The sequence below is a fragment of the Streptomyces sp. NPDC052012 genome (assembly GCF_040689265.1).
Classification (GTDB): Bacteria; Actinomycetota; Actinomycetes; order Streptomycetales; family Streptomycetaceae; genus Streptomyces.
On sequence record NZ_JBFAXA010000007.1, the window covers coordinates 169,072 to 282,542 of the forward strand.

General features: G+C 70.6%; 102 protein-coding genes and 4 tRNA genes (2 of these 106 only partly in view). 49 read left to right on the forward strand and 57 right to left on the reverse strand.

The window, feature by feature from the left end:
- The 5 genes from AB0412_RS15555 to AB0412_RS15575 all read left to right on the forward strand — a co-directional run.
- On the forward strand, nt 1-20 hold the 3' portion of the coding sequence (locus AB0412_RS15555) for a R3H domain-containing nucleic acid-binding protein (RefSeq protein ID WP_366403081.1). The gene continues 493 nt to the left of window position 1, outside the view; 20 of the gene's 513 nt are visible here — the last part of the coding sequence; its start codon lies beyond the left edge, outside the window; it ends in the stop codon at nt 18-20.
- 123 nt (nt 21-143) lie between these two features.
- Nucleotides 144-863: a 16S rRNA (guanine(527)-N(7))-methyltransferase RsmG gene (gene rsmG, locus AB0412_RS15560; protein ID WP_366403082.1), complete on the forward strand. Its 720-nt coding sequence runs from the start codon at nt 144-146 to the stop codon at nt 861-863.
- 342 nt (nt 864-1,205) lie between these two features.
- A complete protein-coding gene (locus AB0412_RS15565) occupies nt 1,206-2,285 on the forward strand; it encodes a ParA family protein (protein ID WP_366403192.1) in 1,080 nt (359 codons plus the stop codon).
- Nucleotides 2,282-3,376, forward strand: coding sequence for a ParB/RepB/Spo0J family partition protein (locus tag AB0412_RS15570; RefSeq protein ID WP_366403083.1), 1,095 nt, complete (start codon nt 2,282-2,284; stop codon nt 3,374-3,376). The genes AB0412_RS15565 and AB0412_RS15570 overlap by 4 nt, the downstream gene beginning before the upstream one ends.
- 311 nt (nt 3,377-3,687) lie before the next feature.
- Nucleotides 3,688-4,305, forward strand: coding sequence for a GNAT family N-acetyltransferase (locus AB0412_RS15575; protein WP_366403084.1), 618 nt, complete (start codon nt 3,688-3,690; stop codon nt 4,303-4,305).
- Between the two features lie 87 nt (nt 4,306-4,392).
- Here AB0412_RS15575 and trxA read toward each other — a convergent pair whose 3' ends face one another.
- The 7 genes from trxA to AB0412_RS15610 all read right to left on the reverse strand — a co-directional run bounded on the left by trxA (nt 4,393) and on the right by AB0412_RS15610 (nt 14,227).
- Nucleotides 4,393-4,725: a thioredoxin gene (gene trxA / locus AB0412_RS15580; RefSeq protein ID WP_010032728.1), complete on the reverse strand. Its 333-nt coding sequence runs from the start codon at nt 4,723-4,725 to the stop codon at nt 4,393-4,395.
- Nucleotides 4,726-4,766: 41 nt separating this feature from the next.
- Complete coding sequence (trxB, locus tag AB0412_RS15585) at nt 4,767-5,735, reverse strand: thioredoxin-disulfide reductase (protein WP_366403085.1); 969 nt, start codon at nt 5,733-5,735, stop codon at nt 4,767-4,769.
- Between the two features lie 194 nt (nt 5,736-5,929).
- Entirely contained in the window at nt 5,930-6,865 is a 936-nt protein-coding gene (locus AB0412_RS15590) for a hypothetical protein (RefSeq protein ID WP_366403086.1), read from the reverse strand.
- A complete protein-coding gene (gene sigM, locus AB0412_RS15595; protein ID WP_366403087.1) occupies nt 6,862-7,587 on the reverse strand; it encodes an RNA polymerase sigma factor SigM in 726 nt (241 codons plus the stop codon). Before sigM ends, AB0412_RS15590 begins: the two co-directional genes overlap by 4 nt.
- 26 nt (nt 7,588-7,613) lie before the next feature.
- Nucleotides 7,614-9,335 (reverse strand): protein kinase family protein, encoded by a 1,722-nt coding sequence (locus tag AB0412_RS15600; protein WP_366403088.1) that lies wholly within the window; start codon nt 9,333-9,335, stop codon nt 7,614-7,616.
- 141 nt (nt 9,336-9,476) lie between these two features.
- Entirely contained in the window at nt 9,477-11,798 is a 2,322-nt protein-coding gene (gene murJ / locus AB0412_RS15605) for a murein biosynthesis integral membrane protein MurJ (protein WP_366403089.1), read from the reverse strand.
- 44 nt (nt 11,799-11,842) lie between these two features.
- Nucleotides 11,843-14,227, reverse strand: a complete 2,385-nt coding sequence (locus tag AB0412_RS15610; protein WP_366403090.1) for a DUF6049 family protein — start codon at nt 14,225-14,227, stop codon at nt 11,843-11,845.
- Between the two features lie 281 nt (nt 14,228-14,508).
- Here AB0412_RS15610 and AB0412_RS15615 point away from each other — a divergent pair, with 281 nt between their 5' ends.
- Nucleotides 14,509-15,951, forward strand: a complete 1,443-nt coding sequence (locus AB0412_RS15615; protein WP_366403091.1) for a CCA tRNA nucleotidyltransferase — start codon at nt 14,509-14,511, stop codon at nt 15,949-15,951.
- A 105-nt stretch (nt 15,952-16,056) separates the two neighbouring features.
- Here AB0412_RS15615 and AB0412_RS15620 read toward each other — a convergent pair whose 3' ends face one another.
- The 4 genes from AB0412_RS15620 to AB0412_RS15635 all read right to left on the reverse strand — a co-directional run bounded on the left by AB0412_RS15620 (nt 16,057) and on the right by AB0412_RS15635 (nt 19,794).
- Entirely contained in the window at nt 16,057-16,527 is a 471-nt protein-coding gene (locus AB0412_RS15620; protein ID WP_366403092.1) for a hypothetical protein, read from the reverse strand.
- 122 nt (nt 16,528-16,649) lie between these two features.
- Complete coding sequence (locus AB0412_RS15625) at nt 16,650-17,912, reverse strand: MFS transporter (RefSeq protein ID WP_366403093.1); 1,263 nt, start codon at nt 17,910-17,912, stop codon at nt 16,650-16,652.
- Nucleotides 17,913-17,989: 77 nt separating this feature from the next.
- Complete coding sequence (locus tag AB0412_RS15630; RefSeq protein ID WP_366403094.1) at nt 17,990-19,072, reverse strand: inositol-3-phosphate synthase; 1,083 nt, start codon at nt 19,070-19,072, stop codon at nt 17,990-17,992.
- Nucleotides 19,073-19,116: 44 nt separating this feature from the next.
- Nucleotides 19,117-19,794, reverse strand: a complete 678-nt coding sequence (locus AB0412_RS15635; RefSeq protein ID WP_366403095.1) for a helix-turn-helix transcriptional regulator — start codon at nt 19,792-19,794, stop codon at nt 19,117-19,119.
- A gap of 353 nt (nt 19,795-20,147) precedes the next feature.
- Between AB0412_RS15635 and AB0412_RS15640 the strand changes: the two genes are divergently transcribed.
- A complete protein-coding gene (locus AB0412_RS15640) occupies nt 20,148-22,859 on the forward strand; it encodes a transglycosylase domain-containing protein (protein ID WP_366403096.1) in 2,712 nt (903 codons plus the stop codon).
- Between the two features lie 130 nt (nt 22,860-22,989).
- Nucleotides 22,990-24,489: a glycosyltransferase 87 family protein gene (locus tag AB0412_RS15645; RefSeq protein ID WP_366403097.1), complete on the forward strand. Its 1,500-nt coding sequence runs from the start codon at nt 22,990-22,992 to the stop codon at nt 24,487-24,489.
- 81 nt (nt 24,490-24,570) lie between these two features.
- Here AB0412_RS15645 and AB0412_RS15650 read toward each other — a convergent pair whose 3' ends face one another.
- From AB0412_RS15650 to AB0412_RS15660, 3 genes are all read right to left on the reverse strand, one after another.
- Nucleotides 24,571-25,602, reverse strand: coding sequence for an alanine racemase (locus AB0412_RS15650; protein WP_366403098.1), 1,032 nt, complete (start codon nt 25,600-25,602; stop codon nt 24,571-24,573).
- Nucleotides 25,603-25,685: 83 nt separating this feature from the next.
- Nucleotides 25,686-26,807 carry a peptidoglycan bridge formation glycyltransferase FemX gene (gene femX, locus AB0412_RS15655; RefSeq protein WP_366403099.1) on the reverse strand — a complete coding sequence of 374 codons (1,122 nt, stop codon included), beginning with the start codon at nt 26,805-26,807 and terminating at the stop codon, nt 25,686-25,688.
- 164 nt (nt 26,808-26,971) lie between these two features.
- Nucleotides 26,972-27,286 (reverse strand): hypothetical protein, encoded by a 315-nt coding sequence (locus AB0412_RS15660; protein ID WP_366403100.1) that lies wholly within the window; start codon nt 27,284-27,286, stop codon nt 26,972-26,974.
- A gap of 329 nt (nt 27,287-27,615) precedes the next feature.
- Between AB0412_RS15660 and rpsF the strand changes: the two genes are divergently transcribed.
- The 4 genes from rpsF (at nt 27,616) to rplI (ending at nt 29,301) form a co-directional block, all read left to right on the forward strand.
- On the forward strand, nt 27,616-27,906 hold the full coding sequence (gene rpsF / locus AB0412_RS15665; protein WP_004985983.1) for a 30S ribosomal protein S6: 291 nt from the start codon (nt 27,616-27,618) through the stop codon (nt 27,904-27,906).
- 75 nt (nt 27,907-27,981) lie between these two features.
- Nucleotides 27,982-28,557, forward strand: a complete 576-nt coding sequence (locus tag AB0412_RS15670; protein WP_309059419.1) for a single-stranded DNA-binding protein — start codon at nt 27,982-27,984, stop codon at nt 28,555-28,557.
- Between the two features lie 42 nt (nt 28,558-28,599).
- Nucleotides 28,600-28,836 (forward strand): 30S ribosomal protein S18, encoded by a 237-nt coding sequence (gene rpsR, locus AB0412_RS15675; RefSeq protein ID WP_003949403.1) that lies wholly within the window; start codon nt 28,600-28,602, stop codon nt 28,834-28,836.
- Nucleotides 28,837-28,854: 18 nt separating this feature from the next.
- Entirely contained in the window at nt 28,855-29,301 is a 447-nt protein-coding gene (gene rplI / locus AB0412_RS15680; RefSeq protein WP_366403101.1) for a 50S ribosomal protein L9, read from the forward strand.
- 141 nt (nt 29,302-29,442) lie between these two features.
- Here rplI and AB0412_RS15685 read toward each other — a convergent pair whose 3' ends face one another.
- Entirely contained in the window at nt 29,443-30,780 is a 1,338-nt protein-coding gene (locus AB0412_RS15685; RefSeq protein ID WP_366403102.1) for an MATE family efflux transporter, read from the reverse strand.
- A gap of 459 nt (nt 30,781-31,239) precedes the next feature.
- On the opposite strand from AB0412_RS15685, the gene dnaB reads away from it, so the two are divergent.
- Entirely contained in the window at nt 31,240-32,718 is a 1,479-nt protein-coding gene (gene dnaB / locus AB0412_RS15690) for a replicative DNA helicase (RefSeq protein WP_260824901.1), read from the forward strand.
- A 6-nt stretch (nt 32,719-32,724) separates the two neighbouring features.
- On the opposite strand, the gene AB0412_RS15695 is transcribed toward dnaB, so the two are convergent.
- Nucleotides 32,725-33,288 (reverse strand): dihydrofolate reductase family protein, encoded by a 564-nt coding sequence (locus AB0412_RS15695; RefSeq protein ID WP_366403103.1) that lies wholly within the window; start codon nt 33,286-33,288, stop codon nt 32,725-32,727.
- Between the two features lie 126 nt (nt 33,289-33,414).
- Between AB0412_RS15695 and AB0412_RS15700 the strand changes: the two genes are divergently transcribed.
- Nucleotides 33,415-34,800, forward strand: a complete 1,386-nt coding sequence (locus AB0412_RS15700; RefSeq protein ID WP_366403104.1) for a serine hydrolase domain-containing protein — start codon at nt 33,415-33,417, stop codon at nt 34,798-34,800.
- 88 nt (nt 34,801-34,888) lie between these two features.
- Here the strand turns inward: AB0412_RS15700 and AB0412_RS15705 are convergent, their stop codons facing one another.
- Nucleotides 34,889-35,341: a GNAT family N-acetyltransferase gene (locus tag AB0412_RS15705; protein ID WP_366403105.1), complete on the reverse strand. Its 453-nt coding sequence runs from the start codon at nt 35,339-35,341 to the stop codon at nt 34,889-34,891.
- Between the two features lie 34 nt (nt 35,342-35,375).
- The gene (locus AB0412_RS15710) at nt 35,376-35,840 is read right to left on the reverse strand and encodes a MarR family transcriptional regulator (RefSeq protein ID WP_366403106.1); all 465 of its coding nucleotides are present in this window, start codon (nt 35,838-35,840) and stop codon (nt 35,376-35,378) included.
- A 141-nt stretch (nt 35,841-35,981) separates the two neighbouring features.
- Between AB0412_RS15710 and AB0412_RS15715 the strand changes: the two genes are divergently transcribed.
- A complete protein-coding gene (locus AB0412_RS15715; protein WP_366403107.1) occupies nt 35,982-37,190 on the forward strand; it encodes an MFS transporter in 1,209 nt (402 codons plus the stop codon).
- 91 nt (nt 37,191-37,281) lie between these two features.
- Entirely contained in the window at nt 37,282-37,704 is a 423-nt protein-coding gene (locus tag AB0412_RS15720) for a heme-binding protein (protein WP_366403108.1), read from the forward strand.
- A 92-nt stretch (nt 37,705-37,796) separates the two neighbouring features.
- On the opposite strand, the gene AB0412_RS15725 is transcribed toward AB0412_RS15720, so the two are convergent.
- From AB0412_RS15725 to AB0412_RS15750, 6 genes are all read right to left on the reverse strand, one after another.
- Complete coding sequence (locus tag AB0412_RS15725; protein ID WP_366403109.1) at nt 37,797-38,663, reverse strand: GNAT family N-acetyltransferase; 867 nt, start codon at nt 38,661-38,663, stop codon at nt 37,797-37,799.
- A gap of 198 nt (nt 38,664-38,861) precedes the next feature.
- Nucleotides 38,862-39,344, reverse strand: a complete 483-nt coding sequence (locus AB0412_RS15730) for an NUDIX hydrolase (RefSeq protein ID WP_366403110.1) — start codon at nt 39,342-39,344, stop codon at nt 38,862-38,864.
- Nucleotides 39,345-39,432: 88 nt separating this feature from the next.
- Nucleotides 39,433-40,338 carry a LysR family transcriptional regulator gene (locus tag AB0412_RS15735; protein ID WP_366403111.1) on the reverse strand — a complete coding sequence of 302 codons (906 nt, stop codon included), beginning with the start codon at nt 40,336-40,338 and terminating at the stop codon, nt 39,433-39,435.
- Between the two features lie 233 nt (nt 40,339-40,571).
- Nucleotides 40,572-41,816 carry a cystathionine gamma-lyase gene (locus AB0412_RS15740; protein ID WP_366403112.1) on the reverse strand — a complete coding sequence of 415 codons (1,245 nt, stop codon included), beginning with the start codon at nt 41,814-41,816 and terminating at the stop codon, nt 40,572-40,574.
- A complete protein-coding gene (locus tag AB0412_RS15745) occupies nt 41,813-42,304 on the reverse strand; it encodes a low molecular weight protein-tyrosine-phosphatase (RefSeq protein ID WP_366403113.1) in 492 nt (163 codons plus the stop codon). The genes AB0412_RS15740 and AB0412_RS15745 overlap by 4 nt, the downstream gene beginning before the upstream one ends.
- Nucleotides 42,305-42,309: 5 nt before the next feature.
- The gene (locus AB0412_RS15750) at nt 42,310-42,687 is read right to left on the reverse strand and encodes a phage holin family protein (RefSeq protein WP_366403114.1); all 378 of its coding nucleotides are present in this window, start codon (nt 42,685-42,687) and stop codon (nt 42,310-42,312) included.
- Nucleotides 42,688-42,746: 59 nt separating this feature from the next.
- Between AB0412_RS15750 and AB0412_RS15755 the strand changes: the two genes are divergently transcribed.
- From AB0412_RS15755 to AB0412_RS15770, 4 genes are all read left to right on the forward strand, one after another.
- Nucleotides 42,747-43,064: a cupin domain-containing protein gene (locus AB0412_RS15755; RefSeq protein ID WP_260824887.1), complete on the forward strand. Its 318-nt coding sequence runs from the start codon at nt 42,747-42,749 to the stop codon at nt 43,062-43,064.
- A gap of 149 nt (nt 43,065-43,213) precedes the next feature.
- A complete protein-coding gene (locus tag AB0412_RS15760) occupies nt 43,214-43,426 on the forward strand; it encodes a DUF5326 family protein (RefSeq protein WP_261680467.1) in 213 nt (70 codons plus the stop codon).
- Nucleotides 43,427-43,756: 330 nt separating this feature from the next.
- Nucleotides 43,757-44,491: an IclR family transcriptional regulator C-terminal domain-containing protein gene (locus AB0412_RS15765; RefSeq protein WP_366403193.1), complete on the forward strand. Its 735-nt coding sequence runs from the start codon at nt 43,757-43,759 to the stop codon at nt 44,489-44,491.
- 99 nt (nt 44,492-44,590) lie between these two features.
- Nucleotides 44,591-45,025 (forward strand): SsgA family sporulation/cell division regulator, encoded by a 435-nt coding sequence (locus AB0412_RS15770; protein WP_366403115.1) that lies wholly within the window; start codon nt 44,591-44,593, stop codon nt 45,023-45,025.
- A gap of 260 nt (nt 45,026-45,285) precedes the next feature.
- Here the strand turns inward: AB0412_RS15770 and AB0412_RS15775 are convergent, their stop codons facing one another.
- Nucleotides 45,286-46,659, reverse strand: coding sequence for a YibE/F family protein (locus tag AB0412_RS15775; protein WP_366403116.1), 1,374 nt, complete (start codon nt 46,657-46,659; stop codon nt 45,286-45,288).
- A 255-nt stretch (nt 46,660-46,914) separates the two neighbouring features.
- On the opposite strand from AB0412_RS15775, the gene thiC reads away from it, so the two are divergent.
- On the forward strand, nt 46,915-48,711 hold the full coding sequence (thiC, locus tag AB0412_RS15780; RefSeq protein WP_366403117.1) for a phosphomethylpyrimidine synthase ThiC: 1,797 nt from the start codon (nt 46,915-46,917) through the stop codon (nt 48,709-48,711).
- Nucleotides 48,712-48,815: 104 nt separating this feature from the next.
- Here the strand turns inward: thiC and AB0412_RS15785 are convergent, their stop codons facing one another.
- The 3 genes from AB0412_RS15785 to AB0412_RS15795 all read right to left on the reverse strand — a co-directional run bounded on the left by AB0412_RS15785 (nt 48,816) and on the right by AB0412_RS15795 (nt 52,453).
- Nucleotides 48,816-49,691, reverse strand: a complete 876-nt coding sequence (locus AB0412_RS15785) for a hypothetical protein (protein WP_366403118.1) — start codon at nt 49,689-49,691, stop codon at nt 48,816-48,818.
- A 183-nt stretch (nt 49,692-49,874) separates the two neighbouring features.
- A complete protein-coding gene (locus tag AB0412_RS15790) occupies nt 49,875-50,966 on the reverse strand; it encodes a metallophosphoesterase (RefSeq protein ID WP_366403119.1) in 1,092 nt (363 codons plus the stop codon).
- A 374-nt stretch (nt 50,967-51,340) separates the two neighbouring features.
- Nucleotides 51,341-52,453 (reverse strand): LacI family DNA-binding transcriptional regulator, encoded by a 1,113-nt coding sequence (locus AB0412_RS15795; protein WP_366403120.1) that lies wholly within the window; start codon nt 52,451-52,453, stop codon nt 51,341-51,343.
- 441 nt (nt 52,454-52,894) lie between these two features.
- Here AB0412_RS15795 and hisC point away from each other — a divergent pair, with 441 nt between their 5' ends.
- On the forward strand, nt 52,895-53,974 hold the full coding sequence (gene hisC / locus AB0412_RS15800) for a histidinol-phosphate transaminase (RefSeq protein WP_366403121.1): 1,080 nt from the start codon (nt 52,895-52,897) through the stop codon (nt 53,972-53,974).
- 31 nt (nt 53,975-54,005) lie between these two features.
- Here hisC and AB0412_RS15805 read toward each other — a convergent pair whose 3' ends face one another.
- Entirely contained in the window at nt 54,006-54,386 is a 381-nt protein-coding gene (locus tag AB0412_RS15805; protein ID WP_366403122.1) for a cyclophilin-like fold protein, read from the reverse strand.
- Nucleotides 54,387-54,527: 141 nt separating this feature from the next.
- On the opposite strand from AB0412_RS15805, the gene AB0412_RS15810 reads away from it, so the two are divergent.
- The 4 genes from AB0412_RS15810 to AB0412_RS15825 all read left to right on the forward strand — a co-directional run bounded on the left by AB0412_RS15810 (nt 54,528) and on the right by AB0412_RS15825 (nt 61,753).
- A complete protein-coding gene (locus AB0412_RS15810) occupies nt 54,528-56,033 on the forward strand; it encodes a cytochrome ubiquinol oxidase subunit I (RefSeq protein WP_366403123.1) in 1,506 nt (501 codons plus the stop codon).
- A gap of 20 nt (nt 56,034-56,053) precedes the next feature.
- Complete coding sequence (gene cydB / locus AB0412_RS15815; protein ID WP_366403124.1) at nt 56,054-57,058, forward strand: cytochrome d ubiquinol oxidase subunit II; 1,005 nt, start codon at nt 56,054-56,056, stop codon at nt 57,056-57,058.
- 12 nt (nt 57,059-57,070) lie between these two features.
- Nucleotides 57,071-60,583 (forward strand): thiol reductant ABC exporter subunit CydD, encoded by a 3,513-nt coding sequence (gene cydD, locus AB0412_RS15820; RefSeq protein WP_366403125.1) that lies wholly within the window; start codon nt 57,071-57,073, stop codon nt 60,581-60,583.
- 117 nt (nt 60,584-60,700) lie between these two features.
- Entirely contained in the window at nt 60,701-61,753 is a 1,053-nt protein-coding gene (locus tag AB0412_RS15825; RefSeq protein ID WP_366403126.1) for a M23 family metallopeptidase, read from the forward strand.
- Between the two features lie 10 nt (nt 61,754-61,763).
- Here the strand turns inward: AB0412_RS15825 and AB0412_RS15830 are convergent, their stop codons facing one another.
- The 5 genes from AB0412_RS15830 to AB0412_RS15850 form a co-directional block, all read right to left on the reverse strand.
- Nucleotides 61,764-62,651, reverse strand: coding sequence for an HAD family hydrolase (locus AB0412_RS15830; protein WP_366403127.1), 888 nt, complete (start codon nt 62,649-62,651; stop codon nt 61,764-61,766).
- 101 nt (nt 62,652-62,752) lie between these two features.
- Nucleotides 62,753-63,655: an LLM class flavin-dependent oxidoreductase gene (locus AB0412_RS15835; protein ID WP_366403128.1), complete on the reverse strand. Its 903-nt coding sequence runs from the start codon at nt 63,653-63,655 to the stop codon at nt 62,753-62,755.
- Between the two features lie 85 nt (nt 63,656-63,740).
- A complete protein-coding gene (locus tag AB0412_RS15840) occupies nt 63,741-64,199 on the reverse strand; it encodes a hypothetical protein (protein ID WP_366403129.1) in 459 nt (152 codons plus the stop codon).
- A 64-nt stretch (nt 64,200-64,263) separates the two neighbouring features.
- Nucleotides 64,264-64,812, reverse strand: coding sequence for an RNA 2'-phosphotransferase (locus tag AB0412_RS15845; RefSeq protein WP_366403130.1), 549 nt, complete (start codon nt 64,810-64,812; stop codon nt 64,264-64,266).
- Between the two features lie 118 nt (nt 64,813-64,930).
- Nucleotides 64,931-66,694, reverse strand: a complete 1,764-nt coding sequence (locus AB0412_RS15850; protein ID WP_366403131.1) for an SDR family oxidoreductase — start codon at nt 66,692-66,694, stop codon at nt 64,931-64,933.
- A 208-nt stretch (nt 66,695-66,902) separates the two neighbouring features.
- Here AB0412_RS15850 and AB0412_RS15855 point away from each other — a divergent pair, with 208 nt between their 5' ends.
- The 5 genes from AB0412_RS15855 to AB0412_RS15875 all read left to right on the forward strand — a co-directional run bounded on the left by AB0412_RS15855 (nt 66,903) and on the right by AB0412_RS15875 (nt 70,796).
- The gene (locus AB0412_RS15855) at nt 66,903-67,877 is read left to right on the forward strand and encodes an ABC transporter ATP-binding protein (RefSeq protein ID WP_366403194.1); all 975 of its coding nucleotides are present in this window, start codon (nt 66,903-66,905) and stop codon (nt 67,875-67,877) included.
- Nucleotides 67,867-68,775, forward strand: a complete 909-nt coding sequence (locus AB0412_RS15860) for an ABC transporter permease (RefSeq protein ID WP_366403132.1) — start codon at nt 67,867-67,869, stop codon at nt 68,773-68,775. Before AB0412_RS15855 ends, AB0412_RS15860 begins: the two co-directional genes overlap by 11 nt.
- The gene (locus tag AB0412_RS15865) at nt 68,772-69,683 is read left to right on the forward strand and encodes an ABC transporter ATP-binding protein (protein WP_366403133.1); all 912 of its coding nucleotides are present in this window, start codon (nt 68,772-68,774) and stop codon (nt 69,681-69,683) included. The genes AB0412_RS15860 and AB0412_RS15865 overlap by 4 nt, the downstream gene beginning before the upstream one ends.
- Nucleotides 69,684-69,693: 10 nt before the next feature.
- Nucleotides 69,694-70,413: an ABC transporter permease gene (locus tag AB0412_RS15870; RefSeq protein ID WP_366403134.1), complete on the forward strand. Its 720-nt coding sequence runs from the start codon at nt 69,694-69,696 to the stop codon at nt 70,411-70,413.
- A 298-nt stretch (nt 70,414-70,711) separates the two neighbouring features.
- Nucleotides 70,712-70,796 (forward strand) — tRNA-Ser (locus tag AB0412_RS15875).
- Between the two features lie 34 nt (nt 70,797-70,830).
- Here AB0412_RS15875 and AB0412_RS15880 read toward each other — a convergent pair.
- The 9 genes from AB0412_RS15880 to AB0412_RS15920 all read right to left on the reverse strand — a co-directional run bounded on the left by AB0412_RS15880 (nt 70,831) and on the right by AB0412_RS15920 (nt 80,783).
- Complete coding sequence (locus tag AB0412_RS15880; protein WP_366403135.1) at nt 70,831-71,658, reverse strand: HAD family hydrolase; 828 nt, start codon at nt 71,656-71,658, stop codon at nt 70,831-70,833.
- Nucleotides 71,655-72,932 carry a serine--tRNA ligase gene (gene serS / locus AB0412_RS15885; protein ID WP_366403136.1) on the reverse strand — a complete coding sequence of 426 codons (1,278 nt, stop codon included), beginning with the start codon at nt 72,930-72,932 and terminating at the stop codon, nt 71,655-71,657. Before serS ends, AB0412_RS15880 begins: the two co-directional genes overlap by 4 nt.
- Nucleotides 72,933-73,484: 552 nt before the next feature.
- Nucleotides 73,485-74,417 carry a prephenate dehydratase gene (pheA, locus tag AB0412_RS15890; protein WP_366403137.1) on the reverse strand — a complete coding sequence of 311 codons (933 nt, stop codon included), beginning with the start codon at nt 74,415-74,417 and terminating at the stop codon, nt 73,485-73,487.
- Nucleotides 74,418-74,486: 69 nt separating this feature from the next.
- Nucleotides 74,487-75,776 carry an iron uptake transporter deferrochelatase/peroxidase subunit gene (efeB, locus tag AB0412_RS15895; protein WP_366403138.1) on the reverse strand — a complete coding sequence of 430 codons (1,290 nt, stop codon included), beginning with the start codon at nt 75,774-75,776 and terminating at the stop codon, nt 74,487-74,489.
- A 6-nt stretch (nt 75,777-75,782) separates the two neighbouring features.
- Nucleotides 75,783-77,789 (reverse strand): copper resistance protein CopC, encoded by a 2,007-nt coding sequence (locus AB0412_RS15900; RefSeq protein WP_366403139.1) that lies wholly within the window; start codon nt 77,787-77,789, stop codon nt 75,783-75,785.
- A 14-nt stretch (nt 77,790-77,803) separates the two neighbouring features.
- Nucleotides 77,804-78,292, reverse strand: coding sequence for a copper chaperone PCu(A)C (locus AB0412_RS15905; RefSeq protein WP_366403140.1), 489 nt, complete (start codon nt 78,290-78,292; stop codon nt 77,804-77,806).
- Nucleotides 78,289-78,945 carry an SCO family protein gene (locus AB0412_RS15910; RefSeq protein ID WP_366403141.1) on the reverse strand — a complete coding sequence of 219 codons (657 nt, stop codon included), beginning with the start codon at nt 78,943-78,945 and terminating at the stop codon, nt 78,289-78,291. The genes AB0412_RS15905 and AB0412_RS15910 overlap by 4 nt, the downstream gene beginning before the upstream one ends.
- A gap of 96 nt (nt 78,946-79,041) precedes the next feature.
- On the reverse strand, nt 79,042-79,797 hold the full coding sequence (locus AB0412_RS15915) for a YcnI family protein (RefSeq protein ID WP_366403142.1): 756 nt from the start codon (nt 79,795-79,797) through the stop codon (nt 79,042-79,044).
- A gap of 164 nt (nt 79,798-79,961) precedes the next feature.
- Nucleotides 79,962-80,783 carry a hypothetical protein gene (locus AB0412_RS15920; RefSeq protein ID WP_366403143.1) on the reverse strand — a complete coding sequence of 274 codons (822 nt, stop codon included), beginning with the start codon at nt 80,781-80,783 and terminating at the stop codon, nt 79,962-79,964.
- Between the two features lie 220 nt (nt 80,784-81,003).
- On the opposite strand from AB0412_RS15920, the gene AB0412_RS15925 reads away from it, so the two are divergent.
- A complete protein-coding gene (locus tag AB0412_RS15925; protein WP_366403144.1) occupies nt 81,004-81,465 on the forward strand; it encodes an ATP-binding protein in 462 nt (153 codons plus the stop codon).
- 17 nt (nt 81,466-81,482) lie between these two features.
- On the opposite strand, the gene AB0412_RS15930 is transcribed toward AB0412_RS15925, so the two are convergent.
- Together AB0412_RS15930 and AB0412_RS15935 are read right to left on the reverse strand one after the other, a co-directional pair.
- Nucleotides 81,483-82,949 (reverse strand): aminopeptidase P family protein, encoded by a 1,467-nt coding sequence (locus AB0412_RS15930; RefSeq protein ID WP_366403145.1) that lies wholly within the window; start codon nt 82,947-82,949, stop codon nt 81,483-81,485.
- Nucleotides 82,950-83,045: 96 nt separating this feature from the next.
- Nucleotides 83,046-84,500, reverse strand: a complete 1,455-nt coding sequence (locus AB0412_RS15935) for a PP2C family protein-serine/threonine phosphatase (RefSeq protein WP_366403146.1) — start codon at nt 84,498-84,500, stop codon at nt 83,046-83,048.
- Nucleotides 84,501-85,064: 564 nt separating this feature from the next.
- Here AB0412_RS15935 and AB0412_RS15940 point away from each other — a divergent pair.
- Nucleotides 85,065-85,730 (forward strand): bifunctional DNA primase/polymerase, encoded by a 666-nt coding sequence (locus AB0412_RS15940; RefSeq protein ID WP_366403147.1) that lies wholly within the window; start codon nt 85,065-85,067, stop codon nt 85,728-85,730.
- A 58-nt stretch (nt 85,731-85,788) separates the two neighbouring features.
- Nucleotides 85,789-86,478 carry a hypothetical protein gene (locus tag AB0412_RS15945; RefSeq protein ID WP_366403148.1) on the forward strand — a complete coding sequence of 230 codons (690 nt, stop codon included), beginning with the start codon at nt 85,789-85,791 and terminating at the stop codon, nt 86,476-86,478.
- A gap of 244 nt (nt 86,479-86,722) precedes the next feature.
- On the opposite strand, the gene AB0412_RS15950 is transcribed toward AB0412_RS15945, so the two are convergent.
- The 3 genes from AB0412_RS15950 to AB0412_RS15960 all read right to left on the reverse strand — a co-directional run bounded on the left by AB0412_RS15950 (nt 86,723) and on the right by AB0412_RS15960 (nt 89,555).
- Nucleotides 86,723-87,688, reverse strand: coding sequence for a DUF5926 family protein (locus tag AB0412_RS15950; RefSeq protein WP_366403149.1), 966 nt, complete (start codon nt 87,686-87,688; stop codon nt 86,723-86,725).
- 255 nt (nt 87,689-87,943) lie between these two features.
- Nucleotides 87,944-88,582, reverse strand: coding sequence for an ATP-binding protein (locus AB0412_RS15955; protein WP_366403150.1), 639 nt, complete (start codon nt 88,580-88,582; stop codon nt 87,944-87,946).
- A gap of 145 nt (nt 88,583-88,727) precedes the next feature.
- Entirely contained in the window at nt 88,728-89,555 is an 828-nt protein-coding gene (locus tag AB0412_RS15960; protein WP_366403151.1) for a glycerophosphodiester phosphodiesterase, read from the reverse strand.
- Nucleotides 89,556-89,862: 307 nt separating this feature from the next.
- Here AB0412_RS15960 and AB0412_RS15965 point away from each other — a divergent pair, with 307 nt between their 5' ends.
- The gene (locus tag AB0412_RS15965; protein WP_366403152.1) at nt 89,863-91,407 is read left to right on the forward strand and encodes a trypsin-like peptidase domain-containing protein; all 1,545 of its coding nucleotides are present in this window, start codon (nt 89,863-89,865) and stop codon (nt 91,405-91,407) included.
- Between the two features lie 63 nt (nt 91,408-91,470).
- Nucleotides 91,471-91,557, forward strand: a tRNA-Ser gene (locus AB0412_RS15970).
- A gap of 116 nt (nt 91,558-91,673) precedes the next feature.
- Here AB0412_RS15970 and AB0412_RS15975 read toward each other — a convergent pair.
- Together AB0412_RS15975 and AB0412_RS15980 are read right to left on the reverse strand one after the other, a co-directional pair.
- The gene (locus AB0412_RS15975; protein WP_366403153.1) at nt 91,674-92,105 is read right to left on the reverse strand and encodes a hypothetical protein; all 432 of its coding nucleotides are present in this window, start codon (nt 92,103-92,105) and stop codon (nt 91,674-91,676) included.
- Between the two features lie 179 nt (nt 92,106-92,284).
- Nucleotides 92,285-93,157 (reverse strand): bifunctional DNA primase/polymerase, encoded by an 873-nt coding sequence (locus AB0412_RS15980; protein ID WP_366403154.1) that lies wholly within the window; start codon nt 93,155-93,157, stop codon nt 92,285-92,287.
- 358 nt (nt 93,158-93,515) lie between these two features.
- On the opposite strand from AB0412_RS15980, the gene AB0412_RS15985 reads away from it, so the two are divergent.
- The 6 genes from AB0412_RS15985 to AB0412_RS16010 all read left to right on the forward strand — a co-directional run bounded on the left by AB0412_RS15985 (nt 93,516) and on the right by AB0412_RS16010 (nt 99,372).
- Entirely contained in the window at nt 93,516-93,839 is a 324-nt protein-coding gene (locus AB0412_RS15985; RefSeq protein ID WP_366403155.1) for a hypothetical protein, read from the forward strand.
- Between the two features lie 310 nt (nt 93,840-94,149).
- Entirely contained in the window at nt 94,150-95,160 is a 1,011-nt protein-coding gene (locus AB0412_RS15990; protein ID WP_366403156.1) for an OB-fold domain-containing protein, read from the forward strand.
- A complete protein-coding gene (locus AB0412_RS15995) occupies nt 95,157-95,591 on the forward strand; it encodes a MaoC family dehydratase (protein WP_366403157.1) in 435 nt (144 codons plus the stop codon). Before AB0412_RS15990 ends, AB0412_RS15995 begins: the two co-directional genes overlap by 4 nt.
- Complete coding sequence (locus AB0412_RS16000) at nt 95,588-96,754, forward strand: lipid-transfer protein (protein WP_366403158.1); 1,167 nt, start codon at nt 95,588-95,590, stop codon at nt 96,752-96,754. Before AB0412_RS15995 ends, AB0412_RS16000 begins: the two co-directional genes overlap by 4 nt.
- Before the next feature lie 277 nt (nt 96,755-97,031).
- The gene (locus AB0412_RS16005) at nt 97,032-97,592 is read left to right on the forward strand and encodes a SigE family RNA polymerase sigma factor (protein ID WP_366403159.1); all 561 of its coding nucleotides are present in this window, start codon (nt 97,032-97,034) and stop codon (nt 97,590-97,592) included.
- A 136-nt stretch (nt 97,593-97,728) separates the two neighbouring features.
- Complete coding sequence (locus AB0412_RS16010; protein WP_366403195.1) at nt 97,729-99,372, forward strand: long-chain fatty acid--CoA ligase; 1,644 nt, start codon at nt 97,729-97,731, stop codon at nt 99,370-99,372.
- A 168-nt stretch (nt 99,373-99,540) separates the two neighbouring features.
- On the opposite strand, the gene AB0412_RS16015 is transcribed toward AB0412_RS16010, so the two are convergent.
- Complete coding sequence (locus tag AB0412_RS16015) at nt 99,541-100,767, reverse strand: MFS transporter (protein ID WP_366403160.1); 1,227 nt, start codon at nt 100,765-100,767, stop codon at nt 99,541-99,543.
- A gap of 131 nt (nt 100,768-100,898) precedes the next feature.
- Here AB0412_RS16015 and AB0412_RS16020 point away from each other — a divergent pair, with 131 nt between their 5' ends.
- Nucleotides 100,899-101,477, forward strand: coding sequence for a TetR family transcriptional regulator (locus AB0412_RS16020; protein ID WP_366403161.1), 579 nt, complete (start codon nt 100,899-100,901; stop codon nt 101,475-101,477).
- 36 nt (nt 101,478-101,513) lie between these two features.
- Here AB0412_RS16020 and AB0412_RS16025 read toward each other — a convergent pair whose 3' ends face one another.
- Complete coding sequence (locus AB0412_RS16025) at nt 101,514-106,532, reverse strand: PAS domain-containing protein (RefSeq protein ID WP_366403162.1); 5,019 nt, start codon at nt 106,530-106,532, stop codon at nt 101,514-101,516.
- 272 nt (nt 106,533-106,804) lie between these two features.
- Nucleotides 106,805-107,272 carry an SSI family serine proteinase inhibitor gene (locus AB0412_RS16030; RefSeq protein ID WP_366403163.1) on the reverse strand — a complete coding sequence of 156 codons (468 nt, stop codon included), beginning with the start codon at nt 107,270-107,272 and terminating at the stop codon, nt 106,805-106,807.
- Between the two features lie 222 nt (nt 107,273-107,494).
- On the opposite strand from AB0412_RS16030, the gene AB0412_RS16035 reads away from it, so the two are divergent.
- Nucleotides 107,495-107,585 (forward strand) — tRNA-Ser (locus AB0412_RS16035).
- 187 nt (nt 107,586-107,772) lie between these two features.
- A tRNA-Arg gene (locus AB0412_RS16040) sits at nt 107,773-107,845 on the forward strand.
- Nucleotides 107,846-107,948: 103 nt separating this feature from the next.
- Here the strand turns inward: AB0412_RS16040 and AB0412_RS16045 are convergent.
- From AB0412_RS16045 to AB0412_RS16060, 4 genes are all read right to left on the reverse strand, one after another.
- Complete coding sequence (locus AB0412_RS16045; RefSeq protein WP_366403164.1) at nt 107,949-108,389, reverse strand: VOC family protein; 441 nt, start codon at nt 108,387-108,389, stop codon at nt 107,949-107,951.
- Between the two features lie 184 nt (nt 108,390-108,573).
- Nucleotides 108,574-109,044, reverse strand: a complete 471-nt coding sequence (locus AB0412_RS16050; RefSeq protein ID WP_366403196.1) for a potassium channel family protein — start codon at nt 109,042-109,044, stop codon at nt 108,574-108,576.
- 73 nt (nt 109,045-109,117) lie between these two features.
- On the reverse strand, nt 109,118-109,558 hold the full coding sequence (locus AB0412_RS16055; RefSeq protein WP_366403165.1) for a hypothetical protein: 441 nt from the start codon (nt 109,556-109,558) through the stop codon (nt 109,118-109,120).
- Between the two features lie 130 nt (nt 109,559-109,688).
- Entirely contained in the window at nt 109,689-110,159 is a 471-nt protein-coding gene (locus AB0412_RS16060) for a MarR family transcriptional regulator (protein ID WP_366403166.1), read from the reverse strand.
- A gap of 113 nt (nt 110,160-110,272) precedes the next feature.
- On the opposite strand from AB0412_RS16060, the gene AB0412_RS16065 reads away from it, so the two are divergent.
- The 4 genes from AB0412_RS16065 to AB0412_RS16080 form a co-directional block, all read left to right on the forward strand.
- Nucleotides 110,273-110,710, forward strand: a complete 438-nt coding sequence (locus AB0412_RS16065) for an HGxxPAAW family protein (RefSeq protein WP_366403167.1) — start codon at nt 110,273-110,275, stop codon at nt 110,708-110,710.
- 118 nt (nt 110,711-110,828) lie between these two features.
- Nucleotides 110,829-111,716 (forward strand): DUF2797 domain-containing protein, encoded by an 888-nt coding sequence (locus tag AB0412_RS16070; protein WP_366403168.1) that lies wholly within the window; start codon nt 110,829-110,831, stop codon nt 111,714-111,716.
- 88 nt (nt 111,717-111,804) lie between these two features.
- Nucleotides 111,805-112,704 (forward strand): amidohydrolase family protein, encoded by a 900-nt coding sequence (locus AB0412_RS16075; protein WP_366403197.1) that lies wholly within the window; start codon nt 111,805-111,807, stop codon nt 112,702-112,704.
- Between the two features lie 117 nt (nt 112,705-112,821).
- On the forward strand, nt 112,822-113,471 hold the 5' portion of the coding sequence (locus tag AB0412_RS16080; RefSeq protein ID WP_366403169.1) for a response regulator transcription factor. 88 nt of this gene lie beyond the right edge of the window; only the first 650 of its 738 coding nucleotides appear in the window; its start codon is at nt 112,822-112,824; its stop codon lies beyond the right edge, outside the window.

The window sequence follows — 113,471 nt, forward strand, 5'->3', positions numbered from 1 at the left end:
TCGTCGTGCTTCCCGCCTGATCGGCCCTACGTTCCACCGGCCCCGTCTGTTGCGCAGACGGGGCCGAACTTTGTCAGCCTGATAGTTCTGTGGTTCTGGTGTCGGCGCCCGGTGCCGGCACGAATGCGGAAGGACGGTCCCCCGTGACGGAGGCAGCGGAGCTTCCCCCCGCGCCGGAGCAGGCCCGCGAGGTCTTCGGTGATCGCTTCGCGGACGCGGTCCGGTACGCGGAGCTGCTCGCGGAGGCGGGCGTGCAGCGCGGTCTCATCGGCCCGCGAGAGGTGCCTCGCCTGTGGGAGCGGCATCTGCTGAACTGCGCGGTGCTCTCGGAAGTCGTGCCGGAGGGCGTGACGGTGTGCGACGTCGGCTCAGGCGCCGGGCTGCCGGGCATTCCCCTGGCCCTGGTCCGTGAGGACCTCAAGATCACTCTGCTGGAGCCGCTGCTGCGCCGGACCACCTTCCTGACCGAGGTCGTGGAGCTGCTGGGCCTGGACCATGTGACGGTCGTGCGGGGCCGGGCCGAGGAGGTCATGGGAAAGCTGCCCCCGGTCCATGTGGTGACCGCGCGCGCCGTGGCACCGCTCGACCGCCTCGCCACGTGGGGCATCCCTCTGCTGCGGCCCTACGGGGAGATGCTCGCGCTCAAGGGCGACACCGCCGAGGAGGAGCTGAAGAGCGCCGCCACGGCTCTGAGCAAGCTCGGTGCCGTGGCCACGTCGATCGTGCACGTCGGCGAGGGCGTCGTGGATCCGATGTCGACGGTGGTGCGCGTCGAGGTGGGCGAAAGCCCCGGGGGTGTGCGCTTCGCGGCGAAGCGTGCCAAGGCCGCTCGTACGGGACGGGCACGTCGGCGGCGCGGGTAGGAAGCGTGGGGTCCCTCCTGAGGACCTGACGTACTCCACACAAGCTGCCCAACCTGTCCGTGCCGGAGTGTCGCGGCAGTGCGGCCCTGGCTGCTGTGCATCGTGTTTCACGTGAAACGTCGCTCACTCCTGCACGGCATCATCAGTCGCGGCCGCGCTGCGGCCGAACCTCGCGACCGGAAGCCTCTCGGTTCACTGGGAGAGGGTCCTGTTCCCGACGAAGCTCCGACCCTGCCCCCCACGGAAGGCGTCTCCCCGTCCTCCGTGGAGGGTACGGAGTTGTCCACAGAGGTGGATTTCTCCACAGAACGTCAGGCCTCACTGGTTCACGACCCCGAAGGCATGGGAGGCTCTGTTCATTGCGAGCCTGAAGTCGAGGAGAGTGAATCCTTGCGGTCCGACGCCAACATCGCGGGACCGATGACCGATCCGGTCCCCGGTCCCCGTACCGAGTCGATGGGGGCGGATGTTTCACGTGAAACACCGCCTCCGATGGACGACACTCCCATCGGTCGTGCTGCCCAACTGGCGGTGGAGGCTCTGGGCCGCGCCGGTGAGGGCCTGCCTCGGCCCGAGCAGACGCGTGTCATCGTGGTCGCCAACCAGAAGGGCGGTGTGGGCAAGACGACGACCACGGTCAATCTTGCCGCTTCGCTCGCTCTGCATGGCGGTCGTGTCCTCGTGATCGACCTCGACCCGCAGGGCAATGCCTCCACCGCCCTGGGAATCGACCACCACGCCGAAGTCCCGTCCATCTACGACGTGTTGGTCGAGAGCAAGCCGCTGTCGGATGTCGTCCAGCCCGTCCCCGATGTCGAGGGTCTCTTCTGCGCCCCCGCCACGATCGATCTCGCCGGTGCGGAGATCGAGCTGGTGTCGCTGGTGGCCCGGGAGAGCCGGCTGCAGCGGGCCATCCAGGCCTACGAGCAGCCGCTGGACTACATCCTCATCGACTGCCCGCCGTCCCTCGGTCTGCTGACGGTCAACGCGTTGGTGGCCGGCCAGGAGGTGCTGATCCCGATCCAGTGCGAGTACTACGCACTGGAGGGGCTGGGACAGCTGCTGCGCAACGTCGACCTGGTGCGAGGGCACCTCAATCCCTCGCTGCATGTATCGACGATCCTGCTCACCATGTACGACGGCCGGACGCGACTCGCGTCCCAGGTCGCGGACGAGGTGCGCAACCACTTCGGCGACGAGGTCCTGCGGACGAGCATTCCTCGCTCGGTCCGTATCTCGGAGGCGCCGAGCTATGGGCAGACGGTACTGACTTACGATCCTGGATCGAGCGGTGCCCTCTCCTATCTTGAGGCGGCCCGAGAGATCGCGTTGAAGGGCGTCGGCGTCCGTTATGACGCCTCGCAGGCGCACATCGGCGCACAGCAGCAGAACGATCCGAGCATGGTGGAGGGCATCCAGTGAGCGAGCGACGGAGGGGGTTGGGCCGTGGCCTCGGCGCACTGATCCCTGCTGCCCCGACGGAGAAGACGGTTCCACCGGCCGCGATGGGAGGCTCCGCTTCCACGTCTCCCACCGCGGTTCCGGTCCTGCCGAACGAGCGTGGTGTGGCCGCGGCGAAGGTGGCCACGCTGCCCTCTGTTTCACGTGAAACAGAGGAGCCGCCCGCGCAGGGGGCCGTCCCCCCGCCGCCGATCGGTGCCCACTTCGCCGAGATCCCCCTTGACGCCATCACGCCGAACCCCCGGCAGCCCCGTGAGATCTTCGACGAGGACGCACTGTCCGAGCTGATCACTTCCATCAAGGAAGTGGGTCTACTCCAGCCGGTCGTCGTGCGCCAGACGGGGCCCGGGCGCTATGAGCTCATCATGGGTGAGCGTCGCTGGCGGGCCTGCCGTGAGGCGGGGCTGGAGGCCATCCCGGCGATCGTGCGGGCCACGGAGGACGAGAAGCTCCTTCTGGACGCCCTGCTGGAGAACCTGCACCGCGCGCAGCTGAACCCGCTGGAAGAGGCCGCGGCCTACGACCAGCTGCTGAAGGACTTCAACTGCACCCACGACCAGCTGGCGGACCGCATCGGCCGTTCCCGCCCGCAGGTCTCCAACACCCTGCGTCTGCTGAAGCTCTCGCCGGCGGTTCAGCGTCGGGTCGCCGCCGGGGTCCTGTCCGCCGGCCACGCCCGCGCTCTGCTGTCCGTCGAGGACTCGGAGGAGCAGGACCGGCTGGCCCACCGGATCGTGGCCGAGGGTCTCTCGGTGCGGGCCGTCGAGGAGATCGTGACCCTGATGGGTTCGCGGCCGCAGAAGGCCCAGCGTTCCAAGGGGCCGCGAGCGGGCGGCAGGGTCTCTCCGGCGCTGACCGATCTGGCCACGCGTCTTTCGGACCGCTTCGAGACCCGGGTCAAGGTCGACCTGGGGCAGAAGAAGGGCAAGATCACCGTCGAGTTCGCCTCCATGGAGGACCTGGAGCGCATCCTTGGCACCCTGGCCCCCGGCGAGGGCCCGGTCCTGCAGAAGAGCCTCGCGGACGATGACTCCGAGGGAGCCGATTCCTGAGCTCACAGCCGATCCGGCTGAGCCTTCGAGGGTGGACTGCATCCGGTGTGTTCCGGACACGGTCCACCCTTTGCTTTGTGGCGGTATCGAGGGAATCGCTTCATGGATACGATGCGTTCGGATATGGCGCATCGTCCGGGCAGTACTTCGGGAAGCAAGGCAGGGGCCATGCGAATGACGAGCCGCAGCGGACTGGTGAGCGCGGGGCTGGGGGTGGCCGCCGTCGGCGGGTTCATCGGCAGCCTGCTCAGGGAACGGAGCGCTTTGACAGCCGCCCGCGAGGCAGCGGGCGTAGGAGAGGAACAGCCTTCATGGGGCGTCGGCTCGTACCGCTCACGCTGGACAACCTTCAGGACCTCCCCCAGCGCTGTCGCTCGTGCGTCTTCTGGGAGCTCGACCCCGTCAGCGGTGAGGCAGCGGTAAAGGCGGGTACCTCCACGCTCGAGAAGGAGTCGTGGATCTCCGCCGTCCTGCTGGACTGGGGCTCCTGCGGGAGGGTCGTCTATGTCGATGAGGTTCCGGTGGGCTTCGTGCTCTATGCACCTCCCGCGTATGTCCCGCGGTCCACGGCGTTTCCGACGAGCCCGGTGTCACCCGACGCTGTGCAGCTGATGACGGCGTTCATCGTGCCGGGCTACCAGGGCCAGGGGCTGGGCCGTGTGATGGTGCAGACGGTGGCGAAGGATCTGCTGCGCCGCGGGTTCAAGGCGATCGAAGCCTTCGGTGACGCCCGCTGGAAGGAGCCCGCCTGTGTCCTGCCCGCCGATCATCTGCTGGCTGTGGGATTCAAGACCGTCCGCCAGCATCCGACGTATCCCCGGCTGCGGCTGGAACTGAGGACCACCCTCTCCTGGAAGGAAGACGTGGAGATGGCGCTGGACCGGCTGCTCGGCGCCGTCCAGAAGGAGCCGGCGCTGCGACCTCTCTGAGGGACATCATGCGAATGGGCCGACCCTGGTGGGTCGGCCCATTCGTGTTTCACGTGAAACAGGCGCCGCCGTGGAGGCGGTCGGCCGTCACTCCGCGATGAACTCCTCGAGGTCGCGAACGATCGCGGCCTTCGGCTTGGCGCCGACGATGGTCTTCGCGACCTCGCCACCCTGGTAGACGTTCAGGGTCGGGATGGACATGACGCCGTACTTGGCGGCCGTACCCGGGTTCTCGTCGATGTTCAGCTTGACGACCTCGATCTTGTCCCCGTACTCGGAGGCGATCGCCTCGAGGGACGGAGCGATCTGGCGGCACGGACCGCACCAGGCGGCCCAGAAGTCCACCAGGACGGGCTTGTCGCTCTTGAGGACGTCCTGCTCGAAGGAGTCGTCGGTCACGTTCTTCAGGGTGCCGGCCACGGCGGGCTCCTTAACTGTGTGGTGCGTGGGGCGGGTGGGGGTCAGACAGTGGTCTTCTCGGGCTCGGCCTTGTCCTCGTCCGCGAGTGCGGCGAGGAAACGCTCCGCGTCGAGAGCGGCGGCACAGCCGGTGCCGGCCGCGGTGATGGCCTGACGGTAGGTGTGGTCGACCACGTCACCGGCACCGAAGACACCAGTGACGTTCGTGCGGGTCGAGGGCGCGTCGACCTTCAGGTAGCCCTCCTCGTCCAGCTCCAGCTGGCCCTTGAAGAGCTCGGTACGCGGGTCGTGGCCGATCGCGATGAACAGGCCGGTCACCGCCAGGTCCGAGAGCTCGCCGGTCTTGACGTTGCGCAGCTTCAGCCCCGACAGCTTCTGGTCGCCCTGCACCTCGGCGACCTCGCTGTCCCAGACGAACGAGATCTTCGGGTCGGCGAAAGCACGCTCCTGCATCGCCTTCGAGGCGCGCAGGGTGTCCCGGCGGTGGACGATCGTCACCGACTTGGCGAAGCGTGAGAGGAAGGTGGCCTCCTCCATCGCGGTGTCGCCGCCGCCGATCACGGCGATGTCCTGGTCCTTGAAGAAGAAGCCGTCACAGGTGGCGCACCAGGAGACACCGCGACCGGACAGTGCGTCCTCGTTCGGCAGGCCGAGCTTGCGGTGCTGCGAGCCGGTGGCGACGATGACGGCCTTCGCCTGGTGGACCGTGCCCGCGGTGTCCGTGACGGTCTTGATCTCACCGGTCAGGTCGACGGCGACGACGTCGTCCGGGACGAGCTCAGCTCCGAAGCGCTCGGCCTGGGCGCGCATGCTGTCCATGAGCTCCGGGCCCATGATGCCGTCCTGGAAGCCGGGGAAGTTCTCGACCTCGGTGGTGTTCATCAGCGCACCGCCGGCGGTGACGGCGCCCTCGAACACCAGAGGCTTCAGCGACGCGCGGGCGGTGTAGAGCGCCGCCGTGTAGCCGGCAGGCCCCGAGCCGATGATGATCACGTTACGGACGTCGCTCACGGCTGGATTCCTCGTCTCTGGTCTGCGTCGTTTCGACCGGGGGAGCTTCTGTTCTCGACTCTCACCCCACCCAACGGATCCTAAGGGGCGCGCATTCCCGCTGTGTCCGGGCACACGGAGACGGCCCTGGGGCGGGCACGAAGGGGGCACACACCGTACGGATTACCGGGCAGACGGCATCCAAGCTCCGTGCGTCAGGAACGCGTGTAGGAGTGCTTCAGCAGAACCTTCGCCTTGGTGGCCGACGACGGGTTGTCCACGCAGGTCGCCTCGACGATGTAGGCGGTCACGCGCGTGTCGTCGGAGGCGTCGGGGAGCACCACGAGCAGCGCCTCCTTGCCCTCGTACGTGCCCTTCTCCGTGGCGAGCGCGGCATCGTTGCGGCCGATGCCCTCACGGACGCATGCGGGGACAGCCGGCTCCTTGAGCACCCTGGGGCTTGCTCCGGAGCCCTCCGACTCCAGCCCGAAGGGGGTACGGGAACCGCCGCCCTTGCCCTGGCTCTGCGCGAGGAGGTCGGAGACCTGCTTCTCCAGTTTTCCGTCGGAGAAGGTGTCCGCGGCCGTGGTCTCGCGTCCTTCCGTCGGGTCGTTGCTGCCGTTCGTGGAGGACAGCACCACGGAACCGAGGCCCAGCGCGGCGACGGTGAACACCGTCCCCAGAACGGCGATCCGGCGACGGCCCCGCAGGCGGCCCTTGCGGCCCGGACCGGTGGTGGCAGAGCGCGCCCGCCCGGTCGGCCGGTCTGTGGGAGGAGATGTTTCACGTGAAACACGCGCGGTTTCACGTGAAACATGCGCTCGATCGTCGTCGTCCGCCGCACGGGCGGTGACGTCGGGCGTCGGCGCGGCCTCGGCCGCTGTCTCCGGCGCCCTGGCGTCGAGCAGCGCTTCCGCGGCGAGAGCGGCGTCGATACGGCCGGCGATCTCGTCGGGCATACGTGGCGGGCCCGGCATCGTGCCGAGCAGGTCCCGGATTTCCTCCAGCGAGGCGTGGACATCCGCACAGAGCTCGCACGCGTCCAGATGACGGCGTACGTCAGCGGTCCGGCCCGGCGGCAGGAGTCCCTCGGCGAGGTCGGAGATCTCCGCGACGTCCGGGTGCTCCGCCCTGCCTGTCGTCGACGTCACGCTCGCCCACCTCCGCCCTTCATTGCAGCTGGGTCACTCGGTCCTGCGTCCGGCGGATCCGCTCCATGCGGTCCCGCTGCGGGTGGGACGGCTGTCCCCTGCGTCCGGTTCCGTGCCTCGCCCCGTTTCTTGCCTTCGCCGCTGCCGTCCGGCCGCAGATGGCTGAGGAGGGGCAGGAGTCTGGCTCTGCCGCGGGCGCAGCGGCTCTTCACCGTGCCGGTGGGCACGTCGAGGATGCGGGCGGCTTCGGCGACGGGGTAGCCCTGCATGTCCACCAGCACGAGCGCGGCGCGCTGATCGGCGGGGAGGGTGCCCATGGCCTCGATGAGCTGGCGGTGCAGATCATGGCGCTCGGCGGGTGCCGCCGCGGACTCGTGCGGCTCCAGCAGCTGCTCCAGGCGCTCCGTGTCGTCGACCGGGGCCGTCTTCCTGGAGGCGGCCTTGCGGGCACGGTCCAGGCAGGCGTTGACGGTGATCCGGTGCAGCCACGTCGTGACGGCCGACTGGCCGCGGAAGGTGTGGGCGGCCCGGTAGGCGGAGACCAGGGCGTCCTGGACCGCGTCAGCGGCTTCCTCGCGGTCCCCCAGCGTCCGCAGGGCCACCGCCCACAACCGGTCCCGGTGGCGGCGCACCAGCTCACCGAAGGCGTCGGGGTCGCCCTCGACGTGACGGGCCAGAAGGTCCTGATCGCTCGCGTCGTGGTACGCGCTGCCGTCTGCCATCGGACCCCCTCCCCCTCGGTGAGACCTCAGCCGGTGAACTTCAGATCGGTGATGGCCTGCTTGTACCCGGCGTCACTGTAGGCGTCCCCGGGCGCGGACGGCATGGCGGTGATCCAGACGAGCACGTACCGGGTCTTCACCGGCTTGCCGATCTCGACCGTGGCGCTGTCCCCGGTGGTGGTCACGCTACCGAGTTTCCGCATCGCGCTCACCGGGGTCGACGAGCTGGTGGAGTCCGCCGCGTACAGGGTGATCGTCGTGTGGTCGCCGGTGTAGCGAAGCGCTATCGACGACGACTTCACCGTCTGTTCGGAACCGAGGTCGTAGACGATGCCCACGCCGGGCTTGTAGACCGGGTTCATGTCCGGCCCGTCGAGGAAGCTCTTGGTGCGCCAGTAGGTCGAGGGGTCGCCGTCGTAGGTGTTGGGCACGTCCTCCGGCGCCTGCGCGCCGCCCTTGGCGACGTACTCCTGGGCACCGTGGATCGCGAGCGGCTTGGCCGGCTTGGCCTCGTCGCCGCCCTTCTCGTTCCCGTCCGTCGTCTGCGTCGGGTTCGTGTCGTCCGCCTTGCCGCCCTGTTCCATGAGGGCGTCCGCGAGCTGCCAGCTGCCCAGCCCTAGCGCGGCGATCAGCAGCGCGGAGACGGCCCACTTCAGTGCCTTGCCGGTGCGGCTCTGCAGCGGAGGGGGCGGGGCCGGCACCGGCTGGGTGGCCCGGATGTGGGCCGCGGGGCGGCCGTAGGTGCCCTGCTGGTAGGTCGTGCGCTGGTAGTCGGGCGGGGAGGTGAACGCGGGCTCCGGCGGGCGGATGCGGGGCATCTCGCCGATCGCCTTCACCAGCTCCTCCGGTGTGGTGCAGGGCGACTCGTGCCGGGACGCGGTGGCACCGTCGTTGGCGAGCGCGCGCATGGCGAGCTCGGACAGACCACGGTGGACACCGGCGCGCACCTGGTCGGGCGGGATCAGACCGATGTCCTTCGGCAGCCCCGACAGACCGTAGGCATCACTCTCGTACGGCCAGCGCTGGGTGAGCGCCGCGTAGAGCAGGGCACCGATGGACTCGGTGTCGGTGCGCTGCGGGGTGTCGGAGCTGATGCCGCGCAGCGCCGCGTTGACGGCGAGGCCCCGGATGCGCCACTGGCCGGTCGAGGTGCGCAGCACGGCGTTGGGGTTCAGACGCAGATGCGCCAGGCCCTCACGATGGGCCGCCGCCATGGCGGAGGACACCTGACTGACCATCTGGTAGGCGTCGTACACCTCCAGTGGGCCGGCGGCCAGGAGCGCGGTGAGTTCGGTGGCGTCGGGGAGCCACTCGTGCACGACATAGACGACGTCGTTCTCCTCGACGGCGTCCAGGACTTGCACGAAGCGGGGGTCGCCCAGCAGGGCGGAGGAACGGGCCGCGGCCAGGACGGAGCGGGCGCGGGAGTGGTCCGCGGGCAGGATGTGCACACCGACGGCGCGGCGGAGCTTCTCGTCCACGGCACGCCAACTGCTGAATCCGTCCAGACGGGTGACGCACTCCTCGAGGCGGTAACGTCTGGCGAGCTTGTGACCACTGTGCAGTTCGGGCGGCGAGGTCTTCCCGGAACCGTCGGCCCCGGTGCTCTCCTGTGCCTCGTCGCTGTCCGTGTCCCGCTCCCGGTTCTTGGCCACCCCGTCGGCCGTGGACTGGTCCGCCTCTGCGGTCAGCGACTCCTCGCCGCTGTTGTCTGCCACGTCGACGGCAGCTGTGCTCCGTTCCGCCACCGTCGTTCCCTGCCTCCCCATCCGTTGTGCGTCGGCCGGCGTCCGTTGCGCGCCGCCCGACGCAGACATCAATTGTGCCCACAGTCCGCCGCTATGCACGACACACGGTGGCTGACGATGGTTGTGCGTCTACCCCCTGCCTCAGCGTCCCAGGCGTCCGCGGACCATGCCGACCAGCGAGTTGAGCTCCTCGATGCGCATGCGGCGTGCCGCGACGAAGAAGACACCGAGGAGGACCGCGCCGCCGGCCAGGATCGCCGCGAACGATCCCGCGACGCCCTGTCCCAGCGCCTGGCTGATCCCGTAACAGGCCGCGCCGCTGAGCAGCATGGCCGGTACCGATGCGATGCAGAGCCGTGCGTAGGTCCGCAGCACGCGTGCGCCGTCCAGGTCTCCGCCCAGGCGCTTGCGCAGCCGCCGCCAGGCGACACCGACACCGATCGCGTAGGCCAGGCCGTAGGAGGCGGCCATGCCGACCACGGCCCAGCGGGCCGGCAGCACGAGGAAGCAGACCGCCGAGGCGATCGCGTTGCCCGCGGCCACGATGACCGTGTTGTAGAAGGGGGTTCGGGTGTCCTCATAGGCGTAGAAGGCGCGCAGGACGACGTACTGAACCGAGTAGGGGATCAGGCCGAGGCCGAAGGCCATCAGCATGTAGCCCATGTTGGTCGCTTCGCTCGTGCCCGAGGAGCCGAAGATCAGCGTGCACATGGGGACGCCGAGCGAGACGAATCCGAAGGCGATCGGCACGATCGCGACGGCGGTGGTGCGCAGGCCCTGCGAGATGTCGTCACGGACGGCACCGGCGTCGTCCTCGGCGGCCGAGCGCGAGATGCGGGGCAGCAGGGCGGCCATGAGGGAGACGGTGATGATGGCTTGCGGCAGGCCCCAGATCAGCTGGGCGTTGGCGTAGGCGGCGAATCCGGTGCCCTCCACGTCGGAATCCAGACCGGCGGCGGTGGACAGCTGGGTCACGACCAGCGCGCCCGCCTGGTTGGCGAGGACGAACAGGACGGTCCACTTGGCCAGCATGGCCGCCTTGCCGAGACCGTGGCCCTTCCAGTCGAAGCGCAGACGGATGCGGAAGCCGGTCTCGCGCAGGTAGGGGATCATCGCCAGGGCCTGGACCACCATGCCGAGCAGGACACCCACACCGAGCAGCCGCTCGCCCTCCGGCGGGATGTTCGCGACGCTCATGTGGGAGTCGGCGGCGGTTCCGTACACCCAGAGGAAGGTGCCGAGCGTGACGATGATGACGATGTTGTTCAGGACCGGGGTCCACATCATCGCGCCGAAACGGCCGCGGGCGTTGAGGATCTGACCCATCACCACGTGAATGCCCATGAAGAAGATCGAGGGCAGGAAGTAGCGCGTGAAGGTGACGGCGACATCGTTGGCCTCGGTGTTGCCGGCGACCGGGTTCGACAGGGCTCGTACGAGGAGCGGCGCGGCGAACCACGCGAGGGTCGTGAGTGCCGCCAGGGCCACCATGACGAGGGTCAGCAGACGGTTGGCGTACGCGTCGCCGCCGTCCTCGTCCTCCTTCATGGCACGCACGAGCTGCGGCACGAAGACCGAGTTCAGCCCGCCACCGATGGTGAGGATGTAGATCATCGTCGGCAGCTGGTACGCGACCTGGAACGAGTCGCCGAGGAGGCCCAGACCCAGCGCCGAGACGATCATCGCCGACCGGATGAACCCCGTGAGACGGGACACCATCGTGCCCGCTGCCATCACGGCGCTCGACTTCAGCAGGCCACCCGCCCGGCCGCCCTTCTTCGCGGCGGGCGCCGGAGCCGGTTCCGGGGTGGGCGCCTCAGCGGCGGGGGGCGGCGTGGCGCCCGCGTAGTGGCCGGGTGTCGCCGAGGAGGGACCCGGCACGGACGCCGGCTCGTGGGGACGGCCTCCGCTCTGCTGCCGGTCCGGGCGTCGATCATGGTGCTGCTCGGGATAACCGCTGCCCTGCTGCTGGTCCGGGAGGACGCCGCTGTGCTGCTGGTCGCGGAAGAGGTGGGCGAAGGCGTCCGGCTCGTGGCGCTGGTCACCGGCCTGGCCGACCAGCTCGTCCACCCCCACGAACTGCGTGGTGCGCGGATCGTCGCCGTACGGCAGGTACTGGGTCGGGCCGTCCGGCTCCGGCGCGGGCGTCTGGGCCCACACGCGCGGATCGGGGGCGTGGGGCGGCTGGGGCGGCTGCCCGTACAGCGGCTGCTGCGGCGGGTACGCGCCAGGCGGGGGCGGAGGGTGCGCGGCGCGGTCGTAGAGCGCCTCGGCGACCGGGTCCTGGGCGGAGATGTCCTGCGCCCGGTAGGGATCCTCGTCGTACGCGTCCTGGAGGTACATGTCGGAGGGTGGCTGCGGCACCTCGTCGTGCCCGGGCGGCGGACCCTCGGGGTGGTCCGGCTCGGGGTGCCCCGAGCTGCCCGCGGCATGGCCGCGGTCACCGTCGTACGGCGCGTTCATGGTTACCCCACCTCATCGTCCCGGGCCCACCGGCCACGACATCCTCAACGGTCCACTCTCTCACCCGTGCCCGACGGGTCGGCGCTTTCCGGTGCGGTGTCCGGTGCCGGGTCACTCGGCTGATGGGGGTCGTCTGCCCGTGAGCCGGACCCCGACTCCTCGGTGAGACGTTCCGCGGCGCCCTCGGGGTTCTGCGGGGCGCCGGTCTCCTCGCCCATGAGGTCGTCCTCCGCCGCCTCGCGGGCGGCCGCCCGCTTGCGCTGCGTGTACATCCGGAAGCCGGCCAGCACGAGCAGCAGCACCCCGCCGCCGATGACCAGCATCACGGTGGCGGTGATCTCGGTGACCTTGACGTCGAAGGTGACGGGCTCGCCGTACCTCTGGCCGTCCGGTGTGTACAGCTGGGCGACCACGGTCGCCCGGCCGTTGGCGTTGGCTGACGTGGTGAACTTCACCGACTGGCTGTGGCCGCCGGAGACGGTGACGGGCTGCTCCTGGTAGGCCTCACCGTCGATCTTGAGGCGGGTCGGGTTGGTCGAGGACAGCCTCAGCACCAGATGGTCGACGCCCTGCACCAGGTTGTTCTGGACCGTCACCGGGATCGTGGCGCTGCGGCCGGAGAGCTTCGTCTCCGACTTCTCGATCAGCTTCACCGAGTCGATGAGCCCGTCGAGGTAGGTCTCGACCCCGCTGCGGTAGGTGGCCGCGTCGGGGGCACGCCCCCGCCATGACGCGGACATGGCCCGGTTCAGGGCGCGGCCGAACGGAGTCACGACCCGGTCCGCACTGGACAGGATGACCTTGAACTTGTCGAGCTTGTGCTGCGTCCTCGCGATCTGCTCGAACGCCGAGCGCGGCAGCTCCTGCTTGCGCAGGGCGGACGGGTACGCGGAGGCTGAGGGGATCTTGGTCCCCGCTGCCGGGTCAGGCTTGGCCTCGGCGGCCGCCGTGAGGTCCTGGGACTCGGACCAGGTCCCGTCCTGGAGGGCCTTGACGGCATCGGCCATCGTCTGGGCCTGGCTCGCGGACGGTGTGCGCTGGGGGGTGACGACGACGCTGCGCTGCTCGTTCGTCTGGAGGCCGAGCATCAGACTCTGCGCCAGGAACCGCTGCGTCGCGAGCGTGGACGCGGAGGCCTTGGCCATGTCGCCCTGGAACGCCGTGGACAGCCGCGCGTCGGCGACCACGGCCGTGGTGCCGCCGCCGATCGGACGTGGCGCAGAGGGTGTGTAGGACAGGCCGCTGGTCTCGTTGAAGGTGTCGCTGCGAGCGATCACCTGGTCGGCGCCCGCGGAGGTGGCGACCTTGACGATGGACGGGTCGACCGCGCCGTTCACGGGCCAGGCGAAGTCCGTGGTCGGGGTCACGTGGAGGATCGTCTGCACGGTCTCGGTGGCGGCGTCGGTCGCTTCCTTCAGGTGGTTCAGCGAACCGGCGACGGCCGTGCCGTTGTGGGCGAGGGAGGCGAGATCCGGGTCGCCGAAGGGCAGAGCGACGATCTCCTTGTCCGCCACTGCCTTCTGCAGCTGGGCGAGCCATCGCTCGGCGACCTGCTCGTGGCGGCCGGGGACGTTCTCGTCGCCCTCGCCACGGACCTCGTAACCCTGGGTCATCGCATCGACGGAAGCCAGCAGGTCCGGATCGATGGCCCAGGTGACGTCGAGTTCCTGGCCCAGTGACACCATCCGGTCCAGCCGGCCGCCCGGCGCGATCTCCTCGGCGAGTTCCTCGTCACGGAACACCGGCGTCTGCTGCTCGTTCGAACCCGTCTCCGCCGTCACATGGACGTCGGAGATCAGCGGCCACAGGAACGTCGTCCTCGTCTTGGTGTCGGCCTCCTCGGGCTGCCAGGGCAGGAAGGTCCGCTGGACGCCGAGGGTCTGTTCCCACTGCTGCGCGGCGGTCCGACCGGCCAGTGCCACGGCCAGCTGGTAGACCCCGTCCTGTCCGAGATCCAGTTCGTCGACCGGCACGGAGATGCTGAAGGGCCGGGAGACGCCCGGGGTCAGCTTCGCGAACTCCTGCGTGTACTGGCCGCCGATCTCCGGGCCGACGGGAGTCCGGACGTCGTCGCTGTTCCTGGCGATCGTGTCGATCCCCGAGCGGGTGGTCAGCGGGGGGCTCACACTCAGGCCGACATGGGCGTCGGTGACGGTCTGCTTGCCCCTGTTGGTCACCGTGCCGGACACGGTCACCGTGTCCCCTTCGGTGGGCACACTGGGGGTCAGCGCATCCACGGAGACGGCCACCTGGCCCGCTCCGGCGGCGGCACGCGGGGCATCCTGACCGGCGGCGTCCGCGGCAGGGGCGGCGGGCAGCTGGAGGAGCCCGGCCAGAAGCGGCACTCCGGCGAGCAGGACTCCGGTACGCCGCAACCAGCGGCGGGCAGGTGAGGGACTCGTCCCCTGGAAGTCTGCCGCCTCGGCCACGCGCTCGCCCGTCCCTCGTCGTCGTCAGTGGTCGTCGGAATGTGCGTCCAGGCATGGTAACGATGCGCGCTGAGAGGAAGTGCCGCGGACCGTTGTGCAAGATCGGCAAACAAAGGCCCCGCGTCCCGTATGTGCCTCTATAAAAGGGAGAGGTTCCCCACGTCGCGAGTGCAGCGCTTGGCGGCGTATCGCCCGGGACGTCAGCGCCCGGCCGGTGGCGCCGAATGGGGGAACAGAATGGGGGAGCTGTCGCCCGCCCCGGCCACGTACCCTCTCTTGTTGTGCCGAACGCCAAGGAAGAAACCAGTGCCCTCAGCCAGGTGCAGGACCGCGCGGTGAGTGAACTGCTGCGGGTCGCTCCTGTCGCCGATGACCTTGCCCGCCGTTTTCAGGAGGCCGGGTTCTCACTCGCCCTGGTCGGTGGCTCGGTACGGGACGCGCTGCTCGGCCGGCTCGGGAACGACCTGGACTTCACGACCGATGCCCGACCGCAGGACGTGCTGCAGATCGTGCGGCCGTGGGCGGACGCCGTCTGGGACGTCGGGATCGCCTTCGGCACGGTCGGGGCGCAGAAGGACGGCTACCAGATCGAGGTGACCACCTACCGCTCGGAGGCGTACGACCGCAGCTCGCGCAAGCCGGAGGTGTCGTACGGCGACTCGATCGAGGAGGACCTCGTCCGCCGCGACTTCACCGTGAACGCGATGGCCGTCGCCCTCCCGGACAAGGTCTTCATCGATCCGCACGGCGGTCTGGCCGACCTCGCGACCCGTCTGCTGCGGACACCCGGCACGCCCGAGGCGTCCTTCTCGGACGACCCGCTGCGGATGATGCGCGCCGCCCGCTTCGCGGCCCAGCTCGACTTCGATGTGGCTCCCGAGGTCGTCGCCGCCATGACGGAGATGGCGGGGCGTATCGAGATCGTCTCCGCGGAGCGCGTGCGGGACGAGCTGAACAAGCTGATCCTGTCCTCGAACCCGCGCAAGGGCCTGACCCTCCTCGTGGACACGGGGCTCGCGGGATACGTGCTGCCCGAACTGCCGGCGCTGCGTCTGGAGAGTGACGAGCACCACCGGCACAAGGACGTCTACGAGCACACTCTGATCGTTCTGGAGCAGGCGATGGAGCTGGAGGACGGGGGTCCTGACCTCACCCTCCGTCTGGCGGCCCTGCTGCACGACATCGGCAAGCCGCGCACGCGCCGCTTCGAGAAGGACGGCCGGGTCTCGTTCCACCACCACGAGGTGGTCGGGGCGAAGATGACCAAGAAGCGGATGACGGCGCTGAAGTACTCCAACGAACTGGTGAAGGACGTCTCGCGCCTGGTGGAGCTCCACCTCCGCTTCCACGGCTACGGCACGGGGGAATGGACGGACTCCGCGGTCCGCCGCTACGTCCGTGACGCGGGTCCCCTCCTCGACCGCCTCCACAAACTGACCCGCTCGGACTGCACGACGCGCAACCGGCGCAAGGCGGCGGCGCTCTCCCGTGCGTACGACGGCCTGGAGGAGCGCATCGCCGCGCTCCAGGAGCAGGAGGAACTGGACGCCATCCGCCCGGACCTCGACGGCAACGAGATCATGCAGATCCTCGACATCAAGCCGGGCCCGGCGGTCGGCAAGGCGTACAAGCACATGCTGGAGCTCCGCCTGGAGAACGGGCCCATGGAGCACGACACGGCGGTGGCGGCACTCAAGGAGTGGTGGGCCGAGCAGCAGGACTGAGCCGGCGCTGCGGGGTCATGTTTCACGTGAAACATGACCCCGCAGCATGCAGAGAGGGCGGTGTTTCACGTGAAACACCGCCCTCTCTACGCTCCGACGCAGGTGTTACTTCACTTCCTTCAGGCAGAGAACGACCTTGTGGCTGTCGCTGCCGGTCTGGTAGTAGGAGATCGTCGCTTCCTTGACGGTCTCGCACTTGGAGTCGTCGCTCGTGTTGTCGAACTTCTCGACGACCTTGTACTGAGCATCGCTCGAGGAGCAGTCGACCGTCTTGAGGTCCGGGCTTATCTGCGTGCCCTCGTTGTGCATGCAGCTGCCCACGGACGTGGTCTCGGCGTCGGTCTGACCCCACCACCACTTGCCCACAGCGATGAGAATCGCAACGACGATGAAGCCGACGATGCGCAGCATCTTCTTGCTGAACCGCTTGGGCGCGGGCGGCGGAACGGGGGCCCCAGGCGGTGGGAAGCCGGGCTGTCCTGCCTGCTGGGGGAATCCGCCCTGGGGCGGCTGGCCGTAGGGCTGCGGCTGCTGGCCCTGGGCGAACGGATTGCCCTGGGGCGGCGGAGTAGTCACTGGGGGTCCCCCTCAAAACATGGGTGTTGACGCGAATCGCTCGCTGATAAGACCCACGTAAGCTACCGGCCGCCACTGACAACTCTGTAGCCCCAGAGGGCTCTGTGGCATTGATGTGACACTTACTGGCGTTCAAAACGGGCCATAGCCACAGCTACCGCTCCGTAGATAACGGCGATTGTTACGACCAGCGGGACCGATCGGCCGTCAGGCGGCAGCATCAGGGCCGCCACCCCGGCCGCGCCCACGAACGCCACGTTGAACAGGACGTCGTAGACGGAGAAGATCCGGCCACGAAAGTCGTCGTCGACGGAGGCCTGGACGATGGTGTCCGTCGAGATCTTGGCGCCTTGGGTGGTCAGCCCCAGGACGAACGCCCCCACGAGCAAGGGCGCGGTGGCGAAGGGAAGACCGAGCGCGGGCTCCAGGACCGCCGCCGCGCCGGCGCACACCACGATCCAGCGGCCCGGCCCCAGTCGTCCCGCCGCCCACGGCGTCAGGACGGCCGCCGCGAAGAAACCGGCACCGGAGAACCCCAACGCCAGCCCGAGCAGGGCGAGTCCCTCGTCCGTGGTCGTCGTCAGGGCGTACCGGCACAGCATCAGCACCATGACCAGCATGGCGCCGTAGCAGAAGCGCATGAGCGACATCGTCGTGAGGGCCCACGCGGCCTCCCTGCGCGGTGGCGCGGCGAGATGGCGTACGCCTGCCACCAGGTCGCGCGCGGTGCCGGTCAGTGCGGTGGCGAGCCGTGGGTTCACCACCGCCCGCTCCGGTCCGAGGAGTTCCTTGGCGATGCGCAGTGAGGCGAGGGCAGCGCACAGGTACAGGGCCGCGCCCACGACCACCACGGCCGCGTCGGAGTCCGCGACGAGAAGGCGTACGAGGAAGGCGAGACCGCCGCCGGCGGTGGCGGCGAGCGTCCCCGCGGTCGGCGACAGCGAGTTGGCGATGACCAGCCGCTCGGCGTCGACCACGCGCGGCAGCGCGGCGGACAGACCGGCGAGGACGAAGCGGTTGACGGCGGTGACGCACAGGGCGGCGACGTACAGCAGCCAGTCGGGAACGTCGCCGAGGATCAGGACGGCGGTCGCCGTGGCCATCAGGGCGCGCAGCAGATTGCCGTAGAGGAAGACCTGGCGGCGGCGCCAGCGGTCCAGGAACACCCCGGCGAACGGGCCGACCAGCGAGTAGGGGAGCAGGAGCACCGCCATGGCCGAGGCGATCGCCGCGGCCGACGTCTGTTTCTCCGGTGAGAAGACCACGTAGGCGGCGAGCGCGACCTGGTAGACCCCGTCGGCGCCCTGGGACAGCAGCCGCACGGCGAGCAGACGTCTGAAGCCCTGGAAGCGCAACAGAACACGCAGGTCACGGACGACGGCCATGGCGCACAGCCTCACATACGAAGAGGGTCTCCGGGACGTACGACCCGGAGACCCTCAACTGCCCACAGCGAGCGCGCTTAGCGCTCGACCTCGCCCTTGATGAACTTCTCGACGTTCTCGCGGGCCTCGTCGTCGAAGTACTGCACCGGCGGGGACTTCATGAAGTACGAGGACGCCGACAGGATCGGGCCGCCGATGCCCCGGTCCTTGGCGATCTTCGCGGCGCGCAGGGCGTCGATGATGACACCGGCGGAGTTCGGAGAGTCCCAGACCTCGAGCTTGTACTCGAGGTTCAGCGGGACGTCACCGAAGGCGCGGCCCTCGAGGCGGACGTAGGCCCACTTGCGGTCGTCCAGCCAGGCGACGTAGTCGGACGGGCCGATGTGGACGTTCTTCTCGCCGAGCTCCCGGTCGGGGATCTGCGAGGTGACGGCCTGCGTCTTGGAGATCTTCTTGGACTCCAGGCGCTCGCGCTCGAGCATGTTCTTGAAGTCCATGTTGCCGCCGACGTTCAGCTGCATGGTGCGGTCCAGGATGACACCGCGGTCCTCGAACAGCTTCGCCATGACGCGGTGCGTGATGGTGGCGCCGACCTGGGACTTGATGTCGTCACCGACGATCGGCACACCGGCCTCGGTGAACTTGTCCGCCCACTCCTTGGTGCCGGCGATGAAGACCGGGAGGGCGTTGACGAAGGCGACCTTGGCGTCGATGGCGCACTGGGCGTAGAACTTCGCCGCGTCCTCGGAGCCGACCGGCAGGTAGCAGACCAGGACGTCGACCTGCTTGTCCTTGAGGACCTGGACGACGTCGACGGGCTCCTCGGCGGACTCCTCGATGGTGGCCCGGTAGTACTTGCCCAGACCGTCGAGGGTGTGGCCGCGCTGGACCGTCACACCGGTGCGGGGGACGTCGCAGATCTTGATGGTGTTGTTCTCGGAGGCGCCGATGGCGTCCGCGAGGTCGAGACCGACCTTCTTGGCGTCCACGTCGAAGGCGGCGACGAACTCGACGTCGCGGACGTGGTAGTCGCCGAACTGGACGTGCATCAGGCCCGGCACCTTGGCCGCCGGGTCGGCGTCCTTGTAGTACTCGACTCCCTGCACCAGCGATGCCGCGCAGTTGCCCACGCCGACGATGGCTACGCGAACCGAACCCATTCCGGTTGCTCCCTGTGTGTACGAGTGAGGCCCTGAAGCGGGTCTCACGTGGCGGTGTCGTCGGGCGTATCCGGCCGGGGGTCGTCCCCGGACCGGGGCAGGCCGCCCGTCGCTCCAGATGTCCTGTCCTGCTGAGCGGCTCCCCCGGAGGCGGAACCGCGAAGGTCCCGACCTGCCCGCTCACTCTCGATGAGCTCGTTCAGCCAGCGCACTTCGCGCTCCACGGACTCCATTCCGTGGCGCTGGAGCTCAAGCGTGTAGTCGTCGAGGCGCTCCCGAGTGCGCGCCAGCGAGGCGCGCATCTTCTCCAGACGCTCCTCCAGGCGGCTGCGGCGGCCCTCCAGCACGCGCATGCGTACGTCGCGCGACGTCTGCCCGAAGAAGGCGAACCGCGCGGCGAAGGTCTCGTCCTCGTACGCGTCGGGACCCGTCTGCGAGAGGAGCTGCTCGAAGTGCTCCTTACCTTCGGCCGTCAACCGGTAGACGATCTTGGCGCGTCGCCCGGTGAGGGTCGCGGCGGCCTCGCCGACGTTCCCCGGTTCCTCGATCAACCAGCCGTTGGCGACCAGCGTCTTGAGGCAGGGGTACAGCGTCCCGTAGCTGAACGCACGGAAGACGCCCAGTGACGTGTTGAGCCGCTTGCGCAGCTCATAGCCGTGCATCGGAGATTCGCGGAGCAGGCCGAGTACGGCGAACTCGAGGATCCCGGAACGCCGGCTCATCGTCGCCTCCTCTCGTCCTTATGCCGCTCTGATGTATCGACTCGATACATCATGACGATAGAACGGCCTTCCGGATGCGACAAGGGGGAGAGTGGTGAACGGGATCACATCCCCGATTCATAGCGAGCAAGTTGCCTGATTTGAGGTGAACTTCTGGGCTCGGCAGGTTTTGACGGTGCGTAGTCTGTGCGCCATGCACACCACCGGGAACCGAGTGACGTCTGTGGGCGTCCCTGTCCCCGGTGCAGTACGGGTGAATGCGGCCAGCGCCGTATCCGTACTTCGGGGGGACCGGAAACCAGCCGCCGTTTCCAGGCGCGCAAGGGTGCGCCTGCCCGAGGAGTAGTCGTTCGATGAGCGAGCACCGTCGCAAACCGCCGCAGCCGCAGGGAGGCGGACGTGCCGCGGCCCGACGCGGCCAGTCCGGCTCGTCCTCCGGCCGCCGCGCGGCACCGCGAGGCGCCACCGGGTCGCCGTCCGATTCCTATGGGCCGGGATCCCACGGCTCGGCGGGTGAGGGGCGCACGTACGGCAGCCGCGCCGAAGCACGGCGCGCGGCACAGAGAGGCGGGGGTGGCCGGCGCCGGGCATCCGAAGCCGGACCCGGCAGCCGGCGCGCAGGTTCCACCGGCCCCGGTCGCGGCAGGGGGCGTGCGGCACCCCCCGGCAGGAAGCGGTTCATCGACTATCCGCGCCACGACAAGGACGGCTGGCGCCGCTGGGTGCCGTCCTGGAGGCTCGTCTCCGGCCTGTTCATCGCGTTCTTCGGCAGCCTGGTGGCCATCGCCGGAATCGGCTACGCGATGGTGGGCACGCCCGTCGTCGCGGAGACGGCCACGGCGCAGAACAACGTCTACTACTGGGCCGACGGCTCCCAGATGGTCGCCACGGGCGGTGAGCGCAACCGGCAGATCGTCAGCCTGGCGCAGATCCCGGAGGCGATGCAGAACGCCGTCATCTCCCAGGAGAACAAGACCTTCTACAGCGACAGCGGCATCGACCCCAAGGGCATCGCCCGCGCCGTGTTCAACATGGCCCGCGGTGGCGAGACCCAGGGTGGTTCGACGATCACCCAGCAGTACGTGAAGAACGCGATGCTGGAGGACCAGTCCCAGACGGTCACCCGTAAGTTCAAGGAGATCCTGGTCTCCATCAAGGTGGGTGCCACCGAGGACAAGCGAACGATCCTCGAGGGCTACCTGAACTCCGCGTACTACGGCCGCGGCGCCTACGGGATCGAGGCCGCCGCCCGCGCGTACTTCAACAAGCGGGCCGTCGATCTGGACGAAGGCCAGTGCGCCTTCCTCGCGGCGGTGCTCAAGGGAGCCACCTACTACGACCCGGCCGGTGCGACGTCCATCGACCCGGTCGGGGCCACTCCCGAGAAGAACAAGAAGCGCGCCCTGGCCCAGATGCAGGACACGCTGGACAAGATGGTCGAGTACGGCCATCTGGACGCTGCGAAACGGGCCGAGTTCACCAAGCTCCCCAAGGTGCAGAGTCCGCGGTCGAACACCGCCCTCAGTGGCCAGATCGGCTACCTCGTGGACCTCGCCAAGAGCTACATCGTCACCCACAGCAAGGACACCGGCATCACCGCCGAAGATCTGCAGCGGGGCGGCTACTCGATCTACACCACCTTCGACAAGAAGAAGGTGAAGGCGCTCGAGGACTCGGTCAAGAAGGTCTACAAGGAGAACATCGACCCCAAGAAGCGCCCGGACAAGGACACGCACGTCCAGTTCGGTGGTGCGTCGGTGAACCCCGCGAGCGGTGCGATCGAGGCCATCTACGGCGGTGAGGACGCGACGAAGCACTTCACCAACAACGCCGACGTGACCGGCGCCCAGGTCGGTTCGACCTTCAAGCCGTTCGTGCTGGCGGCGGCCATGAAGTGGGGGGTCCGGGACCCCGATCTCGACGAGGTGCAGGCCCAGGACGAGCGCACGATCGTCTCGCCCAAGAGCCTGTACCCGGCCAAGAACAAGCTCAAGATCAAGAACTACGACGGGTCGATCTGGCAGAACGAGAAGGGCGAGGAGTGGCTGCAGGTCAATGACGGCGACGTCTCGTACGGCACGCCACCCCGGTACGAGGTCGATCTGCGCGAGGCGATGCGGGAGTCGGTGAACTCGTCCTTCGTGCAACTCGGCATGGACGTGGGCCTCGACAAGGTGAAGGAGGCCGCCACGGACGCCGGCGTGCTGGAGAGCAGCCTGGCCGGAACCGACTACCCGTCCTTCTCCATCGGTACGTCCAGCCCCAGCGCCATCCGCATGGCGGGTGCCTACGCCACGTTCGCGGCCTCCGGGGAGCAGCGGGAGCCGTTCTCGGTGAAGAAGATCACGAGCAAGGACGGCACCGTCTTCACCCACAAGACCGTGACGAAGCAGGCCTTCGAGGAGAACGTCGCCGACAATGTCACGGACGTCCTGAAGACCGTCGTCGAGAAGGGCACCGGCACCAACGCCCAGCTGCCCGGTCGTGAGGTGGCCGGCAAGACCGGTACGACGGACGGCAACAAGTCCGCATGGTTCGTCGGATACACCCCGCAGCTGTCCACCGCGATCAGCATGTTCCGGTACCCCGACGACGAGAGCATCAAGAACCGAACGTTCCTGGAGATGTTCGGCACGGGTGGGCAGGAGAAGATCCACGGTGCCTCGTTCCCGTCCGAGATCTGGGCGGACTACATGGGCGACGCGCTGAAGAACGAGCCGGCGGAGCGCTTCCCGACCCCTGAGCCCATCGGTGAGATCGTCAACGACAATCCGACCCCGAGCCCCACTCCGACGCCCACGGAGACCGAGGAGGCGACGCCGTCGGCACCTCCGACGCCTACCGAGTCGGCGACCGTCCCGACTCCCACCCAGACCGCCACCTGTGAACCGTTCGACTTCAACTGCGACGACGGCGACACGAGTGGCAACGATCAGGGCGGCACGGACAGCGGCGGGACGGACGGTGGTGTGACCGGTTCACCGGCGCCCACGGTATCGGGCGACCCGGGGAACAGCAGAGGCAACGGCAACGGAGGTGGTCTCTTCGGAGGCCCCGCCGGTTAGCCGGACCAGCGCCCGGCTTGGGTGTTTCACGTGAAACGCGTCGCTGTTTCACGTGAAACACGGGCCGCCGTACCGCTCGGGTACGGCGGCCCTCGCCGTTTTCCCGGACACGTACGGCAGGATGTGCGGCATGCCCAGTGGAGTATCGAAGCAAGCGGACGCCCACGAGCCGGAACTGGTACGTCCCACGGCCGAGGACGAGGTCGCCGCTGCCGGCAGTGAGCTGATCGGCGGCCCGCTCGGGCGGCGCGCGCTGCTCGGGACCTCCTGGTGGTCGCCGGTCCGGGTGATCGCGCTCGTGGCGATCGGGATGTTCGCCCTCGGCCTGGTGCAGAAGGCGCCCTGCTACAACGGCGCCTGGTTCTTCGGTGCCAGTTCCCAGTACACCCACGCGTGCTATTCGGACATCCCGCACCTCTACCAGGGGCGTGGCTTCGCCGACGGACTCGTGCCGTACTTCGACCAGCTCCCCGGCGACATGCAGTACCTCGAGTACCCGGTGCTGACCGGCCTGTTCATGCAGGTCGCCGCCTGGCTCACACCCGGCGACGGCAGCATCCAGGACCAGGAGCAGTGGTACTGGATGGTCAACGCCGGGATGCTCATGGTGTGCGCGGCGGTCATCGCCGTCTGCGTGACCCGCACCCACGCCCGGCGGCCCTGGGACGGTCTGCTGCTCGCGCTGGCGCCCGCCTTCGCCCTGACGGCCACGATCAACTGGGACCTGCTGGCGGTGGCGCTGACGGCCGCCGCGATGCTGATGTGGTCGCGGGGGCGCTCCCTGGCCTTCGGTGTCCTGCTGGGGCTGGCCACGGCCGCCAAGCTCTATCCCGTGCTGATCCTCGGACCGCTCCTGGTGCTGTGCTGGCGTGCGGGACGGTGGCGGGAGTACGCGACGGCTCTCGGGGGCGCGATCGTCGCCTGGCTCCTCGTGAACGGGCCGGTCATGCTCTTCGCCTTCGACGGCTGGTCGAAGTTCTACACGTTCAGCCAGGAGCGGGGCGTCGACTTCGGATCCTTCTGGCTGATCCTGGCCCAGAACTCGTCCGACCCGCTGAGCACCGACACCGTCAACACGCTCGCCACGCTGCTGATGCTGCTGTGCTGTGCCGGTGTGGCGGCGCTCGCGCTCATGGCTCCCCGCCGGCCGCGTTTCGCCCAGCTCGCGTTCCTGATCGTCGCGGCGTTCATCCTCACCAACAAGGTCTACTCGCCCCAGTACGTCCTGTGGCTGGTGCCGCTGGCCGCTCTCGCGCGGCCGAGGTGGCGGGACTTCCTGATCTGGCAGGCCTGCGAGGTGGCGTACTTCCTGGGCATCTGGCTGTACCTCGCCTACACGACCAGCGGCGACGCCCACAAGGGACTGCCCACCGACGGTTATCACTGGGCCATCGGACTGCACCTGCTGGGCACGGTCTACCTCTGTGCCATGGTCGTGCGCGACATCCTCATGCCGGAGCGCGATCCGGTCCGCCGTGCCGGAGACGACGATCCCTCGGGCGGGGTGCTCGACAGGGCCGAGGACGTGTTCGTGCTCGGGCCGGCGGCACATCCCGCACGCCACGCCGCGCATTTCGAGGGTCCGCGCGTCGAGTGGGGCGGACCCGGAGCCACCAGCGGTTCGCTCTGAGCGAATCCCCCACGGCCGAAAGGGGGCCTCGCCGTCCGGCGAGGCCCCCTTTCAATCGATGTTCAGTCCACCCCGGGGAACTCAGCGGTCGACGAGCCGGTCGAACTGCGTGGTGGTGTGCCGGAGATGCGCCACGAGCTCGTCCCCCACCTTCGGCTCGGGCGCGTCCGCCGGCACGAAGAGGATCGACACCTGCATGTGCGGCGGCTCCGCGAACCAGCGCTGCTTTCCGCCCCAGACGAACGGGGAGAGGTTCCGGTTGACCGTGGCCAGACCGGCGCGGGCGACGCCCTTGGCGCGCGGCATGACGCCGTGCAGCGCCTTGGGGGCCTCCAGGCCCACCCCGTGCGACGTACCGCCCGCCACGACCACCAGGAAGCCGTCCGAGGCGGCCTTCTGCTGCCGGTAGCCGAACCGGTCCCCCTTGGCGACGCGCGTGACGTCCAGGACCGCGCCGCGGTACTCGGTGGCCTCGTGGTCCCCCAGCCACAGCCGCGTGCCGATCCGGGCGCGGAAACGCGTCTGCGGGAACTGCTGCTGCAGCCGGGCGAGTTCCTCGGCCTTGAGGTGGCTGACGAACATCGTGTGCAGGGGAAGCCGCGCCGCGCGCAGCCGGTCCATCCAGCCGATGACCTCCTCGACGGCGTCCGAGCCGTCGGTGCGGTCCAGCGGCAGGTGGATGGCGAAGCCCTCCAGCCGCACGTTCTCTATGGCGGCATGCAACTGGGGCAGGTCCTGCTCGCTGACGCCGTGCCGCTTCATCGAGGACATCACCTCGATGACCACCCGGGCACCGACCAGTCCGTAGACGCCGTCGACCGACGACACCGAGCGGATGACCCGGTCGGGCAGCGGCACGGGCTCCTCGCCGCGCCGGTACGGGGTCAGCACCAGCAGGTCACCGCCGAACCAGTCCTTGATCCGGGCGGCCTCGTACGTCGTGCCGACGGCGAGGACGTCCGCGCCCAGCCGTGTGGCCTCCTCGGCCAGTCGCTCGTGGCCGAAGCCGTAGCCGTTGCCCTTGCAGACGGGGACGAGCCCGGGGAACTGCTCCTGCACGTGCTTGTGGTGCGCCCGCCAGCGCGCGGTGTCGACGTAGAGCGTGAGCGCCATGGCCGGACCTGGAACCTTTCTCGTGGCTGCGGTGTATCAGAGGTGTGGAATCCGTTGAGGCAGTCGAAGCGACGAAGACGAGGTCAGCGGCGCGACATGTAGATGTCGAGCGCCTTGTGGAGCAGCTTGTTCAGCGGGAAGTCCCACTCACCGAGATACTCGGCGGCCTGACCGCCCGTGCCCACCTTGAACTGGATCAGGCCGAAGAGGTGGTCGGTCTCGTCCAGGGAGTCGGAGATGCCGCGCAGGTCGTAGACGGTGGCGCCGAGCGCGTAGGCGTCGCGCAGCATCCGCCACTGCATCGCGTTCGAGGGCCGGACCTCACGCCCGATGTTGTCGGAGGCGCCGTAGGAGTACCAGACGTGTCCGCCGACGATCAGCATGGTCGCCGCGGAGAGGTTCACGCCGTTGTGCCGTGCGAAGTACAGCCGCATGCGGTTGGGGTCCTCGGAGTTGAGGGCCATCCACATGCGCTGGAAGTACGACAGCGGGCGGGGCCGGAAGTGGTCGCGCACCGCGGTGATCTCGTACAGCCGCTGCCACTCGGCCAGGTCCTCGTAGCCGCCCTGGACGACCTCGACGCCGGCCTTCTCGGCCTTCTTGATGTTGCGGCGCCACAGCTGGTTGAAGTTCTTGTGGACCTCTTCCAGGGAACGGTTCGCCAGCGGCACCTGATAGACGTACCGGGGCTGGACGTCGCCGAAGCCGGCGCCGCCGTCCTCGCCCTGCTGCCAGCCCATGCGGCGCAGCTTGTCGGCGACCTCGAAGGCGCGCGGCTCGATGAAGTCGGCCTCCAGGTCACGCAGACGCTTGACGTCCGGGTCCTGGATGCCCTTCTTGATGGTCGACGCCTCCCAGCGCCGGATGATCACCGGAGGGCCCATCTTCACGGAGAACGCACCTTGCTGCTTCAGGTGCGCCAGCATCGGCTCGATCCACTCCTGGAGATTGGGAGTGAACCAGTTGATGACCGGGCCCTCGGGAAGATAGGCGAGGTAGCGCTTGATCTTGGGCAGCTGCCGGTAGAGGACGAGTCCGACACCCACCAGCTCACCCGTGCGGTCGTCGAACCAGCCGAGGTTCTCCGAGCGCCATTCCGCCTTGACGTCCGCCCAGGCCGGGACCTGCATGTGGCTCGCCGACGGCAGGCTCTGGATGTAGGCCAGATGCTGCTCGCGACTGATGGTCCTCAGGGTCAGGCTCATTCGGGGCGCTCCTCGGGCTGGTGTGTCCCCATGGGTTCAGGGGCTCCGGCTCTCGCGCGAAGCCTACTGCGCCCGGGGAGCGCCCCGGTGGGGCGCACGGACCTTCGCCCCAGCCTGTCGGCGGCCGGGGCGTCCACCGGTTTTCGGGATCGGGGTGCCTGGCGTCAGTCGACGACTCCACCGAAGAGGCCGCCGTGCGCCATGCCCAGGAAGAAGCCGACCGCTGCCGCGCCGAGGCCCAGGATGAGACCGAAGCGCTCGCGGGTCGTCTCCGAGATCCACTGTCCGTACGCACCGGTGAGGATGCCCACCAGGCCGGTCCAGGAGCTGAGCAGGTGCAGATGGTGGAACATCGCCGTGATGAAGGACGTGATGCCCAGCACCAGGGTCACCGCGAGCAGGGTGTCCTGGACCGGATGGGGCTTGCCGTCCGTGGCGAAGAGGCCGCCGGCGGTGTTGGGTCGCAATGCCTGTGCCATGGGGCACCTCCTGCGAAAAGCGGCGCATCGTAGCGCCATACACACCCGATGTGTACAGATTGACGGGCTCCCCGGACGGATTTCAACCGGAAGGCACTGTGCGGGTACTCTGTAGCGTCTGCACCGGTGTCTGTCCGGACAGAGCCAGGCAGGCGGCAGGGCAGGGTCCTCGTACCGTCGTGGTCCCCTCGGCCGACCTGGCAAGACCGCCGCCCGACCTCGATTGTCAGTGGCGGCTGTTTTACTGACAGGCATCGTTGCGCAACGCATCACGACCCTCCTGCCACGGAACGACCGTGGCCGCTGAGTCCAAAGGAGGTGGGTTCCACATGCGTCACTACGAGGTGATGGTCATCCTCGACCCCGATCTCGAGGAGCGTGCTGTCTCCCCGCTGATCGAGAACTTCCTTTCCGTCGTCCGTGACGGCGGCGGAAAGGTCGAGAAGGTCGACACCTGGGGCCGTCGTCGTCTCTCGTACGAGATCAAGAAGAAGCCCGAGGGCATCTACTCGGTCATCGACCTGCAGGCCGAGCCTGCGGTCGTCAAGGAGCTCGACCGCCAGATGAACCTGAACGAGTCGGTCCTCCGGACCAAGGTCCTCCGCCCCGAGACCCACTGAGCTCTCCCGCTCAGCTGAGCTCGGGACTCGAGTAGCAGCAAGCAGCCAGCAGCAAACCCGCCGAGAGGTTCCCCCATGGCAGGCGAGACCGTCATCACGGTCGTCGGCAATCTTGTCGATGACCCCGAGCTGCGCTTCACCCCGTCCGGTGCGGCCGTCGCGAAGTTCCGTGTCGCGTCGACTCCCCGCACCTTCGACCGCCAGACGAACGAGTGGAAGGACGGCGAGAGCCTGTTCCTGACCTGCTCGGTCTGGCGCCAGGCGGCGGAGAACGTCGCCGAGTCGCTCCAGCGAGGCATGCGCGTCATCGTGCAGGGCCGGCTGAAGCAGCGGTCCTACGAGGACCGTGAGGGCGTCAAGCGCACGGTCTACGAGCTGGACGTCGAGGAAGTCGGCGCCAGCCTGCGCAACGCCACGGCCAAGGTCACCAAGACCACGGGCCGCGGTGGCCAGGGCGGTTACGGCGGCGGTGGCGGCCAGCAGGGCGGCGGCTGGGGCGGTGGCCCCGGCGGCGGTCAGCAGGGCGGCGGCGCTCCTGCCGACGACCCGTGGGCGACCGGCGCTCCCGCCGGTGGCCAGCAGGGCGGTGGCGGCGGCTGGGGCGGTGGCTCCGGCGGCGGTGGCGGCTACTCGGACGAGCCCCCCTTCTAGGCGGGCCGTACCCACACTTCTTGATCACACAGGAGAAACACCATGGCGAAGCCGCCTGTGCGCAAGCCGAAGAAGAAGGTCTGCGCATTCTGCAAGGACAAGGTCACGTACGTGGACTACAAGGACACGAACATGCTGCGGAAGTTCATTTCCGACCGCGGCAAGATTCGTGCCCGCCGCGTGACCGGCAACTGCACGCAGCACCAGCGTGACGTCGCCACGGCCGTGAAGAACAGCCGTGAGATGGCGCTGCTGCCCTACACCTCCACCGCGCGATAAGGGAAGGGTGACCGACTCATGAAGATCATCCTCACCCACGAGGTCACCGGCCTCGGTGCCGCGGGCGACGTCGTCGACGTCAAGGACGGTTACGCTCGCAACTACCTGATCCCGCGGAAGCTCGCGATCCGCTGGACCAAGGGCGGCGAGAAGGACGTCGAGCAGATTCGCCGCGCTCGCAAGATCCACGAGATTCAGACCATCGAGCAGGCCAACCAGGTGAAGGCCCAGCTCGAGGGCGTCAAGGTCCGCCTCGCGGTCCGCTCCGGCGACGCCGGTCGTCTCTTCGGTTCCGTCACCCCGGCCGACATCGCTTCCGCGATCAAGGACGCCGGTGGCCCCGAGGTCGACAAGCGCCGCATCGAGCTCGGTGCCCCGATCAAGACCCTGGGCGCCCACGAGACGTCCGTGCGTCTGCACCCCGAGGTTGCCGCCAAGGTCAACATCGAGGTCATCGCGGCCTGATCGCCGCGCTCGCTGAAGCAGTGAGCAAGGGGGCCGCACCCTTCGGGGTGCGGCCCCCTTGTCGTGGGCGCGCGTCCTGCGTTTCACGTGAAACACGGTGTTTCACGTGAAACGGTCACCCGGCGCGGTCTGCGGACAGGGTCAGCGCGTGGCGCCCGTGACGACCCAGCGGCCCGAGCGGGTACGAAGCCACAAGGTGAGCATGCGGACGGTCATCATGAGCGTCATCGTGGCCCACAGCGCCGTGAGTCCCCCACCGAGCACGGGGACCAGCAGGGCGACCGGAGTGAAGACGACGAGTGTCAGCAGCATGGCCCAGGCGAGGTACGGACCGTCGCCCGCGCCCATCAGGACGCCGTCCAGGACGAAGACGATGCCGGAGATCGGCTGGGACAGCGCCACGATGACCAAGGCGGGCAACGCCGCGTCCTTCACAGCGGAGTCGCTGGTGAACAGGGGGAGGAACACGGGCCGCGCCAGGACCACCAGGACACCGAGGACGATGCCGACCGCGATTCCCCCCTCCACCATGCGGCGGCAGACGTCGCGGGCCCCTTGGGCGTCGCCGGCTCCCAGGTAACGGCCGATGATGGCCTGCCCGGCGATGGCGATGGCGTCCAGGGCGAAGGCCAGCAGGCTCCATAGGGAGAGGATGATCTGATGGGCCGCGATGTCGGAGTCGCCGAGCCGCGCGGCCACGGCGGTGGCGATCATCAGGATGGCCCTGAGGGAAAGCGTGCGCACCAGCAGGGGCACGCCGGCCTGGGCGGAGGCCTTGATCCCGGCGGCGTCGGGACGCAGCGAGGCGCCGTGCCTGTGCGCGCCTCGCACCACCACGAGAAGGTAGACCACGGCCATCCCGCATTGGGCGATGACTGTGCCCCAGGCGGAACCGGCGATGCCGAGGTCCGCGCCGTAGACGAGTACGGCGTTGAGCACGCCGTTGGCGACGAAGCCGGCGATGGCGACGTAGAGCGGAGTCCTGGTGTCCTGCAGTCCGCGCAGTACGCCGGTCGCGGCCAGGACGACGAGCATGGCCGGTATGCCGAGTGCGGAGATCCGCAGATACGTGGTCGCATAAGGAGCCGCCGTGTCGGAGGCGCCGAAGAGCTCCACCAGGGCGGGAGCCGTGGGCAGCACGACGGCGATGACGGCGGCGCCGAGCAGCAGCGCCAGCCAGATGCCGTCCATCCCCTGACGGATGGCAGCCGGCAGGTCGCCCGCGCCCACCCGCCGGGCGACGGCGGCGGTCGTGGCGTAGGCCAGGAACACGAAGACGCTGACGGCGGTCATGAGGAGGGCCGAGGCGACGCCCAGACCGGCGAGCTGTGCTGTGCCGAGGTGGCCGACGATCGCGCTGTCGGCCATGACGAAGAGCGGCTCGGCTACGAGGGCGCCGAAGGCGGGAACGGCCAGCATGACGATCTCACGGTCATGCCGGCGCCGGGCAGCTCGGGGGCGCGCGGGGGCCTGTGTCATGTGCACCAATCTAATCGTCCACAGGTAAGAGATGCAAAGCCTTTGTACCCCTTACTTGCTGCCCCGGGGTGTGTGCTTGCGTACACCGCCTGAAGCGATCTTGATCCGACTGGGGAAGTTTTTCTTCTGCACAGCCGGTGGATCACAAAGATGCAGGTCAGAGCTCTTTTCGCGAGGGTGGGCGGAGCTTGTTCACAGGGCTGTCCACCGGGTCGTGCACAGGTTTCGAGGAGTTGTCCACAGCATTGGGGCGGTCGTCCACATGGCCTGTGGATAACCAGATTGGCTGACGATGCCGTCGGGCCTACGGTGGTCCGGCGCCTGCTCCGCCCGCCGGTTTCCAAAACGCCACAAAACCGGCGCGCGCCAACCGGAGTTGGGCCTCTTATTTGTCAGTGCCGTGCCGTAGAACAGAGGGGCACGGCGAGGTCCGCTCGGCGGACGGGAGGAGGTGGCTCGGTGAGCATTTCCGAGCCCTTGGACGACCCGTGGGCCGACAGCGGTCCCAGCGATCGTCTGCCCGCCTCCCGCCGCCGTGACGACGGGGGCCGTGGCCGGGACGAGCAGCACGACCGCGGCCGGGACAGTGGTGTGTGGGACGGCGGGGGCTCCGCGTTCGAGCGGGTGCCGCCGCAGGACCTCGAGGCGGAGCAGTCCGTGCTCGGCGGCATGCTGCTGTCCAAGGACGCCATCGCCGACGTCGTCGAGATCCTCAAGGGCCACGACTTCTACAAGCCGGCCCACGAGACCATCTACACGGCCGTCCTCGACGTGTATGCGCGAGGCGAGCCGGCCGACCCCATCACCATCGCCGCGGAGCTGACCAAGCGCGGCGAGATCAACAAGGTCGGCGGGGCCTCGTATCTGCACACGCTGGTGCAGATGGTGCCCACGGCGGCCAACGCGGCGTACTACGCGGAGATCGTGCACGAGCGTGCCGTGCTGCGTCGTCTGGTCGAGGCCGGCACCCGCATCACCCAGATGGGATACGCGGCCGACGACGACGTCGACGAGATCGTCAACCGCGCACAGGCCGAGATCTACGCGGTCACCGAGCAGCGCACCAGCGAGGACTACCTGCCCCTGGGCGACATCATGGAGGGCGCGCTCGACGAGATCGAGGCGATCGGCTCCCGCAGCGGCGAGATGACGGGTGTCCCCACCGGCTTCACCGACTTCGACTCGCTCACCAACGGCCTCCATCCTGGGCAGATGATCGTGATCGCGGCGCGCCCCGCGATGGGTAAGTCGACGCTGGCGCTGGACTTCGCGAGGGCGGCGTCGATCAAGCACAACCTGCCGAGCGTCATCTTCTCGCTCGAGATGGGGCGCAACGAGATCGCGATGCGTCTGCTGTCGGCCGAGGCCCGGGTCGCCCTGCACCACATGCGGTCCGGCACGATGACCGACGAGGACTGGACGCGTCTGGCACGCCGGATGCCCGATGTGTCGGCCGCACCGCTCTACATCGACGACTCCCCGAACCTGTCGATGATGGAGATCCGCGCCAAGTGCCGCCGCTTGAAGCAGCGCAACGACCTGAAGCTCGTCGTCATCGACTACCTCCAGCTGATGCAGTCCGGCGGGTCCAAGCGGGCCGAGAGCCGTCAGCAGGAGGTCTCGGACATGTCCCGTAATCTCAAGCTGCTGGCCAAGGAGCTGGAGATCCCGGTCATCGCGCTCTCTCAGCTGAACCGTGGTCCCGAGCAGCGTACGGACAAGAAGCCGATGGTCTCCGACCTGCGTGAGTCGGGCTCCATCGAGCAGGACGCCGACATGGTCATCCTGCTGCACCGCGAGGACGCGTACGAGAAGGAGTCTCCCCGTGCGGGCGAGGCCGACCTGATCGTCGCCAAGCACCGAAACGGCCCGACGGCCACGATCACGGTCGCCTTCCAGGGCCACTACTCACGCTTCGTGGACATGGCACAGACCTGATCTTGCTCAGCGCCTCGTTTCGTACCTGGTCAGGACCACGCCGCCGGGAAACGTCCGGGTCTCGACCAGGTGCAGGTCCACCCAGTTGTCCAGCGCGGTGAAGAACGGCGTGCCGCCGCCCACCAGGACCGGCGCGGTGGCCAGCACGTACTCGTCGATCAGCCCGGCCCGCATGGCCGCCCCGGCGAGCGTCGCGCCGCCGATGTCCATCGGGCCGCCGTCCTCGGCCTTGAGCCGGGTGATCTCGGCGACCGCGTCACCGGTGACCAGTCGGGTGTTCCAGTCGACCTTGTCGATCGTCGAGGAGAACACCACCTTCGACATGTCCCGCCAGCGACGCGCGAACTCGATCTCCGCCGCGGTGGCGTCGGGCTGCTGGTCGCCGGTCGGCCAGTAGGAGCTCATCGTCTGCCACAGCTTGCGCCCGTACAGCGTCAGGTCGGTCGCCTGCAACTGGTCGGACCAGAACTGGAACAGCTCGTCGCTCGGCACGCTCCAGCCGATGTCGTCGCCGGGCGCGGCGATGTAGCCGTCCAGGCTCAGGTTCATGGCGTAGATCAGTTTCCGCATGGGCCGGCTCTCCGTCCGTGAGTGTCCGGGGCTCAGCGTGGTGTACTCGGCCGACACGGGCAAGCCGCCTGATCTCGACCTCGCCCTCACGAGGAAGGGCCACCCCGCACCTGCTGAACTGAGGGTATGACGACACCTCAGGAAGAACTGCTGCCCGGGACGCGTCGAGCGCTGCTGCACCGGATCGCCGTCGCCCAGGCGGAGGGGCGTGCACCGTCCCTGGTCGCGACCGTCGTGCGAGGCGGCGCGACCGTGTGGTCGGGAGCGCGGACGTCGGTGGAGGGACAGAGTCCGGACGAGAACGTGCAGTATCGGATCGGCTCGATCACCAAGACCTTCACCGCCGTGCTGGTGCTCCGGCTGCGGGACGAGGGGGTGCTCGACCTCGGGGACCCGCTGGAGAAGCACCTTCCGGGAACGGGCGCCGGAGCGGCGACCGTCGCGGAACTGCTCGCGCACTCCGGCGGATTGGCCGCCGAACCGCCTGGCCCTTGGTGGGAGCGCACGCCGGGGTCTCTGCGCCCCGAGCTGGCCGATGTGCTGGGCGAGCAGCCTCTGGTGCATCCGGTAGGTCGGCGGTTCCACTACTCGAATCCCGGATACGCGCTGCTCGGCGCGCTGGTCGAGAGGGTGAGAGGAGCGTCGTGGGAGGACGTGCTTCGGCGTGAAGTGCTCGAACCTCTGGGGCTGAGCCGTACGAGCGTGCGACCGTCGGCGCCTCATGCGGGGGGATGGGCGGTCCATCCATGGGCGGATGTGATGCTGCCGGAGCCTGCCGAGGATCTCGGACGGATGGCGCCCGCGGGACAACTGTGGTCCACGGCAAGTGACTTGGGGCGCTTCGCGTCCTTCCTGGCCCACGGCGACGAGCGCGTGCTGAGCGCTCAGTCGCTGCGGGAGATGAGGACGCCCGCGGCGGCCGTCGAGGCCGCGGACGTGGCCGGCGGTTATGCGTACTGCCTGGGCATGGAGATCCGTCACCAGGACGGACGCACCCTCGTCGGTCACTCCGGATCCCTGCCGGGATTCCTCGCCTGTCTTGCGATCAGTGTGGAGGACGACGTGGCCGCTGTCGTCCTGGCCAACTGCACCTCCGGTCCGCTGGTCACCGCGGTCGCCGCCGACCTCGTCCGGATTGTGGCCGAGGCGGAACCGCGTATCCCCGCTCCCTGGAAGCCGCTGCGGGAGGCCGATCCGGCGGTGCTCGATCTGGTGGGGCAGTGGTACTGGGGTACGCACACCTTCGCACTGCGGCTCTCCGGCGACGGTCTGGTCTCGCTGGGGCCGCTGAGCGGCAACGGCCGCCGCTCACGCTTCCGTTCCAACGGAGACGGCACCTGGACGGGTCTCGAGGGGTACTACGCCGGAGAGCTCCTGAAGCCCGTACGGCGTCCGGACGGATCCGTGAGCCATCTCGACCTCGGGTCGTTCGTGTTCACTCGTCGGCCGTACGACGAGACCGCTCCCGTGCCGGGTGGGGTGGACCCCGAGGGATGGCGGGGGATCGGTTAGGACTCGTAGACCGAGCCGGTGGGACGCCGGGGTCTGTTTCACGTGAAACAGACCCCGGCGCCTCTCGAACGACTACGACGCCCTTCCCCTACAGCGGCAGTTTGAAGCCCACATGAGAGGCCGTGAAGCCGAGCCGCTCGTAGAAACGGTGGGCATCGGTGCGGCTGTTGTCCGAGGTCAACTGGACCAGTCGGCAGTCCTGGCGGCGGGACTCGTCGACGGCCCACTCGATGAGCCGGGCCCCCAGACCACTGCCCCGTTCGTCGGCGTGGATACGGACGCCTTCGATGATCGACCTCGTGGCACCGCGGCGGGACAGACCGGGGACGATCGTGAGCTGCAGCGTGCCGATGACCCGGCCCTCGCGGACCGCGACGACGAGATGCTGGTTCGGATCGGTGCTGATCCGCTCGAGCGCGGCCAGGTAAGGGCCGAGGTCGTCCGGCGACTCGCGTTCGGCACCCAACGGATCGTCGGCGAGCATCCCGACGATGACGGGGATGTCGTCGGCGACGGCTGCGCGTATCTCAAGATCTTCCATGGTCGCAGCGTACGCAGCCATGAACGGCGCCGGGCTATGCGGGGACCGGCGCCTTGAGGGTTTCGACGGCACGGACCAGGGGAGCCAGCTCGGGGTTCTTCGCCGCTTCGTCCAGGGCCTGGCGCAGGGCGGCGTCATTGGTCGGCCGTGCCTCTTGCAGAAGCTTGAGCCCGGCCTCGGTGACGTTGGTGTAGATGCCGCGACGGTCCGTGGGGCACAGGTAGCGCTCCAGCAGGCCCCGGTCCTCGAGCCGGGTGACCAGGCGGGTGGTGGCGCTCTGACTGAGCACCACGGCGTCGGCGACCTGCTTCATCTGCAGGTGGCCGCCCTCGCCGTCGTGCTGCCGGCTCAGCACGTCGAGCAGGGAGTACTCGCGCACACTCAGGTCGTGCCGACTTTGCAGGGCGCGCTCGATGTGGGCCTCGATCCTCCCGTGCAGCAGGGAGAGGGCGCACCAGCCCTGGGCGAGGGCGGTGAGGGCGGGGTCCGTGGCGGTCATGGGGCGTTTCCTCCGTCCAGGAGCGGCTGCATCCAGGATAGAGCAACGGCGCAATAGACCGCGCTTGCAAATAAACCGCGTCTGCAACTATTGTCGGAGCACGTAAAGCGCTCCTGCAATTGATCTGGAAGGTCTGTCTTCATGCCTCTCGCGCTCCTGGCCCTCGCGATCGGGGCCTTCGGGATCGGAACGACGGAGTTCGTGATCATGGGCTTGCTGCCCGAGGTCGCGGGTGACTTCGGTGTCTCCATCCCCACCGCCGGCTACCTGGTGACCGGCTACGCCCTGGGTGTCGTGCTCGGTGCGCCGCTGATGACCGTCCTCGGCACCAAGGTCTCGCACAAGCGGATGCTGATGCTGCTGATGGGCCTGTTCATCGCCGGGAATCTGCTGTCGGCCCTGGCACCCGCCTTCGGCGTCATGCTGATCGGGCGTGTGGTCGCCTCGCTGGCCCACGGAGCCTTCTTCGGTATCGGCTCGGTGGTCGCCGCGGACCTGGTCGCCCCGGACAAGAAGGCCGGAGCCATCGCCATGATGTTCACCGGTCTCACCGTCGCGAACGTCGTCGGCGTGCCGCTCGGCACGCTCGTCGGCCAGTCCATCGGCTGGCGCGTCACCTTCGGAATCGTCGCCGCGCTCGGTGTCGCCGGACTGGCCGGGATCGCCCGGCTCGTGCCCGACATGCCCAAGCCCGAGGGCGTGCGGCTGCGTCACGAACTGGCCGCCTTCAAGAACGCCCAGGTCCTGCTCGCCATGGCGATGACCGTCCTCGGCTTCGGCGGAGTCTTCGCGGCGATCACCTACATCGCGCCGATGATGACCCACGTCGCCGGCTTCGCCGACGGCTCGGTCACCTGGTTGCTGGTCCTCTTCGGCCTGGGCATGGTGGGCGGCAATCTCATCGGCGGCAGGTACGCCGACCGCGCCCTGATGCCCATGCTGTACCTGTCCCTGGGTGCCCTCGCCGTGGCCCTCGCGCTGTTCACCCTGACCGCGCATAACAAGTTCCTCGCGGCCGTCACCATCGCCCTGATCGGAGCCCTGGGCTTCGCCACCGTTCCGCCGCTGCAGAAGCGCGTGCTGGACCAGGCACACGGTGCCCCCACCCTCGCCTCTGCCGTGAACATCGGCGCCTTCAACCTGGGCAACGCGCTGTCCGCCTGGCTCGGTGGCCTGGTGATCGCGGCCGGTCTCGGCTACACCGCGCCCAACTGGGTCGGCGCCGCCCTCGCCGCGGCCGCTCTCGTGCTGGCCTTCGTCTCGGCCGCGCTCGAGCGCCGCGAGGCACAGACCGGCACCGTGATCGCCGGCTCCGCTCCCGCCGAACAGCGCGGTGCCCTCACCCACTGATCCACGGAGCCGATGACGCGGGCCAGGGCCGCCCCGCAGCCACCGGCTCCCCACCTCGGCACGTCTTCCCCGCACACCAAGGAGAACCTTCATGAGCACCACCACAGTCGCCGCCCCGCTCACCACGGCGGACGCCGAAGCACTCGTCACCGCCGCACGCGAGGCCGCCGAGGCAGCGGGAGTCACCGTCAGCGTCACCGTCCTCGACGCCGGCGGACACCTGCTCGCCTTCCGGCGGGACGACCGTGCCGTGCTGATCTCCGGCGAGACCAGCACACGCAAGGCGTACACGGCCCTGCAGCTGAACGCGCCCACCGCTGATCTCGTCGAAGCCGTGCAGCCCGGGGGCCCGTTCCACACCCTGCCGACCGCGCTCGACCGGCCTCTGCTGTTCATCGCCGGTGGGCTGCCCATTCGGCGTGCCGGACGCCTGATCGGTGCGATCGGTGTGGGCGGCGGTGCGCCGGAGCAGGATCACGCCTTCGCAGGGGCAGCGGTGGCGACGCTCGGCTGAGAACGGCGCTGCCTCCCAGCGGCGCTGCGGCCTCACCGTCGACGCCGGTTCCCGACAGGATCGGGGACCGGCGTCCTCGCCTCGGTCGGGCCTCAGCCCGCCGCGACCGTGACCGGCGCGAAACGGCGGCTCCAGTCACCCGGCAGTTCGGAGATCCCGTACGTCATGACCGCGTTGAAGGCGACGGAGGCGAGGCCGTGCTCCTTCGCCCAGCCCAGTAGCTCTTCGTGCCGGACGTCGATGTCGGTGCGCAGGGGGCGGTCGGTGCTGGCGGCGAGCGAGGCGATGAGGGCCTTGGCCGTCGCGGTGTCACGAGCGATCAGCGGACCCACGACCTGGGTGTCCATGTTGGGCCAGGCGGCGGCGTATCCGATGAGGCGACCGCCCTCCTCGGCCACCCGCAGCTGATCGGCGAAGGCCGGCAGACGGGTGAGGATGTGTGTGCGGTCCGCACCGAACACCTCGTGATCGAGCCGGAGGATCCCAGGAAGGTCCTCGGCGGTCGCGGCACGGGTGGTGACCTCGGACAGGGCTCCGTCGGAGACGAAGTGTCCGCGGAGCATCTCCGCGCGTCCGGTGACCTTGAAGCCGAGCTCCTCGTAGAGAGGCCGGCCGTACGGCGTGGCGTGCAGGGTGAGGGGCGTGGTGCCCATCACCTCGAGCACATGGCGCATGAGTCGGCGTCCGACCCCCCGACGGGCGTGCCGTTCGGCGACGAGCACCATGCCGATCGCGCCCAGGGCGGGATGCTCCTGTGCCCCGTACTCGGTGACGACGCAGGCGGTGACCAGGCCGCCGTCGGGGTCGTCGATGCCGTAGCCCTTCCCGGCCGAGAGGAGGAATCCCCACTTGTGCTCCTCCCGAGGCCACCCCCGATCCTCGGAGAGGTCGGCGCAGGCGTTGAGATCCCGAAGCGTCAGGCGGCGGATGGGCAGAGAAGCAAGAGAAGGTGTCGGCACGCAGGTCAGGCTGTACGACAGGGGCCGTCGCCGTCCACCTGTTTCCACAGATGCGTGGGGGCTTTTGGCCACACCGTCCGCCCACGGACGGGACCCGCACTCAGGCGCTCCCCGTTTCACGTGAAACATGCACGAACACTGAGTGGCCCATCCTCTCGGCGGTCGGCTCGCGCGGGCCTCATCGCCTGCGGCGACCGGTCAGCCCAGGTCGGGGGCGTGCATGGCGCGAACGCCCTCGATATTGCCGTCCAGGTAGTGCCGCAGCGACAGGGGGACGAGGTGGACGGAGGCGATGCCGACGCGGGTGAACGGCACCCGGACGATCTCGTACTCACCGGTCGGCTCTTCGACCTCCGGGCCGTGTCGCAGAGAGGGGTCCATGGATTCGAGGCGGCACACGAAGAAGTGCTGCACCTTCACACCGGTGGCGCCGCCGTCCTCGCCGATGTGCTCCACCGTGTCGACGAAGCACGGCACGACATCGGTGATCTTCGCGCCGAGCTCCTCGTACACCTCGCGGTGCAGGGCGTCGACGACGGTCGGGTCCGATGGCTCGACCCCGCCGCCGGGGGTGAGCCAGTAGGGATCCATGCCGGGCTTGGTGCGCTTGATCAGGATCAGGTCGTCACCGTCCAGCAGAACGGCACGGGCGGTGCGCTTGACCACGGGTCGGACGGTCATGGGAGAAATGTGGCCCGGCTTGTTCCACGTGAAACATCGCATGTCGTCACCGGCCACGTGTGGGCCGTGAGGCAGCGCGGCGACAGGGTCAGCACCAGTCGCTCGCCGCCTGCTGCAACCACTCGTGGGCCCGCGCGATGTGCGGCATGGCCAGCGTTCCCGTGCGGACCACCAGGAAGTACGTCCGCAGTGGTGGTACCGCCGGCTCGTGCAGCGGGATCAATTCGCCCCGCTCGATCGCCGCCGTACACAGATAGCGGGGCAGCACCGCCAGCCCGGCACCGGCGACCGTGCAGGCCAGCACCGCGCGTAGATCCGGGACGATGACCGTGCCTGTGGCGACGGGACGGGAATCGAAGACGGAAGCCCAGTAGCGGGAGACGAAGGGCAGCGATTCGTGCACCTCGACCACCGGCACCTGCTCCAGAACGGACCCGCCGGTCCGGGGGAGCTTCTCCACGTCGATCCTTTCGGCCCAGCGAGGGGCGGCGACCAGCGTGTGCTCCTCGTCGCAGAGCGCGGTCGCCGAGAGAAGGGCGCCACGCGGCAGGATGGTGCTGATGGCCAGATCGTGATGACCGGCTGCCAGCCCCTCCAGCACCTCCTCGGCAGTCCCGAAGGAGGCGCGCAGGGCGAAACCCTGACCGTCCTCGCCGGTCAGCTCCGTGAGTGCCGGCAGCGCCCGCTCCGCCGTGAACTCGGGGGGTCCGGCCAGATGCAGCGTCCGTAAGGAGGAGTCCTCCTCGAGTCCGGTCTCGGCGATCTCCACCAGGGCGTCGAGATGCGGCGCCGCCTTGTGGGCGAGTTCGTCACCGATCGTCGTGGGCGTCACACCGCGGGCCTGCCGTAAGAACAAAGGCCGTCCGAGCTGCCGTTCCAGGGTCCGTATCTGGGAGGTCACGGCCGGCTGGGACAGGCCGAGCAGGGCGGCGGCTCGGGTGAAGGAGCCGGCCCGGTGCACGGTCACGAAGGTCCGCAGCAAGGCCAGATCCACGGCACACCCTCCCCTTGTCCGAACTCCCGCCCCGGCCCCCGACGGACGCCCAACTATAAATAAGTCGATAGGTCGCTGTCGCTACTGTGATTGGACACTGACTCCGAGTCAACTAGCCTTGGTCGCGCGGTTCTTCGCGCGCGGAACCGAGGGCGGTCCGAGCCACGAGGGGGGAGGTTCGGACCGCCCGTCATGCGGCGACGATCCTGACCGACCCCTCGTGGCACGCGTCGTCAGGCGGCTGATTCGTCCAGGGCACGCAGCACATCGGCCACTAGGTCCTCGGGGTCCTCGCACCCGACGGAGAAGCGGACGAAGCCCTCCGGCACGGCGTCCCCGCCCCAGCGGCCGCGCCGCTCCGCGGTGGAGCGCACCCCGCCGAAGCTCGTCGCGTCGTCGACGAGGCGCAGCGCCTCGAGAAAACGGTCGGCACGCGCGCGCGTGGGCAGCGTGAAGGACACCACGCACCCGTGACGCCGCATCTGCTGAGAGGCGACCTTGTGCGACGGGTCGTCCGGCAGCCCGGGATACCGCAGCCCCGTCACCTCGGGCCGCTCCCGGAGCGCCTGGGCGAGCGTGAGCGCGGTGGCGTTCTGCCGGTCGACCCGCAGCTGGAGCGTGGCGATCGAACGGTGCGCGAGCCACGCCTCCATGGGCCCGGGAATCGCGCCGACGATCTTGCGCCACCGGCGCACGGCCGCCATCGCCTCGGCATCGCGGCCGGTGACGTACCCGAGGAGGATGTCGCCGTGCCCGGTGAGCTGCTTGGTCCCGCTCGCCACCGCGAAGTCGGCGCCGAGTTCCAGCGGGCGCTGGCCGAGCGGCGTCGCCAGGGTGTTGTCGACGGCCACGAGGGCTCCACACGCGTGTGCCGCGTCGGCCAGCCGTCGCACGTCGCACACATCGAGCCCCGGGTTCGACGGCGTCTCGATCCACAGCAGCCTCGCACCGTCGAGGACGTCGAGCTGGGCGTCGCCGCCCGTCGGCGCGGTGCGCACCTCGATGCCGTACTCCTCCAGCTGTGTCCGCACCAGAGGCAGCGCCTGGTAGCCGTCGTCCGGCAGCACCACCGCGTCGCCCGAGCGCAACTGGGAGAAGAGCACCGACGAGATCGCGGCCATGCCCGAGGCGAACACCAGCGTCTCGACACCGCTCTGTCCGGGCGCCTCCAGTTCGCCGATGGCCCGCTCGAGCAGCGTCCAGGTGGGGTTCTCGTCCCGGCCGTAGGTGTAGGGGCCCGTCGGGTCACCGGGCAGGTGGAAGTGGGCGGCGAACACGGGCCCCGGGAGGGTCGGCTCGTGCTTGACCGGCTCGGGCAGCCCGGCGCGCACGGCACGGGTCCCGTCACCGGCACCGGCCGGGGTCCCCGCACTCATGGCGGACGAAGGCGCGGAGCTGTCGCCATAGGCGGCGCCGTGGCCGAAGTCGGCCGCCTCCTCGCCCGTTCCGTGTCCGTCGCTTGTCGTCGCATCACTCATGCCGCGCGTCCTTCCAGCTGCTCGCGTACCGAGGCGAGCAGCCCGGTGCTCGCCGCCTCCACCATCTCAAGGCACTCGTCGAAGCCGTCGGCGTCCCCGTAGTAGGGGTCCGGCACGTCGAGATCGCCGCCGGCGGCGGGGTCGTAGGAACGCAGCAGTCGCACCTTGTCCGCGTCCCGCTCCGTGGGGGCCAGTCGGCGCAGCGCCCTGAGGTGGCCCGAGTCGAGGGCGATGACGAGATCGAGGCGGGCGAACCAGGAGGGGTCGAACTGGCGGGCCGTATGGCCGGAGTCATAACCGTTCTCCTCCAGGACGGCCACCGCGCGGGGGTCGGCGCCGTCGCCCTCGTGCCAGCCGCCCGTGCCGGCGCTGTCGACCTCGACCAGGCCCTCCAGGCCGGCCTCCGCCACACGCGTGCGGAAGACGGACTCGGCCATGGGCGAGCGGCAGATGTTGCCGGTGCAGACGAAACAGACGCGGTAGGTCATCGAGATCAGTCCCCGTCGGGCAGGACGACGTTGAGCGCCCAGGAGACCACCGAGATGATCAGGCCGCCCAGCACGGCGGTCCAGAATCCCTCGACGTGGAAGCTGAGGTCGAGCTGGTCGGCCAGCCAGGAGGTGAGCAGCAGCATCAGCGCGTTCACCACCAGGGTGAACAGGCCGAGCGTCAGGATGAGCAGGGGCAGGCTCAGGAGGTTCACGATCGGCTTGACCAGGAAGTTCACCAGGCCGAAGATCAGCGCAACGAGTATCAGGGTGCCGGCCTGCTTGCCCGTGCTGTCACCGGTCAGGGTGATCTTGTCGAGCAGCCACACCGCGACCGCCAGGGCGCCCGCGTTGGCGATCGTCTTGACTAGGAAATTCGTCATGTGTCTGATCGTGGCAGACACCGTCGGACATGAGCAGTGAGGCAGGGGCGGACAGGGCTATGAAGGCATTCCGGCTGGACGAACTGGAGGCGGAGCGAGCCGCCAACGAGGGTGCGTACCTTCAGTTCCTGCGGGAGCGGAACATGTCGGTCGGCCTCTACGCCCTGGACGCGGGCGAGCAGGATCCGCAGAAGCCGCACAACCAGGACGAGGTCTACTTCGTCGTCAGCGGCCGGGCCGCGATCACCGTGGGGATGGAGACCACGCAGGTGGCGCGCGGCAGCGTGGTCTACGTACCGGCCGGCGTCGCCCACAAGTTCCACCACATCAGCGAGGACCTGCGGGTGCTGGTGGTGTTCTCTCCGCCCGAGAGCTGAGGCTTCGTCTCCGGGTTCCCTAGGGGATCGGTCAGGGGAGGACAAGGGATCCGGGACGCCCGCCGGGCCCTGCGCCGCCCTAGCATCGAAGGCGGAACATCATCGACACAACCCGGGACGTGACGGGCGGAGAGGTAAGGACGAGGGCGATGCGAGAGATCTTCACGGGACTGCCGTGGTGGGTGAAGTGGATCGCGGTGCCGGTCATCGCCCTGGTCGTGTTCGGCGGGCTGATAGCGAGCGTGGTCGGCTTCGTGATCGGGCTGCTGTTCAAGGTGCTGGTGTTCGTCGCCCTGGTCGGCGGACTCATCTACGTCGTACGGAAGTTCACGTCGAGTTCGTCGTCACGCGGCGACTGGTGAGCACGCCGAGGGACCGGTGAGCGGTAACAGGGATCACCGGTTCCCTCGGGCGGGGGAAGTTTCCCGACAGGCCGTCCGGTGGCGGTGACAGGCGGTTAGAGTCCGGAACTCGACGCGGGGCGATCCCCGCGAGCGGCATCCGTCCCCCACCCGTGTTCCTCCGCACGGGCTGCCCCCTCGCATCGGGAGTAACCCTTGGCCACGGCTGAAACCGCCCCCTCACCGACCTCCCCCACACAGCTGTCCACCGTCCCCGCGCAGCCTCACTCCCCGGACCGCCCCGCACCGGCCTCTCCGGGCTGCCCGGCACCGGCGCCCACCGCGACGCTCATCGGCTCCGTCCAGCGTGCGATGCGTCTGCTGGAATCGGTCGCCGGGCACGCGTACGGCGCCCCGGCCAAGCAGCTGGCCCGCGAGACGGGGCTGGCGCTTCCCACGACCTACCACCTGCTGCGCACCCTGGTGCACGAAGGCTATCTGCGGCGGGACAAAGGGCTGTTCTTCCTCGGCGAGGCGGCCGAGCGGCTGAGCGCGGCCGGAGCGCAGCAGAAACGTCGCAGCACGCTGGTCGACGCCTTCGCCCGCTGGCGGGACGCGATCGGCGTGCCCCTGTACTACGCGGTGTACCGCGACGGCGAGATCACCGTCATGTGCGTCTCGGACGCCCCAGGCACCCCGGCGGTCGAGGAGTGGGCGGACTTCCGGGAGACCGGCCACGCGCACGCGATCGGGCAGTGTCTGCTGTCCCAGCTCGACGAGCGGGCCCGTCGCGACCACCTCGACCGTTACCCGGTGCAGCCCCTCACGCCGTACACGGTCCGGGACAGCCACAGTCTCCTCCGTCGGCTGGAGCGGACCCGGCGCATGGATCTGGTGATCGAACGGCAGGAGTACGCCGTGGGCACGGTCTGCGCGGCGATCCCCATCACGGTCGGCAGCACGGCCGCGACGATGGCCATCTCCCTGCCCGCACATCAGGCCGATCGTCTGCTCCCCACGGCACAGCGATTGCAGGCGGAGGCGGGGGCCCTGCTCGGGTCGCTCGCGCTCTCTATCAGTATCTGAAAACTCACTCCTTGTGATCTGCTGTGTACGTTCAGCAAGATTCCACCAGTGTCCAGGGGTCCAGTCCCGGCCAGTCAGCGTCGAATGACGGGGTAGGCGATGCGCGAGTCCGTGCAGGCAGAGGTCATGATGAGCTTTCTCGTGTCCGAGGAGCTCTCCTTCCGCATTCCGGTGGAGTTGCGCTACGACACCTGTGATCCCTATGCCGTGCGGTTGACCTTCCATCTTCCGGGTGATGCCCCGGTGACCTGGGCGTTCGGGCGGGAGCTCCTCATCGACGGCGTCGGCCGGCCGTGCGGCGAGGGCGATGTGCGCGTCTCGCCGGTCGACCCGGAGGTGCTGGGCGAGGTGCTGATCCGGCTTCAGGTGGGCTGTGACCAAGCCCTGTTCCGGGCGTCCACGGCACCGCTCGTGGCCTTCCTCGACCGCACCGACAAGCTGGTGCCGCTGGGGCAGGAGGGGGCGCTCGCCGACTTCGACGCCCATCTCGACGATGCGCTGGACCGGATCCTGGCGGAGCAGAGCGCCGGGTGAAGCGTTACGCCAGTGGAGTGCTTCTCGGCGGAATCCGTCAGGGTGTTCCGCCGGCAGCATGCGGCGCGTCACGGTGCAGGAACGCTTCTGCAGGGGAGGTGGCCACGCGGCAGCGGCCGGCTCGGCGGCGTCCGGCCGGCAGCGGCCCGCCGGGTGGCGAGGCCGCCGAGCGGCTCCGGGGTGCTACGGCGGTCCGTGGAGCGGCCGGTGCCGCGGTGCGCCGGCGGCGTCACAGCCGACCGGTGTCACCGGGACCACCCTCAGTGCTTGCGGCGCCTGCCCCGTCCGCCCCGTGCCGCCACCGGCCGTTCGCCCTGCGCCGGCTCCCGTCCGCCCGTCGGACGGTCGGCGGAGACCACCAGGGCGGCCAGTGCCGTGGTGACCGGCACCGACGCGACCAGCCCGATCGAGCCGATCAGCGTGCGGACGATCTCCTCGGCGACCAGTTCGCTGTTGGCGACCGTCCCCACCCCGCTCTGCGCGATGGAGAACAGCAGCAGCAGCGGCAGCGCCGCGCCCGCGTAGGCGAGGACCAGCGTGTTGACCACGGAGGCGATGTGGTCCCGGCCGATGCGGATACCGGCGCGATACAGCCCGCGCCAGCCCATCGACGGGTTGGCCTCGTGCAACTCCCAGACCGCCGAGGTCTGGGTGACCGTCACATCGTCGAGGACACCGAGCGAACCGATGATGACACCGGCCAGCAGCAGACCGCTCATGTCGATCTCCGGGTAGAGCCCGTGGATCAGACCGGTGTTGTCGTCGGTGTTGCCGGTGAGCGCGGCCCAGCCGATGAAGACCGAGCCGAGAACGCCGATCAGCAGCAGCGAGATCAGGGTGCCGAGCACCGCCACGGAGGTACGCGCGGACAGCCCGTGACACAGATACAGCGCGAGCAGCATGATGGCGCTCGCCCCCACCACCGCCACGATCAGCGGGTTGGAACCCTGCAGGATCGCGGGGAGGATGAAGAAGGTCAGCACCAGGAAGCTGACCGCCAGCGCCACCAGCGCCATGAGCCCGCGCAGCCGTCCCACGACCACCACCGCCAGCGCGAAGATGCCGGCGAGCAGCGCCAGGGGCAGCCGCCGGTTCACGTCGGTGACGGAGTACTGCAGGTCCTCGGGCGCGGAGGGCTCGTACGCGACCACGACCTCCTGACCCTCGCTCAGCTGCCGGGACTGGTCCGGCTGCACGATCTCGGTGAAGGTACGGCCGGTGTCCTTGCCGGTGTCGACCCGGATCGTCGCCTTCTTGCAGGTGCCGTCCGCCTGCTGCTGGGCCGACGATCCCTCCGCGGTGGAGGTGTCACCGGTCGGGACGCCGCCGGAGGCGTTGACGTCCTTGCAGCTCACCTCCACCACCTCGGTGACCGTGGCCTCCTGGGTCTGCCGGTCGAAACCGACGCCGGTCCGCTCGTGATCCGGCGCACCGCCGGGCCAGAGCACGGCGAGACCGATCAGCACCGCGGCGGCGAACGGGATGAGGATCGCCGCGATCACCTTGCGCAGGTGTTTCGAGACGGGGGCGGCCGGGCCGTGGCTGTGCCCGTGCGCATGAACGTGGCCGGTTCCGGCGCCGGATCCGGGGGCCGGTTCGGGCGGTGGGGACGAGGGATGCTGCGTAGGGCTCACCGACCGATCATCGCAAGAACGCAGGGGGCCCTCTGTTCACCGCGCCAGGATTGACGCTAGCGTGGGGGCACCTTTTGTACACGCGGGAGCTCGGAGCACCGGGCTGAGAGGGCGCTGACCTCCGTCCCAGCGACGTTTCACATGAAACATCACCGATCGCGAGTGATGTTTCACACGGGACGTCGGCGGACGGATACCGCTGCGTCGACCGCCGAACCTGTTACCGGGTAATGCCGGCGTAGGGAGATAGGTCTCATGACCAACAAGGACGCACGCACGCCTGCCTCCACGCAGAACACGACGCAGACGTCGGTCGGAGCGGAGGCCGGGAAGTCCATCGGCTGGCACAAGGCGTACGTCGAGGGCACCCGCCCCGACCTGCGGGTGCCGGTCCGTCAGGTGCACCTCACCAACGGGCAGTCGGTCACGCTCTACGACACATCGGGCCCGTACACCGATCCGCTCGTCGACACCGACGTGCGCCGGGGGCTCGCGCCCCTGCGGGAGAACTGGATCGTCGCGCGCGGCGACACCGAGGAGTACGCGGGCCGTCCCGTCCGCCCGGAGGACGACGGCATCAAGCACACCTCGCCGCGTGGTGGCCTGCGCAACCTGGACGCGGTCTTCCCCGGGCGCCCGCGCCAGCCCCGCCGGGGCCGTGACGGCCGGGCGGTCACGCAGCTGGCCTACGCGCGCCGGGGCGAGATCACGCCCGAGATGGAGTTCGTGGCGATCCGGGAGAACGTCTCTCCCGAGGTGGTCCGCGAGGAGATCGCCGCGGGCCGGGCCGTGCTGCCCGCCAACGTCAACCACCCGGAGATCGAGCCGATGATCATCGGCAAGCGGTTCCTGGTGAAGGTGAACGCCAACATCGGCAACTCGGCGGTGACGTCCTCCATCGAGGAGGAGGTGGAGAAGATGACCTGGGCGACCCGCTGGGGCGCCGACACGGTCATGGACCTCTCCACCGGACGCAACATCCACACCACCCGCGAGTGGGTCCTGCGCAACTCCCCCGTCCCCATCGGCACCGTGCCGCTCTACCAGGCCCTGGAGAAGGTCGACGGCAAGGCCGAGGAACTGACCTGGGAGATCTACAAGGACACGGTCATCGAGCAGGCCGAGCAGGGTGTCGACTACATGACGGTCCACGCGGGCGTGCGGCTGGCGTACGTGCCGCTCACGGCGAACCGCAAGACCGGCATCGTCTCGCGCGGCGGATCGATCATGGCCGCGTGGTGCCTCGCACACCACAAGGAATCGTTCCTGTACGAGCACTTCGAGGAGCTCTGCGAGATCCTCGCCGCGTACGACGTCACCTACTCGCTCGGTGACGGCCTGCGCCCCGGCTCCATCGCGGACGCCAACGACGAGGCGCAGTTCGCTGAGTTGAGGACGCTCGGGGAACTCAACCGGATCGCGAAGCGTTTCCATGTGCAGACCATGATCGAGGGCCCGGGCCATGTCCCGATGCACAAGATCAAGGAGAACATCGATCTGCAGCAGGAGATCTGCGATGAGGCTCCGTTCTATACGCTCGGCCCGCTGACCACGGACGTTGCCCCGGCCTACGACCACATCACGTCCGGCATCGGCGCCGCGATGATCGCCTGGTGGGGCACGGCGATGCTCTGCTACGTCACGCCCAAGGAGCACCTGGGCCTGCCCAACCGCGACGACGTCAAGACCGGCGTCATCACCTACAAGATCGCCGCGCACGCCGCGGACCTCGCCAAGGGCCACCCGGGTGCGCAGGAATGGGACGACGCGCTGTCCGACGCCCGCTTCGAGTTCCGGTGGGAGGACCAGTTCAACCTGGCCCTCGATCCGGACACGGCCCGTGAGTTCCACGACGAGACCCTGCCGGCGGAGCCGGCCAAGACGGCCCACTTCTGCTCGATGTGCGGGCCGAAGTTCTGCTCGATGAAGATCTCCCAGGACATCCGCCGTGAGCACGGCGGAACCCGGGCCGAGATCGAGGAGGGCATGGCTCAGAAGTCCAAGGAGTTCGCAGCGGCCGGGAACCGCGTGTACCTCCCGCTGGCCGACTGACCCCGGCGACGCGCGCCACCGGCGACGTCCCGCGGGAGGTCGCCGGTGGCCCGATCGCTCGCCCGAGCCTGCCGCCCTGTCCTTCGTTCCTGCCGCTGTGCCGGCTAGTCCGGCTGGTGTTCCGGGCCCCCGAAGTCCGGGCTGGTGTAGTCCGGGCTGGAATAGCTGGGCCTGGGGCCGCGTGCCGGGCCTTCGTCGGGGCTGGTGAAGCCCGGGCGGTCGTAGCCGAGATGCGGAATGCGGCTGGTCGGGGCGGACGGTGCCGCCGTGCGGTGCAGGGCGGCCGTGCCCGGGTCGGCGAGGGCGTCCCGCAGGAACGGCAGGATGCCCCGTTCCAGCAGGGCCTCGTGCCAGGCTTCCCTGGCACGAGTCAGTTCCCCGTCGGCCTCCGTGTACGGCCCGCCCTGCGCGGACGGCTTGTTGCGCAGCGCGGTGAGCAGCAGACCGATCGCGGCGACGAGGATGGCGACCGCCGTCACGGCGCCGAACACCCAGCCCGTGGTGAGCATGGTCTGGGCGAACGCGGCGTCCGGGTCGAGCATCCGCAGGACGTAGCCGACGAGCAGGAAGATCGCTGCCGCCGTTCCGGCCAGGACCGGGGCGAGCACGGCGACCACGGCGACGATGCCCGCCCCGGCGGCCTCGGCGACCTCGCCCATGGCACCGGCGAGCCCCACCGCGTTCGTGCCGTGCTCGGCGGAGGCCGAGCCGGAGTCGCGGACGGCCGGGTCGGCCGACACCGGTGGGCGGCGCAGTTCCTCGCGGACCTTCACATAGTGCTGGTACTCGGTCGCCGCGGCCGCCGTGATGATCGCGGTGGCGCCCAGTGCCATGGTGCGCAGTTGTTCGGCGTTGAGCCGCTGTCCCACAGCGGCGAGTTCCGGACGGTGTGGTGCGGAGCGCAGCGCCTCATCGAGAATCCGCTCGTATTCCTGGCGGTCCTCGCTCAACAGGTGCTGCGGAACGCTGTTCATGTGCATCCCCCGATGCTCCGTAGGGCTTGGGGCTCGGCATGCTGACGAGCCGTCGGGCAGAAACGGAGGGGAGCCTGCTACGGATAAGCCGATGGTAGAGCGGTGACGGCGCGCGGTGACAGGGGGTTTACCGAAATTGGCGCCCCTCAGCCACGGAACCGGTCCGTGGAAGCACCGCCCGGTGAACGTTCACATGCCGAGCGGCAGTTGCTGGACCAGCAGCTTTCCGGCCATCGTCACGCCGCCGTCCATCGCGATGGCCAATCCGTCGGCGTAGACGTGCGGTCCCTCGACCACGGGCCCCGCGTCGTCCTCCCCGTCCTCGGAGCCGACCTCGCCAAGGAGGTACGGAATGGGGCTGTGACCGTGAACGACCCGGGTGCCGCCGTACGTATCCAGAAGGGAGCGCACCGCGTCGGCGCCGCCTTCGTCGCGGAAGGAGAACCGCTTGGTGAACTTGCGGAACAGGTCCCAGACTTCGTCGGCGTCGTTGCGCGTGAGCGTCTCGCGGACCGTGTCGTTGACCTCTTCGATGGAGCGGCCGTAGTCGAGGTAGGCGGTGGTGTCGGAGTGCAGCAGCAGGTGGCCGTCGACCTCCTCGACGGCGTCCAGGCGGGCCATCCACTGCAGGTGGTGGTCCTGGAGGCGGTCCATGTCGGTCTTCTGGCCGCCGTTGAGCAGCCAGGCCGCCTGGAAGGTGGCGGTGCCCGCGCCGGAGTTCACGGGGGTGTCGCCGAACCGCTTGGCGCCGAGCAGCAGCAGCTCGTGGTTGCCCATGAGCGCCTTGCAGTAGCCGCCGGCGGCGGCGGCCTCGGCGGACAGGCGCATCACGAGATCGATGACGCCGATGCCGTCCGGGCCGCGGTCGGTGAAGTCACCGAGGAACCACAGCCGCGCGGTGCCCGCGCACCACTGGCCGGCCGAGTCGATGAGGCCCTTCTCCTGAAGGGCGGCCACCAGCTGGTCGAGGTAGCCGTGGACGTCGCCGACCACGTACAGCGGGCCGGGGCCGGTGGCCGGCTGCGGGGCGGGGACGGACGTGGGATCGACGGTCACCTGAACAGTGTCACCCCGATTGATGACGGGGAGGTCCCGCTGGGTGGGCGTGTATCCCTCCGGGTACGTCTCCTCGGGCGCCGGGGCCACGTCGCCGGGGTGGGTGCTGTGGACGTACGGACCGGTCTCGTGGACGTACGCGGGTACCCGGAAGTCGCGCAACGTCGCCGTCCGCTCCACCTCGGGTCCCTGACCGGCCCCCTGAGTCATCGACCCCTCCACCATCGCGCCGCATCTGCACCGCATCGGACTGCCTGGTCGCAGCGGCCCGCGGTGTCGTGGGCCCATCATAGGAATGCGGATCGCGCCATGTGATGTCCCAGGGGTGGTGAATCGGAGCAAGACTCCAGTTCACCGCGGCTTTCGCCCCGATTGGGCCGGGCTTCGACCGCCATACGGGCATCCTCGCCTCGCTCGTTCCGTGCGCGAGCGGCCCGTCTTCTTCGGGCGACCGTCCCGTTTTCGCCCGGAGGGGTGGCGCAGAAGCGCTGCCGCTTCACTCTCCGGAGGCGACGGCTCCGCTGCGTGAGGCGGGCCGAGGGCGCGAGGGGCTCCACCCCTCCGGGAGCCCGTCGCCGTTCTTCCGCCGCAGCCCGGGGTCAGGCGCCTTCCGGCGACCTCGGCGGGCTGACCGTCGTCCGTGGGGGACGCCGCTGGGACGAGGTGCGCACGATCAGCTCGGTCGGTATCACCTGTTCCACCGGGTGGTCGGACTCGACTCCCTCGATGGCGTCGATCAGCAGCTGGACGACCGCCGTGCCGATGCGGCGCGGCTTGAGGGAGAGCGTGGTGATGGGCGGCTCGGTGTTGGCGTAGACCGTGGACTCGCTGCAGCAGACGAGCAGCAGGTCCTCCGGGACGCGCAGTCCGTAGCGGCGGGCGGCGGCGAGCAGGTCGGTGCCGTTCGGGTCGAACAGGCCGTAGACGGCGTCGGGGCGGTCGGGGCGGGCGAGCAGCCGGTCGGCGGCGACGGCGCCGGCGCACGGGTCGTGGGCCGGATAGGCCTCGTACACCGGGTCCTGGCCGACGCGCTCGCACCAGCGCAGATACGCGGTGGTCGACAGATGGGTGTAGGTGTCGGTGGTGGTCCCGGTCAGCAGGCCGATGCGGCGGGCGCCGGCGTCGGCGAGGTGGTCGAGGATGCCGAGGACCGCGGCTTCGTGGTCGTTGTCGACCCAGGCCGTGACCGGCAGCGCACCGGCCGGGCGTCCGTCGGAGACGACCGGTAAGCCCTGCCGGACCAGTTCGCTGACGACCGGGTCCTGGTCGGAGGGGTCGATGACGACCGTGCCGTCCAGGGCGACGTTGGACCACACGTCGTGGCGCGAGGTCGCGGGCAGGATGACGAGGGCGTAGCCGCGGGCGAGCGCGGCGGAGGTGGCGGCGCGCGCCATCTCGGCGAAGTACGCGAACTCGGTGAAGGTGAAAGGTTCATCCCCGTACGTCGTCACCGTCAGGCCGATGAGTCCCGATTTGCCGGTACGGAGCGTACGGGCGGCGGCCGAGGGACGGTAGCCCAGTCTGTCGGCGACCTCGCGGACATGCCGGCGGGTGGCGTCCGGGAGCCGGCCCTTGCCGTTGAGGGCGTCGGAGACGGTTGTGATGGAGACTCCGGCGGCGGCGGCCACGTCCCTGATGCCCGCTCGACCCGGCCGGCTGCCTCGGCGTGAGGTTTCCGCGCGGCTCACCTGGTGCTTCCCTGCTGCTGTCATGGCGAGCCGATAGTAGGGCTCATGCGGTGGGGTAGGGCGGACGCATATGCACGCGTTGACAGGCACGTTTCTGCATGATCAAAAGCACTGAATTCCCTTGGATAGCAAGGGTGTTGAGCGCTCCCATGCCAGTACCTGGCGTGTCGGCGCATGCGGGCCTGCCGAGGGGGTGATGTTGCGAAGAGGTCTCAACTCACCTGCACGGGTGATGCGCGCTACGGCGCGAGCCACCGGCGCGTAGATATATGTGCGACGCGCCCCCGCAGCGCACGCCTTTCGTGCGCCTACGGGTGATGTTGCCCTTGTTGCCCCTGGGGCGGACGAGACCACGGCTCCATGTCCTCGCCGCCGCTCTACGCAGCCGCACGGAATCCTCATAAGGTGAGCAGTATTGATGTCGGCGGCGGTCATGGGCCGCCGGTCTTCTCGAGGAGGACTGCGGTGAGCGAGACGAGCCCCAAGCTGCGCGCCGAGCTGGAGGGGATCCCCACGTACAAGCCGGGCAAGCCGGCGGCGGCCGGTGGGCCGGTGGCCTACAAGCTGTCCTCCAACGAGAACCCCTATCCGCCGCTCCCGGGCGTGATGGAGACCGTCACGGCCGCCGCCTCGTCCTTCAACCGCTACCCGGACATGGCCTGTACGGCCCTGATGGCCGAGCTGTCCGAGCGCTTCGCCGTTCCCGCGTCGCACCTGGCCACCGGCACCGGCTCGGTCGGTGTCGCCCAGCAGCTGCTGCAGGCCACCTCCGGCCCGGGTGACGAGGTGATCTACGCCTGGCGGTCCTTCGAGGCGTACCCGATCATCACGCAGATCAGCGGCGCCACGTCCGTGCAGGTGCCGCTGACCCCGGGTGATGTGCACGACCTGGACGCCATGGCGGCGGCGATCACCGACCGGACGCGGCTGATCTTCGTCTGCAACCCCAACAACCCGACCGGCACGGTGGTGCGGCGGGCCGAGCTGGAGCGCTTCCTCGACCGGGTGCCCGGTGATGTCCTCGTGGTGCTCGACGAGGCTTACCGGGAGTTCATCCGGGACCCCGAGGTGCCGGACGGTGTCGAGATCTACCGTGAGCGGCCCAACGTCTGTGTGCTGCGGACCTTCTCCAAGGCCTACGGCCTGGCGGGGCTGCGGGTCGGATTCGCGATCGCTCATGAGCCGGTGGCGGCAGCGCTGCGCAAGACGGCGGTGCCGTTCGGCGTGAGCCAGATCGCGCAGGACGCGGCGATCGCCTCACTGCGGGCCGAGGACGAACTCATCGGCCGGGTCGGCTCGCTGGTGTGTGAGCGCAACCGCGTGATGGACGGGCTGCGGGCCCAGGGATGGACCGTGCCCGAGACTCAGGCCAACTTCGTGTGGCTGCGGCTGGGGGAGCGGACGGTCGCGTTCGCTCAGGCATGTGAGCAGGCGGGCGTGGTGATCCGGCCGTTCCCCGGCGAGGGTGTGCGGGTCACGGTCGGAGAGGCCGAGGCGAACGACATCTTCCTGAAGGTGGCGGAAGACTTCCGCAAGGAGTTCTAGTCCGGCGGAGATCACGCAGCCGGCCGGCGACTCAGTCGTCGGCCGGCTCCACGCGTATCGGGTCGCCGTCGCGGACGGTCGCGAGCAGACGAGGGTCCTCGTCGATCCGGCCCAGGATGTTGCACGGGCTCGCCAGGCGGCACTCGTCGCCGCGGGAGATCGGCGTGGGCCCGTAGGGGAGGGCAAGGGCGTCACCGTCGGTCCAGAAGGCGACCGTGCCGGGCTCGACGATCTGTTCGGCATCCGTTTCACGTGAAACAGCCACACCTGTGTCGAAGTACACCTCCTCGCCCCAGGTCCGGGCGGTGGAGGCGAGGGGCAGCGCCTTGACCAAGGCCTGTGTCGTGGGGGTGTCGGAGAGGGTCGCGGTGAGGTGCCCCGCGGGCCATGAGATGCGTATGCGTGTACTCATGGCCGTGAATTCAACAGTCTGTTGAAGTTCTTGCCAAGGGGTTGACGTCACAAGGGACCCCCCTTCCCGGTGCGAAAAACGGTAGGTCATAATTGCTTGTGAATGTGAACGCGTTCACAAGCGCGGGTAAGGAGTGACGACGTGGACCTGGCTCTGGCGCCTGAGACCCTGGCGCGATGGCAGTTCGGCATCACGACCGTCTACCACTTCCTCTTCGTTCCCCTGACGATCTCGCTGGCCGCCCTCACCGCCGGGCTGCAGACCGCGTGGGTGCGCACGGAGAAGGAGAAGTACCTCAGGGCGACCAAGTTCTGGGGCAAGCTCTTTCTGATCAACATCGCCATGGGTGTGGTCACCGGCATCGTGCAGGAGTTCCAGTTCGGCATGAACTGGTCCGACTACTCGCGGTTCGTCGGTGACGTCTTCGGCGCCCCGCTCGCCTTCGAGGCGCTGATCGCCTTCTTCTTCGAGTCCACGTTCATCGGCCTGTGGATCTTCGGCTGGGACAAGCTGCCCAAGAAGATCCACCTGGCCTGCATCTGGATGGTCTCGATCGGCACCCTGCTGTCGGCGTACTTCATCCTCGCGGCCAACTCCTGGATGCAGCACCCGGTCGGCTACCGCATCAACGAGGAGAAGGGCCGCGCCGAGCTCACCGACTTCTGGCTGGTGCTCACCCAGAACACCACCCTCAACCAGGTCTTCCACAGCTTCTCGGCGGCCTTCCTGACCGGTGGCGCGTTCATGGTCGGCATCGCGGCCTTCCACCTGATGCGCAAGAAGCACATCCCGGTGATGCGGACCTCGCTGCGCCTCGGCCTGGTCACCCTGGCGGTCGGCGGCCTGTTCACCGCGATCAGCGGGGACACCCTCGGCAAGGTCATGTACGAGCAGCAGCCGATGAAGATGGCCGCCGCCGAGGCCCTGTGGGACGGCGAGGAGCCGGCGCCCTTCTCCGTGTTCGCGTACGGGGACGTCGACAAGGGGCACAACAAGGTCGCGCTGGAGATTCCGGGCCTGCTGTCCTTCCTCGCCCACAGCGACTTCGAGTCGTACGTGCCCGGCATCAACGACACCAATGAGGCACTCCAGGAGAAGTTCGGGCCCGGTGACTACAAGCCCATCGTCCCCGTCGCCTACTGGGGCTTCCGCTGGATGATCGGCTTCGGCATGGCGTCCTTCTCCCTCGGCCTGCTGGGGCTGTGGCTGACACGGAAGAAGTTCCTGCTGCCGGCCGCCCTGCGCACCGGAGAGGACGAGGTGCCGCATCTGGTGCTGCTGAAGAAGCCGCTCGGCGCGAGGCTCAGCCGCCTGTACTGGCTGCTGGCGCTGTGGACGATGGCGTTCCCGCTGATCGCCAACTCCTGGGGCTGGATCTTCACCGAGATGGGCCGTCAGCCCTGGGTCGTCTACGGCGTGATGCAGACCCGGGACGCCGTCTCCCCCGGCGTCTCCACGGCCGAGGTCATCACCTCCATGTCCGTCTTCACCGCCCTGTACGCCGCCCTCGCCGTCATCGAGGTCAAGCTGCTCGCCAAGTACGTCAAGGCGGGCCCGCCCGAGCTCACCGAGAACGACCTCAACCCGCCCACGAAGCTCGGCGGCGATCTCCGTGACGCCGACAAGCCGATGGCCTTCTCGTACTAGGCCGAGGGAGCTGCACCGTCATGGAACTGCACGACGTCTGGTTCGTCCTGATCGCGGTCCTGTGGACCGGCTACTTCTTCCTGGAGGGCTTCGACTTCGGGGTCGGGATCCTCACCCGGCTGCTCGCCCGCGACCGGGCCGAGAAGCGGGTGCTCATCAACACCATCGGGCCCGTCTGGGACGGCAACGAGGTGTGGCTGCTCACCGCCGGCGGAGCGACCTTCGCCGCCTTCCCCGAGTGGTACGCCACCCTGTTCTCCGGCTTCTACCTGCCCTTGCTCGCCATCCTGGTGTGCCTGATCATCCGGGGTGTCGCCTTCGAGTACCGGGCGAAGCGGCCCGAGGAGAACTGGCAGCGCAGGTGGGAGACCGCGATCTTCTGGACCTCGCTGATCCCGGCGTTCCTGTGGGGCGTGGCCTTCGGGAACATCGTGCGCGGGGTGAAGATCGACGCGGACTTCGAGTACGTCGGGAACGTCTGGGAGCTGCTCAACCCGTACGCGCTGCTCGGCGGCCTGGTCACCCTGACCCTGTTCACCTTCCACGGGGCGGTGTTCACGGCGCTCAAGACGGTCGGCGAGATCCGGGAGCGGGCGCGGACGACGGCCACCCGCGTGGGTCTGGTCACCGCCGTCCTGGCGCTCGCCTTCCTGCTCTGGACGCAGGCCGACCAGGGGGACGGCGCGAGCCTGGTCGCGATGGTGGCCGCGGTGGCCGCCCTCGTCGCCGCCCTGATGGCGAACCGGGCGGGGCGCGAGGGGTGGTCGTTCACGTTCTCCGGCGTCAGCATCGTGGCCGCCGTGGCGATGCTCTTCCTGACGCTGTTCCCGAACGTCATGCCGTCCACCCTGGACGCGGACTGGAGCCTGACCGTCACCAACGCCTCCTCCAGCCCCTACACCCTGAAGATCATGACCTGGCTCGCCGTGATCGCCACCCCGGTCGTCCTGCTCTACCAGGGCTGGACGTACTGGGTCTTCCGCAAGCGGATCGGCACCCAGCACATCGCCGACCCCGTGCACTGAGGGGTGTTTCACGTGAAACCGATCGACCCGCGCCTGCTTCGCCACGCCCGTGCCACCCGCTTCTTCCTTGTCGCGGTGGTCGGCCTGGGGGCCGTGGGCGCCGGTCTGGTCATCGCCCAGGCCATGCTCATCGCCGAGGTGGTGGTGGGCGCCTTCGAGCACGGCCGGACCGCCGGCGATCTCGGCACTCCCCTGGTGCTGCTGGCTGTCGTGGCGGTCGGCCGGGCGCTCGTCGGCTGGCTGACCGAGCTGGCCGCGCACCGGGCGAGTGCCGCCGTGAAGTCCGAACTGCGCGGGCGGCTGCTCGAGCGGGCGACGGCACTGGGACCCGGGTGGCTGGCCGGACAGCGGACCGGTTCGCTGGTCGCCCTGGCGACCCGGGGTATCGACGCCCTCGACGGCTACTTCTCGCGCTATCTCCCCCAGCTGGGTCTTGCCGTGGTCGTTCCGGTGGCCGTGCTGGCCCGGATCGTCACCGAGGACTGGGTGTCGGCCGCCATCATCGTCGGCACCCTGCCGCTCATCCCGGTCTTCATGGTGCTGATCGGCTGGGCCACCCAGTCCCGGATGGACCGTCAGTGGCAGCTGCTCTCCCGGCTGTCGGGGCACTTCCTGGACGTGGTCGCCGGGCTGCCGACGCTGAAGGTGTTCGGGCGGGCCAAGGCACAGGCGGAGTCGATCCGACGGATCACCGCCGAGTACCGGCGGGCGACCATGCGGACACTGCGGATCGCCTTCATCTCCGCCTTCGCGCTGGAGCTCCTCGCCACCCTGTCGGTGGCGCTGGTGGCGGTGACGATCGGCATGCGGCTCGTGCACGGCGACATGGACCTGTACATCGGTCTGGTCATCCTGATTCTCGCGCCCGAGGCGTATCTGCCGCTGCGACAGGTCGGTGCCCAGTACCACGCGGCGGCGGAGGGTCTCGCCGCCGCCGAGGACATCTTCGCCGTCCTGGAGACTCCCGCACCGGCGCGGACGGGCGGAGCGGTGCCGTCGGGCGTCGTGGCCTTCGAAGGTGTCACGGTCCGCTACCCCGGCCGCTCGTCGGACGCCGTGAAGGACGTGTCCTTCGCGTTGGAGCCCGGGGAGACGGTCGCGCTGGTCGGGCCGAGCGGGGCGGGCAAGTCGACGCTGCTGAACGTGCTGCTGGGCTTCGTGCGGCCCGATGAGGGTCGCGTACGGGTCGGGGGAGCCGATCTCGCCGGTCTCGACCTGGCCGAGTGGCACCGCCGTATCGCCTGGGTGCCGCAGCGGCCGCACCTGTTCGCCGGGACGGTCGCCGACAACGTGCGGCTGGCGCGGCCGGACGCGGACGACGACGCCGTGCGGCGTGCGCTGCGGGACGCCGGGGCGCTGGACTTCGTGTCCGCGCTGCCCGAGGGCCTCGACACCCGGCTCGGCGAGGAGGGGGCGGGACTGTCCGCGGGGCAGCGGCAACGCCTCGCGCTGGCCCGGGCGTTCCTCGCCGACCGGCCCGTGCTGCTGCTCGACGAGCCGACAGCCGCGCTGGACGGCGCCACCGAGGCCGAGATCGTGTCAGCGGTCGGACGGCTGGCGGCCGGGCGGACCGTGCTGATGGTGGTGCACCGGCCGGCGCTGCTCGCGGTCGCCGACCGGGTGGTGCGGCTCGCGGAGCCGGGCTCCGACGGCCGCACCGCCCTCGTGCAGAAGGAGGCCGGGGCTCTCGCGCACGTTCAGGAGGCCGGGCCCGCGCTGGACGGGACGCCCGCGGAGCCGGTCGCACCGCACGGTCCGGGCGGTGTTCTCGCCCGCGTCCGGGCCATGTCCGGAGCCCGCCGCGGACGCCTTGCGCTCGCGCTGGTGCTGGGCAGTCTCGCGCTGGGCAGTGCCGTGGGGCTGATGGCGACGTCCGGGTGGCTCATCTCGCGCGCCTCGCAGCAGCCGCCCGTACTCCATCTGATGGTGGCCGTGACCGCGACCAGGGCCTTCGGCATCGGCCGGGCGGTGTTCCGGTACGCCGAGCGGCTCGTGTCGCACGACGCGGTGCTGCGGATGCTGGCCGACACCAGGGTCGCCGTGTACCGGCGGCTGGAACGGCTGGCACCCGCCGGGCTGCGCAAAACACGCCGCGGCGACCTGCTCTCCCGGCTGGTCGCGGATGTGGACGCGCTGCAGGACTACTGGCTGCGGTGGCTGCTGCCCACCGGCGCGGCCGTCGTCGTCTCCGCCCTGTCCGTCGGATTCACGGCCTGGCTGCTGCCGGAGGCCGGGGCCGTGCTCGCGGCCGGACTGATCGCCGCGGGCGCCGGCGTCCCGCTGCTCACCGGGGCCGTGGCCCGACGCGCCGAACGCCGGCTGGCGCCGGCGCGCGGCGCCCTCGCGACCCGGGTCACCGATCTGCTCACCGGCACCGCGGAGCTGACCGTCGCCGGTGCTCTGCCCGCGCGGGCCGCCGAGGCACGGCGGGCCGACGGCACCCTCACCCGCATCGCGTCGCGCGCCGCGACCGCGACCGCCCTCGGTGACGGGCTCACCGCACTGATCTCCGGTCTCACCGTGACGCTGGCGGCACTCGTCGGGGTCCAGGCGGTGGCCGCCGGCCGGCTGGACGGTGTGACGCTGGCCGTCGTCGTGCTCACTCCCCTGGCCGCCTTCGAGGCCGTGCTCGGCATGCCGCTCGCCGTGCAGTACCGGCAGCGGGTGCGCAAGAGCGCCGAGCGCGTGCACGAGGTGCTCGACGCCCCCGTGCCGGTGCGGGAGCCGGAGCGGCCCCGGCCGGCGCCTGCCTCCCCGTTCCCGCTGGTGGTGAAGGGGCTGTCCGCGCGCCACGCCGGACAGGACCGGGACGCACTGGCCGGGCTGGACCTGACGCTGGAACAGGGGCGCAGGATCGCGGTGGTCGGACCTTCCGGCTCCGGCAAGACGACCCTCGCGCAGGTGCTGCTGCGGTTCCTGGACCCGAGCGCGGGTTCGTACACGCTGGCCGGTGCCGACGCGTACGCCATGGACGGCGACGACGTACGACGGCTGGTCGGCCTGTGTGCGCAGGACGCGCACCTCTTCGACAGCTCCGTGCGCGAGAATCTGCTGCTCGCCGGACGGGACGCCACCGAGGAGGAACTGCGCCACGCGCTCGCCCGGGCCCGGCTGCTGGACTGGGCCGACTCCCTGCCCGACGGGCTCGACACGCTCGTCGGCGAGCACGGGGCGCGGCTGTCCGGCGGCCAGCGGCAACGGCTGGCGCTGGCCAGGGCGCTGCTCGCGGACTTCCCCGTGCTCGTGCTCGACGAACCGGCGGAGCATCTCGACCTGCCGACCGCGGACGCGCTCACCGCCGACCTGCTGGCCGCGACCGAGGGCCGGACGACGCTGCTCATCACCCATCGTCTGGCCGGGCTCGAGGCGGTGGACGAGGTGATCGTGCTGAACGAGGGTCGTGTCGTGCAGCGCGGGCCGTACACGGAACTCGCCCTGGTGGACGGCCCGTTGCGGGCGATGGCGCGTCGCGAGGCCGGGGCCGATGCGTTGGTGACCGTCCGTCAGTCGGGCAGGCCGAGCTGACGGGGGCTCAGTCGCTCGATCGTACGGCCGAATCGCTGGTCCATCCGGGGGCCAGCGTCCCCCGGGCGCACGACCAGAACAGGACCGCGCGGCGGGGCGGGGTCCAGGATCGCTGTCATGCGTCTCACCCGTCGCCATCCGCTGCTCGTCACCGTGCTGCTGTGCGCGCTCGCCGTGCTCGCCGCCCGGCCCAGCGACGGCGCACACGCCCCCGGCCACGGCTCCGGCACCGGCGTCAGCGCCGAGGTGGCCCGGTTGTACGAGGAGGCGGCGGCCGCGACCCGCCAGTATCAGGCGGGACAGCGGGCGGCCGGGAAGCAGCGGGCCGAGGCGCAGCGGCTGGAGAAACTGCTCGACCGTGAGCGGCGGGAGATCGCCGTCCTGCGCAAGGACCTCGGGCGGCTCGCACGGTCCCAGTACCGCAGTGGCGGCGGGCTGCCGCTCACCGCGCACATGATCCTCGCCGACGACCCCGAGGAACTGATGCGGGGACAGCGCGTCTTCTCCCAGGCGAACCTGGCCCTCGACAACGCGCTGGAGAAGAGCGCGCGGGCCGAGTCACGGCTCGCCCGGGACGAGGCGAGGGCCGCGGCGGCGTGGAAGAAGCTCGAGGAGCGCAACCAGCAGCTCGCGGATCTGAAACGCGACATCGAGCAGAGGCTCGAGACGGCGCGCTGGAAACTCCAGGGCCAGGCGGACGCCTCGGTCACGGCCGGGTCCTGCCGCGGCGCGGTCCGGCTCGACCAGCCGCGGACGCACTTCGCCAACCCCTGGGTGGCCCCGGTGGAGACGTACGAGCTGTCCGCGTCCTACGGCAGCGGCGGGGCGCGGTGGGCGAACCGGCACACCGGGCAGGACTTCGCGGTGCCGATCGGCACACCGGTGCGGGCGGTGGGCACCGGGAAGGTGGTGAAGGTGTCCTGCGGTGGGGCCTTCGGCATCGAGATCGTGATCGAGCACGCGGGCGGCTACTACACCCAGTACGCCCACCTCGCCTCCGTCGCCGTCGACCAGGGCGAGCACGTCACGCCGGGGCAGTGGATCGGGCAGTCCGGGACCAGCGGCAACTCCACCGGGCCGCACCTGCACTTCGAGGTGCGGGTCACCCCGGAGATGGGCTCGGCGGTGAATCCGGTGTCGTGGCTGGCGCAGCGCGGCGTGCCGCTCTGAGCGGCCGGGGCTACGGGCGTTCCGCCAGCAGCTGCTCGATCACCACGGCCACACCGTCGTCGTTGTTGGCGACCGTGCGCCCCGAGGCGGCGGCGATGACGTCCGGGTGGGCGTTGCCCATCGCGTAGGACCGGCCCGCCCAGGTCAGCATCTCGACGTCGTTGGGCATGTCCCCGAACGCGACGACCTCCTCGTGCGAGATTCCGCGCTCGGCGCAGCACAGGGCGAGGGTGCTGGCCTTGGACACGTCCGGGCCGCTGATCTCCAGCAGCGCGCTGGGGCTGGAGCGGGTGACGTTGGCCCGGTCGCCGATGGCTATCCGGGCCAGGGTGAGGAAGGCGTCGGGGTCCAGCTCGGGGTGGTAGGCGAGGATCTTGAGCACCGGCTCGTCGGCGGTGGGCGCGTCCGGGGCCAGCAGGTCCTCGGCCGGGGCGAGGGTGTCCGGGATCTCCATGTGCAGCTTCGGATACGCCGGCTCCTGGTTGAAGCCGTAGGTCTGCTCCACGGCGTACACCGTGCCGGGTGCGGCCTCGCGCAGCAGCCGCACGGCGTCCAGGGCGTTCTCCCGGGCGAGCTCCCGCACCTTCACGAAGCGGTGCTCGCCGGGGCCGCCGTGCAGGTCGACGACCGCGGCGCCGTTGCCGCAGATGGCCAGCCCGTGGCCGTGGACGTGGTCGCTGACGACGTCCATCCAGCGGGCGGGGCGGCCGGTGACGAAGAAGACCTCGATGCCCGCCTCCTCGGCGGCGGCCAGCGCGGCGACGGTGCGCGGGGACACCGACTTGTCGTCGCGCAGCAGCGTGCCGTCGAGGTCGGTGGCGATGAGCCGCGGAGGAGTGGCGGCGGCCGGGGTCACGGGCTGTCGGGTCGCTGAGGTCACCCGGCCATTGTCCCGCATATGCCCGCACGGCCGTGCGGCACTCCGCACATCTGAGTGGTCACCCCCGTCACCCGAGGGATCCCCTGCGCCGCCCATGCTCGACCCGCCAGGAGCCCGGCTCACCGGAGCTGCGCCGGCGCCTCCATCGCGATCCGCTCGAAGACCTTCTGGTCCGCGGCGAAATCCGAGTCCGGGATGGGCCAGTGGACCACGATCTCGGTGATGCCCAGCTCGGCGTGCCGCCCCGCGAAGTCGACGAACGCGTCCAGGGACTCCAGCGGGCGGCTCCGGTCCGGGGTGAACCCGGTGAGCAGGATCTTGTCCAGCTCGCCACTGTCCCGCCCGATCTCGGCGCAGGCGTCGGCCAGCCTCTCCGCCTGCCCGCGGATGGCCTGGACCGACTGCTCGGGAGTCCCGTTCTCGTACAGCTTCGGGTCGCCCGTGGTCACCCAGGCCTGTCCGTACCGTGCGGCGAGGCGCAGCCCGCGCGGTCCGGTGGCGGCCACGGCGAACGGCAGCCTGGGCCGCTGCACACAGCCCGGGATGTTGCGCGCCTCGTGCGCCGCGTAGTGGTCGCCCTCGAACGACACGGCGTCCTGGGTGAGCAGCCGGTCGAGCAGCGCGACGAACTCGGCGAAGCGGTCGGCCCGCTCGCGAGGGGTCCACGGCTCCTGGCCGAGCGCGGTGGCGTCGAAGCCGGTGCCGCCCGCCCCTATGCCGAGCGTGATGCGTCCGCCGGAGATGTCGTCGAGGGAGATGAGCTCCTTGGCGAGGGTCACCGGATGACGGAAGTTCGGCGAGGTCACGAGGGTGCCGAGCCGCATCCGGTCCGTCACGCCCGCCGCGGCGGTCAGGGTGGGGACGGCGCCGAACCACGGACCGTCCCGGAAACTGCGCCAGGACAGGTGGTCGTAGGTGTAGCCGGCGTGGAAGCCGAGCTCCTCGGCTCGCACCCAGGCCGAGCGGCTTCCCTCGTGCCAGCGACGGTAGGGGAGGATCACGGTGCTCAGGCGCAGACTCATGGCACCGAGCCTATGCGCCGCCCCCCGTTTCACGTGAAACGATCAGCGCGCCCGCGGGAACGATCAGCGCGCCCACGGGAACGGGTCACCGCACGCGGGCGCTCAGCCAGGGAGTCAGGACGATCATCGGGATGAATTCCTTGTGCGTCCGGTCACCGGGCAGTGGCACGACGAGGAAGTAGCCGGGCGGGAAGCGCCGCGCCCTGACGTGGGCCAGGTCGTCGAAGAGGGAGCGAAGGAAGGCCGGCACGTCGTCGCGGGGGATGTCGGGGCACTCGACGCCCTCGACGTCGATCAGTGCGTCGTCCTCGGGGTAGAGCCGCACGCTCACCCGGGGCAGGCCGCCGAACTCGACGTAGGCCTCGTGGGGGAGGGAACCGTCCGGGTCGGTGGCGACGCCGACGCCTGCTGCCGTGCGGCGCGAGGTCTGGTCGGCGCCGATGTCATGGGTGACCTCGATCTCGCGCTCGTAGGTCTCGGCGAGCGCCCTCAGGGCGGTGACGGCGGCCTCTGTGGTCGGCAGGTGGTCCATACCACTGATCATGCCGCGACAGGGCGGAGCGGGAAACCGCAGCCGCATCAGCGCCTTCGAAAACCCCCACCCCGCGTCAGTCGCCCTCGGGAAACCGCAGATAGCCAGGCGGCACCGCCTTGGTGAGCCACACGCCGTTGGCGCTGACGTGGAAGACATGGCCGTCGCGGTGCATGGCGCCCGCGTCCACGGACAGCACCACCGGGCGGCCTCGGCGGGCGCCGACCCGGGTGGCCGTCTCGCGGTCGGCGGACAGATGCACGTCGTGCCGGTCCAGGGGCCGCAGGCCCTCCGCGCGGATCGCCTCCAGGGCGCGGGCGACCGTGCCGTGGTAGAGGTACGGCGGCGGGGTGGCCGGCGGCAGCCCGAGGTCGACCTCGATGCTGTGCCCCTGACTGGCGCGGATCCGGGTGCCCTCGATCGCGAAGCGCCGCTTGTCGTTGGCGGCGACGACATGGTCCAGCTCCTCGCGGGTGAACCTGAACCCGTGCTCAGCCGCTGCGGCGATCAGCGCGTCGATCTCCACCCAGCCGCCGTCGTCCGGCGTGAGCCCGATCCGCTCGGGCTGGTGGCGCAGGTGTCTGGCGATGTACTTGGACACCTTCACGGTGCGTCTCTCGTCCATCTCCTCAGCCTGCCGGGAGAGACGCGTCTCACGCGATCGATTTAGTCTCCGAGGTTTGATCCACAGCCAAGTGGGCTTATCCACAGGGGATTTGGCGCCCCTTGTGGACAGTGGGCCCTCACACCGGCGGCTTCACCCGCGCGATCCTGCGCAGCGCCCCCGGCATCCACCGCGACAGCGCATGCGCCACCCGAGCCTCGGGGGTCACCGGCACCACCGCCTCGTTGCGCACCACCGCCCGCAGGATCGCGGCGGCGACCTTCTCCGGGGGGTAGTTGCGCAGCCCGTACAGGCGGGCTGCCCGCTTCTGCAGCCGCCGTTCCTCCTCGGCGTCCACGCCCGCGAACCGTGCGGTGGAGGTGATGGCGGTGTTCACGAAGCCGGGACAGACAGCCGTCACGCCGATGCCCTGACCGGCGAGCTCCGCGCGCAGGCACTCGCTGAGCATCAGCACCGCCGCCTTGGACGTGCTGTACGCGGGCAGCGCCCTGCTCGGCTGGAACGCCGCCGCCGAGGCCACGTTGACGATGTGGCCGCCCTGCCCGCGTTCGGCCATCCGCCGGCCGAAGAGCCGGCAGCCGTGGATCACACCCCACAGATTGACGTCGAGGACCCGCTTCCAGTCCTCCGGTGTGGTCTCGAAGAAGGAGCCGCCGAGCCCGATGCCCGCGTTGTTCACCAGGACGTCCACCACGCCGTACTCCGTGGTGACCCGCTCGGCGAGCTTCTCCATGGCCTGTTCGTCGGACACGTCCGCCGGCTCCGCCCAGGCCGCGGGCGCACCGGCCCGGCGGGCGTCCTCGGCGGTGCGGGAGGCGGACGCCGGGTCCCGGTCCACGGCCACCACGCGCGCGCCCGCCTCGGCGAAGGCGAGCGCCGTCGCCCGCCCGATGCCGCTGCCGGCCCCGGTGACCAGCACCAGCTGCCCGCCGAACCGGTCAGCGTGCCGGCCCGCGGCGGCCACCTGCGTCCGGCCGCCCTCCACGGACGTCACGAACTCGCCGATCCACGCCGCCAGCTGGTCGGGGCGGCTGCGCGGCACCCAGTGCTTGGCCGGCAGCGTGCGTCGGGTCAGCTGCGGAGCCCACAGCTCCAGTTCGTCGTAGAGCCGCTCCGACAGGAACGCGTCGTCCAGTGGCGTGATGAGCTGCACGGGCGCGTGCGCGTAGGCGTCGGGGCGCGGCCTGCGCAGCCGGGCGCGCACGTTGTCCCGGTACAGCCAGGCGCCGTGGGCCGCGTCGGACGGCAGGGACGAGGTCGGATAGCCGCCGCCGGGGACCTTCTCGACGCGCTCCAGGATGCGCGGCCAGCGCTTCCCGAGCGGGCCGCGCCAGAGCAGCTCCGGCAGCACCGGCGTGTGCAGCGCGTAGACGTACCACGACTTGGCGCCCTGGCCGAGCAGCTGTCCGACCCGGCGCGGGGTCGGCCGCTTCAGCCGGCGGTCGATCCAGTGGCCGAAGTGGTCGAGGGACGGCCCGGACATGGAGGTGAAGGAGGCGATCCGTCCCTCGGTGCGCCGGACCGTGACGAACTCCCAGGCCTGCACCGAACCCCAGTCATGCCCCACCAGATGCACGGGCCGGTCCGGGCTGATCGTGTCGGCGACGGCCAGGAAGTCGTCGGTGAGCTTCTCCAGGGTGAATCCGCCCCGCAGCGGACGTGGTGCCGTGGACCGGCCATGGCCCCGGACGTCGTACGCCACCACGTGGAAGCGTTCCGCCAGGCGCGGTGCCACCTCGGACCACACCTCCTTGCTGTCGGGATAGCCGTGCACGAGGACGACCGTCGGCCGTCCGGGATCGCCCAGCTCGGCGACGCACAACTCGACGCCGCCCGTCCGCACCCGGCGCTCGCGTGCGCCCTCCAGCCCGGTCCCCGCCATGCCCGGCTCCTTCCGCTACGTGTCCGTAACGTGACTCCCGCGAATCTCGCAGTTGTTGGAGATCACGTCAATAGTGGGTCCGGAGGCTGTGGACAACTCCGGAAGCGAGGGATCCCCTACGGGCACGTACGACTCCAGACGGACCCCAAGACGGCTCTCCGGTCTGACGACCGGGGAGGTACGGGTCACTACCGTCAGGGACGTGACTGTGATCGCGACCGAAAGCCTGAGCAAGCGGTTCCCCAGGGTGACCGCGCTTGACCGGCTCTCCGTGGACGTCGGGCCCGGTGTGACCGGACTCGTCGGAGCCAATGGAGCCGGCAAGTCCACACTGATCAAGATCCTTCTGGGTCTCTCCCCCGCCACCGAGGGCCGTGCCGAGGTGCTCGGACTCGATGTCGCCACCAAGGGCGCCGCCATCCGCGAGCGGGTCGGCTACATGCCGGAGCACGACTGCCTGCCGCCGGACGTCTCGGCCACCGAGTTCGTCGTCCACATGGCGCGCATGTCGGGGCTGCCGCCCACCGCAGCGCGGGAACGCACCGCGGACACGCTGCGCCACGTCGGCCTGTACGAGGAGCGCTACCGCCCCATCGGCGGCTACTCCACCGGCATGAAGCAGCGCGTGAAGCTGGCGCAGGCTCTCGTGCACGACCCGCAGCTGGTCTTCCTCGACGAGCCGACCAACGGCCTCGACCCGGTCGGCCGCGACGAGATGCTGGGCCTGATCCGCCGGATCCACACCGACTTCGGCATCTCGGTCCTGGTCACCTCCCATCTGCTCGGCGAACTCGAGCGCACCTGTGACCACGTCGTCGTCATCGACGGCGGCAAGCTGCTGCGCTCCAGCTCCACCACCGACTTCACGCAGACCACCACGACCCTTGCGATCGAGGTCACCGACACCGACGAGCACCCGGACGGCACCCGCGCGGTGCGCGACGCGCTCCACGCGCGCGGGGTGAGCGTCGAGGACGGCAGCGGGCTGCCGGGAGCCGGGCACATCCTGCTGCTCACCGCGCAGGGCGATCAGACGTACGACCTGGTCCGCGACGTGATCGCCGACCTCGGCCTCGGCCTGGTGCGCATGGAGCAGCGCCGGCACCACATCGCCGAGGTCTTCAAGGACAGCGACGAGCAGCACGACCAGCAGCGGAAGGAGGCGGTCGGCCATGGCGGTTGAGAACCCCACCCCCGCCCCGACGGGTGACCAGACCCGTATCCACAACATCGGCTACCGCTCGTACGACGGGCCCCGCCTCGGCCGCGCCTACGCCCGCCGCTCGCTGTACTCGCAGTCCCTGCGCGGCGCCTACGGCCTCGGCCGCTCGGTGAAGTCGAAGGTGCTGCCGATGCTGCTGTTCGTGGTGATGTGCGTGCCGGCCGCCATCATGGTGGCCGTGGCCGTCGCCACCAAGGCCAAGGACCTGCCGGTCGACTACACGCGCTACGCGATCATCATGCAGGCCGTCATCAGCCTGTACGTCGCCTCCCAGGCGCCGACGTCCGTCTCGCGCGACCTGCGTTTCAAGACCGTGCCGCTGTACTTCTCGCGGCCCATCGAGACCGCCGACTACGTGCGCGCCAAGTTCGCCGCGCTGGCCTCGGCCCTGTTCATCCTCACGGCCGCTCCCCTGCTCGTGCTCTATGTGGGCGCGTTGCTCGCCAAACTCGATTTCACCGACCAGACCAAGGGATTCGCGCAGGGACTCGCCTCCGTGGCACTGCTCTCGCTGCTCTTCGCCGGCATCGGCCTGGTCATCGCGGCCGTCACCCCGCGTCGCGGCTTCGGCATCGCGGCCGTGATCGCGGTCCTGACCATCTCCTACGGCGCGGTCTCCACGCTCCAGGCGATCGCGGACGTGCAGGGCAGCGGCGACTCCATCGCCTGGCTCGGCCTGTTCTCGCCGGTCACCCTCATCGACGGGGTCCAGTCCGCATTCCTGGGCGCCACGTCCACCTTCCCGGGCGGGGTCGGTCCGAGCAACGCCGAGGGCGTCGTCTACGTCCTGTTCAGCCTCGGTCTGATCGCCGCGAGCTACGGCCTGCTGGTGCGCCGCTACAAGAAGGTGGGACTGTGACCACGCTCTCCATCGACCATGTCTCCCGCTGGTTCGGCAACGTGGTCGCCGTCAACGACATCACCATGACCATCGGCCCCGGCGTCACCGGCCTGCTCGGCCCGAACGGCGCCGGAAAGTCCACCCTCATCAACATGATGGCCGGCTTCCTCGCCCCCTCCACCGGCACCGTCACCCTCGACGGACAGCAGGTCTGGCGCAACGAGGCCATCTACCAGCACATCGGCATCGTCCCCGAGCGCGAGGCGATGTACGACTTCCTCACCGGACGCGAGTTCGTCCTCGCCAACGCCGAACTCCACGGTCTGGGAGCCAAGGCGGCGCAGAAGGCGCTTGCCACGGTCGAGATGGAGTACGCGCAGGACCGCAAGATCGCCACGTACTCCAAGGGCATGCGCCAGCGCGTGAAGATGGCGTCCGCGCTGGTCCACGAGCCGTCGCTGCTGCTGCTCGACGAGCCGTTCAACGGCATGGACCCGCGCCAGCGCATGCAGCTGATGGACCTGCTGCGCCGCATGGGCGACGAGGGCCGCACGGTGCTGTTCTCCTCCCACATCCTCGAGGAGGTCGAGCAGCTCGCCTGGCACATCGAGGTCGTCGTGGCCGGCCGGCACGCGGCCAGCGGTGACTTCCGCAAGATCCGCCGCCTGATGACGGACCGCCCGCACCGCTACCTGGTGCGCTCCAGCGACGACCGCGCCCTGGCCGCGGCGCTGATCGCGGACCCGTCGACGTCCGGCATCGAGGTCGACCAGGCGGAGGGCGCGCTGCTCATCCAGGCCGTCGACTTCGGCCGCTTCACGGCGCTGCTGCCGAGGGTCGCCCGCGACCACGGCATCCGGCTGTTCACCGTCTCGCCGTCGGACGAGTCGCTCGAGTCCGTCTTCTCGTATCTCGTCGCGGCGTAGGAGGCCGAAGATGTACGACCCCACAGTCGCCCGGCTCACCTACCGGGCCCTGCTCGGCCGTCGCCGGGCCCTCATCCTGGGCGCGCTGCCCCTGCTGCTGATCGTGATCTCCCTGGCGGTGCGCGGCCTCGCCGGCGCCGACGACCAGACCGCGGCCGACGTGCTCGGCGGGCTGGCGCTCGCCACCATGGTGCCGATCATCGGCGTCATCGCGGGCACCGGCGCGATCGGTCCCGAGATCGACGACGGCTCGGTGGTGTACCTGCTGTCCAAGCCGATCAAGCGGCCCACGATCATCTACACCAAGCTGATCGTCGCGATCGCGGTGACGATGGTGTTCTCGGCGGTTCCCACGCTGATCGCGGGCTTCATCCTCAACGGCAACGGTCAGCAGATCGCCGTCGCCTACACCGTGGCCGCGCTGGTCGCCTCCATCGCGTACGCGGCACTGTTCCTGCTGCTCGGCACGGTCTCCCGGCACGCCGTGGTGTTCGGGCTGGTCTACGCCCTGGTCTGGGAGGCCCTGTTCGGCTCCCTGGTGCCCGGCGCTCGCACGCTGAGCGTCCAGCAGTGGGCGCTGGCCGTCGCCCAGAAGGTCTCCGGCGGCGATCTGATCACGTCGGACGTGGGCCTGACGACCGCGACGGTGCTGCTGGCCGCGGTCACGGTGCTGGCCACCTGGTACGCGGGCCAGAAGCTGCGGACGCTGACGCTCGCCGGGGAGGAGTGAGCAGACGTCCTCGGGGCGCCGCCGGCCACGGTGGCGCCCCGTCTGTTTATTCAGTGGCGCCCAAGTGGCCGGACGGGCACAGTTGTTCTGTCCGCATCGCCGGGAAGGTCCGGCGTCGTGTTCTGGGAGAGGAGCGGGACGATGTCCATGCACGGCAGTACGTCCAGCTCCCTTCAGGGCAGCCCGCGGCGGACTCCGGAGTAATCCCTACTGCTCCGTCGAGTCCGCCCCGCACGGGGAGCTGCCCGGGGCGGCCGCTTCGAGCACGCGAGTCGCACATCGCGTGGGCCGCCCACCCGGAGGATTGGCCGAGTGGTAAGGCACCGGCTTGCTAAGCCGTGGTCGGGCGAGAGCCCGCGCACGTTCGATCCGTGCATCCTCCGCAATACGCGGGCGCCTTCAGGACGCCGGCGCCGCTCAGCCCAGCAACCGCTCCAGCACCACCGCGATGCCGTCCTCGTCGTTGGAGGACGTCACCTCGTCGGCCACCGCCCGCAACTCCGCGTGGGCGTTGGCCATGGCCACGCCGTGGGACGCCCAGGCGAACATGGGCAGGTCGTTGGGCATGTCGCCGAAGGCGATCGTCTCGGCGGCCTTCATGCCGAGCCGGCGGGCCGCCAGCGACAGCCCCGTCGCCTTGGACAGCCCCAGCGGCAGCAGCTCGACGATGCCCTCGCCCGCCATCGTGACGGTGACGAAGCCGCCCGCGACCCGCGTGGCCGTCTCCGCCAGCTCGTCGTCGGTCAGGGTCGGGTGCTGGATGTAGAGCTTGTTCAGCGGCGCCGTCCACAGGTCCGACGCGTCCGTGAACGGCGTCGCGGGCAGCCGGCCCACCACCTCGTAGCCGGGCCCGACCAGCACCTCGCCGTCCAGGCCGTCACGGCTCGCCGCCAGATACAGCGGGCCGACCTCCGCCTCGATCTTGGCCAGGGCCACCCCGGCGAGCTGCCGGTCCAGCGTCACCGAGGTCAGCAGGCGGTGCGCCCCGGCGTCGTACACCTGGGCGCCCTGGCCGCAGACGGCGAGGCCCTCATAGCCGAGGTCGTCGAGTATGGGGCGAGTCCAGGGGACCGCGCGGCCGGTGACGACGATGTGCGCGGCGCCCGCCGCGGTGGCCGCGGCGAGCGCGTCACGGGTGCGCCGCGACACCGACCCGTCGGAGCGCAGCAGCGTGCCGTCGAGGTCGGTGGCGACGAGCCGGTAAGGGAAGGGCGACGGGGCGGTGTCGGGGCTCACCTGGCTCACTTGGCGACCGGTTCCAGGATCTCCCGGCCGCCCAGGTAGGGACGCAGCACCTCAGGCACGCGCACGGAGCCGTCGGCCTGCTGGTGGTTCTCCAGGATCGCCACGATCGTGCGCGGTACGGCGCACAGGGTGCCGTTCAGCGTCGCCAGCGGTCGTACGGTCTTGCCGTCACGGACGCGGATCTGCAGGCGGCGCGACTGGAACTCGGTGCAGTCGGAGGTCGAGGTCAGCTCGCGGTACTTGCCCTGGGTGGGGATCCACGCCTCGCAGTCGTACTTGCGGGCGGCCGAGGACCCCAGGTCGCCCGAGGCGACGTCGATCACGCGGAACGGCAGCTCCAGCGAGGTCAGCCACTGCTTCTCCCACTCCAGCAGCCGCCGGTGCTCCTCCTGCGACTCCTCGGGAGTGACGTAGGAGAACATCTCGACCTTGTCGAACTGGTGCACGCGGAAGATGCCGCGGGTGTCCTTGCCATGGGAGCCCGCCTCGCGGCGGAAGCAGGGCGAGAAGCCCGCGTAGCGCAGCGGCAGCCGGTCGGCGTCGATGATCTCGTCCATGTGGTACGCGGCGAGCGGCACCTCGGACGTGCCGACCAGGTAGAGGTCGTCCTTGTCGAGGTGGTAGACGTCCTGCGCGGCCTGGCCGAGGAAGCCGGTGCCCGCCATGGACTGGGGGCGGACCAGCGCCGGGGTCAGCATCGGCGTGAAGCCGGCCGCGGTGGCCTGGGCGATGGCCGCGTTCACGAGCGCGAGCTCCAGCAGTGCGCCCACGCCGGTGAGGAAGTAGAAACGCGAGCCGGAGACCTTGGCGCCGCGTTCGACGTCGATGGCGCCGAGGATCTGGCCGAGCTCCAGGTGGTCCTTGGGCTCGAAGCCCTCGGCACCGAAGTCGCGGATGGTGCCGTGCGTCTCCAGCGTGGTGAAGTCCTCCTCGCCGCCGACGGGCACGTCGGGGTGGACGAGGTTGCTCAGCTTGAGCAGCAGCTCCTGCGTCTCGGTGGCGGCGGCGTCACGGTCGGCGTCGGCGGCCTTGACGTCGGCCTTGAGCTGCTCGGCCTTCTTCAGGAGCTCGGCCTTCTCGTCGCCGGCCGCTTTGGGGATGAGCTTGCCGAGCGCCTTCTGCTCGGCGCGCAGCTCGTCGAAGCGGACGCCGGACGACCTGCGCCGTTCGTCGGCAGACAGGAGGGCGTCGACGAGCGCGACGTCCTCTCCACGGGCGCGCTGCGAAGCGCGCACACGGTCGGGGTCCTCACGAAGCAGGCGAAGGTCAATCACGCGCTCAAGGCTACCGGTGCGGACTGACGACCCACGACTCACTATCGCGGCCACGCCGCTTACGTTCCGTTATGGGGGAAATGCGCATTGTGTTCCGCAAGGTCAAGGAAAAGGGCGCGCATCCCGGAACGGGTCAGTCCGAGTATGGCCGGTTGACCGGAATCCCTTGCGCGGGCGGGGACTTGGGAGCCCGTTGTCCACAGGCATCCACACCCTCCGAAAAGTTATCCACAGGGTGTGGGGAAGATCTGTGGACTTCGGAATTGATCACTCCGAATCCGGTGATCGAACTCGAGGATTCCCTGCACAAACTCCCTTTACCTCCACTTTCGAGTGGAAAGAGTTCGCTCCAAAGGGTTGACCAAAGGAAAAGAGTGGACGAAGGGTGATGTGCGGGGCGATGAACATGATCATGGCCCGTAGAGAGATTTGTCGACTGAATGAGCCTTCGCTGTCGACTTGTCCCCAGGTCGAGAAGCTGACCTGTGGATAACTCCTGTGGACAACGAAAATCAGCAGGTAGCACCGGCCGCGGACGCACCACGCCTCCGGTCAGAACCGGCCGTCCTGGCAACGCGCCACCCAGTCCGCCGCCGAGACGAACTCGTCGTCGGACGTCCCCGGCAGCACCGGCCGCACCTCGTCCGGGCCCACGTCCGCACGCGGGTACGAACCGAGGAAGCGCACCTGCAGACAGATCCGCTTGAGCCCCATCAGCGCCTCGGCCACCCTGCGGTCCGAGATATGTCCCTCGGCGTCGATGCAGAAGCAGTAGTTGCCGATACCGGCGCCGGTCGGCCGGGACTGGAGCAGCATCAGGTTGATGCCCCGGGTGGCGAACTCGCCCAGCAGATCGCGCAGGCCGCCGGGATGGTCGTCGCGCTGCCACAGCACGACGGAGGTCTTGTCGGCGCCGGTCGGCGCCGCGGGCCGGGCGGGCCTGCCGACCAGCACGAACCGGGTCTGCGCGTTCTCCGCGTCGTGGATCCCGGTCTCCAGGGCCTCCAGGCCGTAGCGGGCCGCCGCGAACTCACCGGCGAAGGCGGCGTCGTAGCGGCCCTCCTGCACCAGCCGGGCACCGTCCGCGTTCGAGGCCGCCGACTCCCAGACGACGTCCGGGAGATTGGCCTTCAGCCAGTTCCGGACCTGCGGCTGGGCCGCCGGATGCGCCGTGACCGTCTTGATGTCCGACAGCTTGGTGCCGGGCCGCACGAGCAGCGCGAAGGTGATCGACAGCAGCACCTCGCGGTAGATCATCAGCGGGGTGCCGGCGACCAGTTCGTCGAGGGTGGTGGTGATGCCGCCCTCGACGGAGTTCTCGATCGGAACGAACGCGGCCTCGGCCTCGCCGGCGCGGACCGCGTCCAGCGCGGACTGGACGGACACGTACGGGATCAGCTCCCGGGTGGCCGCCTCGGGAAGCGTGCGCAGGGCGACCTCGGTGAAGGTGCCTTCGGGGCCGAGATAGGCATAGCTCGCTGGCATGACCTCACCCTAATGGGCCCACGCCGACGACGACCCCGGATGCGCTCCGTGGGGTGATGAGAGGTGCCTTCAGCCCTCCAGCAGGCGCTGCCCCACGTACTCTCCCTCCGCCGCACCGCCCGGCACCGCGAACAGTCCGCTCGCCTCGTGCCGGATGAACGGCGTCAGGGCGTCGCCCCGGTCCAGCTTGCGCTGCACCGGAACGAAACCGCGCAGGGGATCGGCCTGCCAGCAGATGAACAGCAGACCCGCGTCGGGCACCCCGTCGGCGTCGATGCCGTCGTGGTACGAGAACGGGCGCCGCAGCATCGCCGCGCCGCCGTTCTGGTCCGGCCGTGTGATCCGGGCGTGCGCGTTGATCGGGACGACCAGATTGCCCTGGGCGTCCGTCTTCTCCAGGTCCATCTCGGACGTCTCGGTGCCGCCGGACAGCGGCGCCCCGTCGGACTTGCGGCGCCCGATGACGCTCTCCTGCTCCTTGAGCGAGAGCTTCTCCCAGTCGTCGAGGAGCATGCGGATACGGCGTACGACCGCGTAGGAGCCGTTCGCCATCCACGCGGGCTCACCGTTCTCCGGCACGAAGATCCGCTGCTCGAAGTCGGAGTCGGCCGGCTTCGGATTGCGGGTGCCGTCGACCTGGCCCATCAGGTTGCGGGCGGTCATCGGGTGGGCGGTGGCGCCCGGCGAGCGGTTGAAGCCGTTCATCTGCCAGCGCACCCGGGCGGCCGAGCCCGCGTCCTTCTGGACGGCGCGCAGCGCGTGGAACGCCACCAGGGCGTCGTCGGCGCCGATCTGCACCCACAGGTCGCCGTTGCTGCGTGCCTTGTCGAGGTGGTCGGAGGAGAAGTCCGGCAGCGGGTCCAGGGCCGCCGGGCGCTGCTTCTCCAGCCCGGTGCGGCCGAAGAAGCTGTGACCGAAGCCGAAGGTCAGGGTCAGCGAGGAGGGGCCGGCGTCACGGGCCACATCGGTGTCGGCGTGCGCGGTCGGCTCCCCGGCCATCAGCCGCCGGGCCGTGTCCGACCAGCGGCGCAGCAGGGCGGCGGCCTCCTTGCGTCCGGCGCCCGGCGCCAGATCGAAGGCGATGAGATGGCCGCGGGCCTGGAGCCCCTCGGTGATCCCGGGCTGATGTTTCACGTGGAACGGCACCCGGCGCTCGCCCACCGAGGCCAGCGGGGTCGACGCCCCGGCCGGAGCGGAGGCGTATCCCACGGCACCGCCCGCCCCACCGAACACAAGCCCCGTCGCACCGGCGGTGCCGAGCAGCCGACGCCGCGAGATGCCGGGTCCCGAGGACGCTGCGGAGGCGGTCTCCTGAGGTGCGTCCGGGGTGAGGGCCTGGGGGGTGGACTGGTCAGCCATGGTGGTTCAGCCGATCTTCGCGTTCTTGGAGACGGTCACCTGGTCGATGTCGGAGGTCCGCACGGTCACCTCGATCTTCCAGTCGCCCGCCATGGGGATCTGCACTCCGCTCGCCGACCAGTGCCCGGTGGTGATGTGGTCCGGGACGACCGGCAGCGGTCCGATGTCCTTGGCCTCGAGGGTGAAGGCGATCTTCACCTCGGGGATGTCGTAGGGCTTGCCGTCGGGGCGCTCCACGTAGACGTGCACGGTGTTGCTGCCCACGCGGGCCGGGTCCAGGTCGATGGTGACGATCCCCTTGCCGTCCTGGCCGCCGGTGTCGAACGGCATGTTCAGGGTGACCGCACCGGATCCCTGCCCGGACGCGGCGGACGAGGAGGCGGAGGACGACGTGGCCGCCGCGGCCTCCTGCTCGGTGCGCCCCGGCTCGGTCTGCGTCAGCACGGTGGTGACGGCGAGCAGGACGACGGCGACGCCCGCCTCGGCGAGCACGGAGCGGCGCAGGCCGAAGCGGTTCGGGTCGGCGTCCCGCAGCCGCTTCTGCCGGGCGGTCTCCATCGCGGCGCGCTGCCGGGCGAGCTGGGCGGCCCGCGCGGAGTCCCCACCGGAAGTCTTCACGGCGGAGTCCCCACCGGCCGCCTCACCGGCGGACTCGTTGCCCTTGCCGGCGCTACCCTTGCCGGCGTTGCCCGTGCCCGCGCTGCCCGTGCCCGCGCTGCTCTTCCCCGCAGACACGGCGCCCGCGGGCTCCCTGGACTCCCGGCCGGCCGCGGTGACCGGTGTCTCCGCCAGCCGTGCCGTCCACGTCCGTGAGACGTAGGCGATCCCGACGAGGACCGCCACGAGCCCGATCTTCGCCAGCAGCAGCTGTCCGTACCGGGTGTCGGTGAACGCCGACCACGAGCCGAGCTGGCGCCAGCTCTGGTACACGCCGGTGACGACCAGAGCGATCACGCTGCCGAAGGCGAGCCGCGAGAACCGCCGGACGGCCGTCGAGTCGACCGGGGTCTCGACGGGAGCCCGGTAGAGCGCGACGAGCAGGGCGGTGAGCCCGCCGAGCCAGGCGGCGACGGCCAGCAGATGGACGACGTCGACCGGCATGGCGATGCCCGGCTGGAGCCCGGTGGAGGCGTGCTCGGACATGGCCCAGCTCGCCGCCAGCCCCGCCGCCACGACCGTGCCCCCGATCGAGAGGCCGAAGGTCAGGTCCCGCTTCTCCTCGTCCTCCCGCTTGTCGTAGGCCCCGAACAGCACCGCGATGAACAGCGCCGCCGCCGCGAGCAGCAGCAGCCGGGACACCAGCGCCGCGCCCGTCTTGGTCTGCAGCACCTGGCCGAGCAGCGACAGGTCGAAGACGTCACCGACCTTCCCGGACCCGGTGTAGGAGCCGCGCAGGAGCAGCAGCGCCAGCGTGGCCGACGTCAGCGCCAGCCACCCGGAGACGACCAGCCGCTGGACCGCCGGTACACCGGAGCCGCGCCGCCAGCAGGCGAGCACGAAGGCGGCTCCGCCGACGAGCACCACGAACCCGGCGTAGGACACGTACCGTCCGGCCCCGTACAGCCGGCCGACGAGGCCCTCGTCCGACGCCTGCCCGGAGGCCGCGACGGAGGTCTCGGAGGGCGCGCCGATGGAGAAGGTGAAGGCACCGGCGACCGGGTGGCTGTCCGCCGACACCACCTGGTAGGTCACGGTGTACGTGCCGTCGGGCAGCCCGCTGTGCAGCCGCACGGAGTACGTCGTCCCGCTCGGGGTGGCCGGGTCCCCCTGGTCGACCCGCTTCCCCTTGGGGTCGAGCACCCGCAGTGCGTCGTCGCCGACGGCGACCGGTTCGGAGAAGGTGAGCGAGACCTGGGCGGGGGCCTTGTCGACCACCGCCCCCTGCCGGGGGTCGCTGCCGGTCAGCGCGGCGTGCGCGGAGGCGGGCGCGGCCCCGGTGAGGAGCGCGCCGGTGACGGCCAGGAACAGCAGCACCAGGGTCCGGACGCGGGGGGCGATGGTCTGGGTGGTCACGGGGGTCGTCTCCCTCAGTGTCCGTGCTTCGGGTTGTAGGTCGCCGGCTTCACCGGGATCTCGACCGTGACGGGGTCGGAGTGGGCGAAGCGCAGTTCGACGGAGACCTTCTGGCCCTGCTTCGGCCTGCGCTTGAGCTGCTCGAACATCAGGTGGTTGCCGCCGCTGGCCAGGACGAGCCTGCCGTGGGCGGGGATGTCGAGGCTCTCGACCTCCCGCATGGCGCCGTCGACGGTCTCGTGCACGGTGACCTGACCGGCGACGTCGCTGCTGACGGAGGTCAGCCGGTCGTCGGTGCCGCCCTTGTTGGTGATGGTGAGGAACCCGGCCGCCATGTCCGACACCGGCTGCGGCATGTAGGCGCCGCCGACGGACAGCTCCGCCTTGCCGGAAGCCGCCTTGGCAGAAGCGGCATCCGAGCCGGAACCGGAGTCCGAACCGCCGCAGCCCGCCAGAGCCAGCGCGCCCGCGACGGCTCCGGCCACCAACGCGATGCGCCTCACGGAGTCTCACCCTTGATGATCTTGGGCAGGTCCTTGGTGTAGTCCTCGACGGTGGCGTCCTCGCCGTAGAGGACGTAACCGCCGTCGGTCTTCGGCGAGAACGCGACCACCTGCGTGCCGTGGTCGGAGACCGTCTTGCCGTTGTCGTCCTTGCGCGGCGGGTCGATCGAGATGCCGAGGGTGCGGGCACCGGCCTGGATGGTGGCGAAGTCACCGGTCAGGCCGACGACCTGCGAGTCGATGCCCTTGAGCCACTTCCCGAGCGCGGCGGAGGTGTCCCGCTTCGGGTCGGTGGTGACGAAGACGATCCGCAGCTTGTCCTGCTGGTCCTCGGGCAGTTGCTTCTTGGCGACCGCGATGTTGTTCATCGTCAGCGGGCACACGTCGGGGCAGTGCGTGTAGCCGAAGTAGATCAGCGTGGGCTTGCCCGCCGTCTCCTTGCGGAAGTCGTACTCCTTGCCGTTCGTGTCGGTCAGGACGAGGTCCGGCTTCTCGAACGGCTTGTCGAGAACGGTGGCCGCCTTCTGCGAGCCGGCCTCCTCGGAGACCACGGCGACGGGGTCGCCGCCTTCGCCGTCGTCGCTGCCGCAGGCGGTCAGGGTCAGGGTGGCGGCGGCGAGCAGGGCCGCCGCCGCGAGTGTCTTGTTGCGCATGAAGAGATGTCCCGGAGGTGAGTGCTCCGGCGCGCACCGGGAGGAGGACACGGGGCCGTGGCCGGTCCCGGTGCGCGCCGCGGAAGGGAGGTCGGGTCAGGCGGTGGTGCGCCGACGGCCGGCGAGGACGCCGTAGGCGACGCCGGCGGCGCCGACCACGATGCCGACGACGCCCAGGACCCGGGCGGTGGTGTCGGTGCTGTCGCCGGACTCCTCGGAGCCGGCGGCGGAGGTCTTGGCGGAGGCGTTCTCGGCCTCGGCGCCGTCCTCGGTCTTCTCGGCCTCGTCGTCCGAGGCGCCGTGGTGGCCGTCGTCGTTGGCCTCGGACAGGGCGAGGACGGGCGCCGGGTACTCCGGCTCCTCCTGGCCCTCCTGCGGCACCTCGATCCAGCGGACGACCTCCTTGTTGGAGTACGTCTGCAGAGCCTTGAAGACCAGCTCGTCGGCGTCCTCGGGCAGCGTGCCGATGGACACCGGGAACTTCTGGAAGAAGCCCGGCTCGATGCCCTTGTCCTCGGCGGTCCAGGTGACCTTGCTGACGACCTCGTCGATCTTCTTGCCGTGCAGCTCGAGCGGCTTGTCCAGCTTGGACTTGGTGACCTTGGCCTCCCAGCCCTCGACCGGCTGCGGCATCACGGAGGCCAGCGGATGGTCGGCGGGGAAGGTGACCTCGAGCTTGGTGGTCGAGGCGTTGTCCCGCTCGTTGGGGACCTTGAAGTCGACGACCGCGTACGAACCCTTCGCGGCCTCGCCCTCCGGCTGCACGCTGACGTGCGCGAAGGCGGGGACGGACACGGCGAGGACGGTGACACCGGCGACGGCACCGGCGGCGGCGATACGGGAAGCCTTCATGACAGAAGCACTCCGCTTCGTGTGTGGTTTCACGGACGGTGAGGGACACGCGTACGCGGACGGCGCCCCGTACGAGGGCGGCCAAGGCGCACGCGGAGAACCGGACGCACACGCACGTGCCGCACAACGGCGCGTCCCTCCCGGAAACCGGAAACGGCGTCGCCTCAGGCGGCGAGAGCGAGTGCGGTGCCGCCGACGGGCGGGCCGCGGCGGATCACCGTGTGCTGGAGTGCGGTGGTACGGGGTGCGGTCGGCGCGAGCAGAGCGGTGCGCGGCGTGCGCGGGGCGGCTTCCCGTGCGCCGGGGAGCCCCGCCCGCAGAGCGCGCACCAGCGCGAGCGCCGCGCGCAGGGACCGCATGAGCGCGCCCTCCGCGACACCGTGCGCCGACAGTTCGGTGAGCCGCAGCAGGGCGAGATCGCCGCGGCGCAGCAGCCAGCCCGTGGCGAGGGCCGCGAGCACGTGCACGAGCAGCATCGGCAGGGACGGCAACAGCGACACCGACGAATCCGCCGAGGACAGGGCGTCCCCCGACGCGTGCCCCGCGTGGGCGTCCGCGGCCGGAAGGACCCGCGCCTCGGTGAGGATCCGCCGCGCCTGCGCGGGGGTGATCGCCCCCGTGGAGCCCCCGCACGCAAGCCGCGCGGCCTGCTCGATCAGCGCTGCGCCGGACAGCCCGGACGAACGCGCGGAGGTGACCCCGCCGACGCCGTGCTGCCCCAGCCCGAACAGCGCGTGCAGCACCGTCTGGCCGACCGCGAGCAGGGCCGCGATGCCCGGCAGCGAGCGCGTACGCCCGGCCAGCGGCGCCGCGACGACGAGCGTCGCGAGGAATCCGGCACCCAGCGTCCACAGCGGAACGGTGGTGCAGGAGGCGACCGTGTGACCTGCCCCGGCCAGCACGACACAGACCACGGCGAACACCGCGGCCCGCAGGATCCGGAGCCCTTGTCCGGTGCGCGTCGTGCGCGGATGGGGGGCAGTCATGGCGGGCCAATCATCGCACTGGCCCCGCGGCCGCCGTACGGCAGGTCCGCAAGATGAGGTACGACCGGAAGGTCACCTCTGCCACCGACCGCCCCACATACACCGATCGGCTCCACGACACACCCGCCATATGGGCGGCGTCACGTCAACTTCACGCTTACAAGTGAGCACGCAGGGCAATACGTAACGGTATGTCGAGCCGCGGCCGGGAGGCTGGAGCATGAGCATCTGGTGGTCACTCCATCTGCGGCGTGAGGCTGCGAGCGTGCCGCTCGCCCGGCGCCTGCTGCTCGGCACGATGGAGACGGCGGGCGTGGACCCCGACGTCTCCTACGACCTCTCCGTCGCCCTCAGTGAAGCCTGCGCCAACGCCGTCGAGCACGGCGGGGACACCGCACACGGCGGCACCTCGGAGGCATACCGGGTGACCGCCTATCTGGACGGCGAGAAGTGCCGTATCGAGGTCGCCGACGCCGGCCCCGGCTTCCCCGCCGGGGCCGCCGTCCGCTCCCGGCCGGCCCGCCCGGCCCCGTACGACGCGGAGCACGGGCGCGGCCTGTGCCTCATCCAGGAACTCGCCGACCACGTCCACATCGGCAACAAGCCCGGCCGGGGCGGCGCGGTGGTGAGCTTCGACAAGATCCTCAAGTGGCGCGAGGACGCACCGCTGATCGCGGTGTAGAGGGGCTCGGCGTCACCTCAGCCCTTCAGCGAAGCCATCCACGCCTCGACGTCGTCCGACCGCCGAGGCAGCGCAGCGCTCAGGTTCCGGTTGCCGTCCTCCGTGACCAGGATGTCGTCCTCGATGCGGACGCCGATGCCCCGGTACTCCTCCGGCACCGTCAGGTCGTCGGCCTGGAAGTACAGCCCCGGCTCGACCGTGAGCACCATCCCCGGCTCCAGCGTCCCGTCGACGTACGTCTCGGTCCGTGCGGCGGCGCAGTCGTGGACGTCCATGCCGAGCATGTGCCCGGTGCCGTGCAGCGTCCACCGGCGCTGCAGTCCCAGCTCCAGCACCCGCTCCACCGGCCCCTCGACCAGACCCCACTCGACGAGCCGCTCGGCCAGCACCCGCTGCGCCGCGTCGTGGAAGTCCCGGTACTTCGCGCCCGGCTTCACGGCCGCGATACCGGCCTCCTGGGCGTCGTAGACGGCGTCGTAGATCTTCTTCTGCAGCTCGGTGTACCGGCCGTTGACCGGCAGCGTGCGCGTGACGTCGGCCGTGTAGTACGTGTGCGTCTCGACACCCGCGTCGAGCAGCAGCAGGTCGCCGGAGCGGACCGGACCGTCGTTGCGCACCCAGTGCAGGGTGGTGGCGTGCGGGCCGGCCGCGCAGATGGAGCCGTAGCCGACGTCGTTGCCCTCCACGCGTGCGCGGAGGAAGAACGTGCCCTCGATGTAGCGCTCGCTCGTCGCCTCGGCCTTGTCGAGGACCTTCACGACGTCCTCGAAGCCGCGCACGGTCGAATCGACCGCCTTCTGCAGCTCGCCGATCTCGAACGCGTCCTTCACCAGCCGCATCTCGGAGAGGAAGACGCGCAGCTCCTCGTCGCGCTCGGCGGTGACCTTGTCGGTGAGCGCGGCCTCGATCCCGGCGTCGTGACCGCGCACGACCCGCACCGGGCCGGTGGCCTCGCGCAGCGCGCCGGCGAGCTCGCGCACGTCGGACGCGGGGATGCCGTAGAGCTTCTCCGCCTCGGTGAGGGAGTGGCGGCGGCCCACCCACAGCTCGCCCTGGCCGTCGAGCCAGAACTCGCCGTTCTCGCGGTTGGAGCGCGGCAGGAGGTAGATCGTCGCGTCGTGGCCGTCGGCGGTGGGCTCCATGACGAGGACGCCGTCCTCGGTCTGGTTGCCGGTGAGGTACGCGTACTCGACCGACGCGCGGAAGGCGTACTCGGTGTCGTTCGAGCGGGTCTTCAGGTTGCCCGCGGGGATCACCAGGCGCTCGCCGGGGAAGCGCGCGGACAGCGCGGCGCGGCGGGCGGCGGTCTCGGCGGCCTGGGGGATCGGCTCCAGGTCGCGCAGCTCCGTGTCGGCCCAGCCGGTCTTCATGTTCTCGGCCAGCTCGTCGGAGACGCCCGGGTACAGGCCGTTCTTGCGTTGCTTGATCGGCTCTTCGGTCTCGTTCTCCGGGGTCTCCGGGGTGAGCTCGTCGGCCACGGTCATCCTCCTCGATACGGCACTGGACCGTCCCCCATCGTACGGTCGCGCCGAAACGGTCACAGGAGGTGAGCGCCTGTTACCTCACCGGTCACCTCGGGGCTACTCGAACCGCGCCGCCAGCAGCACGACGTCCTCCGCCGAGTCGGTGTCGTCCGCCGCCCCGTCCGGCAGCACCGTCCGCAGGATGTGATCGGCGATCGCGTCCGGGTCGCGCCGCAGCGGTCTCGGCACCCCGGCCGCCGCCGCGTGCAGCCGGGCGAAGGCGCGGTCGGTGGGGTCGCCGGTGCGGTGCAGCAGGCCGTCGGTGTACAGCAGAACCGTCTCTCCGGGCTCCGCGTGGATCTCCACGCTCGGTGCCTCCCAGCAGGCCAGCATGCCGAGCGGAGCCGAGACCGAGGTCTCCACGAACTCCGTGCGGCGCTCGCCGATCAGCAGGGGCGGGCTGTGCCCCGCACCGGCCAGCGTGATCTTGCGCAGCGCCGGTTCGCAGTAGCCGAACAGGGAGGTGGCCGAACGGGCGGGCTCCGTGAGCCGCAGCAGCAGCTCCAGGTCGGACAGCACGGCGACCGGGTCCTCGCCCTCCATCACCGCGTACGCCCGCAGGGAGGCGCGCAGCCGGCCCATCGCGGCGACCGCGCTCGGACCCGACCCGGTGACGGAGCCCACGGCGAGACCGAGCGCCGCGTCCGGCAGCGGCAGCGCGTCGTACCAGTCGCCGCCGCCGCGCGGGGAGGTGCGGTGCCGGGCGGCGAGCTGGACGCCGGGGACCCGCGGCAGCCGTGAGGGGAGCAGCTCCTCGGTCATCGTGGCCATGCACGCGCGCGTGCGCTGCAGTTCCACCAGGCGGGCGAGGTGCTCGGCGGCGTAGCGGGCGTACAGGCCGATGAGGTGCCGCTGGCGTTCGGACGGCTCGGCCGGCTCGTCGTAGAGCCACACCGCGGCGCCCAGGCGCTCGGCGGACTCGGCGGCCAGGGGGAGCGCATAGCTGGCGGCGTAGCCGAGGCGGGCGGCGACCTCGCGGTGGCGGGGGTCGAGGCCCTTCTCCGCGAACAGGTCGGGCTCGGCGATGCCGTCGTCGGCGCCCGGGAGGCCCTCGAGGATCCTGCCGTACGACAGGGAACTGCGCGGCACCGTCTCGATGTGGCCGAGGTCCGCGCGGGCGAGGCCGAGTCCGATGGTGGTGTCCGGGCCGAGGCGGTCGGCGGGTTCGAGGACGACCAGGCCGCGCCGGGCGCCCACCAGGGCGGCGCCGGCGCGCAGCAGTTCCCTCAGTGCGTCGTCGAGCGCGCTCGTGCGGGTGAGGCGTTCGGTGAGTTCATGGAGGGTCGTGAGGTCGGATACCCAGCCCGCGAGCCGGTCCTGGAGCACCGCGCCCGGCGCGTGCTGGGGGGCCGGCGGGGCGGCCGGGGAGCTGCCGGCGGCGACCGGCGTGACAGTGTGTGCGGGGGCGGGAACCGTTGAATCGATTCCGGCCACTTTCGGAGGGTGCGGGGCGTTCATGGTGTCCGGCTTTCCGACCGGTGCGTACTGCTCAAAAGCATCGCAAACCCCCATGTCATTCTGCGTCGCCGGCAGTGCTCCACATGTACACGCACTCGTGAGGAGATGTCCAGCATTGTCCTGCTGGGATTCCTGGTGTCCGTGAGGCCGAAGGGAACTCCCCGTAGACCCCTTGCCGAATGACAAAGTTGGCTTGAAACTGCCTCAGGGGGAGGCCCATTGCGGTCGACTGGGCTTGCTCGACGGAGCGTCACAACGGTCGTGATGGGTACGTACTCGGTGAAGGCCAGGGGTGGTTGGGAACCACCCGGGAACCTGGCGACGGACCCGGGCGTCTTAACCACCGACGACCGTGCCCCATCCTCCCGTGGCGGAGGCGGAGAGAAATACGCGCGACGGCAAACGCCAGACTTCGCCACCCCACGCCACGCCCGTGCTTCTGGTAGACGCAGTATGGGTGGACGGCTGCGGAGGCAGCCCACGCTCGGCCCATGGGGGTTCCCCTTGCCCGGCGCAAGGGTGTGATGCGCCAACAGGTACGCACAGTGAAGTGATCGACACATGGTGTGATACGGACCACGGTGTTGCCAGGCGTGCAACGGAAAGGAACGAGCGCTCATGCGCGAGATCCTCGGAAGGCGACGCAGGCTCCTGTCCCGGCGAGGCGACTCGGGGCCCGAGCTGATCAGCGCGGCCCTGACCTTCGCCACCCAGTGGCAGTGGCCCGTACTCCCGGGCGTGGCGGCCGACCCGCAGGGCAGGTCCCGCTGCGGCTGTCCCGACCCGGAGTGCACGGTGCCGGGTGCTCACCCCTTCGACCCCGGCCTCCTCGCGGCCACCACCGACGCGCGCATGGTGCGCTGGTGGTGGAGCAACCGCCCCGCGGCGCCGATCGTGCTGGCCACCGGGGGCAAGGCGCCCTGCGCGGTCTCCCTGCCCGCCCTCCCCGCCGCCCGCGCCCTCGACGCGCTCGACCGCCTCGGTATCCGGCTCGGCCCGGTCGTCGCCGCGCCGGCCCGCTGGTCGATCCTGGTGAAGCCGTACTCCATGGAGCAGCTGGGCGAGCTGCTGTACGCCAAGGACTTCGTCCCCGGCTCCCTGCGCTTCCACGGCGAGGGCGGATATCTCGCCCTGCCCCCCTCCCGGACCGGCCAGGGCGAGGTCCGCTGGGAGCGCGCGCCGCTGCCCGGCTCGGCCTCGCCGTGGGTGCCCGACGTCGAGGCCGTGGTGGACGCGGTGGTCGAGGCCCTCACTCGTACGGGTGTGAGCGCGCCCGAGATGTAGCGGTGTCGGCGCGCGCCGCGCCCGCGTCCGCCGCCCCGGGGCGTTATGTTCCGGGGCCATGCCGCGTCATGCCGGGCGTCACGCCCGGGCCCCCCGAGAAGCCCGTCTGCTCGCCCTCGCGGGCGTCGTGCTGGCGGGTGCGGTCGTGCTGCTGCTCGCCGTGGCCTCCGCGGGCTCGGGTGGTTCCCGCGGCGCCCCCGACATGAGGCGTGCCGCCGAGGATCCGGTGCGTTCCGTCGTGGAGCCGGGGCAGTCCGCCGCAGGCCGGGAGCACGCCGCCGTGATCGAGGAGGACTCCGCCGCCGCGGCGCCTTCCGCGCGTGACGACGGCAGGGCGCCGGCGCCGGCCGCGAGCGCCGCGGCCACCGGATCCCCGCTGCCGCCCGGCGGACTGCACCTGTCCACCGCCGTGCGCTGCGGCCCCGACCTCACCTCGCCCGAGGGCATCGAGGCGCAGACCTGCGTGGTGGCCCAGGGCGAGGACATCTGGGCGCGCACCTACTACCGCAACGCCACGGGGAACACGCTGAACGCCGTCCTCGCGCTCATCGGGCCCGGCGGGCGCAGCGTACGGATGCCCTGTACGGCGGACACCGGGGACGAGCCGGCGATCTGTGAGACACCCCGGGAGCGCAGGTGGGCGGATCTCGCCGGATTCACGGCCGTCGCGGAGTTCTCGCAGCGGCCCGGCCGGGGGCCCCTGCTGTTGCGTTCCGGCAGCAACTCGCAGGCGGGAACAAGCAGTTGACTCGTGGCTGCGGTGTGTGAACGGCTCCGGACACGGAAAGACCCGGTTGCTGGCGACGGGGGATGCACCAGCAACCGGGCTACTGGAACGGTAACAAGAGATCCGCCGTTAGCAAATTCGATCTCGGCTTTTCCGGTCACCGATTGGCTTGTCCGTACCGGGAGTTGCGTGCGGGACAGCGGTCGCCGGGGCTCCGGTTGCCGCTGACCGACCGGTCAGCAGCACCGGAGTGCCCGGGCGTGGCTCAGCTCAGCGTGACCTGGCGGTTGGTCAGACCTCCCCGCGCGCGGCGCTCGTCGGCGGTCAGCGGCGCGTCCGTGGCCAGCGCGGCGGCGAGCCGCTCGGCGAATTCCGCCGCGGGCTTCTCCACGTCGTCCGCGCCCACCCCGCTCGGCAGGTCCCAGACCGGGACGGTGAGCCCGTGAGCGCGGAAGGAGCCGACCAGCCGGGTGCCCTCACCGAGGGAGGAACGGCCCGCCGCGTGGAGTCGAGCCAAGGCGTCCAGAAGCTGCTCCTCCGGATGCGGCATCACCCACCGCAGATGGTTCTTCTCGGGCGTCTCGCACCAGTAGGCGGCGTCCACGCCGGAGAGCTTGACGGTCGGGATGGCCGCGGCGTTGGCGCGCTCCAGGGAGGCGGTGACGTCCGGCGTGGCGTTCTCCGGGTCCGGCACCCAGAACTCGAAGCCGCTGTGCACCACCGGCTCGAACGCGCCCTCGGGGTCCAGGAGGTCCTGCAGACGGGGGCCGTCGGCGGGGGCCCGGCGGGCCTTCACCGGAGTGCCCGGGTCGGCGGTGAGCGCGCGCTGGAGGGTGTCGGCGAGGTCGCGGCTGATGTCGCCGGAGGCGGTGTCGTTCTGCAGGCCGAGCAGGACCGAGCCGTCGTCGCGGCGCAGGGCGGGCCAGGCCATCGGCAGCACCGTGGCCAGCGTGACCGACGGGACGCCTTCGGGCAGGCCCTCCTTGAGGGTGAGCTCGACGGTGGCCGCGGGCACGAGCTCGCGCAGGGCGACCCAGTCGCACTCGCCGGGCAGGCCCTCGAAGGGGCGGTGCACCAGCTCGGTCACGGCGTGCGCGGCGGCACGGCCGTGGCAGGCCTTGTAACGGCGGCCGCTGCCGCAGGGGCAGGGTTCGCGGGCGCCGACGACCGGGATCTCTCCCTCGGTGAGCTGAGGCCGCTTGGCCTTCGTCTGGGGTCGCTTCTTGGCCATCGTGGGTGTCTCCCGGTTACGGCTCTTCTCGTACGGGCGGGAGCCTAGCCGTTCACGCCACGGCCCACGGGACCCTGTGGACAGCGTGCCGGACTGTGGACAACTCGGGCGGGGCGGGCGACGGCGGGGGTGTGCGGCGTGAGCGGTGCGCGGCCGATATGGGTCGTCTTGCCGGAGCCGGCGGGGAACGCCATGCATGCATCCCCCGGACGCTGTGAGGCCCGCGAGGGAAACGCCGTGCGTCCTCGGTGCTCCTCAGTCGAGGTCGTCGAAGGCGTCCGCGAAGCCGAGGCCGGGTATCTCGGAGACCGAGGGGGCCGTGACCCGCGCGGCGAAGTCGTCGCGCCGGTGGCCCGCGTCCGCGTCGTACAGCGCGGCGTGGACGACGACCCACACCGTGACCTCACCGGGCACCTCGTCGCGTACGCCCCAGTCGTCGGCCAGGGCGGAGATGATGTTCAGCCCGCGGCCGCCGTGTGCCGTGACCGACGGGGTGGAGGGTGCCGGGCGGGTCGGGCCGCCGCCGTCGGTGACCTCGACGACCAGCCGGCCGCGCTGGTCCACGCGCCAGGCGGCGCGCACGTCACCGTCCCCGGCCAGGGCGTCGCCCAATGGACGACCGTGTTTGCACGCGTTGCTCAGAAGCTCGGAAAGGATCAGTACGGCGTCGTCGATGACCGAATCCGGCACCCCGCCGGCGCGCAGTTGCGCGCGCATCCGGTGCCGCGCCTGCCCCACGCCCGCAGGGCCATGGGGTACGGCCATGCTCGACGACGTGGGCACCTCCTGTGCCACCACCAACGCCACCCCCGAGACCTCCTTCGCCCCACGCCACGGAGTGGATGCCCCATTGGCCTGAACCGGAAACCGGCCAATCCAAGTGTGGTGACGCATTCGACACGTGCGAACACGCACCGAACGCGCCGGAGCACTCCCCGTAATCATGTGGCTGGATTTCGTCGGTGTGGCCGAGACGTGAGGATGCTCCGGGGTGCGGTGCGCGGTCAAGAGTCGTGCGGGATGTGTGGTTCGTCCGTGGTCAGCGACCGAGCTGATCGAGCACCGCGCGGGGGCGGTTGGTGATGATGGCGTCCACTCCCAGTCCGACGCACAGGTCCACGTCCCGTGGGTCGTTCACCGTCCACACGTGCACCTGGTGGCCGGACTGCTTGAGGCGCTCGATGAACGCGGGATGGCTGCGCACGATCCGGATCGAGGGGCCCGCGATGCGCACCCCCGTCGGCAGCCGCCCGTCGCGCAGCCGGGGTGAGACGAACTGCATGAGGTAGACCGTCGGCAGCGTCGGTGATGCGGCACGCACGCGATGCAGCGATCGCGCGGAGAAGCTCATCACGCGTACCGGGGACTCCTCCGCGCAGGCCGGGGCGTCCAGGCCGAACCGCTTGAGCAGGAGCAGCAGCCGCTCCTCCACCTGCCCCGCCCACCGCGTGGGGTGCTTGGTCTCGATCGCCAGCTCCACCCGGCGTCCGGCGTCGGCGACGAGCTCAAGCAGCCGTTCGAGGGTGAGGACGGAGGTGGCCTCCCGGTCCTCGGGCCGGTGCTCCCAGTCGGGCTCCTCGAGCCGGCCGCCCACGGTGTCGCGGGCCTTCCAGGAGCCGAAGTCCAGCGCCGCCAGGTCGGAGAGCTCCAGCGCGGAGACCGCGCCGCGGCCGTTGGACGTACGGTTGACGCGACGGTCATGGACGCACACCAGGTGACCGTCGGCGGTCAGGCGCACATCGCATTCGAGCGCGTCGGCCCCGTCCTCGATCGCCTTGCGGTACGCGGCCAGGGTGTGCTCCGGGGCGTCCTCGGAGGCTCCCCGGTGTGCGACGACTTGGGTCAGGTGCTGTCGTGCGTGGGTCACCGCGTCATGGTGCCACCGCGCGGGGGTAGACGTGCGGTCGGACGAGCTTTGGCGGCGGGGACGAGGAGAGCGTCCGGTCGGAGGCATCGAGGTGGCGCACCTTTGGTGAGTAATGCCCTATATAAAGAATGGCCCCGGACCCACAGGAACGGCTTATGGTGCCCTGACAGCCTGTGGGAAATGCTGACGTCATACAAAGAGACACACAGACATGCACAGCTGCAGCGCACCGGACTCGTCGACCAGCGTGAAACGAGCGTGACCGAGTGCGACCGACTGCACCAGCCGTGGATCGAGGAGAAGAGCTGTGAGCACCGAGAACGAGGGCACCGCGGTACCCCCGGCCCCGTCCGCACCGCCCACGCCGGTGGATGCTCCCGCTGCTCCGGCGCACCAGGGGCACCCGGCTCCGGACGGGGGCAGCCCGACGACCCCGCTGCCTCCCGTCCCGCCCGGGGCACCCCAGGCCCACGGCGCATCCGGCCCGCACGACTCCCAGGGCGACCCCGGTGCCGGCCATGGCGCGCAGGGCGGCCCCGTCCCGTCGGGACCGGCCCACGGCTCGTCGTCCGCCCCGGATCCGGCCTGGCCTCCGCCTCCGCCGCCCGGCACTCCCTCGCACGCGGACGGCGGTGCCGGACACGGTGGACCAGGCGGACCAAGCGGACCCGGCGGGCACGGCGGGGGCGGCTGGGGCTCCTCGTACCCGCAGCCGGCTCCGGCGCCCGCGCCCAAGAAGAGCGGACGCGGCGGTCTGCTCGCGGCGCTCCTGGTGGCCGCGCTGGTCGCGGGCGGCCTCGGCGGCGGCCTCGGCTACACGCTGGCCCGGAACAACGACGACACCTCCTCGACGACGGTCTCGGCGTCCACCAGCGGCGGCAACATCAAGCGCGACCCCGGCACGGTCGCCGCGGTGGCCGCCAAGGCCCTGCCGAGCACCGTCACCATCGAGGCCGAGAGCAGCAGCGGCGAGGGCGGCACCGGCACGGGCTTCGTCTTCGACAAGCAGGGTCACATCGTCACGAACAACCACGTCGTGGCGGACGCCGTCGACGGCGGCAAGCTGTCGGCGACGTTCCCGGACGGCAAGAAGTACGCGGCCGAGGTCGTCGGCAACGCTCAGGGCTACGACGTCGCGGTCATCAAGCTCAAGGACGCCCCGTCGGACCTGAAGCCGCTCACCCTGGGGAACTCCGACGAGGTGGCGGTCGGCGACTCGACCATCGCGATCGGCGCGCCCTTCGGCCTGTCCAACACGGTGACGACCGGCATCATCAGCGCCAAGAACCGCCCGGTGGCCTCCAGCGACGGCACCGGCAGCCAGGCGTCGTACATGAGCGCCCTGCAGACCGACGCGTCCATCAACCCGGGCAACTCCGGCGGACCGCTGCTCGACGCGCAGGGCAACGTGATCGGCATCAACTCCGCCATCCAGTCCACCAGCAACGGCGGCTTCGGCACGGGCCAGGCCGGATCGATCGGCCTCGGCTTCGCCATCCCGATCAACCAGGCCAAGTACGTCGCCCAGGAACTGATCAAGACGGGCAAGCCGGTGTACGCCAAGATCGGCGCGTCGGTCTCCCTGGAGGAGACCTCGGGCGGCGCGAAGATCACCGACCAGGGCGCCGGCGGCTCCGAGCCGGTCGACCCGGGCGGCCCCGCCGACAAGGCCGGCCTGCAGCCCGGTGACGTCATCACCAAGCTCGACGACCGGGTGATCGACTCCGGCCCCACCCTGATCGGCGAGATCTGGACCCACAAGCCGGGCGACGAGGTCACGATCACCTACGAACGTGACGGCAAGGAGCGCACCACCGAACTCACCCTGGGCGCCCGCGTAGGCGACAACTGACCACCCCGCGCCTCGACGAACCCGTTACTCTTGACCCGCGCCGCCGATCACGGCCAGGCGCGGGGAGGCGTGCCCGAGCGGCCGAAGGGAACGGTCTTGAAAACCGTCGTGGCAGCGATGTCACCGTGGGTTCAAATCCCACCGCCTCCGCGCAGGTCATAGACGTGGCAGGCCAGAGGGGGTGCTCCGGTAGCGGGGCGCCCCCTCTGTGTGTTCCCGGGGGGCTGGCCTGGTCGTTCACCCCCCGGTGGGCCAGGGTCGGGTGGCTAGAACTGCTCGTCCTCGGCCAGTTGCTCCCAGGGGACGTCCCGTAGCGCGGGCTCCGCGTCCCAGTCCGTCGGCGGACGGGGAGTCGGCTGGAACCAGACGACGGTCAGGCGGGAGCGGTACCGGGCGTGATCGTGGGCGGGGCCGAGGGGATCCGAGCGGAAGCTGCCGAGGCAGGCGACCGCGGGCAGCACCTCGACGGGGCCGAAGGAGCCCGCGTACTGGTCGGGGTACTCGCGCGGAGGCGGGATCAGGTGCACCGGAGCCCCGGGGTACGTCTGACGGGCCGCGCGGAGCAGCCACTGGATCTTGTGGTCGTTGAGGGGCTTGCAGGGGTACCCCTCGAGCGGCCCGCCGTAGGTCGAGGACATGCGCAGCTCGGCGAGGTGCACCGCGCGGCCTGAGGCGAGGACGACACGGGCGAGCGACATGGCCGGCACTCGGGGGCGGTGGTGCATCGGGCTCTTTCAGTTCTTCCAGTTCTTCGAGCGGTTCGTGCTCGGCGGTGTGTGCTCGGTGGTGCCGTCTCGGCGGCGGATCTCGGCGGTGGGGCGTTCTCCCGACTGGTGGCGGGATTCTCGGCGGTACGCGGGTCGGTACGCGTTGTCGTTCAGGGGCGGTGTCCCGTCATGCGTGCCGCCGATGCGATCGTCGCGCGGGCCTCGCGTTCGGACAGGCCGGTGTTGAGGGCCGCCTCGACGAGGGCGTCCACCAGGGCGGGGCCGATGCCGTCCTCGTAGGCGCGGCAGGCGGCCCAGAACAGGCGGGTGTTGCGCTGGCCCTCGTGCGCGGCGAGGACGAACTGGACCAGGCCCTGGCCGTGTCCGCCGGCGGAGGCGGGCGTCGGGTGGTGGGCGCGCGGCGGCGGCAGGAGGAGACGCAGGAGGGCGGGCGGGCAGGCGGCCGGGGCGAGATGGGCGGTGCCGGGCGCGGCGGTGTAGGTGCCGTGTTCGCTACGGGATCCGGGGCCGACGAGATAACCGCCGGCGCCCCGGATGTCGATGCCGGGCGCGAGGCGGCCCGCGGAGTTGGGCACGACGACGTCCGGCGGGCCGCTGAGCCACAGGTGGCGGCCGCCGCTGGGGGTCAGGACGACCACGGTGGCGGGGATGGTGAACAGGTGGCGCAGGGCCAGTTCGCGCAGCGCTGCGGAGGAGTCTGTTCCGTTCTTCGTGTCCAGGTCGATGCCGATGAGGTGGTGCGGCGGGAGGCCGCAGGCGATGCCGTAACCGGTGGCCCTGGGAGCGGCGGCGAACATCTCGCGGATGCGAGCGGGGTCGGTGGAGGCGTCGTAGACACCGTGGCCGAAGCGGCCGCACTCACCGTGGCAGGGCGGGCCCACCGGGTCGGGGTCGTCTCGGTGCGGGGAGCGCAGGGCCGGGAGTTTCGTCCGGGACAGGGGGATGACGGCCAGTCCGCGTTCGGCGGCTGACAGGGCGTGTGCGAGGGCCAGCGTCGTGGCCTGCCGGTCGGTGGTGGCCATGCTCCTATGTTCGTACGTACGTTCGAAAAAGGAAAGGGGGAATCCGGGCGACACGCCGTGCCGTCGCAGGTGTCGCGCCCGGTGCCGGAACGTTTCACCCCTTACGTGGCTTGGAGATCGGGAGGTCCGTCTCGCGTGATCTGTGACGCACGAGACGTGAAGGGGTTTATCGACTTGTCATCACGCTTGCGTGCGAATAGCGGCTTCCGGGGTGGTTCGCCAGGGATTCGGTGGGCAACTCTGATCACGCGACGTCGTGCACAGCACCGGGGCGGCCGGCCAACTTCCCTGGTGACAGCCGTACTTCACGCACACACGGCCATAAGCCGGTGCGTCCTTGTTCTGGAGGGAACACAACATGGCAAGCATCCGTACCGCCCGCGTCATCGCCGCCGTCTCCGCGCTTCCGCTCGCGGCCGCCCTGTTCACCGGCGTCGCGACGGCGGACAACGGGGCCCTCGCGGACGACGGATCGAACGCGACGGCCGCGACCGCCGACGCGGGCGTCCTCGGCAGTGGCGTCGGCGGTGACAACTTCGGCAACTCCTCGACCACCAATCAGCAGGCCGTCGGCTCCGGCGCCTCGAACCAGAGCAACACCGCCCAGGTCAACGGCTCGGCGTTCACGGCCGTCAACCAGGGCACCGACAACGTGGCCATCAGCTTCTCCCCGCTGTGGTGAGGTGAGAGGGCCGCTGGCCCTCGGACGGTTCATGGGTGTGCTTCGTGGGGTGCATGGCGTCTGCGCGGCGGTGCTTCGGTGCCGCCGCGCAGGCGTTTCCGCGTGCGGTGACCTTGACAGTCCACGGGCGGGGATGGAATCTGACGGTCAGTCAGAAAGTGGTGGGGGTTCGGGTCGTACGAAACGTGGGCGCACTCGGAAGATCCCCGCCGCTGAAGTGGGAACCCGATGGGCGGGTGCGGTGTACCAGAAGTGTCAGGACGGACACGGGCGTCGCGATGAGGCGACGGTGGTACGACGAGGGGGCCGCATGAGCGGGAAAGCGGTGGTCGGCAAGGGGCAGAACCCAGCTCTCGACGAGGAGTTCGGGGCCCGGCTGAAGGCGTACGAGGGGCGGCCCGCCGTCATGGACGGACGGGGCCGGGATCCCGTCAACGAGCCGATGATCCGGCACTGGTGCGAGGCGATGGGCGACACCAACAGCGCGTACGTGGGGCCGGGCGCGATCGCGCCGCCCACCATGCTCCAGGTGTGGACCATGGGTGGCCTCTCCGGGCAGACGGCGCGCACGGAGGCCTTCGACGAGCTCCTCTCCCTCCTCGACGACGCGGGCTGCACGGCGGTCGTGGCCACCGACTGCGAGCAGGAGTACGTCCGCTGCCTGCGCCCCGGGGACGAGGTGACGTTCGACGCGGTGATCGAGTCGGTCTCCGACCGCAAGACCACGAAGCTCGGCACGGGGTACTTCGTCACGACGCGCATGGATGTCCGCGCCGACGGCGACCTCGTCGGCACGCATCGCTTCCGCATCCTCAAGTACGCCCCGGCACGCAGAGATCCGTCGGCCCGGCGCGGCCCGCCGTCCGCAGAGCCCGAGCCGCGCACCGAGCCGCGCACCGAGCCGCGCACCGAGCCGCACGCCGAGCGGCGCCCCCGGCCGGTCGTGAACCGGGACAACGCCGGCTTCTGGGAGGGCGTCGCCCGGCACCGCCTGCTGATCCAGCGCTGCGCCGGCTGCCGGACCCCGCGCTTCCCCTGGCTGCCGGGTTGCAACGCGTGCGGCTCGATGAAGTGGCACACCGTGGAGGCGGCCGGCGAGGGCACCGTCTACTCCTACGTGGTCATGCACCATCCACCCTTCGCGGCCTTCGACCCGCCGTATGCCGTGGGGTTGATCGAGCTGGCGGAAGGGGTGCGGATCATCAGCGACGTGGTGGGGGTGCCGTACGGCGAGGTGCGCATCGGGATGCCGGTGCGGCTGGAGTTCCGGCGGTACGACGAGGAGTTGGTCCTGCCCGTGTTCCGGGGGGTGAGGGAATGACAGCCCGCTCCGTGCCTGCCGTCGGCGATCGCATCCCCCCGCTGGAGATCCCCGTCACCCGCACCCTGATCGTGGCCGGCGCGATCGCCTCCCGGGACTTCCAGGACGTGCATCACGACCCGGAAGCGGCCCGGCAGAAGGGCTCCCCCGACATCTTCATGAACATCCTGACCACCAACGGGCTGGTCGGCCGCTATGTCACCGACCACTTCGGCCCCACGGCGATGCTGCGCCGCGTCGCCATACGGCTGGGAGCACCCAACCACCCGGGCGACACGATGCTGCTGGCGGGCACGGTGGAGGAGACCGACGGAGACACGGTGACGGTCCGGGTCACCGGGACGAACGGCATCGGCAGACATGTCACCGGGACCGTGACGCTCACACTCACGGGCGGGGCCGACCAGCCACCGGAGCGTGATCCGGCATGAGCGTGAGAACACGGGACACCCTCGGCGGGCGCGCGGCGATCGTCGGGATCGGGGCCACGGAGTTCTCCAAGGACTCGGGGCGCAGCGAGCTGAGGCTGGCGGTGGAGGCGGTGCGGGCCGCGCTGGCGGACGCGGGACTGACACCGGCGGACGTGGACGGGCTGGTCACGTTCACCATGGACACCAGCCCGGAGATCACCGTCGCCCAGGCGGCCGGCATAGGTGAGCTGTCCTTCTTCTCCCGCGTGCACTACGGAGGCGGCGCGGCCTGTGCCACGGTCCAGCAGGCCGCCCTCGCGGTGGCGGCCGGGCTGGCGGAGGTGGTCGTCTGCTACCGGGCGTTCAACGAGCGGTCGGGCCGGCGCTTCGGCTCGGGAGTGCGGCACCGGGAACCGTCGGCGGAGGGGGTGGCGCTCGGCTGGGCGCTGCCGTTCGGGCTGCTCACTCCGGCCTCGTGGGTGGCGATGGCCGCGCAGCGGTACCTGCACGCGTTCGGGCTGACACCGGAGGCGTTCGGCCATGTGGCGGTGGTCGGCCGGAGGTACGCGGCGACCAACCCGGCGGCGTACTTCCACGGCCGGCCCATCACACTCGCCGACCACGCCGCCTCCCGCTGGATCGCCGAGCCGCTGCGGCTGCTGGACTGCTGCCAGGAGACCGACGGGGGACAGGCCGTCGTGGTCACCTCGGTGGAGCGGGCCCGGGACCTGCCCCACCCGCCGGCCGTCGTCGCGGCGGCGGCCCAGGGAGCAGGGCGCGCGCAGGAGCAGATGACGAGCTACTACCGGGACGACCTCACCGGGCTGCCCGAGATGGCGGTGGTGGCCCGGCAGTTGTGGCGGACCTCGGGGCTCACGCCGGCGGACATCGACGTGGGGATCCTGTACGACCACTTCACGCCCTTCGTACTGATGCAGCTCGAGGAGTTCGGCTTCTGCGCACCGGGTGAGGCGGCCGCCTTCGTCGCCGAGGAGCGCTTGCCGCTCAACACGCACGGCGGACAACTGGGGGAGGCGTATCTGCACGGGATGAACGGACTGGCGGAGGCGGTACGGCAGATTCGCGGGACGGCGGCGAATCCGATACCGGGGGCGGAGAGAGTCCTGGTGACGGCGGGGACGGGGGTGCCGACCTCGGGGCTGGTCCTCACGGCGGACGGATGAGAGACGGATACGACACGGGACACGAGGCGGCTGCGAAAACGGGACACGAGGCGGCTGCCGAGACGGATGAGATCGGAGTCGGATGAGAACGGATGACACCGGATGAGTACGGAATCCGAAGCCGGCCCCTTCCCCCAGGGGTGAACCCGCACGGTCCCTCACCCTCCAGTCCACCCAGAGGAGGTGCAGCGGGCCCCAGCCCTACAACCTGAGGGGGACGTGGCTTCGGGACCTGCGGGCGATCCGCCGGACATGCCCTCGCTCATAGCGTTGAGCCATGACCACACCCGTCTGCACCAGCGCTTCGAACGCCGCTGCTCCAGCGACGCAGACCCTCCCGTACCCGTCGTTCGCGTCGTACATGAGGGCCCGCCAGCCGGTGCTTCTGCGTACCGCCCGGTCACTGACCGGGAATCCGAGCGACGCGGAAGACCTGCTGCAGACCGCGCTCACCAAGACGTATGTCGCCTGGGAGCGGATAGAGGACCACCGTGCGCTGGACGGCTATGTGCGCCGGGCGCTGCTGAACACGCGCACCTCGCAGTGGCGCAAGCGCAAGGTGGACGAGTTCGCCTGTGACGAGGTGCCCGAGCCGGAGCCGCTCCCCGGCGGTGACGACCCGGCCGAGCAGCAGGCGCTGCGCGACGCGATGTGGCGGGCGATCATGCGGTTGCCGGCGCGGCAGCGGGCTATGGTCGTGCTGCGGTACTACGAAGATCTCAGCGAGGTCCAGACGGCGGAGGTGCTCGGAGTGTCGGTGGGCACGGTGAAGTCGGCCGTGTCACGGGCGCTGGGCAAGCTGCGCGACGACCCTGAGCTGGGGATTGTTCGGTCCTGAGCCGAAACGTCGTCCTGTGGGGCCTGATCGATCATCCGCTCCCCTAGTGACATACCAAGCGGTATGTGCGCAGAATCAGCGCAACCGTTACCGCCGCGTAGGCAATGTCGCCCAGGAGGACGCCGTGCTGAGCACCATGCAGGACGTACCGCTGCTGATCTCGAGGATCCTGAACCATGGGTCGACGATCCACGGCACATCTCTGGTGACCACCTGGACCGGCGAGGGAGAACCGCACCGCCGCAGCTACGCGGAGATCGGCGCCCGCGCGGCCCAGCTGGCCCACGCGCTGCGCGACGACCTCCAGGTGGCCGGCGACGAGCGCGTGGCGACCCTGATGTGGAACAACGCCGAGCACGTGGAGGCGTACTTCGCGATCCCCTCCATGGGCGCCGTGCTGCACACGCTGAACCTGCGCCTTCCGGCCGAGCAGCTGGCGTGGATCGTGAACCACGCCGCCGACCGCGTGGTGATCGTCAACGGTTCGCTGATCCCGTTGCTGGCTCCGCTGCTGCCGCACCTGAAGACGGTCGAGCACGTCGTGGTCTCCGGGCCCGGCGACCGGGCCGCGCTCGCGGACGCTCCCGTCCAGGTGCACGAGTACGAGGAACTGCTCGCCGGGAAGCCGGTCGCCTACGACTGGCCCGAGCTGGACGAGCGCTCCGCCGCCGCCATGTGCTACACCTCCGGCACCACCGGCGACCCCAAGGGCGTGGTGTACAGCCACCGTTCGATCTACCTGCACTCGATGCAGGTCAACATGGCCCAGTCGATGGGGCTGACCGACGAGGACACCTCGCTGGTGGTCGTCCCGCAGTTCCATGTCAACGCCTGGGGGCTGCCGCACGCCACGTTCATGACCGGCGTCAACATGCTGATGCCGGACCGGTTCCTGCAGCCCGCGCCGCTCGCCGAGATGATCGAGGGCGAGAAGCCGACCCACGCCGCCGCCGTCCCCACCATCTGGCAGGGCCTGCTCGCCGAGCTCACGGCGCGGCCCCGTGACGTCTCCGCCCTCACCCAGGTCACGATCGGCGGCTCGGCCTGTCCGCCCTCGCTCATGGAGGCGTTCGACAAGCTGGGCATGCGGGTGTGCCACGCCTGGGGCATGACGGAGACCTCGCCCCTCGGCACCATCGCCCGCCCGCCGGCCCAGGCCGTCGGCACCGACGAGGAGTTCGCCTACCGTCTGACCCAGGGCCGCTTCCCGGCCGGTGTCGAGGCCCGGCTCACCGGCCCCGGCGGCGAGCGTCTCCCCTGGGACGGCGAGTCCGCGGGCGAGCTGGAGGTGCGCGGTCCGTGGATAGCCGGCGCCTACTACAACGGCCCCGACGCCGAACCGCTGCGCCCGGCCGACAAGTTCAGCGAGGACGGCTGGCTGAAGACGGGCGACGTCGGCACGATCAGCCCGGACGGCTTCCTCACGCTCACCGACCGCGCCAAGGACGTCATCAAGTCCGGCGGCGAGTGGATCTCCTCGGTCGAGCTGGAGAACGCGCTGATGGCCCACCCGGATGTCGCCGAGGCCGCCGTCGTCGCCGTCCCGGACGAGAAGTGGGGCGAGCGCCCGCTGGCCACGGTGGTCCTCAAGGAGGGCTCCACCGCCGACTTCACCACCCTGCGCGCCTTCCTCGCCGAGGAGGGCAAGATCGCCAAGTGGCAGCTGCCCGAGCGCTGGACGGTGATCGAGTCGGTGCCGAAGACCAGCGTGGGCAAGTTCGACAAGAAGGTGCTGCGCAGGCAGTACGCGGAAGGGGAGCTGGACGTCACCCAGCTCTGACGCAGGTACGCCAGTACGCCAGTACGCCGGTACGTCGGTACGCCACAGGCAGCGCACGCCGGGCGCGGCGGGGCCCCGCCCCCACCCGCCCGGCGCACGCCGTGGCTCCCCAGCGGCAGCTCATCTCTCCGGCCGCCGCACCAGCCCAGCGTGCTCCCCGGCGGCAGTTCACCCCTCCCGCCGCCGCACCACCGTGCTCCCCCACCCCAGGGCCAGCGACGCGCCCGCCACCGCGGACACGCCCGCCCAGCCGGCGTGGCTGAAGGCGATGCCCGCGAGGGCCGAGGCGGTGGCGCCGCCGGCGAAGCCGGAGACGACATAGGCGGTGTTGGCGGTGGCGGGGCTGGAGGTGGTGGTCAGGGCGAGGGTCTGGTTGGCGACGTGTGAGGCGACCAGCGCCGCGTGGATGGCGACCGCGGCGACGAACAGGGCCCAGATCACCTGCCCGCCCAGCCAGAAGAGCGGTACGGAGACCGCCGCGAGCAGATACGCGCCCCGTACGACCCGGGCGGCGCCGAAGCGGTCGACGAGCCCGCCCGCCAGCGGTGCCACCGCACTCGCCGCGAGTCCGAAGAGGCCGAAGAGCCCGGCGGTGGCGGTGGACAGGTCGTAGGCAGGCCCGGTCAGCAGCAGGGCGAGCGAGGTCCACAGAGCACTCCACGCGCCGAACATCCCCGCCTGCCGCACGGACGCCCGCCACAGCTCGGGCGAGCGGCGCAGCAGTCCGGGCAGCGCGGTGATGCCGCCGAACAGGGAGCCGTCCCGGCGGCGTCGCTCGGAGGGCAGGACGAGAGCCGTGGCCAGCCCCAGGGCGAGGGTGAGGACGGCCGCGCCCGCGAACACCCACCGCCAGCCGTAGGCCTGACCGGCGAGGCCGCCGAGGACCCGGGCCGCGACGATGCCGGTGAACAGACCGGCGACCACGGCCGCGACATGGCGGGCGCGGCGGGCGGCGGGGGCGCGTTCGGCGACCAGCGGGACGAGCAGCTGGGGGACGACGGTCGCGGCCGAGGCGACGAACACGGCGCCGGCGAGCGCGCGGGTGCCGGGTGCGACGGCGCTCGCGACCAGGGCGACGGCGGTGACCAGGGTGAGGACGGTGACCAGCCGGCGGCGGTTGGCGGTGTCGCCCAGCGGGGCGAAGAAGAGCAGGCCGACGGCGTAACCGAGCTGGGCGACGGAGGCGATCCACGCCACGGCGGACGGGGTGGCGCCGAAGTCGTGGGCGATCAGGGAGAGCAGCGGGGCGGCGAGGTAGATGTTGGCGGCCGTGACCGCGCTGCAGATGGCGAGCAGGGTGAGGAAGAGCGCGGAGCCGGGCCGCGCTTCCCGGGCCGCGGGCGCGGGCGATATGCCGCGCTGGTGAGCGGGGGTGGACGTGGGCGCTGAGGACATCGGCAGGGGACTCCTTCGAGCCTGCTCTAACAACTAACTGGTTGGTTGGGTAATGGAGGGAACAGTCTGCGCGCCCCCTTCCCTTCCCGTCAACCAAATAGTTGGTTACTTGCCGCGCTACCCTGTCCCCCATGGGAGCAAGGGACCCCGAGGCCACCAAGGCCCGCATCTTCGAGGCGGCGGTCGCCGAGTTCGCCCGTCACGGCATCGCCGGCGCCCGCATCGACCGCATCGCGACCGCCGCGAAGGCCAACAAGCAGCTGATCTACGCCTACTTCGGCAACAAGGCGGAGCTGTTCGCGATCGTCCTCGAGAAGAAGATGCTGGACCTCGCCGAGGCCGTCCCCATCGATCCGGACGACATCGACGGCTGGATCGACCGCCTGATGGACTACCACGCCGCCCACCCCGAACTGCTGCGCCTGCTCTTCTGGGAGGGCCTGGAGTACGGCACCGACGAACTGCCCCACGAGGACGGACGCCGGGAGCACTACCGTCACAAGGTCGCCATCCTCCAGGACGCCCAGGACCGGGGCGTGGTCACCGACGCCATCCCGGCCGGTGACCTGATGTTCCTGCTGACCGCCCTGGCGAACTGGACGGCAGTGGTCCCGCAGATGCGGCGCATCCTGGTCGGCGACGGCGCGGCGGAGCGCGACCGGCTCCGGTCCTCGGTGAAGGAGGCGGCCCGCCGCCTGGTGGCCCGCTGACCACCCGCGCCGCGACAGGCGCAGGCCCGCGGGAACTCAGTTCGTACCGATACGCGCGAGCAGGTCGACGATCCGGGACTGCACCTCACCGCTCGTGGACCGCTCCGCGAGGAACAGCACCGTCTCCCCGGAGGCCAGCCGCGGCAGGTCGGCCTGGTCGACGGCGGCGGTGTAGACGACGAGCGGGGTGCGGTTGAGCTGACCGTTCGCCCGCAGCCAGTCGACGATCCCGGCGTGCCCCGCCTGCTGCCGATGCACCTGCATCAGGTCCATCACCACCAGGTTCGGCCGGAACTGCCCCGCCAGCGCCACCGCGTCGGCGTCGCTCGCGGCCCGTGCCACCTGCATCCCGCGCCGCTCCAGCGTCGCGGTCAGGGCCAGCGCGATCTCGGCGTGCTCCTCGATCAGCAGCACGCGCGGCGGATGCTGCTCGCTGTCGCGCGGCGCGAGCGCCTTCAGCAGAACGGCGGGATCGGCGCCGTACGCCGCGTCCCGCGAGGCCTGCCCGAGCCCGGCCGTGACCAGCACCGGCACCTCGGCCGCCACCGCCGCCTGGCGCAGCGACTGCAGGGCCGTGCGGGTGATCGGGCCGGTCAGCGGGTCCACGAACAACGCGGCCGGGAACGCCGCGATCTGGGCGTCGACCTCCTCGCGCGAGTGCACGATCACCGGCCGGTAGCCGCGGTCGCTCAGTGCCTGCTGGGTGGAGACGTCCGGCGCGGGCCACACCAGCAGCCGACGCGGGTTGTCCAGCGGCTCCGGCGGCAGCTCGTCGTCCATCGGCACGGGACGCGGCGGGTCCGCGACCTCGACGGCGCCACCGGGACCGTCCAGCGGCTCCGGCCCCTCGGCCGCGTCCGCGTCGGGCGCCCCTATGGCGTACGAACGGCCGGTGCCCTGCGTGGCCGGGGCGAGCCGGGACTGACCGGCCAGCGTGTGCTGCGCCTGCGCCTGCTGACTCTGCTGACCCTGCTGACCCTGCGCCGACTCGCCGGTCGGGGGCTGGGGGCGGGCGGTCTGCTCGCCGCTGCCGGCGGCAGCCGTTTCGGGGCGCGTGCCGAGCTTGCGACGGCGGCCCGAACCGCCCGGCTGATGCGGGGGAGGAGTCGCCGACGGCAGCGGCTGCTGCACCTGAACCGCCTGCCGGTTGAACGGCACGCCCTGCCCCAGCGTCCGCACGCTGATGGCCCGGCCCTGAGTGGAGTTCGGATCCACCGGCGCCGCGGCCTCCGCGGGCAACGGCTGAGCGGCCCGCTGCGCCTGCGTCCCCTCCGGGGGCAGCGGGCTGCCCGGGGCGGGGGCCGACTGCGGCTGCTGCGCCGGGGCCTGGGGTACGGCGGTGCCGGCGCCGGAGGTGTCACCGGCGGCGGGCCACTGCTGCGGGGAGGGCGCGGGGGTGCCGTCCGGCGGGGTGCCCTGACCGGGGGCGGCCTCGGCGGGAAGCGGCTGGGCGGCGCCCGGCTGCACACCGACGCCCTGGCCGGTCGTCGTCGCCTGCTGCTGGGGCAGGGGGTGCCCGGCGGGCGCGGCGTTCGGCTGGGGCTGAGGGAGGTCCGCGGGTGCCGCCGGCTGCGCCGGACCCGGTGCTGGGGCCTGCGCCGGCTGGACGGGTGCGGGCTGCTGTGCGGGCGCGGGCGCAGGTGCCGGTGCCTGCGGCTGTGCCTGTGCCTGTGCCTGTGCTTGGGCCTGTGCTTGGGCCTGCGGCAGCTGGCCGGGGGCAGCCACCGGCACGCTCTGACCGACGGTGCCCGCCCCTGCTCCAGGTGCTCCCTGTGCAGAGACGGCGACACCCTGCGGCGGCACCGGTGTGCCCTGCGCAGGTCCGGGGACGCCATGCGCCGGCGCCAGGGCGTTCTGCGGTGAGACCGGCGCACCTTGCGGAGCAGCCGCGGATCCCTGCGGTGCAGGGGCAACGCCGTGCGGCGCCACGGGAGCACCGGGCCCCGGCGCCGGTGCGCCGCCCTGCGCAGGCCCCGCGACACCTTGCGTCGGCACCGGCACGCCCTGCGGAGCAGCGGCACCGTTCACCGGCATCGGGCCTTGCGGGGACACCGGCGCGCCCTGCGCGGGCACGGTCATCCCGTGCGGGGGTGCCATCACCGCGTGGGGCGGCACCGTCACGCCGTGCGCGGACACCGGCGCCCCGTGCATCCCGGCACCGGCAGCGCCGGCCTGGCCGGAACCACCCTGCACCGCACCCGCCTGCACCGGCACCTGCCCGGTGACCTGCGGCTGCACCTGCTGTCCCGGCGCCCCCTGCGGGGCGGGCGCATGCCCGGGGACGGTCGGCTGTACGTACTGCCCAGGAGCCCCTTGCGCGGCGGGCACCTGCACAGCCGGTCCGCCCACCTGTGCCGGCGCGCCCTGGCCGGCCACCTGCTGTCCAGCGGCAGCCTGCTCGCCCACAGCGGTCCGCCCCTGCGCGTCCACCCCGCCGCTCGTCGCCGGCGACGCTTCGGCGACGCGTCGGCGACGGCCCGTCGGGGCGTCCGTGGGATGCGGCTGCGGCGGCGTGTGGTCGCCGGACTGGTCGTGCGGGGCGGTGTCGTGCCGGCCGTCGTCGATCAGCGCGTCACCGGCCGCGGCGGGCGCGGGCGCCGACATGGGCCCCGGCGCGACCTGCCCGACCACCTCGGCCTGCCCGGCGGCCTGACCGTTCGGACCGCCCTGTTCCGCCTGCGCCGCCTGATCCGCGTCGGCCGGCGGCAGTGCGAAGGCCGTACGGGGCGCGGCCTCCTGCGAAGCCGCCCGCTCCGTCGCGGCGGCCAGCGCCCGCCGGCGCCGCCCCGTCGGCTGCGACGGGCCGAGCGCCGGAGCCTGTCCGCCGCCCTGCGCCGCCTCGGCGTCCCCGCCCGCCGGCGCGGGCAGCGCCGGCGGCAGCGCGTGCTGCTCGCCGGACCCGCGCCGGGCACGCCGCCCGGAGGGTCCGGGCATCCCCTGCGGCGGTACCGTCCCGCCCAGGCCGGTGTTGGAGGCGGCGGCCCCGGCCGCGTGCTCGGCGGCCGTCATCACGGCACCCTCGGACACCCCGGCCGCAGCGTCCGTGCCCTCGGCCGGGCGCCCACGCCGCCGGCCCGTGCCGCCGGACACCACCGCGCCCTCATCGGACGCCTGAGCCGGAAGCTGCGCGGCCTCGGCCGCGGGCGCACCGCTCGCGGCCCGCCGCCGACGCCGCCCGGTGGGCGCGGCACCCTCAGCACCGGAGGCACCCGGCGTACCAGGTGCACCCGGCGTACCGGAGCCGTCGTCCGCGGGCCCGTCGCTCTCCAGGAAGGCGTCCACGGACGCGCGCCGCGCCCGGCGCCGCCCGCCGCCGGAGCCCGGCTGCCCCTCGCCGGGAGCGTCCTGCGCGGCCTGTACCTCGGCCGGCGCCTGCTCGGCCGGGACGACCCCGGCCCCGCCCCCGATCGGCACCTCCAGCACGAACGCGCTGCCGCTCATCCCCGGCACCTCGTGCGTCTGGAGCACACCGCCGTGCGCCCGCACGATCCCGCGCACGATCGGCTCGTGCACGGGGTCGCCGCCGCTGTACGGACCGCGTACCTCGATGCGGACGACCTCGCCGCGCTGCGCGGCCGCGACCACGACGGTGTTGTCCAGGTAACCGCCCGTCGACACCGGGCTGTTGCCGGTCGCGTCGACCCCGGCCACGTCGGCGACGAGATGCGCGAGGGCGGTGGCCAGCAGCCGCGGGTCCACCTCCGCCTCGATGGGCGGCGCGTGCACCGCGAACTGCACCCGCCCCGGCCCGATGAGCTCCACGGCCCCGTCCACACCCGCGGCGACGACCGCGTCGAGCATCACCTTCGTACGGGCGACGGCCTCCGCGCCGACGTCGAGCCGCTGGTAGCCGAGGACGTTGTCGATGAGGGTGGTGATGCGGGAGTAGCCGGCCGACAGATGGTGCAGCACCTGGTTGGCCTCGGGCCACAGCTGCCCGGCGTCGTCGGCGGCGAGAGCGGCCAGTTCGCGGCGCAGTTCCTCCAGCGGGCCGCGCAGCGACTGCCCGAGCAGGGTGAGCAGCTGTTCGTGCCGGGCGGCGAGGGCCTCGTAGCGGTCCTTCTCGCGCTCGCCGAGCGCGGCGTACCGCTCCTCGTTCGCGGCGAGTTCCTCGGCGTGCTTCTCGCGCAGCTCCTCGAGCTCGGTGACGTGGCTCTGGCGCAGGGAGGTGAGCTCGGAGGCGTGTTCCTCGGCGAGCCGCTCCAGTTCCTCGGCGTGCGCCTTCTCCGCCTGCTCCTTCTCCTTGACGACGGCGTCGTAGGGCCGCCGGTCGGTGAAGGTCATGACGGCGCCGACGAGCTGGTCGCCGTCGCGCACCGGCGCGGTCGTCAGGTCGACCGGCACCTTGTCGCCGCTCTTGGCGTACAGCACCTGTCCGCGCACCCGGTGCTTGCGTCCGGAGCGCAGGGTGTCGGCGAGGGGGGACTCGTCGTAGGGGAAGGGGGAGCCGTCGGCCCGCGAGTGCAGGACCAGGGTGTGCAGCTCGCGCCCGCCCAGCTCGCCGGCCCGGTAGCCCAGTATCTGCGCGGCGGCCGGGTTGACCAGGACGATCCGCCCGTCGGTGTCCGTCCCCACGACACCCTCGGCGGCGGCCCGCAGGATCATCTCGGTCTGCCGCTGCGACCGCGCCAGCTCGGCCTCGGTGTCGACGGTGCCGGACAGGTCGCGTACGACGAGCATCAGCAGTTCGTCGCCGGTGTAGCCGTAATTGTCGTAGGCCTGCTGGCCGTTCTCCAGATTCGCACTGGTGACCTCGACGGGGAACTCGCTCCCGTCGGTGCGCCGGGCGATCATCCGGGTCGGCTTGGTGCGGGCCCGCGGGTCGATGTGGTCGGGGCGCCGCATGGAGCCGGGGATGAGCTTGGAGTCGAACTCCGGCAGCAGATCCAGCAGCCCGCGCCCCACCAGGGCGGTGCCCGGGGTCTCGAAGGCCTCGAGGGCGATGGTGTTGGCGTTGACGACGGTCCCGTTGGCGTTGACCAGCACCAGGGCGTCGGGAAGCGCGTCCAGTATGGCTGCGAGGCGAGCAGCGCCTCGGGATGGCCTGCTGCTCACGAGACGCTTCCTCCCTGTTACCGCGACGTGCCGACCGCTCGGGCCATCTTGCCAACCGTCCCGCAGCGTGTCACGCGAGGGAGTCTACGGGCTGCGGTTGCGCTCGCGACGCCGGATGAGAGGGAGGTCCCACGACGAAGTGACGGCGATATGGCGCCGGCGTGACGCCCCGAACGCCCGGAACGCGCGGCGGCCTGCGGCGACGCCGCAGGAAGCTGCGCGGGACCTTCACGCCTCCTGTACGCCCCCGGCGCCCCGCCTCCCGGACTCGGTCACGAAGGCGCCGCGGACGCCGCATCGGGCAGCAGCGGTACGAACCGGTCCCAGCGGGCGATCGCACACCCGTCCCGGCGGTCGAACGTCGCGTCGACGGGACGCCCGGCCCAGGTGCCGGTGACGCAGGCGGTCGCGGGCCCGCCGTACTGCATCGTGCAGACGGCACCCCGCGGCACCGGCGCGAAGGCGTCCTCGCCCCACCGCGTGTTCCGCTCCACGGCGGCACAGGCCCCGCCGGGGTCGGGGTGGCTGCCGCCGCTGGGCCGGCAGTGCACCTCGTACGTCCCGTCGGCCCCGCCGCCCGCGTCCCGCACGGTGACGACGAGACGGTCCTCCCCTCGGGGCCGCCCTTCGTGACCGTGGCCGGCGGCGGGCAGCGAAGAGAAAAGAGCGACGGAGGCGGCGGCGCCGGCGACGAGCAGCGGCCGAGCGATCCGGGCCACCGGGTGCGTGCGATACGACATGCCCTGACCAACGCGCCACCGGCGCGGACGTTGCGCACCCGGAGGCATCGGGACGCACCCCGGCGCACACCCCGGGCGTACGCGGCGACGTGCCGTGGAAGGGCTTTGCCCTGCGGCCTCTCCGCCTAGTACCGTGGGGGGCGATTGGTGACACCCCACGCGGCTGTGTCATCATCGGCACGCACCACCCCATCACGCTCGCGCGCGAAGGGCATGTGCGCTGGAGGCGTCGCCTAGTCCGGTCTATGGCGCCGCACTGCTAATGCGGTTTGGGCCTTAAAGCCCATCGAGGGTTCAAATCCCTCCGCCTCCGCCCTCACGAAGCCCCGGTCCACCCGACCGGGGCTTCGTCGTGCGGGGCCCCGATTATCCGCGTTTCCGCAGGTCACAAGGGGTAGACCAAACGGATTTCACATGGCGGCGGCAGTCATGTAATGTTCTTCCTGTCGCCGCGAGCGGGCCGGAAGGTTCCGAGAGCGGCGAGAAAACTGAAGAAGCAGGCACTCGTAGCTTAACGGATAGAGCATCTGACTACGGATCAGAAGGTTGCAGGTTCGAATCCTGCCGAGTGCGCACAGAGCCGAAGGCCCCGGAGAGATCCGGGGCCTTCGGCGTTTCCGGGGGGACAGCGGCGAAGCGCCGGGATCCGCCGCAGCCCGGGCCGCGCGCGGGGCTCTCAGTGCAGCTGCTCGGCGAGTCCGACGATGATGCCCTCCGGGCCGCGGAGGTAGCAGAGCAGATAGCTGTCCTCGAAGCGGGCGATCTCGCCGACGAGTTCGGCGCCGTGGGGGCGCAGGCGGGCGACGGTGTCCTCGAGGTCGTCGACGGCGAACATGACGCGGTGCGTGCCCAGGACGTTGTGCGGCCGGTTGCGCGGCCCCTCGCTGATCGCCGCCGGGCTGCGGTACTTCGCCAGCTCGAGCCGGCTGTGACCGTCCGGGGTCCGGAGCATCGCGATGTCGCAGTGGACGCCGTCGAGCCCGGTGCACCGGTCGGCGACGGGGCCCTGGATCTCCGCCCTGCCCTCCAGCTCCATGCCGAGTTCCCCGAAGAACGCGACGGCGGCGTCCATGTCCTCGACGACGATGCCGACGTTGTCCATCCGCTGAATCGCCATGCCGGTCTCTCCTTCTCCTCGTGTTCCTCGTGTGCTTCCACGTGCGGCCGGTGGCGGCCGCTGATGTCCCTGGGACGGAGCCGGCGGCACGTTCTCGACATCCGCGGACACCCGGACTGCGAAGTCTGCCGGGTGCGCACAGGACAAAGGCCCCGGAGTGACCGGGGCCCCGGGTGTTTCGGGATCAGGTCTCGTCGGTTCGGCGGTGGGGGGTGCGCCGGCGGACGGTGTCGCTCAGGTGGCGGGAGAGGGCGGTCGCCGCCGCCGTGAGGAAGATGAAGCTGTAGAGGATCTGCAGGATCGTGACCAGGCGGGCGCCCTGGCCCCGCGGGGTGATGTCGCCGTAGCCGATCGTCGCCAGGGTGACCAGGGTGAAGTAGAGGCCGTCCAGGCGGGTGGTGAGACCCCCTGCCATTTCCCCGGGGTGCTGGGCCAGACGCTGGTACGTGGCCGCGAAGACCAGGATGGACAGGCACATCAGCAGGGGGATGACCAGAGCCGGGCGGGCGTTCGGCCGGCTGAGGAGGACATGGAGGATCTGCCTCAGCAGGAGGGCGGCGATCAGGGCCAGGGCGAGGGCGAAGAGGAGCCAGCTGAGGACCGGGCGGTGCGGGCCCAGGCGGTCCAGGGGCAGCAGGAAGTACGCGGTGACCATGAGGGTCATGCCGGCCGCCTCGAGCAGCCAGGGCCACAGCGCCCCCCATGCCCTCGGGCGCCCCTCCACGCCCTCAGGCGCGGGACTCGCGGCGTGGGGCGCACAGGGCCCAGATGATGAAGCCGTCGATGACGATGAGGACGATCGACCAGACCGGGGCGTGGGGCAGCCAGAGGAAGTTGGCGATCATGCTCAGTCCGGCGAGTGCGACGCCCACGGCGCGGGCCCAGGTCGCACCCCGGAACAGGGAGAGGCCGGCGACCAGGACGAGGGCGCCGAGGATCAGGTGGATCCAGCCCCAGCCGGTGAGGCTGAACTCGTACGTCCAGTTGCGGGTGACGACGAAGACGTCGTCCTCGGCGATGGCGGCGATGCCCTGGAAGATCGCCATGATCCCGCCGAAGGTCATCAGGACGGCCGCTGCTCCGGTCCATCCCGTGGCCCAGGCGCTCTCCGCGGCGTAGCCGCCCCGGCGGTGCGCTGTACCGGAACCGGTGACGTTGCTGCTGGCCATGTGCTCGCCCCTCTCAGCTCTCCCCGAGTGACGGCGTTCTGCTGACCAGGCTGTCACTCCTCCAGGAACTCGGCACCTCGGGCGCCTCGCTGTCATCTCCGGTCACGGTCGGGTCCGGACGGGTGTCCTCCTAGCGGCAGTGCTCCTCCAGGTAGTCGGCCGCCACCGCGCTCGCCCGGGTGAACCAGTCGTGCAGAACCGCGATCTCGTCGGGCGTGTAGTCGGCGAACAGCTCGGAGACGCGCTCGTAGTACGGCTCGTAGATCTCCCGGGTGCGGGCCAGCGCGTCCGGCTGGGCGGCCACCCGGACCCGGCGGCGGTCGGCGGGGTCGGGGCGGCGGGTGATGTAGCCCGCGCGTTCCAGACGGTTGAGGATCCCGGTCATCGCGCCGGTCGTGACATGGGCGCGTTCCGCCAGCTCCCCGGCCGTCAGCAGGTCGTCGCCGGCCTCGATGACGAAGGCGAAGGTGGTCAGGTCCGTGACGTTCAGACCCACCTGCTGGGCGATCTCGTGCTGGCCCACCAGGTGGGTCGCGATGAGGTGGTCCATCGCCGACAGCGCCTGCTTCCGGGTGGCGGGCGGTCGCGGCTTGGCTTGCATTCCGGGGTTCCCCATATTCCTTAGTTCGTGAGAGATTAATGAAGTAAATTTCTTACGACGTGAGAGACCGGCGCGTGAGACGGGCCCCGACGGCTGGACGAGGGAGCACATGCATGAGCGCACATCCATATGACCACGGGCACACGGTCGCCGGGTGGACCGGTGTGGGGATCGGGAGTGTGGGGACGTTCGTTCTGGGGCTGGGGGTGTGCACGGTCTCGTGGGCGCTGCTGGCCCTCGGACTGGCGATCGGCGTCGCCGGCCTCCTGGTCACCTGGGCGCTGCATCTCGCCGGGTGGGGCAAGCCGTCGGGGCCGCGGCCGCGCGAGCAGTGGGGCTGGCGGGTGCGGGACCTGAGCGTCCGGGACGGGCATCCGGGGTGCCTCGGGTGCAGGCTGGCCGGGCGGTCGGGGCGCGTGCGCACGGCGGGTGCGGCGGCCGACGCGAGGCAGGGGGACGGCTCCCCGAGCGCCGGTGTCCCTTCCCTGCCTACGGCCAGGAGCGGCGCCGGGGACGCGGACGCCGTGGGAGCCGGGGAACCCGTGCGGTGATCGCGCTGCCCGCTGCCCGCTGCCCGCTGCCCGCCGCCCGTTGCCCGTTGCCCCGCCCGCCGCGCGTTCGCAGGCGGGCACGGCCCGTTGTCAGTGGTGGCCCCTACTCTCGTCAGAGATGGCACAGGCATGGCGGTGCTCGGGGCTGCGGTGGTCGGCGGACGGTCCCGTGCTGGTATGGGACGGCGGGCGGCGCAGTGCGCTGACCTGGGGGAAACGGGTGGCCTTTCGGGTCGCGGAGGTCGCCGAAGGTGGTGTGCGGACATGTGTCGGGGCACGGGGGCATGCGTGTCCGTCGGCGGCGGCGGTGCCGGGGCGGAGCACGGGGGCGCGCTGCGAGGAGTGCGCGCGGCTGGACCGGGCGCACTCCGTCGCCGCCGACACCTTCGCGGACGACCCGCGGCCGTACCGCGTCTACCTGGCGTGGTTCGGGCCCGGGATGGCCAAGGTCGGGATCACCGCCGTGGAGCGCGGCTCGGCGCGGCTGCTGGAGCAGGGGGCGGTCTGCTTCAGCTGGCTGGGGAGCGGTCCGCTGATGGCGGCTCGCCGCACCGAGGAGCTGCTGCGCGCCGCCCTGCGGGTGCCGGACCGGATTCCCTACGCCCACAAGCGCGCCGTGCGGGCGGTGCTGCCGCAGGCCGAAGAGGAACGGGCGGCGGAGCTCGCGGAGCTGCATGCGCGGGCGGGTGCTCTGGGCGGGTGGCCGGAGTCGCTGGAGCGGGAGCCGTTCCGGCCGGTCGACCACGTGGGGGTGTTCGGGCTCGGGGAAGTGCCGGCCGCCGTGGGGGAGGTGAGTGAGCTGGTCGCCGGGGGTGCGGTGAGCGGGGAGCTGGTGGCTGCCGCCGGGCCGGATCTGCATCTCGCGACGGCGGAGGGCGTCGTGGTGCTGGACACGCGGTTGCTGGCCGGGTGGGGGCTGGTGCCGGCCGCGGGGCGGGAGTTGTCGGTGCCGGTCAGGGAGTACGGGGAGCTCGGGGACGGGGTGGTGCAGGAGGGCTTGTTCTGAGGTGGCGGCAGAGGTGATCGTGGGCAGCATGTGTGATCACCTCACGGCGGCGGGACGCGACGGCCGGGCCGCAAGCGACGGTCCGGCGATGTCCGGCGCCGGTGTCCGGGCGGACGTCGGAGATGTGCGGCGCTTCTGGGAAGGGCTCGGGCTGCCGGGGATCGTCGATGTGCACACGCACTTCATGCCGGAGCGGGTGCTGCGCAAGGTGTGGGCCTACTTCGACGCGCTCGGCCCGCTGACCGGCGGCATCGAGTGGCCGATCACGTACCGCGGGGAGGAGAGGGAACGGGCGGAGCTGCTCCGGGAGTTCGGGGTGCGGGCCTTCACGGCCATGCTCTATCCGCACAAGCCGGGCATGGCCCGCTGGCTCAACGACTGGGCCGCCGGATTCGCCCGCCGCACGCCCGACTGTCTGCACACCGCCACGCTCTTCCCCGAGGACGGCGTGGAGGGGTACGTGCGGGACGCCGTGGAGTCGGGTGCGCGGATCTTCAAGGCGCATGTGCAGGTGGGTGCCTACGATCCGGCCGACGCGGCGCTCGACGGTGCCTGGGGTCTGCTCGCCGAGGCGGGCGTGCCCGTGGTGGTCCACTGCGGGTCCGGGCCCGCGCCCGGCAAGTACACCGGACCCGAGCCGATCGGGCGCGTGCTCGCACGGCACCCCCGGCTGCGGCTGGTCGTGGCGCATCTCGGCATGCCGGAGTACGAGGACTTCCTCGACCTCGCCGAGCGCTACGAGGAAGTGCGGCTGGACACCACGATGGCGTTCACCGACTTCAGCGAACGCCTCGCGCCGTTCCCCGGGCGAGCCCTGCCCCGGCTGGCCGGCCTGCGCGACCGGATCCTGCTCGGCTCGGACTTCCCCAACATCCCGTACCCGTACGCCCACCAGCTGCACGCCCTGGAGCGGCTGGGCCTCGGGGACGCATGGCTGCGGGCGGTGTGCCACGACAACGCGGCCCGCCTCTTCGGCATCCACGGCTGAACCGCGCGCAGCTGTTTCACGTGAAACATGAGCCCCACACCAGGGGGCCTGCGTTTCTCAGCAAAAACACAGATTGCCGAAAGAGTGCTCTCAGAGCCCCCGGACATCGTGACCGTCATGACCACGCTTTCGCCCCAGGGGCGCACCGAACTGCTGAGGCCGGACGGGAGCCCCGTCCGGGTGCTCGTGGTGGACGACGAGCAGTCGATCAGCGAGCTGTTGTCCATGGCCCTGCGCTACGAGGGCTGGCAGATCCGCAGCGCGGGGGACGGCCAGGGTGCCGTCCGGGCCGCGCGTCAGTTCCGTCCCGATGCCGTCGTCCTGGACATGATGCTGCCGGACATGGACGGCCTCGCCGTGCTCGGGCGGCTGCGCCGCGAACTGCCGGACGTGCCCGTGCTGTTCCTGACCGCGAAGGACGCGGTCGAGGACCGTATCGCCGGACTGACCGCGGGCGGGGACGACTACGTGACCAAGCCGTTCAGCCTGGAGGAGGTCGTCGCGCGGCTGCGCGGGCTGATCCGGCGCTCCGGCGCGGCCGACCGGCGGTCGGAGTCGATGCTGGTGGTCGGCGACCTCATCCTCGACGAGGACAGCCACGAGGTCACCCGCGGCGGGGACAGCATCCATCTGACCGCCACTGAGTTCGAGCTGCTGCGCTACCTCATGCGCAATCCGCGGCGCGTGCTGAGCAAGGCGCAGATCCTCGACCGGGTGTGGTCGTACGACTTCGGCGGGCAGGCGAACGTCGTCGAGCTGTACATCTC

Bases quoted from the DNA above. Each gene is read 5' to 3' on its own strand.
- AB0412_RS15565 (WP_366403192.1), top strand. From the start codon at position 1,206: ATGGGAGGCTCTGTTCATTGCGAGCCTGAAGTCGAGGAGAGTGAATCC.
- AB0412_RS15575 (WP_366403084.1), top strand. From the start codon at position 3,688: ATGGGGCGTCGGCTCGTACCGCTCACGCTGGACAACCTTCAGGACCTC.
- sigM (WP_366403087.1), bottom strand. From the start codon at position 7,587: ATGGCAGACGGCAGCGCGTACCACGACGCGAGCGATCAGGACCTTCTG.
- murJ (WP_366403089.1), bottom strand. From the start codon at position 11,798: ATGAACGCGCCGTACGACGGTGACCGCGGCCATGCCGCGGGCAGCTCG.
- AB0412_RS15625 (WP_366403093.1), bottom strand. From the start codon at position 17,912: ATGGCCGTCGTCCGTGACCTGCGTGTTCTGTTGCGCTTCCAGGGCTTC.
- AB0412_RS15630 (WP_366403094.1), bottom strand. From the start codon at position 19,072: ATGGGTTCGGTTCGCGTAGCCATCGTCGGCGTGGGCAACTGCGCGGCA.
- AB0412_RS15635 (WP_366403095.1), bottom strand. From the start codon at position 19,794: ATGAGCCGGCGTTCCGGGATCCTCGAGTTCGCCGTACTCGGCCTGCTC.
- AB0412_RS15640 (WP_366403096.1), top strand. From the start codon at position 20,148: ATGAGCGAGCACCGTCGCAAACCGCCGCAGCCGCAGGGAGGCGGACGT.
- AB0412_RS15645 (WP_366403097.1), top strand. From the start codon at position 22,990: ATGCCCAGTGGAGTATCGAAGCAAGCGGACGCCCACGAGCCGGAACTG.
- AB0412_RS15650 (WP_366403098.1), bottom strand. From the start codon at position 25,602: ATGGCGCTCACGCTCTACGTCGACACCGCGCGCTGGCGGGCGCACCAC.
- femX (WP_366403099.1), bottom strand. From the start codon at position 26,807: ATGAGCCTGACCCTGAGGACCATCAGTCGCGAGCAGCATCTGGCCTAC.
- AB0412_RS15660 (WP_366403100.1), bottom strand. From the start codon at position 27,286: ATGGCACAGGCATTGCGACCCAACACCGCCGGCGGCCTCTTCGCCACG.
- rpsF (WP_004985983.1), top strand. From the start codon at position 27,616: ATGCGTCACTACGAGGTGATGGTCATCCTCGACCCCGATCTCGAGGAG.
- AB0412_RS15670 (WP_309059419.1), top strand. From the start codon at position 27,982: ATGGCAGGCGAGACCGTCATCACGGTCGTCGGCAATCTTGTCGATGAC.
- rpsR (WP_003949403.1), top strand. From the start codon at position 28,600: ATGGCGAAGCCGCCTGTGCGCAAGCCGAAGAAGAAGGTCTGCGCATTC.
- rplI (WP_366403101.1), top strand. From the start codon at position 28,855: ATGAAGATCATCCTCACCCACGAGGTCACCGGCCTCGGTGCCGCGGGC.
- AB0412_RS15685 (WP_366403102.1), bottom strand. From the start codon at position 30,780: ATGACACAGGCCCCCGCGCGCCCCCGAGCTGCCCGGCGCCGGCATGAC.
- AB0412_RS15695 (WP_366403103.1), bottom strand. From the start codon at position 33,288: ATGCGGAAACTGATCTACGCCATGAACCTGAGCCTGGACGGCTACATC.
- AB0412_RS15700 (WP_366403104.1), top strand. From the start codon at position 33,415: ATGACGACACCTCAGGAAGAACTGCTGCCCGGGACGCGTCGAGCGCTG.
- AB0412_RS15705 (WP_366403105.1), bottom strand. From the start codon at position 35,341: ATGGAAGATCTTGAGATACGCGCAGCCGTCGCCGACGACATCCCCGTC.
- AB0412_RS15710 (WP_366403106.1), bottom strand. From the start codon at position 35,840: ATGACCGCCACGGACCCCGCCCTCACCGCCCTCGCCCAGGGCTGGTGC.
- AB0412_RS15715 (WP_366403107.1), top strand. From the start codon at position 35,982: ATGCCTCTCGCGCTCCTGGCCCTCGCGATCGGGGCCTTCGGGATCGGA.
- AB0412_RS15720 (WP_366403108.1), top strand. From the start codon at position 37,282: ATGAGCACCACCACAGTCGCCGCCCCGCTCACCACGGCGGACGCCGAA.
- AB0412_RS15730 (WP_366403110.1), bottom strand. From the start codon at position 39,344: ATGACCGTCCGACCCGTGGTCAAGCGCACCGCCCGTGCCGTTCTGCTG.
- AB0412_RS15740 (WP_366403112.1), bottom strand. From the start codon at position 41,816: ATGAGTGATGCGACGACAAGCGACGGACACGGAACGGGCGAGGAGGCG.
- AB0412_RS15745 (WP_366403113.1), bottom strand. From the start codon at position 42,304: ATGACCTACCGCGTCTGTTTCGTCTGCACCGGCAACATCTGCCGCTCG.
- AB0412_RS15750 (WP_366403114.1), bottom strand. From the start codon at position 42,687: ATGACGAATTTCCTAGTCAAGACGATCGCCAACGCGGGCGCCCTGGCG.
- AB0412_RS15755 (WP_260824887.1), top strand. From the start codon at position 42,747: ATGAAGGCATTCCGGCTGGACGAACTGGAGGCGGAGCGAGCCGCCAAC.
- AB0412_RS15760 (WP_261680467.1), top strand. From the start codon at position 43,214: ATGCGAGAGATCTTCACGGGACTGCCGTGGTGGGTGAAGTGGATCGCG.
- AB0412_RS15770 (WP_366403115.1), top strand. From the start codon at position 44,591: ATGCGCGAGTCCGTGCAGGCAGAGGTCATGATGAGCTTTCTCGTGTCC.
- thiC (WP_366403117.1), top strand. From the start codon at position 46,915: ATGACCAACAAGGACGCACGCACGCCTGCCTCCACGCAGAACACGACG.
- AB0412_RS15785 (WP_366403118.1), bottom strand. From the start codon at position 49,691: ATGCACATGAACAGCGTTCCGCAGCACCTGTTGAGCGAGGACCGCCAG.
- AB0412_RS15790 (WP_366403119.1), bottom strand. From the start codon at position 50,966: ATGGTGGAGGGGTCGATGACTCAGGGGGCCGGTCAGGGACCCGAGGTG.
- AB0412_RS15795 (WP_366403120.1), bottom strand. From the start codon at position 52,453: ATGACAGCAGCAGGGAAGCACCAGGTGAGCCGCGCGGAAACCTCACGC.
- AB0412_RS15805 (WP_366403122.1), bottom strand. From the start codon at position 54,386: ATGAGTACACGCATACGCATCTCATGGCCCGCGGGGCACCTCACCGCG.
- cydB (WP_366403124.1), top strand. From the start codon at position 56,054: ATGGAACTGCACGACGTCTGGTTCGTCCTGATCGCGGTCCTGTGGACC.
- AB0412_RS15825 (WP_366403126.1), top strand. From the start codon at position 60,701: ATGCGTCTCACCCGTCGCCATCCGCTGCTCGTCACCGTGCTGCTGTGC.
- AB0412_RS15830 (WP_366403127.1), bottom strand. From the start codon at position 62,651: ATGCGGGACAATGGCCGGGTGACCTCAGCGACCCGACAGCCCGTGACC.
- AB0412_RS15835 (WP_366403128.1), bottom strand. From the start codon at position 63,655: ATGAGTCTGCGCCTGAGCACCGTGATCCTCCCCTACCGTCGCTGGCAC.
- AB0412_RS15840 (WP_366403129.1), bottom strand. From the start codon at position 64,199: ATGATCAGTGGTATGGACCACCTGCCGACCACAGAGGCCGCCGTCACC.
- AB0412_RS15845 (WP_366403130.1), bottom strand. From the start codon at position 64,812: ATGGACGAGAGACGCACCGTGAAGGTGTCCAAGTACATCGCCAGACAC.
- AB0412_RS15850 (WP_366403131.1), bottom strand. From the start codon at position 66,694: ATGGCGGGGACCGGGCTGGAGGGCGCACGCGAGCGCCGGGTGCGGACG.
- AB0412_RS15860 (WP_366403132.1), top strand. From the start codon at position 67,867: ATGGCGGTTGAGAACCCCACCCCCGCCCCGACGGGTGACCAGACCCGT.
- AB0412_RS15870 (WP_366403134.1), top strand. From the start codon at position 69,694: ATGTACGACCCCACAGTCGCCCGGCTCACCTACCGGGCCCTGCTCGGC.
- pheA (WP_366403137.1), bottom strand. From the start codon at position 74,417: ATGCCAGCGAGCTATGCCTATCTCGGCCCCGAAGGCACCTTCACCGAG.
- efeB (WP_366403138.1), bottom strand. From the start codon at position 75,776: ATGGCTGACCAGTCCACCCCCCAGGCCCTCACCCCGGACGCACCTCAG.
- AB0412_RS15910 (WP_366403141.1), bottom strand. From the start codon at position 78,945: ATGCGCAACAAGACACTCGCGGCGGCGGCCCTGCTCGCCGCCGCCACC.
- AB0412_RS15915 (WP_366403142.1), bottom strand. From the start codon at position 79,797: ATGAAGGCTTCCCGTATCGCCGCCGCCGGTGCCGTCGCCGGTGTCACC.
- AB0412_RS15920 (WP_366403143.1), bottom strand. From the start codon at position 80,783: ATGACTGCCCCCCATCCGCGCACGACGCGCACCGGACAAGGGCTCCGG.
- AB0412_RS15925 (WP_366403144.1), top strand. From the start codon at position 81,004: ATGAGCATCTGGTGGTCACTCCATCTGCGGCGTGAGGCTGCGAGCGTG.
- AB0412_RS15930 (WP_366403145.1), bottom strand. From the start codon at position 82,949: ATGACCGTGGCCGACGAGCTCACCCCGGAGACCCCGGAGAACGAGACC.
- AB0412_RS15935 (WP_366403146.1), bottom strand. From the start codon at position 84,500: ATGGGGGTTTGCGATGCTTTTGAGCAGTACGCACCGGTCGGAAAGCCG.
- AB0412_RS15940 (WP_366403147.1), top strand. From the start codon at position 85,065: ATGCGCGAGATCCTCGGAAGGCGACGCAGGCTCCTGTCCCGGCGAGGC.
- AB0412_RS15945 (WP_366403148.1), top strand. From the start codon at position 85,789: ATGCCGCGTCATGCCGGGCGTCACGCCCGGGCCCCCCGAGAAGCCCGT.
- AB0412_RS15950 (WP_366403149.1), bottom strand. From the start codon at position 87,688: ATGGCCAAGAAGCGACCCCAGACGAAGGCCAAGCGGCCTCAGCTCACC.
- AB0412_RS15955 (WP_366403150.1), bottom strand. From the start codon at position 88,582: ATGCGTCACCACACTTGGATTGGCCGGTTTCCGGTTCAGGCCAATGGG.
- AB0412_RS15975 (WP_366403153.1), bottom strand. From the start codon at position 92,105: ATGTCGCTCGCCCGTGTCGTCCTCGCCTCAGGCCGCGCGGTGCACCTC.
- AB0412_RS15980 (WP_366403154.1), bottom strand. From the start codon at position 93,157: ATGGCCACCACCGACCGGCAGGCCACGACGCTGGCCCTCGCACACGCC.
- AB0412_RS15985 (WP_366403155.1), top strand. From the start codon at position 93,516: ATGGCAAGCATCCGTACCGCCCGCGTCATCGCCGCCGTCTCCGCGCTT.
- AB0412_RS15990 (WP_366403156.1), top strand. From the start codon at position 94,150: ATGAGCGGGAAAGCGGTGGTCGGCAAGGGGCAGAACCCAGCTCTCGAC.
- AB0412_RS15995 (WP_366403157.1), top strand. From the start codon at position 95,157: ATGACAGCCCGCTCCGTGCCTGCCGTCGGCGATCGCATCCCCCCGCTG.
- AB0412_RS16000 (WP_366403158.1), top strand. From the start codon at position 95,588: ATGAGCGTGAGAACACGGGACACCCTCGGCGGGCGCGCGGCGATCGTC.
- AB0412_RS16005 (WP_366403159.1), top strand. From the start codon at position 97,032: ATGACCACACCCGTCTGCACCAGCGCTTCGAACGCCGCTGCTCCAGCG.
- AB0412_RS16010 (WP_366403195.1), top strand. From the start codon at position 97,729: ATGCAGGACGTACCGCTGCTGATCTCGAGGATCCTGAACCATGGGTCG.
- AB0412_RS16015 (WP_366403160.1), bottom strand. From the start codon at position 100,767: ATGTCCTCAGCGCCCACGTCCACCCCCGCTCACCAGCGCGGCATATCG.
- AB0412_RS16020 (WP_366403161.1), top strand. From the start codon at position 100,899: ATGGGAGCAAGGGACCCCGAGGCCACCAAGGCCCGCATCTTCGAGGCG.
- AB0412_RS16030 (WP_366403163.1), bottom strand. From the start codon at position 107,272: ATGTCGTATCGCACGCACCCGGTGGCCCGGATCGCTCGGCCGCTGCTC.
- AB0412_RS16045 (WP_366403164.1), bottom strand. From the start codon at position 108,389: ATGGCGATTCAGCGGATGGACAACGTCGGCATCGTCGTCGAGGACATG.
- AB0412_RS16050 (WP_366403196.1), bottom strand. From the start codon at position 109,044: ATGGTCACCGCGTACTTCCTGCTGCCCCTGGACCGCCTGGGCCCGCAC.
- AB0412_RS16055 (WP_366403165.1), bottom strand. From the start codon at position 109,558: ATGGCCAGCAGCAACGTCACCGGTTCCGGTACAGCGCACCGCCGGGGC.
- AB0412_RS16060 (WP_366403166.1), bottom strand. From the start codon at position 110,159: ATGCAAGCCAAGCCGCGACCGCCCGCCACCCGGAAGCAGGCGCTGTCG.
- AB0412_RS16065 (WP_366403167.1), top strand. From the start codon at position 110,273: ATGAGCGCACATCCATATGACCACGGGCACACGGTCGCCGGGTGGACC.
- AB0412_RS16070 (WP_366403168.1), top strand. From the start codon at position 110,829: ATGGCACAGGCATGGCGGTGCTCGGGGCTGCGGTGGTCGGCGGACGGT.
- AB0412_RS16075 (WP_366403197.1), top strand. From the start codon at position 111,805: ATGTCCGGCGCCGGTGTCCGGGCGGACGTCGGAGATGTGCGGCGCTTC.